Below are 113,856 nucleotides of genomic sequence, written 5' to 3' on the forward strand. Positions count from 1 at the left end.
TTTCCTCCGGGCGCTTCCCTTCGGTGTTTCCGACTCTATCAGATCCTTTCGGTCCTGATTCCCGGTCGGCGGGTTTTGCCGTCGAACCTTCGGCTTTCGCCTGTCGGCCTTTCGACATTCACTACGTTAGCCGATTCCCCCGCTCGATTCATAATCGGGCTCCGCGGTTCTGAATTCAGACATGCGGACACGTCGAATTCGACCCCGCTGAGGGGTGATCGTAGGTAGTGGGTTGGCCGCTTCCGGCTGCAGGCGATCGCCGTACCCGGTTCAAGCGGCTCGGGCCACATTACGCACCTTCCATGGTCGAGTCAACTCCGTCGGCGCCGCGGGACGTGGGCCCGGTACGGGCTCACCGTGGCGTCGTTGGCAACCCAGTAGCGCCATGGGTGCACGGCTCCGTCACCGGAGACTCCGGTGCGCGGTCCGTTGCTCACCTGGTCGGAGGGGGCGGGGGTGCCGGTGAGGATGCGGAGCGGGGTGTCGCCGGCGGCACAGGCGTCCGTGCCGTTGAGCGAGCGGTCGACACCGAGGGCCGTCGCCAGGCGGGCCGGGCCTTTGGCCAGTTCCTTGTCGCTGCGGGCCGAGAGGCGGCGGGTGCGGGCCAGCTCGGCGCCCTCGGTGATCTCGCCGGCCCGGAGCAGTACGGCGCTCGCCCGGCCCTCGGGACCGCACACCAGGTTCATGCAGAACCACATGCCGTAGGTGAAGTAGACGTACACGTGACCGGGCGCACCGAACATCACCTCGTTGCGGGCCGTGCGGCCGCGGTAGGCGTGGGAGCCCGGGTCGTTCGGTCCGTCGTAGGCCTCGACCTCGGTGAGACGGAGGGCGATCGGACCGTCCGGGGTGCTGCGGACCAGGGTCCGGCCGAGGAGATCGGGTGCGACCTCGAGGACAGGGCGGTCGAAGAACTTCCTGGGCAGGGGCGTACGGTCGGGGGTCGCGATCATGCCGTCCGAGGGTACTGGAGACGGGACGTGCCACGGGGTGGTCACCGGGCACCGCAGTCGTCAGGGTGACGGGGACGGAACCGGTCACGGCCGGATCGCGTTGATAGGGATCAGCGGTCCTTACGCAGAAGCGATGGCAGGACGACAGAGGGAGAGACATGGCGTTCAAGAAGCTGCTGGCGAGTCTGGGAGCCGGTGGGGCCTCGGTCGAGACGGAGCTGCACGAGGTCAACGTCGTACCGGGCGGGGTCGTCCAGGGCGAGGTGCGGATTCAGGGCGGGTCCGTGAATCAGCAGATCGAAGGGCTGTCGGTCGGGCTGCAGGCCAAGGTCGAGGTGGAGAGCGGCGACCAGGAGTACAAGCAGGACATCGAGTTCACGAAGTCGCGGCTGGGTGGCGCCTTCGAGCTCCAGGCGGGTGCGGTGCACGCGGTGCCGTTCGGCCTGGAGATCCCCTGGGAGACGCCGATCACGATGATCGACGGGCAGGCACTGCGCGGGATGAACATCGGTGTGACCACCGAGCTGGAGATCGCGCGTGCCGTGGACTCGGGTGACCTGGACCCGATCAACGTGCACCCGCTGCCGGCGCAGAAGGCGATCCTGGACGCGTTCATCCAGTTGGGCTTCCGGTTCAAGAACGCCGACATGGAGCGCGGCCACATCCGGGGCACCCGGCAGAAGCTGCCCTTCTACCAGGAGATCGAGTTCTTCCCGCCGCAGCAGTACCGGGGTCTGCACCAGGTCGAGCTGAGCTTCGTGGCCGACGAGCAGGCCATGGACGTGGTGCTGGAGATGGACAAGAAGCCGGGTCTGTTCAGCGAGGGCAGTGACACCTTCCGGTCCTTCAAGGTCGGGCTGAACGACTACCAGGGGACCGACTGGACGGCGTACCTCAACCAGTGGCTGTCGGAAGTCGGCAGCAGGCGCAACTGGTTCTAGGCTCGGTTCGGACCGAACGCCGAACGATCAGGAGGTATCGAGGTGACCGAGCTCAAGCGGCGGCCGCTCCCCCACGACTTCCATCCGCCCGTGCCGTCGTTCACGGTGACGAGCGACGACGTGAAGGAAGGGGCCACGCTCAAGGACGCTCAGGTTCACGCGGCCGGGAACACCTCACCACAGCTGCGCTGGGAGGGCTTCCCGCCGGAGGCCAAGAGCTTCGCCGTGACCTGCTTCGACCCGGACGCCCCGACGGGGAGCGGGTTCTGGCACTGGGTGGTGTTCGACATCCCGGCGTCGGTGACCGACCTGCCGGCGGGTGCGGGCAGCGGCACGTTCGACGGGCTGCCGGAGGGCGCCGTGCAGGTGCGCAACGACTACGGCAGCAAGGACTTCGGCGGTGCCGCGCCGCCGCCCGGGGACGGGCCGCACCGGTACGTGTTCACGGTGTACGCGGTGGACCAGGAGAAGCTGGGTCCCGACGCGGACGCGTCTCCTGCCGCGGTGGGCTTCAACCTGCGCTTTCACACGATCGCCCGCGCCCACCTGATCGGTGAGTACGAGGTGCCCGCGGAGTCCTGAACCCGGTCCTGACGGCTCCGGCCGTTCACGGAACGTTTGCCCGCCCCTGGTCTTGGAATCGATCAGGGGCGGGCATTTTTGTTGCCGGAGGCCGCGGGAGTCCGCTCCCGGGGAGCAGCAGATATTGCGTTGTCCATCTCGGCGTGCCCGGCCAGAGTTGATCCGAGCCCGCCGAGGGGTGGGCCGGTGCACACGGGAGGTGGGCTGGTATGCGGGACACGCTGGTGCTGAACGCGAGCTTCGAGCCGTTGTCGACGGTGACGCTGAACCGAGCCGTCGTTCTGGTGCTTCAGGACAAGGCCGTCGTCGAGCAGGCCCACCCCGAGCTGCGGATGCGCGGTGCCGAGGTCGACATACCGGCGCCCCGCGTGATCAGGCTCTGCCACTATGTGAGGGTGCCGTTCCGAAGACAAGCGCCCTGGTCGAGGCGGGGTGTCCTGGTGCGGGACCGGCACCGGTGCGCGTACTGCGGGCGGCGGGCGACGACCGTGGACCACGTGGTACCGCGGTCGCACGGCGGTCAGGACACGTGGCTGAACACGGTGGCCTCGTGTGCGGAGGACAACCACCGGAAGGCGAACCGGACGCCCGAGCAGGCGGGGATGCCGCTGCTGCGTGAGCCGTTCGAGCCGACGCCGGCCGATGCGATGCTGCTGGCGCTGGGCGCCGAGGAGTTCGAGGCGCTGCCTGAGTGGTTGGCGCTGGACGCGGCGTGAACGGCTTGGCCGTAGGGGCGTGGCTCGCTGCACGACTGCGGGTGCGTGGTGGCCTGTCGCGCGGTTCCCCGCGCCCCTGAGGGGTGCGGGGAGCGCGTGTTCGGGTGCTCTAGTCGATGGAGGGCTTCTCGCGGCGTTCCTGGGCGGGGACGTTGGCCGGGGCGGAGTTGCCGTTGCCGCCCATGCCGCCGAAGTTGCCCATCGCCCCGGACAGGCCCTTGAGGGCGTCGCCGATCTCGCTGGGGACGATCCAGAGTTTGTTGGCGTCGCCCTCCGCGATCTTCGGGAGCATCTGGAGGTACTGGTAGGAGAGCAGCTTCTGGTCCGGGTCCCCGGCGTGGATCGCCTCGAAGACCGTGCGGACGGCCTGGGCCTCGCCCTCGGCGCGCAGGGCCGCCGCCTTGGCCTCGCCCTCGGCGCGCAGGATCTGGGACTGCTTCTCACCCTCGGCGCGCAGGATCTCGGACTGCCGGACACCTTCGGCCTGGAGGATCGCGGCGCGCTTGTCGCGGTCGGCGCGCATCTGCTTCTCCATCGAGTCCTGGATGGAGGTGGGCGGTTCGATCGCCTTGAGCTCGACGCGGTTGACGCGGATGCCCCACTTGCCGGTGGCCTCGTCGAGGACGCCGCGCAGCGCCGCGTTGATCTCCTCGCGGGAGGTGAGGGTCCGCTCGAGGTCCATGCCGCCGATGATGTTGCGGAGTGTGGTGACGGTGAGCTGCTCGATCGCCTGGATGTAGCTGGCGACCTCGTAGGTGGCGGCCCGGGCGTCGGTCACCTGGTAGTAGATGACGGTGTCGATGTTGACGACCAGGTTGTCCTGGGTGATCACCGGCTGGGGCGGGAACGGGACGACCTGTTCGCGCAGGTCGATGCGGTTGCGGATGGTGTCGATGAACGGGACCACGATGTTGAGGCCCGCGTTGAGCGTCCGCGTGTACCGGCCGAAGCGCTCGACGATGGCGGCGCTGGCCTGTGGGATGACTTGGATCGTCTTGATCAGGGCGATGAAGACCAACACCACCAGGATGATCAGGACGATGATGATCGGTTCCATCGTCGGTTCCCCGAACCCTTCTTAGCCTCGGCGCCTACGGCAGATCGTGTACCTGTGGAAGATCTCGCAGTTGAAGATCTTGCCGGTCGAGTCTGTCAGACCATCGGTACAACTGGGGGCTTGTTCGCTCCAGTTGTGTCGTGGCGGGTCACATGACGATCGCCGTGGCTCCCTCGATGTCCACGACGTCCACTTCCTGGCCTGCTTCATAGGCGCGGCCGGCGTCGAGGGCGCGTGCCGACCAGACCTCGCCGGCCAGCTTGATCCGGCCGCCCGAGCCGTCGACGCGCTCCAGCACCACGGCCTGTCTGCCCTTCAGGGCGTCGACTCCGGTGGCGAGTTGGGGCCGCTGGGCCCGGTGTCTGCTGGCGATGGGCCGTACGACCGCGATGAGCGCCGTCGAGACGACGGCGAAGACGGCGACCTGGGCGACCGCTCCGCCCCCGAAGATGCCGGAGACCACTGCCGCGGCGACGGCGCCCACCGCGAGCATGCCGAGTTCGGGCATCGCGGTGATCACGAGGGCGATGCCGAGTGCCGCCGCGCCGATCAGCCACCACAGCCATGCGTCGATGTCCACCTGCTCATGGTAGGACCGCGCACCCGGTCGCCGACAGGGCACCGACCGGTTTGAACGCGGCGCCCGGCTCAGGGTTTTGCCCCTCGGGGAGGGTTCAGGACATCGGGAGGCCCTGGGCTGTCCAGCGGTCGCCGACCTGTTCGACGACGAGCGGGAGGCCGAAGCAGAGGGAGAGGTTGCGGGAGGTGAGTTCCAGTTCGAGCGGACCGGCCGCGAGGACCTTGCCCTGGCGGATCATCAGGACGTGGGTGAAACCGGGTGCGATCTCCTCGACGTGGTGCGTGACCATGATCATGGAGGGGGCGATCGGGTCGCGGGCGAGCCGGCCGAGACGGCGTACGAGATCCTCCCGGCCGCCGAGGTCCAGTCCGGCGGCGGGCTCGTCGAGGAGCAGCAGCTCGGGGTCGGTCATCAGGGCGCGGGCGATGAGGGTGCGCTTGCGCTCGCCCTCGGAGAGGGTGCCGAACCTGCGTTCCAGGTACTCGGACATGCCGAGACGGTCGAGGAAGGCGCGGGCACGCTGCTCGTCGATGTCCTCGTACTCCTCCTGCCAGCCCGCGGTCATGCCGTAGGCGGCGGTGAGCACCGTCTGCAGGACGGTCTGCTTCTTGGGCAGCTTGTCGGCCATGGCGATCCCGGCCATGCCGATGCGGGGACGCAGCTCGAAGACGTCGGTGCCGGGGGTGCCGAGGGTCTCGCCGAGGATGGTGGCGGTGCCCTTGCTGGGGTAGAGGTAGCTGGAGGCAACGTTGAGGAGGGTGGTCTTGCCGGCGCCGTTCGGGCCGAGGATGACCCAGCGCTCGCCCTCCTTGACCGACCAGGAGACCTGGTCCACCAGAGCCCGGCCCTCACGGACCACGGATACGTCCTGAAGCTCCAGAACATCGCTCATGAGCGCGTTGTCTCCCCTTGCAGTGTGGCCGGTCTCGGCTGTCGCGTACGCCTGTGGGTCGGTCCGCCGCACCCGTGGGCGCAGCCCTCCATGAAATCTACGCCACTGGTCGGGCCGGGCATTCCATCGGTCCGGTTCTCGGGTGCTGTCTAGGCTGGGGGCATGCTCTCGGAACCACGCTCTGGACGCCTCGCCGCTTGGGGCAATGCCCTTTTCGCCGGACTTGTCTCTCCGGATGAGGCCGTGCTCGCCGTCGTCGAGGAGGACGCGCTGCACCGCGTGGAGGGGCTGCCGGGCGAGTCCGCGCCCGTGGGGCTCACGCTGGCGCTGGGGCGGCTGCGGACGCTCGGGGTGGCCGGGCTGCGGGTGGCGCTGCCGGCGCCGGGGCATCCGCTGGGGCTGAGCGGGCCGCCGGAGTTCAACGCGCGGGCGCTGGAGGCGGAGGAGGCGGTGGTCTGCTCCGGGGCCGCGTGGGGGCTGGTGCCGGAGGTGTTCGGGGCCGGGCCCTCGGGTGATGTGCATGTCGAGGTGGTCTGGCACTGTCTGCCGGTGCGGGAGGCGCCGCCCGCGGACGTGCCCTCGCTGGGCGAGGCGGAGCGGGAGCTGGCGGAGGCGTTGCGGGAGGCGACCGAGGTGCTGACGCGGCTGGATGTGGCCGGGTCGGGGCCGGTGGCGGAGGCGGCGATCGACGCGTACCGGGCGCGGGCGCTGGCCTCGCGGGGGCGGCAGGTGCTGGCGCCGGGGTATCCGGCTCGGGCGGTGCGGGTGCTGGAGTTGGCGCAGCGGGTGGGGTCGTTGGTCTCGTTGGCGGGGGCGCAGGGGCACGGGGGTGCGGTGAGTGCGTCGGAGATGGGGGCGGCTGCTGCCGCGTTGCGGCCTGTCGAGCGGACGGCTCGGCGGGCGCAAGTGGCTGCGTACAACTCCGTTGTGGAGGAGCGGGGGGTGGGGTGAGGTGCCTTGGGGGGTGACCGGGGCGGTGGGGTGACCTGAGTCGGTGCGGGCCGGGGGGTGTTCGCGCAGCCCTGCGCCGGCGGGGTGCCGTCGCGCCCACCCGTGCCGCCCCAGCGGCACGACTGCCCGCGGGCACGCGAGGAGCGCGGGGGATGCCAGCAGCGCGGAGAACGCAGGAACGCGGAGACGCGGGGGATGCGCGGGACGCGGGAACGCGCGGGACGCGGCGGACGCGCGGGACGCGGCGGACGCGCGGGACGCGCGGGACGCGGCGGACGCGCGGGACGCGGCGGACGCGCAGGACGCGCGGGACGCGCAGGACGCGCGGGACGCGGCGGACGCGCAGGACGCGCGGGACGCGCAGGACGCGCGGGACGCGCAGGACGCGCGGGACGCGCGGGACGCAGAACGCGGCGGACGCGGGACGCCGCGGACCGCGGGGGTAGGCGTGGGGGTGGTTTGGGGGGTGGGGGCCCCGGTGCCCGGGTGGGGCCGGGTGCCGGGGCTCGGGTGGTGTCAGTGGTTGACGGCGGTGTTGCCGAAGGCCGGGTTCAGCAGGCCGATGACGTTGACGCTGTTGCCGGACACGTTGACCGGGACGTCGACCGGGACCTGGATGACGTTGCCGGAGACGACACCCGGCGAGCCCACGGCAGTGCCGTCGGCGTGGCTGCCGTCGGTGGCGGAGGCCACTGAGGTGCCGGCGGCGAGCAGACCGCCGGCCACCATCGTCACGGCCACTGCCTTCTTCAGGTTCTTCACTTTCCGAGCCCTCCTCGCGGTGACTGCGGCAGGCGCCGCAGCGTGCACTGGAGAACGGCCGGCGTGACCGATGGATACGGCCGTCCGGAGGACATTCCCACTACGGTATGAATCTCGGATCGGAAGGGAACCTTCCGCCCGGTCGGGGGCGTCCCGGGTCAGCCGCTGAGCCCGTGACGCACGGCCCACAGGGCGGCCTGGGTGCGGTCCGCCAGGTCGAGTTTCATCAGGATGTTCGAGACGTGGGTCTTCACGGTCTTCTCGGAGAGCACCAGGGCGCGGGCGATCTCCCGGTTGGCGCGGCCGTCCGCTATCAGACCGAGCACCTCGCGCTCCCGTTCGGTGAGGGAGCCGGCGCGCCCGTGCCCGGGGCTGCCCTCCTCCTGGGAGAGCAGCGCGCCGGCCACCTCCGCCTGGAGGAGCACGTGCCCGGCGTGCACGGAGCGGATGGCTCCGGCGAGCGCGTCGGGGTCGACGTCCTTGTACACGTAGCCGGCGGCGCCCGCCCGCAGGGCCGGGACCACTGTGCGCTGTTCGGTGAAGCTCGTGACGATCAGCACGCGCGCGGGGTGGTCGAGTGCACGGAGCCGGCGCAGCGCGTCGACGCCGTCCATGCCCGGCATCTTGACGTCCATGAGGATGACGTCGGGCGTCAACTCTCCCGCCAGGGCGACTCCTTCCGCGCCGTCCGCGGCCTCGCCGACGACCTCGATGTCGTCCTGCACCTCCAGGAAGGTGCGCAGGCCCCGGCGTACCACCTGGTGATCGTCGACCAGCAGCACCTTGATCGGTTCAGCCACCGGGGACCTCCATCTCGATCGTGGTGCCCTTCCCGGGCGCCGATTCCACGGTCAGCGTGCCGCCGACCCCGCTTGCCCGGTCCCGCATGGAGACCAGGCCCAGATGGCGGCCGGCGCGGCGGACGACCCGCGGGTCGAACCCGCTGCCGTCGTCGCTGACCCGCAGGACCGCTCCGCCGCCACGGCGGTCCAGGGTGACGTCCACGTGGTCGCCGCCGGAGTGCCGCAGGGCGTTGTGCAGCGCCTCCTGGGCGACGCGCAGCACCGCCTCCTCCTGGGCGGCGGGCAGGGCGCGTACGCCGTGGCCCGCGAAGGTCACGCGCGCGGTGTGGGCCCGGTCAAGGACCTGCACCTGGTTGCGGAGGGTGGCGACCAGGCCGTCCTCGTCGAGGGCAGCGGGGCGCAGCTCGACGACGGCCGCGCGCAGTTCGTCGGCGGCCTCCGCGGCCAGGGCCGCCACCTGCTGGAGTTCACCCTTGGCGCGGGAGGGGTCGCGGTCCACCAGGCGGGCGGCGGCCTGGGCGGTGAGCCGCAGGGAGAACAGTTTCTGGCTGACGGCGTCGTGCAACTCGTGGGCGAGGCGCGAGCGTTCCTCGGCGATGGTCAGTTCACGGCTGCGTTCGTAGAGGCGGGCGTTGGTGAGGGCGATGGCGGCGTGCTGGGCGAAGATGCCCAGCAGCTCCTCGTCGTCCTCGGTGAAGCCGCAGGTGCCCTCCGGCCTGGGGCACCGCTTGTTGGCGAGGAACAGGGCGCCGATGACCTCGTCGCCGTCGCGGACGGGCAGTCCGAGGAAGTCGGCCAGTTCGGGGTGGGCGTGGGGCCAGCCCTCGAACCGGGGGTCGCGGCGTACGTCGGCGAGGCGCTGCGGCGTGGCCTCGTTCAGCATCGCGGCGAGGATGCCGTGCTGGCGCGGCAGCGGGCCGATGGCCTTCCACTGGTCGTCACTGACGCCGTCGACCACGAACTGGGCGAAGCCGCCGTGGTCGTCGGGGACGCCGAGCGCGGCGTACTGGGCGTCGAGGAGTTCGCGGGCCGAGGCGACGATCGTCTTGAGGACGTCGCGGACCTCGAGATGCCTGCTCATGGCCAGCAACGCGGAACTCACCGCGGTGAGGCCGGACCGGGGACCGTGGCTCATGTCCTCACGGTACCGGCGGGCCGTGACGGCACGGATCGGGCAGCCGTCGGCCGCCGGCCGGGGCGATGGTCCTAGGTCCGGGGTCCGGTGCGCGTGTGCGGTGGCGTAGGACCGGGGGCCCGGGGCCGGCGCCGTAGGCCGAACGGACCCGGGTGGCTGCGTCCCCGGCCCGAGGCGACGGCGGCCGGCTCGTCCCTACGGTGAGGCACGCCGATCACGTTACGACGACGAGGGGACGGGTTGCCATGCCGGTTGCGATCATCACGGGGGCTTCGAAGGGGCTCGGGGAGGCGCTGGCCCTGGCGCTGGCGGAGCGCGGCTGGGATCTGGTGCTGGACGCCCGGGGGGCGGTCCCCCTCGCGGAGGCGGCGGGGCTGGTGTCGGCGCACGGCACGCGCGTGACCGCGCTGCCCGGGGACGTCACGGACGCCGGGCACCGCGCGGAGCTGGTGGCCGCGGCGTGGCGGCTGGGCGGGGTGGACCTGGTGGTGCACAACGCCAGCGCGCTGGGCGCCGAGCCGCTCGTGCGCCTGGAGGACCTGCCGCTGGAGGGGCTGCGGCGGGCGCTGGAGGTGAACGTGGTGGCGGCGCTGGGGCTGGTGCAGGAGGCGCTGCCGCTGCTGCGGGCCGCGCCGGCGGGCGCGGTGGTCGTGGTGAGCTCGGACGCCGCGGTGGAGGCGTACCCGACCTGGGGCGGGTACGGGGCGTCCAAGGCGGGCCTGGACCAGCTGGCGGCGGTGCTGGCGGCGGAGGAGCCGGGCCTGCGGGTGTGGGCGGTCGATCCCGGCGACATGGCGACGGACCTGTATGCGGCGGCCGTACCGGACGACGACGGTCCGCGGCCCGAGCCGGCCGGGGTGGTGCCCGCCTTCCTGCGGCTGCTGGACGAGCGTCCGCCGAGCGGCCGCTACGGTGCTCCGGCACTGCTGGAGGAGCGGCGGTGACGCTGACCGTCCGGGTGCCGGAGGAGCTGTCCGCACGGGTGCCGGCGGAGCGGCGCGGTCCGGGTCTCGACCGGGACTCGGTGCGGCTGCTGGTGTCGCGGGGGACGGAGGTGTCGCACCACGCCTTCGTGGAGCTGCCGCGGCTGCTGCGGCCGGGGGATCTGCTGGTGGTGAACACCTCCCCCACGCTGGCCGCGGCCGTCGACGGGTGGATCGGGCACGCGCGCGTGGTGGTGCACTTCTCCACGCGCGGTGACGACGGACGCTGGGCGGTCGAGCTGCGGGATCCCGACGGGCGCGGCACCACGCGTGCGCGCGCGGGGGCGCCCGCGGGTACTGAGGTGCGGCTGGCCGGTGGTACGCGGCTGGTGCTGGAGGAGCCGCTGGACGGGCGGGGCGAGCGGCTGTGGTGGGCGCGCGCGTCCCGGGACGTGGCCGCGGTGCTGCGGGAGCACGGACGGGCCATCCGGTACGCGTACACGGAACGGGACCAGCCGTTGTCGGCCTACCAGACGGTGTTCGCGCTGCCGTCGCCGGACGGCGCGGGGAGTGCGGAGATGCCGAGTGCGGGGCGTCCGTTCACGGCGCGGATGGTGGCGGAGCTGGTGAGCCGCGGGGTGCAGTTCGCGCCGGTCACGCTGCACACCGGGGTGGCTTCGGCGGAGGCGCACGAGCCGCCGTATCCGGAGCGCTACGTGGTGCCGGAGCCGTCGGCGCGGCTGATCGGCGCGGCGCGGGCGGGGGGTGGCCGGGTGATCGCGGTGGGGACTACGGCCGTACGGGCCGTGGAGTCGGCGGCCGGGGCGGACGGGGTGGTACGGGGCCGGGCGGGATGGACCGACCTGGTGGTGACGCCGGAGCGGGGGGTGCGGGTGGTGGACGGGCTGCTGACCGGGCTGCACGAGCCGGAGGCCTCCCACCTGCTGATGCTGGAGGCGGTCGTGGGGCGGGCCGCGATAGACCGCGGGTACGAGGAGGCGCTGCGCGGGCGCTACCTGTGGCACGAGTTCGGGGATGTGCACCTGGTCCTTCCCCGGTGAGGTGACCCGGGTCTCCTCACGCAGAGCATTGCTCACGCAACCAGCGGTGAGCCCGCCGCGCCCCCGGTGTGAGGCCGGGCATAGGGCGCACATCACGTACGAAGGGGATTAGGAGAGGCAAACCGTCCACATGAACGGTGCGTACTGCCCTTTCCACCTCACTTCGCCCCTCCCCGGTCCACTACCCGGCTTCGTACGTCACACCTTTGCCCGGCCATTTTGCGGCCGCTAAGAATGGCTCCGTCGCTCAGCGCCGTGGGTTTCGAATCCTTCGAATCCGCGGCGTTCGTGCCGGAAGAACCAAGTCCCCACCGGACGTGAGCGACCTCCGCGCTATTCGAAGAGGTCCGTCCCACATGTCTCACATGTCCAAGAACTTCCTCACCCGTGGCCACAGTCGTGCCCTGACCCGGCACCACAAGCTCGCCGCCGCCGGAGTCGCCGCCCTCGGTGCCGCCGCCATCGGTCTCTCGGCCGTCCCGAGCGACGCGTCCACGACCACCACGACCGAGCCGGCCGCCGCGCCCACCGCGAAGGTCGCCTACAGCACCGAGCAGATCGAGGGCGTCAAGGCCGACGTCACGGACCAGCTCGCCGGCGCCAGTCTGAAGGCCGAGCAGATCGCGGCGAGGAAGCAGGCCGCGGCCGAGGCCGCCGCCGAGAAGAGGGCCGCCGCTGCCGCCGCGAAGGCCGAGGCGGAGGCCAGGGCGGAGAAGGCCCGCCAGGCCGAGGAGGCCGCCAGCCGTGCCGCCGAGCGCGACGAGGTGAAGAAGGCCGCCCCCAAGTCCGCCCCCAGGTCCTACGGCAACAACCTGGACGGCTGGATCCGCGAGTCCCTGGCCATTCTGAAGAAGCACGGCATCCCCGGCTCCTACGAGGGCATCCACCGCAACATCATGCGGGAGTCCTCCGGCAACCCGAAGGCGATCAACCTCTGGGACATCAACGCCCAGAACGGCATCCCGTCCAAGGGCCTGCTGCAGGTGATCCCGCCCACGTTCGAGGCGTACCACGTCCCGGGCACCCCGAAGAACATCTGGGACCCGGTGGCCAACATCACCGCCGCCTGCAACTACGCGGCGGACAAGTACGGCACCATGGACAACGTCGACAGCGCGTACTGAGGTCGGCGCGGACCTCTTCACGCGAACACAGACGCCGAAGGGCGGCACCCTCCTGACGGGGTGCCGCCCTTCGGAGTGCGTACGGCGCGGGCTACTTGCGCATGACCTCGGGCTCGTGGCGGCGCAGGAAGCGGGCCACGAAGAAGCCGCAGACCACGCCGAGGACGAGCAGCGCGCCCATGTCCATCGCCCAGGCCCCGACCGTGTGCTCCCACAGCGGGTCGGTGTCACCGGCCGTCTCCGGCGGGCTGATCCTGTTGAAGTCCAGCGTGGCGCCCGACGCGGCGACCGCCCAGCGCGACGGCATCAGGAACGAGAACTGGTTGACGCCGATCGAGCCGTGCAGCGCGAAGAGACAGCCGGTGAAGACGACCTGGATGATCGCGAACATCACCAGCAGCGGCATGGTCTTCTCGGCGGTCTTCACCAGCGAGGAGATGATCAGGCCGAACATCATCGAGGTGAAGCCGAGCGCCATGATCGGCACGGAGAGCTCCAGCATCGTGAAGCCGCCGAAGACCAGGCCCTCCTCCGGGATCTCCCGGCTGGAGAAGCCGATCACGCCGACCAGCAGACCCTGAAGCACGGTGATCGCGCCGAGCACGAACACCTTGGACATCAGGTACGCCGAGCGGGACAGGCCGGTGGCGCGCTCCCGCTCGTAGATGACCCGTTCCTTGATCAGCTCACGCACGGAGTTCGCCGCGCCCGCGAAGCAGGCACCGACGGCCAGTATCAGCAGGACCGTGGTCGCCGTGCCGTTCGGGATGATCCGGCCGGTCTGCGGGTTGGGCGGGTTGGGCAGCAGGCCCTTGTCCGCGTCGATGAGCAGGCTGACCGCGCCGAGGACCGCCGGCAGGATCACCATCAGGGCGAGGAAGCCCTTGTCGGAGGCGATCACCGAGACGTAACGGCGCACCAGTGTGGTGAACTGCGACATCCAGCCCTGCGGCTTCGGCGGCTTCATCGCCTGCATCGCCGGGACCTGCACGGACTGCGGGGCGACCGCGTCGATGTCAGCGGCGTACATCTGGTAGTGCTGCGAGCCCTTCCAGCGCCCCGCCCAGTCGTAGTCGCGGTAGTTCTCGAAGGCGGAGAAGACGTCGGCCCAGGTGTCGTAGCCGAAGAAGTTCAGGGCCTCCTCGGGCGGGCCGAAGTAGGCGACCGAACCGCCCGGCGCCATCACCAGCAGCTTGTCGCAGATCGCCAGCTCCGCCACCGAGTGGGTGACGACGAGCACGGTACGGCCGTCGTCGGCCAGGCCGCGCAGCAGCTGCATGACGTCGCGGTCCATGCCCGGGTCGAGGCCGGAGGTCGGCTCGTCCAGGAAGATCAGCGACGGCTTGGTGAGCAGCTCCAGGGCCACGGAGACGCGCTTGCGCTGACCGCCGGACAGGGACGTGACCTTCTTGCCCTTGTGGATGTCCAGCTTGAGCTCGCGGAGCACCTCGTCGATGCGGGACTCGCGCTCGGCGGCCGTGGTGTCGGCGGGGAAGCGGAGCTTGGCCGCGTACGTGAGGGCCTTCTTGACGGTCAGCTCCTTGTGCAGGATGTCGTCCTGCGGGACCAGACCGATGCGCTGGCGCAGCTCGGCGAACTGCTTGTAGAGGTTGCGGTTGTCGTAGAGGACCTCGCCCTGGTTGGCGGGGCGGTAGCCGGTGAGCGCCTTGAGCAGGGTGGACTTGCCGGAACCGGACGGGCCGATGACCGCGATCAGCGACTTCTCGGGCACGCCGAAGGAGACGTCCTTGAGGATCTGCTTGCCGCCGTCGACCGTGACGGTCAGGTGGCGGGCGGAGAAGGACACCTCACCGGTGTCGACGAACTCCTCGAGCCGGTCGCCGACGATCCGGAACGTGGAGTGGCCGACGCCCACGATGTCGGTGGGGCCGAGCAGTTGCGAGCCGCCCTTGGCGATCGGCAGACCGTTGACGTACGTGCCGTTGTGCGAGCCGAGGTCGCGGATCTCCATGCGCCCGTCGGGCGTCGAGTGGAACTCGGCGTGGTTGCGGGAGACCTGGAGGTCGGAGACGACCAGGTCGTTCTCCAGCGCACGGCCGATGCGCATCACGCGGCCGAGGGAGAACTGGTGGAACGTGGTGGGGCTGCGATCGCCGTAGACCGGCGGCGCCCCCGCGCCGCCGCCGGGCCCCTGCTGCTGCGGGATGTGCGCCGCGGGCTGCTGCGGTGCCGGCTGCTGCCAGCCGGGCTGCTGCTGTGGCGCCTGCTGGGCCCAGCCGGCGTTCGCGCCCTGGGCGGCGTACGGCTGCTGCCGCGGCTGGGCCTGCGGTGTGGCGGCCGCGGCGCCGGCGACGGCGCCGGACAGCGTCACGCGCGGCCCGTCGGTCGCGTTGCCCAGGTTCAGCACCGTGTCGGAGCCGAACTCCAGGTGGTGGATGCGTTGCCCCTGCACGAACGTGCCGTTGGTGCTGCCGTGGTCCTCGATGACCCAACTGCGCCCGTTGAAGCTGATCGTGGCGTGACGCCAGGAGACCCTGGCGTCGTCCAGTACGACGTCCCCCTGCGGATCGCGTCCGAGGGTGTAGGCCCTGGACGGATCGAGCGTCCAGGTCCGTCCGTTTGATTCCAGTACGAGTTCCGGCACTCCATGCCCCACTGAGTTGTCCCCCGATTTTCCCCCATCGCAGGGAGTCTAGGGATGTCGAACATCGGGGGGAACTATTTCAGGCTCGGCCCTCTGACCGAAAGTCGGGCCTTGTCACGAGCGCGCGACAAGGCGTAGACGGTGTGCGTCGACGGGGTTGAAATCCGCCCGGCAGGTGGTAAACCACGCGAGGGGGACATGCGCGGCCTTCTCGCCGCGCCGCGGATCGGGGGGTCTGCCATGAGTGTTGCGACGGGCACCGGCGCCGAGGGGCCCGGCACGCGCGTGCCGTGGGTCGACGTGGTGATGTCGGCGGTCGCCGCGGTGAGCTGGTCGTTGATCGGGATGGCGGGGACAGCGGCGCTCGGGCTGCGCCTGCTGGAGGCGGACGCGGCCGGTTCGCTGGGTCCGATGACGGCCGCGGTGGTGGCGTTGGGGGCCGGGGGTTCGGTCACGCCGTCCGGCGAGGTGTCCGCCTTCGGGCTGTCGGGCGCGGAGGCGGACACGGCCGTACGGGTCGCCCCCCTGGGCGTGAGCCTGGTGGGGGCGCTGCTGCTGGCGTACTTCTTCCTGCGGTCCCTGCGGGCGGCGGGAGTTGTGGTCTCCCCCGGTGAACTCCTCGCCCGCGCGGGCGCGGTGGTGGCGTTGTTCGTGGCGATGGCGGGCGGACTGGTCTGGGCCGGGCACGACGTCGTCACCATCGACGGGGGCTCGCTGGGGCCGGCCGACCTGCCGGGCGGGGGCGGGCTTCCCGGACTGGGCGACGTCGGCGGGTTGCTGCCCGACCGGGTCGGTGACCTCGTCGGCGCCCGGGCCGCGGTCGGGTTCACCGTCGACACGGTGCCGACGCTGCTGGGCGGCCTCGGCTGGTCGGCCGGTGTGCTGCTCGTCGCGCTGCTGGCGTCCCGCCGGACGCCCCTGCCGCGCGGCTGGGGCGCCGTGCACCGTGTCGTGCGGCCGGCGGCCTCCGCCGTGGTCACGGTGCTGTTGACGGCGGTGGCGGCCGGCCTCGCGGCGGCGGGGTACGCGGCGGTCGGCGACGACCGGCCCCGGCGGATCGCGGGCGCGGCGCTGCTGGGGGCGCCGAACGGGGTGTGGCTCGGGCTGCCGACCGGTCTGTTCGTCCCCTGGGACGGGCGGGCGAGCGGGGCTCTGCTCGACGTACTGCCCCACCCGGTGGACGACCTGCTGCGGGTGGGGTCCGAGGAGCCCGTCACGCTGGGACGGCTGGCCGGGCTCGACGGCCGGGTATGGCTGCTGGGGGTGGCCGCCGCGCTGACGATGGTGCTGGCCGGGGTGCTGACGGCGGTGCGGACGCCGGTGGCCGCGGGGCGGCCGGGGGTGGCGGGCTTCGCCGGACGGTGTGCGCTGCGCGTGGGCGCCGTGACGGCGGTGACGCTGCCGCTGCTGGTCCGGCTGACGGAGGTGTCCGCGAACGCGTCGCTGTCCGTGCTGGGCTTCGACGCGTTCGACGCCGGGATCGAGCTGCGCGGGCATCCGGGCACGGCGCTGCTGCTGGGCGCGGTGTGGGGTGCGGGCGCGGGCGCGGCGGGGGCGCTGGCGGCATGGGCGAGCGGGGCGGCGGGGACCCGGGTGGCACGCCTGGCACGGGGTGACGGGGAGGCCGGGGAGCCGGTACGCGGGACGAACGCCGTGGAGGGCGAGCGTGCGGAGTGGGACCCGGGGCGGCGGGAGGACGGGCGGGCGGGGCCGTACGCGCCGAGAGCTCCCCACCGGCCGCCGGATCCGTACACCAACCCGTATCTGCGGGTGCCGCCCGGGTCGGTGAGGGGCCCGGAGGGTGCCCGGCCGCCGGGACCGGCACCTCCCGGTGGTGCCCGTGGGAACCTCGGGGACGTCTCCGGTGCGCCCACCGTGATCGGGCCCGTCGGGCCGCCCGGACGACGGCCGCGGCGCGGCCCCGGAGCACGGGGCGAGGACGGGCCGGCAGACGGAGGACGGCCGACGTTGTGGCCGGACGACGGACCCCCACCGCCACCGCCTCCCCCGCCGGCACCGCGCAGGCCGGACGGCGGGCGCTGACCCGTGCCCGTGCGCGGCGCCGCGCACGGGGAGGGCGGCCGGAGCGGCCGCCCTCCGGCCCGCGGACATGGATACCGGGCGAACGGCGGACGGACAGTGCCGGACGGGTGGCCGGTGGAGGTGGCCGGTGGGCACCGGGCCGGCGGACGATGACGGAGTGGTGCGCCGACGGCCGCCCCCGCGGTGCGCACCGGTGGGTCGTGGCGGCGGGCCGGCGGACGGTCGGGAGGATGCGGGGACGGGGTGCTTCACGAGCGGCTCGCGAGGGCGCCGGCGGCCGGGACGCCGGGAGCCGTGGGCGCTGTCCGGCTGGCGGACCTCGGAGGCGGGGGGCACTGCGTGCCGGATACGGTGGGAGACACCATGAGCGCATCGCAGACCCCCGACGTTCCCACTCTCCTTGTCAAGATCTTCGGCAAGGACAGGCCGGGCATCACGGCCGGCCTCTTCGACACCCTCGCCGCCTACTCCGTCGACGTGGTCGACATCGAGCAGGTCGTCACTCGCGGCCGCATCGTGCTGTGCGCGCTCGTGAGCGAGCCGCCCGAGGGGCTGGAGGGGGACCTGCGGGCGACCGTCCACAGCTGGGCGGAGTCGATGAAGATGCAGGCGGAGATCATCTCGGGCAAGGGCGACAACCGTCCGCGCGGACTCGGCCGTTCCCTGGTGACCGTGCTGGGCCATCCGCTCACCTCGGAGGCGACGGCGGCGATAGCCGCCCGGATCACCAAGGCCGGCGGCAACATCGACCGCATCTTCCGGCTCGCCAAGTACCCGGTGACGGCCGTGGAGTTCGCGGTGTCCGGCGTGGAGACGGAGCCGCTGCGGACCGCGCTGGTGACCGACGCGGCGCGCCTGGGCGTCGACATCGCCGTGGTCGGGGCGGGGCTGTACCGGCGGGCGCAGCGCCTGGTCGTCATGGACGTGGACTCCACGCTGATCCAGGACGAGGTCATCGAGCTCTTCGCCGCGCACGCCGGCTGCGAGGACAAGGTCGCCGAGGTGACGGCGGCCGCGATGCGCGGGGAGCTGGACTTCGAGCAGTCGTTGCACGCGCGCGTGGCGCTGCTCGAAGGGCTGGACGCCTCCGTGGTGGACAAGGTGCGCAGCGAGGTACGGCTGACGCCGGGCGCGCGCACCCTGATCCGTACGCTGAAGCGCCTCGGCTATCAGGTGGGTGTGGTCTCGGGCGGTTTCACCCAGGTCACCGATGATCTGAAGGAGCGGCTGGGGCTGGACTTCGCCCAGGCGAACACCCTGGAGATCGTCGACGGCAGGCTGACCGGCCGGGTGACGGGCGAGATAGTGGACCGGGCGGGCAAGGCCCGGCTGCTGCGCCGGTTCGCGGCCGAGGCGGGGGTGCCGCTGTCGCAGACGGTGGCGATCGGTGACGGTGCGAACGACCTGGACATGCTGAACGCGGCGGGACTCGGTGTCGCCTTCAACGCCAAGCCGGTGGTGCGCGAGGCCGCGCACACGGCGGTGAACTTCCCCTTCCTGGACACCGTCCTCTATCTGCTGGGTGTCACGCGCGAGGAGGTCGAGGCGGCCGACACGCTCGCCGTCGACTGAGCCGCGGGACCGGTTCCGGTCAGGGGGCGTGCGCGGGCCCGGCACCGGCGTACGCCGGGGTGCCGGGCCTCCGCCGGCCGGGTGGGCCACCCGGCCGGGGCGCCCGGTGTCACTCGGACGGTGCCCAGTAGTCGGCCAGGGTGGCGACGCCGGGCTCGAGCGACTTCCAGGAGCCGGTGAAGGTCAGCACGGCGAACGCGGCGGCCGGGTAGCCGCGGCGGCTCATGCGCTCACGGGCATCGCCCTCGGCCGCGCCGGCCAAGATGTCGGCGAGTCCCTGGATGCCGGGGTTGTGGCCGACCAGGAGGACGTTCTGCGCGTCGTCGGGGGTCTCGTTGAGCAGGGCGATCAGGTCGCCGGGCGAGGCCTCGTAGATCCGCTCCTCGTAGACGGTCCTCGGTCGCCGCGGGAACTCGTGGACCGCGAGCTTCCAGGTCTCGCGGGTCCGGACCGAGGTGGAGCACAGGGCCAGGTCGAAGGCGATTCCGGTATCGGCGAGCTTGCGCCCGGCCACCGCGGCGTCCGTACGGCCCCGCTCGGCGAGCGGGCGCTCATGGTCGGACACCGGGGGCCAGTCGGCTTTCGCATGCCGGAAAAGGACAATCCTGCGGGGTTCTGCGACGCTCATGCACCCCAGCTTCGCATGAAACAGGCCACGGGGCGCAGGGAGTTGACCGGCGGTTCCGGGGTCTCAGCGGCCCATGAGCTGCTGCGCGCGCTCGACGAGGTGGGCGATCCCGGGCTCTCCGGCCGCCGCGTGGGCGTCGGAGGGGTTGAGGACGAGGGTCAGCAGGGCCACGAAGGCAAGCGTGGGAAGAGCCACGGCCCACCACGGCAGCCGGGTGTCGGCGCCGCCCCGGGGGGCCGGACGGGGCCGGGTGTGCGTGTGCGCCGGCATGGGGGCCTCCGCTCTTCGTGGGGTCCGTGGTCCGCCCGTCGCGGCCACATCTCGAAGGTACGGACCGGCCGGGCCTCAACCCATCCGGTGATCCACCCACTTGACCCTGAGCCTGGCCCCCTAGGGGATGGGGGTGCCAGCACCACCATGGGCGCGGGGCGGGGCGGCGGAGGCCGTCACGGCGCGAGGATGGTGGCGATCACGCCGATGACGATGAAGATGGCGAAGAACGCGCCGAAGACGAGCAGCATCTTCTTCTGGCCGTTCTGCGGGTTCGGGTCGAGGACTGGCATACGGCAAGTTTCGCACCTGTCGCGCCTGCGGCGGGCCTCGGGGGGGACCCGGGAGGCGGTGGGGCGGCCGTTCCTCGCCCCCTCCGCCCCTTCCCTTCCCGTCCCTGGGGGCTCTGCCCCCGGACCCCCGTTCGCGCAGTTCCCCGCGCCCCTGGGGGGGCAGGGGTGACCGGGGTGGTCACCGGGCTGTTGCCTCGTCCTCCACCGTGCGGTCGCGGCCGGCCAGGACGCCCACGGCCATCTGCGGGATCATCAGGCCGGCCATCAGGGCGATCGGCAGCCCCCAGCCGCCGCTGTGCTGGTAGAGGACGCCCACCAGGAGCGGTCCGGGGATGGAGATCAGGTAGCCGGTGCTCTGCGCGAAGGCCGACAGCTGGGCCACGCCCGCGCTGGTCCTGGCCCGCATGCCGACCATGGTGAGCGCCAGGGGGAAGGCGCAGTTGGCGACGCCCAGCAGCACGGCCCACGCCCAGGCGCCGGCGGCCGGTGCGAGGTACAGACCCGCGTATCCGACGAGGCCGCTGACACCCAGCGCGAGCACGATGGGGCCCTGGTGGGGCAGCCGGGTGGCGAGGCGGGGTATGACGAAGGCGAGCGGTACGCCCATCACCATGGTGACGGCGAGGAGCAGCCCGGCCGTGCCCGCGGGGACACCCGCGTCCCGGAAGATCTGCGCCATCCACCCCATGGTGATGTAGGCGGCGGTCGCCTGGAGGCCGAAGAAGACGGCCAGCGCCCACGCGGTACGGCTGCGGGTGATGCGCAGCGGGGGCTTCCCGGGCCCGGCCGGGGCCCGTACGGACCCGTCCCCGTCCCGCGCGGCCGCGCTCTCGGCCGGCGCCCCCCGCCGCTCCCGTACGAAGGGGATCCACGGCAGGACGGCGGCGGCCGCCAGGGCCGCCCACAGGGCCAGGCCGGACTGCCAGTTCCCGCCCAGCGCGTCGGTCAGCGGCACGGTGACCGCCGCCGCCGTGGCGGTGCCCATGGCGAGGGCCATGGAGTACAGGCCGGTCATGGAACCGACCCGGTCGGGGAACCAGCGCTTGACGATGACCGGCATCAGGACGTTGCTGACGGCGATGCCCATCAGGGCGAGGGCGGTGGTGGCCAGGAAGGCCGCCGTGCCGCCGGCGTAGGGGCGTATCAGCAGGCCCGTGCCGATGGCGACCATGCCGGCGCACACCACGGCCCCGGCCCCGAAGCGCCGGGCCAGGCGGGGGGCGGTGACACCGAAGACGGCGAAGCACAGCGGGGGTACGGAGGTGAGCAGTCCTGCGACGCTCCCGCTCATGCCGAGTCCGTCGCGGACCTCCTCGAGCAGGGCGCCCAGGCTGGTGATGGCGGGGCGGAGGTTCAGTGCGGCCAGCACGATGCCGACGACGAGCAGCCGCGTCCGCCAGGCGGACGCGGTGTAACCGCCGGTGGCGTTCCGGTGTCCGGGCGCGGCCGGCGTGCGGGCGGTCGTGGACGTGAGCGTCCGGGTTTCCTCGCGAGCCATGAAACCCATCATAGAATCATAGGATGATTGGTTGTCCATGCCGAGGACGCCGTGCGGCGCCCCTGTCGTGCGAAGGTGTGTCATGCCTCTGAGTCATCCGCGCCGCTCGGCGCTCTCCGAGCAGGTCATCGCCGCCCTGCGGGCGCAGATCACCTCGGGCGAGTGGCCGGTCGGCGCGCGCATCCCCACCGAGCCCGAGCTGGTCGAGCAGCTCGGGGTGGCCCGCAACACGGTCCGTGAGGCCGTCCGCGCGCTGGCGCACAACGGGCTGCTGGACATCCGCCAGGGTTCGGGCACGTACGTGGTCGCCACGAGCGAGCTGGCCGGCGTGATGCACCGCCGCTTCGCCGGCGCCGACCCCCGGCACGTCGCCGAGCTGCGTGCGGCCCTGGAGTCGGCCGCGGCGCGGCTGGCCGCCGAGCGCCGTACGGACAAGGACCTCAAGCAGCTGGACGCGCTGCTGCTGCGCCGGGAGGATGCCTGGGAGTCGGGCGAGGCGGAGGCGTTCGTGGCAGCGGACGCGACGTTCCACCTGGCCGTGGTCGCCGCCTCGCACAACGACGTGATGACCGCGCTGTACGCGGATCTGAGCGAGGTGCTGCGGGACTGGCTGCGCGACGACGTGGGCGGGGACATGTCCCCCGAGACGCACATGGACCACGGGCGGCTGGTGGACGCGATCCGCGCGGGTGACACGGCGACGGCGGCCGAGGAGGCCGCCGCCTACCCGTTCGCCTGCCGTCCGGGGCGGTTCGGTCCGCCCTCCGGTGGCTGACCCGCGCATGGGCCGACGTCACTCCGGCGGCGTCCGGCCGGCTTCACGGGCGTGCCGAAGGGCCCGCGCCTCCTGGGACGCGGGCCCTCGTGAGGCGTCCGGTCAGGCGCCGATGGCGTGCAGGCCGCCGTCCACGTGGACGATCTCGCCCGTGGTCTTCGGAAACCAGTCGCTCAGCAGGGCGACGACACCCCGGCCGGCCGGCTCGGGGTCCTTGAGGTCCCACTCCAGGGGCGCGCGGCTGTCCCACACGGAGGCCAGCTCGCTGAAGCCCGGGATGGACTTGGCGGCCATCGAGCCGATCGGGCCCGCGGAGATGAGGTTGCAGCGGATGTTCTGCTTGCCCAGGTCACGGGCCATGTAACGGCTGGTGGCCTCCAGGGCGGCCTTGGCCGGGCCCATCCAGTCGTACTGCGGCCAGGCGTACTGCGCGTCGAACGTGAGGCCGACGACCGAGCCGCCGTTCTGCATGAGCGGCAGGCAGGCCATGGTCAGCGACTTCAGGGAGAACGCCGAGACGTGCATGGCCGTGGCGACCGACTCGAACGGTGTGTTGAGGAAGTTGCCGCCGAGCGCGTCCTGCGGCGCGAAGCCGATGGAGTGCACCACGCCGTCGAGGCCGCCGAGCTCCTCGCCGACCACGTCGGCCAGGCGGCCCAGGTGCTCCGCGTTGGTGACGTCGAGCTCGATGACCTTGGCGGGCTTGGGGAGCTTCCGGGCGATGCGCTCGGTCAGGGTGGGCCGCGGGAACGCGGTCAGGATGATCTCGGCGCCCTGCTCCTGGGCCAGCTTGGCCGTGTGGAAGGCGATGGAGGACTCCATCAGCACACCGGTGATCAGGACGCGCTTGCCCTCGAGAATTCCGCTCATGGTGTTTCAGTGACCCATTCCCAGTCCGCCGTCAACGGGGATGACGGCTCCAGTGATGTACGAGGCGTCGTCCGAGGCGAGGAACCGCACGGCCGCCGCCACCTCCTCCGGCTGCGCGTACCGGCCCAGCGGAACCTGCGACACGATGTTCGACCGCTGGTCGTCGGTGAGCGCCTTGGTCATGTCGGTGTCGACGAAGCCGGGCGCGACGACGTTGAAGGTGATGTTGCGCGAGCCCAGCTCACGGGCGAGGGAGCGCGCGAAGCCGACCAGGCCGGCCTTGGAGGCGGCGTAGTTGGCCTGCCCCGCGGAGCCGAGCAGCCCGACGACCGACGAGATCAGCACGACGCGGCCCTTCTTGGCGCGCAGCATGCCGCGGTTGGCGCGCTTGACGACCCGGAAGGTGCCGGTGAGGTTGGTGTCGACGACCGAGGTGAAGTCCTCCTCGGACATGCGCATCAGGAGCTGGTCCTTGGTGACGCCGGCGTTGGCCACGAGCACCTCGACGGTGCCGTGGGCCTCCTCGATCTCCTTGTAGGCCTGCTCCACCTGTTCGGGGTCGGTGATGTCGCACCGGACGGCGAGGAACCCCTCCGGCGGCTCCCCCGAGCGGTACGTGACGGCGACCTTGTCGCCGGCGTCGGCGAACGCGCGGGCGATGGCGAGGCCGATGCCCCGGTTGCCTCCGGTGACGAGAACCGAGCGGCTCAACGGATCACCCTTTCGATAGCGGTCTGGTCCACCCGCCCGGGCACCCTCACGACAGGCGGCTTCCCCGAAAACCTATCGGTCCGGGTGCGCCGCGGGACATTGGGGCACCGACAGTGGCCGACGGGCGTCGCTGTCGGGTCCCTACAGAAAGCGCCGGGCGCCCGGCGGAAACATGTGGTCCGGCACCGGCCGACGCGACATGATGCGCAGCGACCGCCTCGCGGATCCCGAGAACCGGACACTCCAACCGAACGTTGTACCGAACATCGAAAGCCGACAGGAAGAGACGTAGGTGCCTCATAGCATTGACGAAGCCTTCACCGCCCTGCCCCTGCGCCCCCTCGCCGACGCCGCGCTCGCGCGGGCGCGGGCGCTCGGGGCGGAGCACGCGGACTTCCGCCTGGAGCGGGTGCGCAGCGCCTCCTGGCGGTTCCGGGACGCCAAGCCCGCCGGGTCGTCCGACACCACCGACCTCGGCTACGCGGTGCGCGTGGTGCACGGAGGGACCTGGGGGTTCGCGTCCGGGGTGGACCTGACCCTCGACGCCGCCGCCAGGGTCGCCTCGCAGGCGGTGGCGATGGCGAAGCTGTCCGCGCAGGTGATCCGGGCGGCGGGGTCGGACGAGAGGGTGGAGCTGGCCGACGAGCCGGTGCACTCCGAGAAGACCTGGGTGTCCTCGTACGAGATCGATCCCTTCACCGTGCCCGCCGAGGAGAAGGCCGGGCTGCTGGCCGAGTGGAGCGCGCGGCTGCTTGCGGCGAACGGGGTGGACCACGTCGACGCCTCGCTGCTCACCGTGCACGAGAACAAGTTCTACGCCGACACCGCCGGGACCGTGACGACGCAGCAGCGGGTCCGGCTGCACCCGGCGTTCACGGCGGTGTCCGTGGACGACTCCAGCGGCGAGTTCGACTCCATGCGCACGATCGCGCCGCCCGTGGGCCGTGGCTGGGAGTACCTGCGGGGTACCGGCTGGGACTGGGACGGGGAGCTGGCGCGGATCCCCGAGCTGCTCGCCGAGAAGATGCGGGCGCCGAGCGTCGAGGCGGGGCTGTACGACCTGGTGGTGGACCCGTCCAACCTGTGGCTGACCATCCACGAGTCCATCGGGCACGCCACCGAGCTGGACCGCGCCCTCGGCTACGAGGCGGCCTACGCCGGCACCTCGTTCGCCACCTTCGACCTGCTCGGCAAGCTGAGGTACGGCTCCGAGCTGATGAACGTCACCGGTGACCGCACCGCCGAGCACGGGCTGGCCACCGTCGGCTACGACGACGAGGGCGTCGAGGCGCAGTCCTGGGACCTGGTGAAGGACGGCACGCTGGTCGGCTACCAGCTCGACCGGCGGATCGCGAGGCTGACCGGTTTCGAGCGGTCGAACGGGTGCGCGTTCGCGGACTCACCCGGCCATGTCCCGGTGCAGCGCATGGCCAACGTGTCGCTGCGGCCGGACCCGGCCGGGATGTCGACGGAGGACCTGATCGGGGGCGTCGACCGGGGCATCTACGTGGTCGGTGACCGGTCGTGGTCGATCGACATGCAGCGGTACAACTTCCAGTTCACCGGGCAGCGCTTCTACCGGATCGAGAACGGGCGGCTGGCGGGGCAGCTGCGCGACGTCGCGTACCAGGCCACGACGACCGACTTCTGGGGTTCCATGGCCGCCGTCGGCGGTCCGCAGACGTACGTCCTTGGCGGTGCCTTCAACTGCGGCAAGGCCCAGCCGGGGCAGGTCGCGGCGGTCTCGCACGGCTGCCCTTCCGCCCTCTTCAAGGGAGTCAACATCCTCAACACCACGCAGGAGGCCGGGCGATGAACGTCAGCACCGAGGCCGGCCGGGGGTCCGGGGGTTGCCCCCCGGGACAGCACAGTCTCAACACCACGCAGGAGGCCGGGCGATGAACGTCAGCACCGAGTCCGGCCGGGGTCCGGGGTTGCCCCCCGGGACAGCACAGTCTCAACACCACGCAGGAGGCCGGGCGATGAACGTCAGCACCGAGTCCGGCCGGGGGTCCGGGGGTTGCCCCCCGGGACAGCACAGTCTCAACACCACGCAGGAGGCCGGGCGATGAACGCGCGTTCCAGCAAGCCGCACGAGATCGTCGAGCGCGCTCTCGCACTGTCCCGGGCCGACGGCTGTGTCGTGATCGCCGACGAGGAGTCCACCGCCAATCTGCGCTGGGCCGGCAACGCGCTCACCACGAACGGTGTCACGCGCGGGCGCACGCTCACCGTGATCGCCACGGTGGACGGCGCTCAGGGCACGGCCTCCGGGGTGGTGTCCCGGTCCGCGGTGACGGTCGACGAACTGGAACCCCTGGTGCGGGCGGCCGAGGCCGCGGCGCGGGGAGCGGGTCCGGCGGAGGACGCGCAGCCGCTGGTCACGGGGGTGGAGCCGTCCGCCGACTTCACCGAGGCGCCCGCGGAGACCTCCTCCGCCGTGTTCGCCGACTTCGCACCGGCGCTGGGCGAGGCGTTCGCCCGCGCACGGGCCGGCGGGCGGGAGCTGTACGGCTTCGCCAACCACGAGCTGGTCTCCAGCTATCTCGGCACGTCGGCGGGGCTGCGGCTGCGGCACGACCAGCCGAACGGCACGCTGGAGCTGAACGCCAAGTCGCCCGACCGGACGCGGTCGGCCTGGGCGGGGCGGTCCACGCGGGACTTCAAGGACGTCGACCCGGCGGAGCTCGACGCCGAGCTGGCCGTACGGCTGGGCTGGGCCGAGCGGCGTCTGGAGCTGCCCGCGGGCCGGTACGAGACGCTGCTGCCGCCGACCGCGGTGGCGGATCTGCTGATCTACCAGCTGTGGTCGGCCTCCGGGCGGGACGCGGCCGAGGGGCGCACCGTGTTCTCCAGGCCGGGCGGCGGCACGCGGGTCGGCGAGAAGCTGGCCGACCTGCCGCTGACCCTGCGCAGCGATCCGGACGAGCCGGGTCTGGAGTCGGCACCGTTCGTGATCGCGCACTCCTCCGGCGGCGACCAGTCGGTCTTCGACAACGGGCTGCCGCTGAACGCCACCGAGTGGATCCGCGCGGGTGAGCTGGCGCACCTGACCACCAGCCGGCACGGCGCCGGCCTCACCGGACTGCCCGTGGCCCCCGGGATCGACAACCTGATCCTGGACGGGGGCGAGGGCCGCTCGCTTCAGGAGATGGTCGCGGCCACCGAGCGGGGGCTGCTGCTGACCTGCCTGTGGTACATCCGCGAGGTCGACCCGGCGACGCTGCTGCTCACGGGGCTGACCCGGGACGGCGTCTACCTCGTCGAGAACGGCGAGGTCACCGGGGAGGTCAACAACTTCCGGTTCAACGAGTCGCCGGTGGACCTCCTCGGGCGGGCCACCGAGGCGGGGCGTACGGAGAAGACCCTGCCCAGGGAGTGGGGCGACTGGTTCACCAGGGCGGCGATGCCCGCGCTGCGCATCCCCGATTTCAACATGAGCTCGGTCAGCCAGGGCGTATAACCTCGTAGGCGTTCGCTCCCGGCCCTCACCCGGCCGGCCGAAGATCATCAAGGAGACACGAGAACCGTGACGGACATCGTCGACGAGCTGAAGTGGCGTGGCGTGATCGCCCTGTCCACTGACGAGGACGCATTGCGCAAGGCGCTCGCGGACGGTCCCGTCACGTTCTATTGCGGTTTCGACCCGACCGCGGCCAGCCTGCACGTCGGCCACCTGGTGCAGGTCCTCACCATGCGCCGCCTCCAGCAGGCGGGCCTCCGCCCGCTGGCGCTGGTGGGTGGCGCGACGGGTCAGATCGGCGACCCGCGCCCGACGGCCGAGCGCACGCTGAACGACCCGGAGACGGTCGCGAACTGGGTGGCCCGGCTGCGCGCGCAGATCGAGCCCTTCCTGTCCTTCGAGGGCGACAACGCCGCGACGATGGTGAACAACCTCGACTGGACCGCCGGCATGTCGGCCATCGAGTTCCTGCGGGACATCGGCAAGCACTTCCGCGTCAACAAGATGCTGACGAAGGACTCGGTCGCGCGGCGCCTGGAGTCCGCCGAGGGCATCAGCTACACGGAGTTCAGCTACCAGCTGCTGCAGGGCATGGACTTCCTGGAGCTGTACCGGCGCCACGGCTGCACGCTCCAGCAGGGCGGCAGCGACCAGTGGGGCAACCTCACGGCGGGCCTTGATCTGATTCACCGGCTCGAGCCGCACGCCGGCGTGCACGCGCTGGCGACCCCGCTGATGACCAAGGCGGACGGCACCAAGTTCGGCAAGACCGAGGGCGGCGCCGTCTGGCTCGACCCGGAGATGACGACGCCGTACGCGTTCTACCAGTTCTGGCTGAACGCGGACGACCGTGACATCTCGTCGTACATGCGGATCCTGTCCTTCAGGTCCCGCGAGGAGCTGGAGGAGCTGGAGAGGCAGACGCAGGAGCGTCCGCAGGCCCGGGCGGCGCAGCGGGCGCTGGCGGAGGAGCTGACGACGCTGGTGCACGGCGCCGGCCAGACGGCCGCCGTGATCGCCGCGTCGAGGGCCCTGTTCGGCCAGGGGGAGCTGGCGGAGCTGGACGACCGCACGCTGGCGGCCGCGCTGTCCGAGGTCCCGCACGTCAAGGTGGCCGAGCTCGGTCCGGTGGTCGACCTCTTCGCCGAGGTCGGCCTGGTGGCGAGCAAGTCGGCCGCGCGGCGCACGGTGAAGGAGGGCGGCGCCTACGTGAACAACGTCAAGGTCACCGCCGAGGACGCCGTCCCGGCCAAGGAGGACCTGCTGCACGGGCGGTGGCTCGTGCTGCGCCGGGGCAAGAAGAACCTGGCGGCGGTGGAGGTCACGGCCGGCTGAGCCGACGGCTTCGTCCAGGGGCGGTCTCCGGCGGGCGCGCCGGGGGCCGTCCCTTCGTCGGGTCAGGCCCGCTGTCCCTCGGTCTTCCGCCGCTTCATGGAGGTGTACAGCGCGTCCACGAGGAAGACGATGACGATCGCCGCACCCAGCTGGAAGGCGTGCCGGCCCCAGTCGAAGCCGGGGGTCTCCTCGATCCCGAGACCCCCCGCCATCGCGTTGCCGATGACGGCGCCGATCATGCCGCAGATGGTGGCCAGCCACAGCGGGATGTGCTGCTTTCCGGGGATCACCAGCTTGGCGATCAGGCCGAGCACGAATCCCACGATGATCGCCCACAACCAGCCCATGGATGCCTCCTCCAACGACGTGACGCGAGCATTACGGCCAGTGTCGGGTGAGATCCTCAGCGCCGCATGTCGGCACGGCCCGCACGCTACGGCGCAGGCCGTGCGGCCGGGACGGGGCCGACCCGGGCTCGTGACCCGCGCGGGGGCGGCGTACCGTGGACCTGTCCGGGCCCGGGGTCCCCGACCGGGTCGCGGGACGGTCAGCGGGCGGAGAGTCCGATGCGGTCGGGTGGTGGAATGTGATGCGGAAGCACCAGGACAGTGGTGGCGGCCAGGTTTTCCGGATCACCGGTGCCCGGGCGGGCCTCCAGGAGGACGTACGGGGGCGGCAGCGCCGTTATGTGATCTCGATGACCGTCCGCACGATCTCGGTCATCCTCGCGGTGACGCTGTGGAACGTGGAACAGCATGTCGCGATCGTGGCGCTGGTGCTCGGGGCGGTCCTGCCGTACGTCGCGGTGGTGATCGCCAACGCCGGGCGGGAGAACGCGCCGTCGCTGCCCTCGACCTTCGTGACGACGACGAAGCCGATGATCGCACCACCGCGGACGCAGGACGGTTCCGCGGAAGCCGATGCGGAGGACGCGCCGTCGGAGCACGTGCCGAGCGCACGAACGGAGCGGCCCGAGCGGCCGTGAAGATCGGGGCGTGAGGGGGAAACGGCGTCAAGCGGAAGACACTTATCCGCCAAGCTCAAGAAAACCTCAGATCAATCATGTGCTTCCGGTGCCGGGGGCGGGGCGCCCGTGACATACTTCGTACGCGCTCCGCATCCCCCGTCGGAGCGACGGACCGACGCCGGGCAGCTCCCCCCGTGGCTGCTCGGCGTCGCCTTTTCCCCGGCCCCTCGTACTGCGCCGATCGGGTTAGGGTCGGCGGTGTGATGACGCCCGGTCCCGAGACCCCGATCTGTTCCGCCAAGGGCTGCCGTGCCGCTGCCGCCTGGGTGCTGGCGTGGAACAACCCGAAGCTGCACACGCCCGACCGCCGCAAGACGTGGCTCGCCTGCGAGGAACACCGCGAGCACCTGTCGCAGTTCCTGGGCGTGCGGGGGTTCCTGAAGGACGTCGTCCCGTTCGCGGAGTGGGAGGCCCCCGAAGGGGGCTAGTCCCCCCTCGTCCGGTCCGCTCAGCCGCCGATGGCCGACATGGGGCGGTCCGGCTGGACGAAGGACGGGTCGTCCAGGCCCGCGCCCGCCTTCTTGCCCCACATGGCGCGTTTCCAGATGCGGGCGATCTCCTCGTCCGGGGCGCCGGAGCGCAGGGCGGCGCGCAGGTCCGTCTCCTCGGTGGCGAACAGGCACGTGCGTACCTGTCCGTCGGCGGTGAGGCGGGTGCGGTCGCAGGCGGCGCAGAAGGGGCGGGTGACGGAGGCGATCACACCGACCCGGTGCGGGCCGCCGTCGACCAGCCAGCGCTCGGCCGGTGCGGAGCCGCGCGCCTCGTCGCCCTCGGGGGTCAGTTCGAAGCGGGTGCGCAGGGAGGCCAGGATGTCCCCTGCGGTGATCATGCCGTCGCGCTTCCAGCCGTGCTGGGCGTCCAGGGGCATCTGCTCGATGAAACGCAGCTCGTAGTCGTGCTCCACGGCCCAGGCGAGGAGGTCGGGGGCCTCGTCGTCGTTGAGCCCCGGCATCAGGACGGTGTTGACCTTCACCGGGGTCAGGCCGGCCTCGCGGGCCGCGTGGAGGCCGTCGATGACGTCCCGGTGGCGGTCGCGGCGGGTGAGGGTCTTGAAGACGTCGGGACGCAGCGTGTCCAGGGAGACGTTGACCCGGTCCAGGCCGGCCGCCTTCAGGGCGGCCGCGGTGCGCCGCAGGCCGATGCCGTTGGTGGTGAGGGACGTCTGCGGGCGGGGTTCCAGCGCGGCGACCCGCTCGACGATGCCGACGAGCCCTGGGCGGAGCAGGGGCTCGCCGCCGGTGAAGCGGACCTCCTCGATGCCGAGGGAGGTGACGGCGATGGCGACGAGGCGGACGATCTCGTCGTCGGTCAGCAGGTCCGGTTTGGCCAGCCACTGCAGCCCCTCCTCGGGCATGCAGTACGTGCAGCGCAGATTGCACCGGTCGGTCAGCGAGACCCTCAGGTCGGTGGCCACTCGGCCGTAGGTGTCGATGAGCACGTGGGCCCCCTCCCTCGACGCGGATCACTTCTCTTCCCGTACCCGCGAGCCTACGTGACACCACCGACAACCCACATCGACCCGATGGGACGAGATGCCGGAGGGCCGCGTCGCACGGACCTACGGGGGGTCCCGGCGACGCGGCCGTCCGGAGGGGTGGATCAGTGGGCGCCGGTGCCGGTCAGCGACCGGACCTCCAGCTCCGCGTACTTCTTGGCGTCCGGCTCCTCCTTGGACAGGACGGTGCCGAGCCAGCCCATCAGGAAGCCGAACGGGATCGAGATGATGCCGGGGTTCTTCAGCGGGAACCAGGCGAAGTCGACGTCCGGGAACATCGCCTTGGGATCGCCGGAGACCACGGGCGAGAAGAGCACCAGGCCGACGGCCACGATGAGACCGCCGTAGATCGACCACAGGGCGCCCTGGGTGGTGAACCGCTTCCAGAACAGGCTGTAGAGGATGGTCGGCAGGTTCGCCGAGGCGGCGACCGCGAAGGCCAGCGCGACCAGGCCGGCCACGTTCAGGTCACGGGCGAGGGCGCCGAGCGCGATGGAGACCACACCGATGAGGACGGTCGCCCAGCGGGCCGCCCGCATCTCCTCCTTCTCCGTGGCCTTCCCCTTGCGGATGACGTTGGCGTAGATGTCGTGCGCGAAGGAGGACGACGACGCGAGGGTGAGGCCGGCGACCACGGCGAGGATGGTCGCGAAGGCGACCGCCGAGATGGTGGCGAGCAGGATCGCGCCCCAGGCCGAGTCGACGCCGCCGAGGTGCAGGGCGAGCAGCGGGGCGGCCGTGTTCCCGGACGGGTTGGACGCGATGATCTCCTCCTGGGAGATCAGCGCGGCGGCGCCGAAACCGAGGGCGATGGTCATCAGGTAGAAACCGCCGATGATGCCGATGGCCCAGTTCACGGACTTACGGGCGGCCTTGGCGTTGGGCACCGTGTAGAAGCGGATCAGGATGTGCGGCAGACCGGCGGTGCCGAGCACCAGGGCGATGCCGAGGGAGATGAAGTCCAGCTTGGTGGTGCCGTCGGCGCCGTACTGCAGGCCGGGCTCGAGGAAGGCCTCGCCCTTGCCGCTGTTCTCGGCGGCGCTGCCCAGCAGGTCCGAGATGTTGAAGTTGAACTTCAGCAGCACCAGGAAGGTGATGAGGATCGTGCCGCCGATGAGCAGCACGGCCTTGACCATCTGGACCCAGGTGGTGCCCTTCATACCGCCGATGGAGACGTACACGATCATCAGGACACCGACGAGCGCGACGATGAGGATCTTGCCGGCGTCGGAGGTGATGCCGAGCAGCAGCGAGACGAGGACGCCCGCGCCCGCCATCTGGGCCAGCAGGTAGAAGATCGACACGACGATGGTGGAGGTGCCGGCCGCGGTGCGCACGGGGCGCTGGCGCATGCGGTAGGCCAGGACGTCGCCCATCGTGTAGCGGCCGGAGTTGCGCAGGGGCTCGGCGACCAGGAGGAGGGCGACCAGCCAGGCGACCAGGAAGCCGATGGAGTAGAGGAAGCCGTCGTAGCCGAAGAGGGCGATGGCGCCCGCGATGCCGAGGAAGGACGCGGCCGACATGTAGTCGCCGGAGACCGCGAGTCCGTTCTGGAAGGCGCTGAACTGGCGTCCGCCGGCGTAGAAGTCGGCGGCGTCCTTGGTCTGCCGGCCCGCCCAGATGGTGATGCCGAGGGTGGCGAGGACGAACAGCGCGAACAGCGCGATGATCAGCGTGCGGTGTTCGCTCGCCTCGTTCGCGGCGAGGGTGACGTGGGTGATCGAGGGGCTCATGCGCCACCCTCCATACGGGACTTGATGGCCTCGGCCTTGGGGTCGAGCTTGGCGGCGGCGTGCCGGGAGTACCACCAGGCGATGAGGAACGTGGTGATGAACTGGAGGACGCCGAAGACGAAGGCGACGTTGATGTTGCCGAACAGCTTGGTGCCCATGAAGCCGCCCGCGTAGTTCGAGAGCAGGACGTACAGCAGGTACCAGATGATGAAGGCGACGGTCAGTGGGAAGGCGAAGGAGCGGTAGGAGCGGCGCAGTTCACCGAACTCAGCGCTCTCCTGCACCTCGGTGAACTCCTCGGGGGTGGGGAGTTTGTGTTGTTCTGTCGAGGGGGGCGGTGCTTCGGCGGCCACGGGGTCTCCTCGCGGTGCGATCGGGGTCGGGCGGGGACGAAAGGCGAGTGTCCTCGCGCTTCCTGCCCAAGGGCACGGCGCCACGCGAGGACCGGTTCAACCGCCGGCGGTTCTTTTCCCGGGCCGTTTTCCGAAGTCGTTGCCGCAAATGATTGCTGGCCAGCGAGCGCGCGGGATAGCTTCGCCCTGCACCACCCCGTCATGTACCTGCCCGGGCGCCACCTGTGTCTCGGGCCGGTTCCGTTTCCGGATGATGTGGAGACCCCATGGCTCATCTGCGTTCCAGACGCCGGCTCGCCCTCGCCGTACCCGTCGCTCTGTCCCTGACCGCCTCGCTCGGCTTCCTGCCTGCAGCGGCCTCGGCGGCCCCCCAGACGGTGTCGGCCGAGCAGGCGGCGGACGCGCCCACGCTGGCGTACGTCGTCAACACCGACGTGGACCGCCGCACGATCGCCTCGGTGAAGCGGGCGATCGCCGCGGCCGGCGGGACCGTCGTGGTCTCGTACGACACGATCGGTGTGATCGTCGTCCACTCGGCGAACCCCGGCTTCGGCGCGGAGATCCGCGAGGCGCGCGGCGTCGTGTCGGCCGGCGCCACCCGCACCGCGCCGCTGACGCCTGCGGGGACGACGGACGAGGGCGCCGCCGACTACGTGACGGCCGCCGAGGCCGCGCGGACGGAGGCCGTCTCCGCGCAGACCCCCGGCAGCGAGCCGCTCGAGGCCGACCAGTGGGACCTGCGGGCCATAGGCGCGGACGAGGCCGCGAAGATCAACCCGGGCAGCGACAAGGTGACGGTCGCCGTGATCGACACCGGCGTCGACGACACCCACCCGGACCTCGCCCCGAACTTCTCCGCGTCCCAGTCGGCCAACTGCGTCGGCGGCAAGGCGGACACCAGTGAGGGCGCGTGGCGGCCGTACACCGACGAGGACTACCACGGCACCCATGTGGCCGGTGAGATCGCCGCGGCCCGCAACGGCATCGGCGTCGCCGGTGTCGCGCCCGGCGTGAAGGTGTCCGGCATCAAGGTCAGCGACCCGGACAACGGCCTGTTCTACCCGGAGAACGTCGTCTGCGCGTTCGTGTTCGCCGCCGACCACGGCGTGGAGATCACGAACAACAGCTACTACGTGGACCCGTGGCTGTACAACTGCATGGACGACCCGGACCAGAAGGCGATCGTCGACGCGGTCAACCGGGCCCAGCTCTACGCGCAGCGCAAGGGCACCCTGCACCTCGCCTCGGCCGGCAACTCCAATCACGACCTGGCCTCGGACGCCATCGTCGACGACTCCAGCCCCGACGACTCCACGCCGGTGACGCGGACCATCGACCCGCACGAGTGCTTCGACGTGCCGACCCAGCTGCCGGGCATCGTCACGGTGAGCGCGACGGGTGTGAACAACCTCAAGTCGTACTACTCCACGTACGGCAAGGGCGTCGTCGACGTCGCGGCGCCGGGCGGCGACCGCAAGTACCAGATTCCGGACACCCCGTCGCAGAACGGCCGCATCCTGTCCACCATGCCGAACGGCGAGTACGGCTTCCTGCAGGGCACCTCGATGGCCTCGCCGCACGCCGCCGGTGTCGCCGCGCTGCTGAAGTCCAAGCACCCGTGGGCCTCCCCCGCGGTGCTGCAGACGCTGCTCAAGGCGCAGGCGAACAACCCGGGCTGCCCGGAGTCCTACGACCAGGACGGTGACGGCACGCAGGACGCGACATGCGAGGGCGGCGACCGGGTCAACGGTTTCTACGGCTTCGGCATCGTCGACGCGCTGCGCGCCGTCAAGTGAGCCCGTGGTCCCGTGCTCCGCGCACGTCCGCCCGCACCCGTGAACGAACTGGAGACTTCATGACAGCGCCTCACCCGCGCCACCGCCGCGCGCTCGTCGTCCCGGCCGGGATGGCCATGGCGACCGCACTCGCGTTCCTGCCCAACACCGCGGCCACCGCGGCCCCGGCCGACGACCGGCCGGCCGCGGCCGCCGCCGCCGACGGGACCCCGCTCAGCTATGTGGTCAACGTCCGGGGCGGGCACGGCGCGCCGGGGCACGTGAAGAAGGCGATCGCCGAGGCCGGCGGCACGATCGTGACCTCGTACGACAAGATCGGCGTCATCGTCGTCCACTCCTCGAACCCCGACTTCGCGACGACCGTCCGGGAGGCGCGCGGCGTGCAGTCGGCCGGTGCCACCCGCCACGCGCCGCTGCCGTCGGCGGCCACCACGGACATGGGCACCCCGAAGGTGCTCAGCGCCTCCGATGTCGCCGAGGCGAAGGCCGAGGCCGCCGCGGGCCAGGACCCGCTCCAGGGGCTCCAGTGGGACCTGCCCGCCATCAAGGCGGACAAGGCGCACGAGAAGTCGCTGGGCAGCTCGAAGGTCACCGTCGCCGTCATCGACACCGGCGTCGACGACACCCACCCGGACATCGCGCCCAACTTCGACCGGGAGGCCTCGGTCAACTGCGTGGCGGGCAAGCCGGACACGAGCGACGGCGCCTGGCGGCCGGGCGCGCAGGAGAGCCCGCACGGCACGCACGTCGCCGGTGAGATCGCCGCCGCCAAGAACGGCGTCGGCATGACCGGTGTCGCGCCCGGCGTGAAGGTCTCGGGCATCAAGGTGTCCAACCCGGACGGCTACTTCTACACCGAAGCCGTGGTGTGCGGCTTCATGTGGGCGGCCGAGCACGGGGTCGAGGTCACCAACAACAGCTATTACACCGACCCGTGGTACTTCAACTGCAAGAACGACCCGGACCAGAAGGCGCTCCTCGAGGCCGTCACCCGGGCCTCGCGGTACGCGGAGCGCAAGGGCGCGGTCAATGTGGCCGCGGCCGGCAACGAGAACTACGACCTCGCGGCCGACGAGATCACCGACCCGGTCTCCCCGAACGACGGCACGCCCTCGGAGCGGGTGATCGACCCGTCCGAGTGCCTCGACATCCCGACGCAGCTGCCGGGCGTGGTGACGGTCGCGGCGACCGGCGCCAAGGGGCTGAAGTCGTCCTTCTCCAACTACGGCCGGGGCGTCGTCGACATCGCCGCGCCCGGCGGCGACTCGACGAGGTACCAGACGCCGGCCCCGCCCGCCACCAGCGGTCTGATCCTGGGCACGCTGCCCGGTGGCAAGTGGGGCTACATGGCGGGTACGTCGATGGCCTCCCCGCACGTCGCGGGTGTCGCCGCGCTGATCAAGTCGACGCACCCGTACGCGCCGCCGGCGCTGGTGAAGGCGCTGCTGTACGCGCAGGCCGACGCGACCGCGTGCACGGACCCGTACGACATCGACGGCGACGGCAAGGTCGACGCGGTGTGCGAGGGCCCGAAGAACCGCAACGGCTTCTACGGCTGGGGCACCGCCGACGCGCTGGACGCGGTGACGCGGTGACGCGGTGACGTCGCGTCAGTCGTGACGGCGGAAGGGCCGGGCGGACACGCCCGGCCCTTCCGCCGTCCGGGGCCCGCCCCGAACGTGGGGGAGGACCCAGCCGTACCGCATAGTGGGACCATGACCGACACCGCCTCCGTCTGGTCCGCCCTGGGCGGCGACCCCGCGCTCCTGACGCGCCTGACGACCGTGGAACGGCCCGGTGTCCTGGGCGCCCGGCTGCCGGTGCGGGAGGCGGCGCGCGCCTGTGTGGGCGCGTGCGCGCTGGCCGCGGCCGAGCTGGGAGCGCGGCGGACGGTCGGCGGCGGGGTGCCGTCGGTGCGCGTGGACGACGGGGCGGTGGCGACGGCGTTCACCAGCGAGCGGCACCTGCGGATCGACGGGCGGACGCCGGAGACCTTCGCCCCGCTGTCGCGGTTCTGGCGCACGGCCGACGGGTGGGTGCGCACGCACGCCAACTATCCGCACCACCGGGCCCGGCTGCTGGCCGCGCTGGGTGTGGCGGAGGACCCGGACGCGGTGGCGGCGGCCCTCGCGGAACGCTCCGCGGCCGGGATCGAGGAGACGGTGTCAGCGGCGGGGGGCCTCGCCGTCGCCCTGCGCACGCCCGGAGAGTGGGCGGCACACGATCAGGGTGTGGCGGTGCGGGCCCGCCCCCTGGTGGAGCGCGCACGGCTGGACCCGGCTCCCGCGCGGGTGCTCACCCGGGTGGGCCGCGATCCCCTGCTGCCCGCGGCCGGACTGCGGGTGCTGGACCTCACCCGGGTCATCGCGGGACCGGTCGCCACCCGCACGCTCGCGCTGCTGGGCGCCGACGTGCTGCGCGTGGACTCCCCCGGGCTGCCCGAAATCCCCGACCAGCACGCCGACACGGGGTTCGGGAAGCGGTCGGCGCTGCTGGACCTGGGCGCGGACCGGGAGACCCTGGAGGAACTGCTCGCGTCGGCGGACGTGGTGGTCACCGGCTACCGTCCGGGCGCCCTGGACCGCTTCGGGCTGACCCCGGGGGCGCTGGCCGCGCGGCGGCCCGGTGTCGTGGTGGCCGAGTTGTCGGCGTGGGGGGCGTACGGGCCCTGGGGCGGCCGGCGCGGATTCGACAGCCTGGTCCAGGTGGCCACGGGGATCGCCGCGTTCGAGGGGACCCAGGGGAAGCCGGGCGCGCTGCCGGCGCAGGCGCTCGACCACGGCACGGGCTATCTGCTGGCGGCCGGGGTGCTGCGGGCGCTGACCGACCAGACGGACGAGGGCGGGAGCAGGCTCGTCCGGGTGGCGCTGGCGCGCACGGCGGGGTGGCTGCTGGAGGGGGCGGGGCGCGAGGACGCCGTGGGTGGGGGGAGGGCCGGGGACGACCTGGCGCCCGGGCCGTGGCTCGCGGAGACGGACGGCCCACTGGGCAGGCTGCGCCACGCGCTGCCGCCGGTGACGTTCGCCGGCGGCCCGTCCGACTGGGCGCGTCCGCCGGGAGGTTGGGGCACGGATCCGGCACGGTGGCGATGACGGACCGGGGCGCACGACGGAGCGCGACGGTTGCGTAGCGGTCCCCACTTGCCCCGAACTGTGTGATCTTGTGAAGATCCTGGGGTGACTCTGACGAAACCCAGGTCCGGGGCGACCGGTGCGCACAGGGGCGCCCGGCGTCCCGGCACCGGGCGGGCCGTAGCCGTCCTCGTGCTGGTCGCGCTGGGCGCGCTGATACCGCTCCTCGGCCCGTCCCCCGCGCTGCACGGCACGGGAGAGGCCGACGCGCCAGGCACCGGGGGCATAGCCCTGCTGCGCACGGTGCTGTTCGCGGCGCTGTCCGTGCCCGTCGGCGAGCTGTTCGTACGGTGGCTGGCCCGCTCCGTGCCCGGCGCTCCGGCCGCGCTGCCCCGCAGTTGGTCCACGGGCGCGAACTCCGCCGGATGCGTGGCCGCCCTGGGACTGGCCTCCGTCGTGGCCACAGGCAACTTGGTGCCCGGCGGCCTCGCCGACATCGACGTCGGCGGCCTCTACGACTCCCGGGACGGAAAGCTCGCCCTCCTGGAGGTCAACGGCTTCGTCGCGGCGGCCCTGTGCGCCGCGTCCGGACGGCCCGGTACACAGGTGTGGCCGCTGGCCGCGATCGTCGTCGCGGAGGCGCTGCGCGCCCATCCCGCCACCGAGTACGGCCCGATGACCGGTTCCGGGCTGACGCTGGTGCATCTGACCTGCGCGTCGCTCTGGGTGGGCGGTCTGCTGTACGTGCTGCGCACGCTGGGGCTGTGGCGGAAGGGGGAGGCGGGCGTCGCGCTGCTGGGGCGCTACGCGCGGGTGGCGGCCGTGCTGCTCGCCGCCATCACCGCGACGGGGGTGTGCAGTTCGCTGCGCCGGATGCCGTCGGAGACGATCCTGGAGCAGCTGACGGACACGGCGTACGGGCGGGTCCTGCTCGCCAAGGTGGTCCTGATGGCCGGTGTCGCCGCCCTCGCCCTGTGGGCCCGGATCCGGCTGGCCCGCGCGGCCGACCCGCTGAGCGCGAGTTCGCCCGCGCGGGCGGAGGTGTACGTACTGGCCCTGGTGGTGGCGGTGTCGGGACTGCTGACGGCGCTGCCTGTGCCGATCCGCTGGTGACCGGGGCCGGTGACCCGCTTCCGGGTCCCGTCCGGACATGTCCGGAATCCGAACGGGAGCCGCTCGTGGGGCACCTGACGGACAGGAGTGTCAGTCGCGGCCCGTATCCTCGTGAACCATGCTCGAAGACCTCACCGCCGCAGCCTCCTCCCCCACCGCGTGGCCGGCCGCGTATCCCCGGGGATACGCGGTCGTCGACGTGGAGACCACGGGGCTGGCCCGGGACGACCGCATCATCTCCGCGGCCGTCTACCGGCTGGACGCGCGCGGCGAGGTCGAGGACCACTGGTACACGGTGGTCAACCCGGAGCGGGACCCGGGCCCGGTGTGGATCCACGGCCTGACGAGTGACGTGCTCGAAGGGGCGCCCCTCTTCCGGGACATCGCCGCGGAGTTCGCGACCCGGCTGGAGGGCCGGGTGCTCGTCGCGCACAACGCCGTCTTCGACTGGCAGATGATCGCCCGGGAGTACGCCCGCGCGCGCGGCGAGGCGCCGGTGAGGCAGCGACTGTGCACCATCGCCCTCTCGAAGGAACTGGGGCTCCCGCTGCCCAACCACAAGCTGGAGTCGCTCGCCGCGCACTTCGGGGTCGTGCAGCAGCGGGCGCACCACGCGCTGGACGACGCGCGGGTACTGGCGGAGGCGTTCCGCCCCAGCCTGCGGGCCGCGGCGGCCGGCGGCGTGCGGCTGCCCCTGCACGAGTGCCTGCCGCTCACCGAGTGGACCGAACGGCCCCGCATCGGGCAGCAGGCGGGCCCCGGGGGCTACCGGCCCGCCAGTTGGCGCCCCTCCCGCAAGCGGCCCGCGTGCCCCTACCCCAACCCCGGGCGGTACGAACCGGGCAAGCGGCTCAGACAGGGCATGCGTGTGGCGTTCTCCGGGGACACCTCCGTGGAGCGGGACCTGCTGGAGGACCGTGCGACCGAGGCCGGGTTGCACGTCGCCGGCAGTCTGTCCCGGCTCACGAGCCTCCTCGTCACCAACGACCCGGACTCGGGCACATCGAAGGTGGTCAAGGCCCGGCAGTACGGCACGCCGGTCGTCGACGAGGCGGCGTTCGGCCAGTTGCTGGCGGACGTCGAACCCGCGTCGGAGGGATGAGCGGGGTAAGGGTCCCACCAGCGTTCGCCCCGGCAGACCGGCCACGCGGTCCGCTCCGCCTCGGCCCGTTCGGCGTCGGTGACCGGGCTGTCCAGCCACCGGTAGCAGGGCAGCCCTCCTGAGGACCTCGTTCTCCTGCTCCAGCAGCCGGACCGGCGTACGGGTCCCGCCGGCTCATCCTCCTCAGGGAGCACACGATGTGGCAGCGGGCGTGGAAGCGGTCCCGTCCACTCCCTCATGACGAATGCGCCGGGAGTTGGCCGTAATCACCGCAGGGCGGTGCGAGACGGCGCAAGGGTGCGGTCCTGGCCCGTGCCCTCCTGGTGACCCGAGAGAAACTGCCCCTTCGGCGGGGAAGGGGCAGCTTTCTATGTCGGTGATCCGACCTTGTCGACAATGCCCGCCCTGCCCTCGGCACGGGCGCAGTGGGCGCCACAGAACCAGTGACCGTCTGCCTCGACACCCTGGCCGATGATCTGCACCCGGCAGTGCTCACAGATCGGGGCCATACGGTGAATCGCACACGCGAACGAATCGAAGACGTGGCGAGCACCGTCCCGGGTCTCCACGGTGAACGCCAGCGCGTAGTCGTTTCCGCACACTTCACAACGTGCCATAAGCAGCATGGTCAGCCGCCGGGAAGGCACTCGCAAGCTGACACACGGGATCAGGGCGTCGAGGCTGCGCCCGCGCGGAGGGAAAGGCGGGCGTCCTCGACCGGGCGTGAAAGGACGTACCCGCCTGAATGCACCCCGCGACCGAGTTGTACGGTCGTGTGGTGCACCGCTTTCTGTTGTCCCGCCAATGGGTGATCATCACACTGGTGGCCCTGATCCTCGTCCCCACGATGATCTGGCTGGGCACCTGGCAGATGGACCGCTACGGGGAACGCTCCGCCCGTAACCGGCTCGTGGCCGACGCGCTGGCCGCCGATCCGGTGCCGGTGGAGCGGCTGGCCGCGCCGGGAGATGCGGTGACCCGCGCCGAGCGGTACCGCACCGTGACCGCCGAGGGCCGCTTCGACACGGACGACGAGGTCGTCGTCCGCCGCCGCACCAACGCCGACGACAAGGTCGGCTTCCACGTCCTCACCCCCTTCGTCCTGGACGACGGCGGGGTGCTGCTCGTCAACCGCGGCTGGATCCCCGCGGACGGGCCGAGCCAGACCACGTTCCCCGAGGTCCCCGCACCGCCGCGCGGCGAGATCACGATCAGGGGCCGGCTCATGCCCGACGAGACGACCGAGGCGAGCGGCATCAAGAACCTCGAGGGTCTGCCCGAACGGCAGATCATGCTGATCAACAGCGAGCAGGAGGCGCGGCGCCTCGGCGCCCGCGTCCTCGGTGGCTATGTGGCGCAGACGGCCCCCGAGCCCAAGGGCGGCACACCCGAGCCGCTGGGGAACCCCGGCAAGGAGAACGCGGCGCTGAACTACGCGTACGCCGTCCAGTGGTGGCTGTTCGCGGCGGCCGTGCCGGTCGGCTGGTTCGTCCTGGTCCGCCGGGAGGCCCGGGAGCGTGCGCGCGCGGCGGACGGCGGGACGGTCGCCGAGGAGAGCGAACCGGCGGCGGTCTAGGGCCGCGCCCCGGCCGGGTACACGCGCCGTGGCCGGGACTGTCCGCAGCGTGCTGTGACCTGCGCCGCTCTCCCGTGGCGCGGCGTTCTGTGCGAGAGTGGCGCACCGGTCGGACGGGTTGCGCCGCGTCCCGGAACGGACGTCCCACCGGGTCTGTCATCCGGACGGGCCGTCCGCGCAACTCTCCCCCGAGGGCACAGCACACCAAGGACGGTGATTCATGGCCGACGGCGCCATGACCGCGACGTTCCTCGCCGTGATCGGCGGGGCGTCGCTGCTCGCCGTCACCGCGCGACGGCTCCGGCCGAGCGGCAGACTGCCCTCGTTGGAGGGCTGGGCGCTCGCCGACCGGAGCCTCGGGGCCGGCTGGACCTGGCTGCTGCTCGGCGGGACGATCTACACGGCGTACACGTTCACCGCCGTCCCGGGCCTGGCGTACGGCAACGGCGCGCCCGCCTTCTTCGCCGTGCCGTACACAGTGATCGTCTGCCCGCTCGCGTTCGTGCTGCTCAGCCGGTTGTGGAGCGTGGCCCGACGGCACGGCTACATCACCGCCGCCGACTTCGTGCGCGGCCGGTACGGCTCGCCGTCGCTGGCGCTGGTCGTCGCGCTGACCGGCATCCTGGCGACGATGCCGTACCTGGCGCTCCAGTTGCTCGGCATCCGCGCGGTGCTCACCGCGGGCGGACTGTATCCGAGCGGTGCCACCGGGGACCTGGTGATGGTGGCCGTGTTCGCGGGGCTGGCCGTCGCCACCTACCGGCACGGGCTGCGGGCGCCCACCGTGATCTCCGCGCTGAAGGCGGTGGCGGTGTTCGTCTCGCTCACCGCCGTGTGCTGGCTGGTCCTGCGGCGCTTCGGCGGGTTCGGCGCGGTCTTCGACGGGGCGGCGCGCGCCCTCGGCGGCACGGACGCCGCCCACTCCCCGCTGCTGCTCACGCCGGAGCAGCAGCCCGCCTACGCCACCCTCGCGCTCGGCTCCGCCCTGGCCCTGCTGATGTACCCGCACGTGCTCACCGCCGGGTTCGCCGCCGACGGGCCGCGCACCCTGCGCAAGGTGTCGGCGGGGCTGCCCGCCTGGACCGCGCTGCTCGCCCTGTTCGGGTTCCTCGGCATCGCGGCCCTGGCCGCCGGGGTGCGGGCCCCCGAGGGCGGCGCCGAGGCGGCGGTGCCGATGCTGGTCGACCGGCTGATGCCGGGGCCGCTGGCCGGGCTCGTGTTCGGCGCGATCGTCGTGGGCGCGCTGGTTCCGGCGGCCGTGATGTCGATCGCAGCGGCGACCAGCTTCGTACGGAACGTGTACGTCGAGTACGTCCATCCGACGGCCACACCGAAACGGCAGGTACGGGTCGCCAAGGCGGTGTCGCTGACGGCCAAGGTCGGGGCAGTGGCGTTCGTGTTCGGGCTGCGCGACCAGGACGCGATCAACCTCCAGTTGCTCGGCGGGGTGTGGATCCTGCAGATCTTCCCGGCGGTCGCGGTCGGGCTGTACACGCGGTGGCTGCATCCGCGGGCGCTCCTCGCCGGGTGGGCCGCGGGCATGGCCGCCGGAACCTGCCTGGTGGTGCGGGAGGGATTCTCCTCGATCGTGCCGCTCGGCACCGGCACAGGACCGGTGGAGATCTACGCCGGGGTCGCCGCCCTGCTGCTGAATCTGACCGTCGCGGTGGCCGGCACCGTGGCCCTCGCACGCCTCGGCGTCCCGCGCGGCGCCGACGCCACCGACCTGCCGTCCCGCCTGACGGCCGGGCGACGTCCGGAGACGGGAGCGAACAACACGTGAGACGCAGACAACAGCACCGGACCACCCTGCCGCTCGCCCCGGCGCCGCCCCCGGCCGCGGCCGTGGCCGGACCGCCGGTCCCCGCCGTCACCGACGCGGCCGACCTGGAGCGGGAGGCCGGCGTCGCCCGCCTCTTCGAGCTGCACTACTCCTCGATGCTGCGGCTCGCCGTGCTGCTCGGCGCCGACGACCCGGAGAACGTGGTGGCCGAGGCGTACTACCAGATCTACCGCAAGTGGCGGCGGCTGAAGGACGTGGCGGCGGCGGAGGCGTATCTGCGCTCCACCGTCTGCAATCTGACCCGGATGCGGATACGCCACCTCCAGGTCGCCCGCCGGCACGAGGAGCATCCGCGGGGCCCGTCCGACGAGACCGTGGCCTCGGCGGAGAACACCGCGCTGCTCCACGACGACCAGCGGGTGCTGATCGACGCGCTCCAGCACCTGCCGGCCCGGCAGCGCGAGGCGCTGGTGCTGCGGCACTGGCTCGGACTGAAGGAGAGTGAGATAGCCGCCGCGATGGGGATATCCCGTGGTTCCGTCAAGACGCACACCTCGCGCGGCATCGCCGCGCTGACCCAGGCGATGGAGACCCGGCGATGAGGCATCACGATACGACTCCGTCGCGTGGCACCGACCCGGACCGCACGGACCACGACCGGGCCGAGCCGTCCCGTCCGCCGGGTGCGGAACGCACCGAACGGGAGCTGCGCGACGCCCTGCGGGCGCTGGCCGGCGGGGTGCTGCCGGACCCCGACGCCTACCGCACGGCGCGCGGTGAGTGGCTGCGCCGGGAACGCCGGCGGCGGCTCGTCCTCACCGTGCTCGTCGCCGTCGTCTTCGCGCTGGCCACGCTGATCGGCCTGTGGGTCCTCAACCAGGCTCCCTCGGACCCCGGTGTCATCTTCTCCGGCGACGGTGCCGCGGCGGCCGACGGTCCGTCATCCCCGCGGCCGGGGCCCTGATTGCGGCCCCCTTCGGCCGGGAACCCGCACTCCGTGCACCGTATCGAGGACTACGCGCTCATCGGCGACGAACAGACCGCTGCCCTGGTGGGCGCGGACGGCTCGGTCGACTGGCTCTGCCTGCCCCGCTTCGACTCGGCGGCCTGCTTCGCCCGGCTGCTCGGGGACGAGGACAACGGGCACTGGCGGATCGCACCGGCCGGTGCGGACCGGTGCACCCGGCGCTCCTACCGCGAGGACACCCTCGTCCTGGACACCGAGTGGGAGACCCCGCAGGGGGCGGTGCTGGTCACCGACCTGATGCCGCAGCGCCACGAAGCACCCGACCTGGTGCGGATCGTGCAGGGCGTACGGGGTGAGGTGACCGTCCGCAGCACGCTCCGGCTGCGTTTCGACTACGGCTCGGTGGTGCCCTGGGTGCGCAGGGAGGACGGGCACCGGGTGGCGGTGGCCGGACCGGACTCGGCGTGGCTGCGGAGCGTGCCGGAGGTGCCCACCTGGGGCGAGGACCGTTCCACCGTCTCGGAGTTCACGGTGAAGGAGGGCGAGCGGGTCGCGTTCGTGCTCACCTGGCACCCCTCCCACGAGCCGCGCCCCGCACTGGTCGACCCGTACTCCTCGCTGCGGCAGAGCGTGGAGGACTGGCGCGCCTGGGCGGCGCACTGCTGTTACGACGGCCCGTACCGGGACGCGGTCGTCCGGTCGCTGATCACGCTCAAGGCGCTCACCTACCGCCCGACGGGCGGCATCGTCGCCGCGCCCACCACGTCGCTGCCGGAGGAGCCGGGCGGGGTGCGCAACTGGGACTACCGGTTCTGCTGGCTGCGCGACTCGACGCTGACCCTGAAGGCGCTGCTGGCCGCCGGGTACCAGGGCGAGGCGGAGGCCTGGCGCAACTGGCTGCTCCGCGCGGTGGCCGGCGACCCGGCGGACCTCCAGATCATGTACGGGCTCGCGGGCGAGCGGCGCCTGCCGGAGTTCGAGGTGCCGTGGCTGTCGGGCTTCGGCGGCGCCACGCCGGTCCGGGTGGGCAACGACGCGGTCAACCAGCTCCAGCTGGACGTGTACGGAGAGGTCGTGGACTCCCTCACCCTGGCCCGGCGCTCGGGGCTGTCCGCGCAACCGGACGTGTGGGCGCTGCAGTCGGTGCTGCTGGAGTTCCTGCGCACGGCCTGGCGGCAGCCGGACGAAGGACTGTGGGAGGTGCGCAGCCGCCGCCGGCACTTCGTGCACTCCAAGGTCATGGTGTGGGTGGCCGCCGACCGCGCGGTGCGCGCCATGGAGGACGACCCGGACCTCGAGGGGGACCTGGACGGCTGGCGGGAGCTACGGGACGAGGTGCACCGGGAGGTGTGCGCCAAGGGGTACGACCCCGAGCGGAACACCTTCACGCAGTCCTACGGCTCGCGCGAACTCGACGCCGCGCTGCTGCTGATCCCCCGGGTGGGGTTCCTGCCGCCCGACGACCCCCGGGTGCTCGGCACCATCGAGGCGGTCCGCGCGGAACTGGGGCAGGACGGGCTGGTGCGCCGCTACACCCCGGACGCCGGTCCCGTCGACGGGCTGCCGGGACAGGAGGGCACGTTCCTGGTGTGCTCCTTCTGGCTGGCGGACGCCCTGCACATGACCGGGCGGACGAAGGAGGCACGCGCACTGTTCGAACGGCTGCTGGGGCTCGCCAACGACGTGGGTCTGCTGGCGGAGGAGTACGACCCGGTCGGCGGCCGGCTGCTGGGCAACTTCCCGCAGGCGTTCAGCCACATCGGCCTGGTGAACACCGCCCTCGCCCTGTTCACGGACGAGGGGGCAGGATAGGGACATGGATCTTGGACTGAAGGACCGGGTGTACGTCGTCACCGGGGCGACCCGCGGGCTGGGCCACGCCTGCGCGCGGGAGCTCGTCACCGACGGCGCGAAGGTGGTCGTCACGGGGCGGGAGGAGGAGTCCGTCGCTCGGGCGGCGTCCGCGCTGGGGCCGCACGCGGCCGGGGTGGCCGTCGACAACGCCGACCCTCAGGCGCCGGCGCTGCTGATCGCGACCGCGCGGGAGCGGTTCGGGCGCTTCGACGGCGTCCTCGTCAGCGTCGGCGGGCCACCGCCGGGCTTCGTCGCCGACACCACCGACGAGCAGTGGCAGTCGGCGTTCGAGACGGTGTTCCTGGGCGCCGTGCGGATGGCCCGGGCGGCCGCGGCCGAGCTGGGCGAAGGGGGTGTCATCGGATTCGTGCTGTCGGGGTCGGTGCACGAGCCGATCCCCGGACTGACCATTTCCAACGGGCTGCGGCCCGGGCTGGCCGGGTTCGCCAAGTCGCTGGCGGACGAGCTGGGGCCGCGCGGGGTGCGGGTGGTGGGGCTGCTGCCGGGGCGTGTCGACACGGACCGGGTGCGGCAACTGGACGCGATGTCCGCGGACCCCGAGGCCACACGGCAGGCCGCGGAGTCACGTATTCCGCTGCGGCGGTACGGGACGCCGGAGGAGTTCGGGCGGACGGCGGCGTTCCTGCTGTCGCCAGCGGCGTCCTACGTGACCGGCGTGATGCTGCCGGTGGACGGCGGTTTCCGGCACGGGTTCTGATCAACGGGTCAGCCGACGCGTTGCGGGCCGTGTTTCACCGCGCGCAGGCGGGCCTCGGTCGGGAGGGCGGTCAGGCCCGCCGAGTCGCGGGCGTGGGTCAGGGCGCCCGTGGCGAGGGTGTGCAGGGCGGTGCCCGGGTCCACATGGGGTTCCAGGGTGAGGCGTACCCGGGTTCTCGGGCTGCTGCGGCGGCCGGTGAGCAGGACGCGGGCCTGCGCGACGCCGTCCAGCCGGTCCGCCTCCTCGGCGAGGACGTGCTCCAGGGCCCGGCCCCGGAGTGCGGCGCCCTCCCCGTCGCCCGTGTCGACCAGGATCTCGGTCAGGCGCCGCCGGCGCAGGACCGCGACCAGCCACCACAAGCAGAGCAGGACCACGACCGCGAGCGCGGCGATGACGACCGGCCACCACCAGCCCTCGTCCCGCCACCGGGTCCGCTCGGCCTCGCTCAGCAGGACGTCGTGCCGCCCGTGGTGCAGCCACCAGGAGGGCGCCGGCGCGCCCAGCCCGATCGCCAGCACGGACCCGCCGAGACCGATCAGCACCAGGCCCGCGATCGCGAGCAGTACGCGGTTGACACCTCTGAGCACCGCTACCGTCCCTTCTTGCCGGGTCGCCGCACGCGCAGCGACAGCCTGGGCGGCCGGGCCAGGCCCAGTCCCTCGACCGCGTCCTCGAGCACCGCGGTCATGTCCGCCCGCACATCGCCCAGTTCGCGGAAGTGCGACTCCGCGCGGACATCGGCGCGGGCGCGCCCCACCCTGACCCGCACCGACTGGACGCCGGCCACCTCCACGGCCCGGTCCCGCAGCACCGTCGCGGCGGCGTCGCGGTCCAGTCCCGCGCGTACGTCGGGATGGGAGCGGCGCATCGGGAGCAGGGAACGCAGGCCGGGCGTCACCGCGAGCAGGAACAGCCAGAGTCCGAGCGCGGCGGCGACGGCGGCGCCGGTGAGCACCCAGACGTCGTCCAGGGGCCGTTCGGCGAGTTGCCGGGCCAGCTCCCGGCGCCAGCTCATCCCGGCACGGCCGGCGCGCACCGCGACGATGTCGTACAGGAACGCGCCCGCGATCACCAGGGTCACCAGCGCGAGCACGCCGGCGGGGACCCGTCGGGCCGACCAGAAGCGCCGCTGCCCGCCGTCGCTCCCGCCGTCCCCGCCGGCTCCGTCACCGGCGGGCGGGGGACTCTTCTCCAGGACCGTGCCCCGGAGTTCGCTCATCGCGTCCTCCCGGGGCCCGCGCCGGGCGCGGCCGCCAGGTGCAGCCGCTCCACCTGGACGACGACCTCCGGCACGGCCATGCCCGCCAGGGAGCGCACCCGGTCGACCACCCGGCGCCGCACCTGTGCGCACCGGCCGCCGATGTCGCCCGGGTAGACCAGTTCGACGTGCACGCGCACCCGGGCGGTGTCGTGGTGCACGGCCACGCTCGCGTGCGGTGGTGCGGCGCCGGGCGGCAGGACGCCGACCGCCTCACGGGCGGCCTGCGAGGCGATCTTCGCGACCACCCGGTCGGCGATCCTGGTCGCCCCGCGCTCGCCCGGCGCGACGGCGGCGGGGCTCCCGCCGAGTCCGACGGTTCCCGTGCTCACGGTCGTCACCGCCGCCGCTCGCCGCGGGAGCGGAAGAAGTCGCCGGGTTCCAGGTCCCCCTCGAGGAACCGCCCGACGACGAAACCGACCGCTCCCAGGGCCGCCACCAGCAGGAAGGCCCCGAATCCGCCGAAGTATCCGGCGAAGCCCAGCGCCATGCCGGCGATCATGCCGACCACTGCTGTGTTCATGGTGCGCTCCTCCGCTCACCCGGCCTCACTGGAGGCGGCTCTCCGGTTCCTCGTCCTCCTCGTCGGGGAGCTTCACGTCGCTCACCGCGATGTTGACCTCGACCACTTCCAGGCCGGTCATCCGCTCGACCGCGGCGATGACGTTCTCCCGGACGTCCCTGGCGACGTCGGCGATGGACACGCCGTAGTCGACGACGATCTCCAGGTCGAGCGCGGTCTGCACCTCGCCGACCTCGGCCTTCACGCCGCGCGTCACCGACTTGGAGCCGCCCGGCACGCGGTCGCGTACGGCTCCGAAGGTCCGCGACAGCCCGCTGCCCATCGCGTGGACACCGAACACGTCCCGGGCGGCCATTCCGGCGATCTTCTCCACCACGCCGTCGGCGATGGTGGTGCGGCCGCGGGTGGCGGGGTCACCGCCGCCGCGCCGGGTCCCCTGACCCTTGCGCGCGCTCTCCACGGGGTTCTTCTCGGCGTCGGGGGCCCGTACCGGGCCTCCCTCGGTCCTGTCGGTCATCGCCGTACGTCCCTTCGGTCGTCCTCCTTCGACAACCGTAAGCACGGTTGCCCGGCACCGCGCCAGGAATACGGCAGGCTGGGGGAGTGACGGCGGACCGATGGACGCAAGCGGTACGGCAACAGGTGGGGCTCGGCAGGATCGTGCCCCTGGGAGGACCGCGCGACGGCGCGTGGATCGCGGAGCGGGCGGCGGCGGTGCTGCTGCGGCGCGCGGCGGCGCGGGCCGCGCCCGGCGTGCGCTTGGACGGCCTGCGGATCGGGCGCGCACACGGCCCGCGGGAGGAGGTGGGCGAGCCGGTCGTACCGGCCCCGCCGAGCGCGTTGCCGCCGGGCCCGCTGCGGCTGGCCGCGGAGTTCGCGGCCACGGCGTCCCGGCCCCTGCCGGTCACGGCGTCGCTGCTGCGGACGGCGCTGGCCGAGGCGGCGGTGGAACGGATCGGGCTGGCCGTCACCCAGGTGGACCTGCGGGTGACGGAGTTGCTGGACACGGAGCCGTCGGCGCAGCCCGAGGCGCCGGTTCGGGAACCCGCCTCCGAGCCGCCGGGGCCCGGCGGCTCGGAGGCCGGACGGATCGCGGCAGCCGCGCTCGCCGTCCCGGGGGTGACCCGGCTGACGGGGACGCCGGGGCGCCCCGTCAGCCTGTCCGAGCACCCGGGCGGGGCGGCCCTGCCCCACCGTCACGCGCGCGTGGACCTCGCCGTCCGGTCGGATCACCACCCCCTGGAGGTGGCCCGGGCGGTCCGCACGGCCGTGGGGGCGTCACTGCCGGACCGGCCGACGGTCGCCGTCCTGGTGACGGCACTCGACTGACCGGCCGCGCACCGGCACGGGCGAGCGGTGCCGCCCGCCCCACGCGTGAGGGGCCGGGCGCCCCGTTCATCCAGGCGGGCCACGCCGTACCGTCCCGGCGTCGCCGTGGCCCGGCACGGCCGGACATCGGGCAGCGTCACTCCTGCTGCCGGGCTCCGGCCGCCCCCGGACGCCAGGACCCACCACCGGCGAACTCCTGGCACCCACCGGACACCAAGACCCGCCACCACCGAGATCCCAAGACCCCGCCGGGACGCCGGAACCCGCCACCACCGAGGTGCCAGGCGCCCGCCCGGACGCGGGGACCGCCGGTGGCGGGCAACGGGCAGCGCCGCTCCGAGGTGCCGGGACCGGGCGTCGTCCGTCCGCTATTCGCCGAGACCGGCCAGGTCGCGCAGGCGGCGGGCCTGGGCCGCGCGTTCCGCCGCGCGCTGCTCCTCGTAGCCGCGGTCCCGGGCGCCGCGCAGGAGCGCCTTGGTCTCGATCACGGCGTTCCGGGGGGCGGCCAGCAGCGCCGCGGCGAGGTCCTGGACGGTCGCGTCCAGGTCGGCGGCGGGCACGGCGAGGTTGGCCAGGCCGGTGTTCACGGACTCCTCGGCCGTGACGAAGCGCCCGGTGGCGCAGATCTCCAGCGCGCGGGCGTAGCCGACGAGGCTCACCAGGGGGTGCGTGCCGGTCAGGTCGGGGACGAGACCGAGGCTGGTCTCGCGCATGGCGAACTGCACATCGTCCGCGACGACGCGCAGGTCACAGGCGAGGGCCAGCTGGAATCCGGCTCCGATGGCGTGTCCCTGCACAGCGGCGACGGACACGATGTCGCTGCGCCGCCACCAGGTGAAAGCCTCCTGGTAGACGGCGATGGTGGCGTCCAGCTCGGCGTCGTCAGCGCGCGCGAGGTCGATGAACGACGGCTCGCCCTCGATCCCCTCGGGCGTGAGCATCTGCCGGTCGAGGCCGGCGGAGAAGGACTTGCCCTCCCCGCGCAGCACCACGACCCGGACCGAGCCGGGCAGCAGCCGGCCGGCCTCGGTCAGCGCCCGCCACAGAGCGGGGCTCTGCGCGTTGCGCTTGGCGGGGTTGGTCAGCGTCACCGTGGCGATCGCGTCGTCGACGGTGAGCCGTACGCCGTCCTTGTCGAGTACCGGACCGAGGTCCTGGGCGGACGAAGCCATGGGGCGCCTCCGATGGGTGCGGTCATCTAAGTGACTGCACAGTAACCACCCGGCCGGCCGGTTGCCCGCCCGGGTGGTCACCATCGGGTTCCCGTGGCGCCGGGGTCAGGCCGAAGGGGCCTTTTTGCCCCGTGTCGCCCCGCCACGCCCTCGGAGCGTGACACCCGATTCGCTGAGCATGCGGTGCACGAAGCCATACGAGCGGCCGGTCTCCTCGGCCAACGCCCGGATGCTCGCACCGGCGTCGTACTTCTTCTTCAGGTCTGCCGCGAGCTTGTCGCGCGCGGCGCCGGTCACCCGGCTGCCCTTCTTCAGAGTCTCGGCCACCCGTGCCTCCTCATGGGAAGTGCGCTCTGGTCTCCTCATGATCACCCCTCCCGGCCCTCATGGCCACCCATTCGGCAAGGTCGATGAGACAAGATGGTGACGACGGGAGCGCGTCCGCACATACGGAATGAATGATTCCGGCGGGTGCCGCCGATACCTCCAATCGGGTTCTTCCGCGAAGTTCCAGGTCAGGCGGGGGCGGTCGCCGAGCTCCGGCCGTCAGGGGGCACGGCCACCGATTCGGTGGAGGACACACCTCGGGGTGAGGAGATCTCACACGAATGATGGATCACCGGTGGGCCGAATGATCCATACGCAGTGGATCACGCGTTCGGTCAACCGCGGCTGACCGCCGCCCCGGCTCAGGCGAGGGCGACCAGGTCCGCGTAGTCGGCACCCCACAGGTCCTCGACACCGTCCGGCAGCAGGATGATCCGCTCCGGCTGGAGCGCCTCGACCGCGCCCTCGTCGTGGGTGACGAGGACGACCGCGCCCTTGTAGGTGCGCAGGGCGCCGAGGATCTCCTCCCGGCTGGCCGGGTCGAGGTTGTTGGTCGGTTCGTCGAGGAGCAGCACGTTCGCCGACGAGACGACGAGGGTGGCGAGCGCCAGGCGGGTCTTCTCCCCGCCGGAGAGGACACCGGCCGGCTTGTCCACGTCGTCGCCGGAGAACAGGAACGAGCCGAGCACCTTGCGGACCTCGACGAGGTCCATGTCGGGCGCGGCGGAGCGCATGTTCTCCAGAACGGTGCGATCGGGGTCGAGGGTCTCGTGTTCCTGGGCGTAATAGCCGAGCTTGAGGCCGTGGCCGGGCACGACGGCACCGGTGTCGGGCTGCTCGACACCGCCCAGGAGCCGCAGCAGGGTGGTCTTGCCGGCGCCGTTGAGGCCGAGGATGACGACCCGGGAGCCCTTGTCGATGGCCAGGCTGACGTCGGTGAAGATCTCCAGGGAGCCGTACGACTTCGACAGGCCCTCGGCCATCAGCGGGGTCTTGCCGCAGGGCGAGGGCTCGGGGAAGCGCAGCTTGGCGACCTTGTCGGACTGGCGGACGTCCTCCAGTCCGGACAGCAGGCGCTCCGCACGGCGGGCCATGTTCTGCGCGGCGACCGTCTTGGTCGCCTTGGCGCGCATCTTGTCGGCCTGGGCGTTGAGCGCGGCGGCCTTCTTCTCCGCGTTCTGCCGCTCGCGCCGACGGCGCTTCTCGTCGGCCTCGCGCTGCTGCTGGTAGAGCTTCCAGCCCATGTTGTAGACGTCGATGGTGGCGCGGTTGGCGTCCAGGTAGAACACCTTGTTGACGACGGTCTCGACCAGGTCCACGTCGTGGGAGATGACGATGAAGCCGCCGCGGTAGGTCTTGAGGTAGTCGCGCAGCCAGACGATCGAGTCGGCGTCGAGGTGGTTGGTCGGCTCGTCGAGCAGCAGGGTGTCCGCGTCGGAGAACAGGATCCTGGCGAGCTCCACACGGCGCCGCTGACCGCCGGAGAGGGTGTGCAGGGGCTGGCCGAGCACGCGGTCGGGCAGGTTGAGCGCGGCGGCGATGGTGGCGGCCTCGGCCTCGGCGGCGTATCCGCCCTTGGTGAGGAACTCGGTCTCCTGGCGCTCGTACTGCTTGAGGGCCTTCTCCCGGGTGGCGCCCTGGCCGTTTGCGATGCGCTGCTCGTTGTCGCGCATCTTGCGGATCAGTACGTCGAGGCCGCGGGCGGAGAGGATGCGGTCGCGGGCGAGGACGTCGAGGTCGCCGGTGCGGGGGTCCTGCGGGAGGTAGCCGACCTCGCCGGAGCGGGTGACGTTGCCGGCGGCGGGGATGCCCTGGCCGGCGAGGACCTTGGTGAGCGTGGTCTTGCCCGCGCCGTTGCGGCCGACCAGGCCGATGCGGTCGCCCTTGGCGACGCGGAAGGTGGCGCTTTCGATGAGGACGCGGGCACCGGCGCGCAGCTCGATGCCGGAGGCGGAGATCACGGACAGACTCCAGGGCGGTGTGGGGTGGCGGTGGGCGGCTGAGGACGTTCCCGCCGTCTAATGCGCGAGGAGAATGGCCATGGGAGCCATTCTAACGGGGCGGTGCAAGCGCTTTTCCGCGCGCGGACGTCCCGGGGGGTGTCGGTCCCCGGTGTCAGACTGGGCGGCGGGGGGACATTCCGGTGCACGCGAGACACAGGGAAGTGATCGCCATGGCAGGCACGGGCAATGGGCGTCCCAGCGTCGTTCCGACGCTGTTGTACGGGGACGCCAAGGCGGCGATCCGGCAGCTCACGGAGGCCTTCGGCTTCACGGAGCTGTCGGTGTACGAGGGCGAGGACGGCACGGTGATGCACGCGGAGCTGGCGCACGGCAACGGCGTGGTGATGCTGGGCTCGACGGGCGGCGGCGGCGTGTTCGACACGGCGATGAAGGGCGCGGGTCCGGCCGGGGTGTACCTCGTCGTGGACGACGTCGACGCACACCACCGGCGCGCGGTGGAGCAGGGCGCGGAGATCCTCATGCCCCCGACGGACCAGGACTACGGTTCCCGGGACTACATGGCCCGGGACCTCGAGGGCAACGTCTGGAGCTTCGGCACGTACGCCCCGGAGACCGGGGCCTGAGTGCCCCGGGCCGGTGTCAGCCGCCGGTGTGGACCTGGAAGGCGGCCCGGCGGACCGCCTTGGCCAGGGCCGGGTCGGGGTGCGCGGCGGCGAGGGCGACCAGGACCTGCACGGTCCGCGGGTGGCCGACGGCGCGCACCTCGCTGAGCAGCGCGGGCACGGTCGGCTGCACCGCCGACTCCAGGTGCCTCACGAGCAGCGGGGCCTCGCCGTGGTCGGCGACGGCGGCGGCGGTGTCCACCCAGAGCCAGGTGGCCTCCTCGCGGGTGAGGACCTCGTGGGCGTCCTCGGGGTCGGCACCGTCGTGCTCGGCGAGCCACAGCAGGGCGTACGGCCGCAGCGCCGGCTCGTCGAGCACGGTACGGACCTCGGGCTCCGCGGGGGCGCCGACCACCCTCAGCGCCTCGAAGGCGAGGCCGCGCAGCAGGGCGTCCTCGCCCCGGGCGGCGTCGATCAGCTCGGTGACCGCGCTGCCCACAGGCCGGGCGGCGAGCCAGGCGCGGTATTCGGCGCGGGCCGCGTTGGGGCGGAGCCGGGCGCAGCCGCGCAGCATGTCCTCGGCGCCCTGTTCGATGTTCCCGGCGGGGCTCTGCGCGGCGACGCAGATCTGCTCCAGCTTGACCCACACCGCCCAGCTGCCCAGCGGAGTGAGCGTGGCCTGCCCGTCGCCGTAGGTGAGGGCACCGACGGAGGCGAGGGCGCGCAGCGCCCAGTCGAGCAGCGGCTCGAGCGGGGCGTCGGCGGCGGCCGGTCCGGCGAGCGCGGGACGGGGCCGCTGGAGTCCGGCGCCGGTGCCGGGCCGGTCCTCGAAGGCAGCTGACACCTCGTCGGCCCCCGGCGCGTAGTCGACCTCGCAGCGCTCCGTGCGCAGCTCGATGACGCGCTGCTGCAGGAGGTCGAGCAGCTGCGGCACGGGGACGGGGCCGGCGGACAACTGGAGGAAGGAGAGCACCTGCGGCATGGCCGTGACGACCTCGGCGACGGCGGCGGGCTCGTACTCCTCGGGCTCCGGGTGGGCGAGCGACCAGGCGTCGCAGAGGGCGACCCAGCCGCGCAGGACGGCGCCGTCGTCGCGGTCCCAGGCGCGCAGCCGCCAGCCGGGGCGGGCGGTGTCGCCGTGCACCTCGACGAGGCCGGCCAGGCGGGCGGTGTCCCAGTCGGCGCGGACCTGAGCGGGGGTCAGGCCCAGGGCCCGGGCCGCGCGTTCGGCGGACGCGTCGGAGAGGGTGGCCTTGCCGTCGGCTGTGGCGCCGTCCCGGCCGGGGCCGAGGGCGGAGTCGGCCCAGCGGGCGACGCGGGCCGCCGCGGCCAGACAGGAGCGCGCCATTCCGGCCAGCTCCGCCGGTGCGGGGGTGCCCTCCGGGGCCGGGGCGCGGGGCGGCGCGGGCGCCGCTGGTTGATCGCTGTGGGGGCGGCGGCCAGGGGTCGGGGGCGGACGAGTCGAAGCCTGGAGTCGCGCGGGATACGGGACGTCACGGATGCAGTCTCGCGGTTGACGGTCCGAAAACCCAAACGGAATGCCGGCGGGGGCCAGGGAACGCCCCGAAGACCGCGCCCGGATACGGAAGAAGGGAGCAAAACAGGCCACTGGAGGGGCTTTAAACGGAATCCTCGGGACCCGCTTCACATCAGGGGGGTGAGGAAGCGCCGCAGGGTCTCCTCGTACGCCTGCGGGTCCGCGTTCCACATGGCGGCGTGCGGAGCGCCCCTGACGGTGTGAAGGGTGATGGTGTTGGGGTGGGCGGCGGCGAGGCGGCGGGAGAACCGCCAGGGGGCCACCGTGTCGTCGGGACCGTGGAAGATCTGCGTGGGGACGGCGATGCGGTCCAGGTGGACGGCGCCGGGCCTGCGGTCCCCGTACAGTCCCGTGCGGCCCTGTGCGGCGCGGACGGCGAGGGGCAGCAGGGCGCCCGGGGTGCGGTGGGCGGCGGCGAGGGCGCGCAGGGTCGCCTCCCAGTTGAGCACCGGGGAGTCGAGGACGAGTCCGGCGACGCGTGCGCGTACGTCGGACCGGGCGGCGGCGCGCAGCGCCATGGTCGCGCCGCTGGACCAGCCGTACAGGACGACCTGCCGGGCGCCGGAGTCCACCGCGTGCCGGAGCACCGCGTCGAGATCGCGCCACTCGGTCTCGCCGAGGTGGTGGAGGCGGTCCGGGGAACTCGGCGCGCCCGGGTCGCCCCGGTGGGCGGGGGCGAGCACCGGGAAGCGGTGGCGGTGCAGGAACTCCATGACGTTCATGGTGTGTTCCCGGGTGGTGCCGAGTCCGTGGACGGCGATCACCCAGGTGTCCCGGTCGCCCGGCACGTGCCAGACGGGCAGCGGGCCGAGGTCGCCGGGTACGTCCAGACCGGTGAAGTCCAGACCGAGGGCGGTGCCGGGGTCGCCGGCGTGCACGGCCGGGGTGAACCAGGCCCGGTCGCCGGGTTCGAGGGTGCCGTACGTGACGCGTTCCAGCCGGCGTACGACCGTGTCGACGGGGGACGCGGTGCCGGACAGCACGGGCCCGACGACCGCGTGGAAGCCGTCACCGGCGAGACCGTGGCGGCCGGGCCGCAGCGCGGCGAGGTGCCGGGTGAGGGTGATCTGTCCGGCGGCCGTGGCGTGGACGGTGAGCACGGGTTCGGTCGGCAGGGGCCCGCCCGGCGGGATCCTGAGGGCGGCATCGCTGGCGAACCGGCCGGCGGCGACCGCGGCGGCGCCGGCCCCTATCACGGCGGTGACGGCAGCGGCCGTCGCTCTGACAGTGCGCACGCTCTCCAGTGTCATGTCGAACCGTGTACCCGGCCAGCGGACGGATGCGCTCAGCCCGGCTGCCCGTACCCCCGCAGGCGTTCGCCCACCTCCTCCACCTGCTCCGGGGTCAGCAGATGCGGGGACAGGCCGGGGACCGACGACGCGGTCAGCCAGACGCGGCACATCCACTCCAGCTGGGCGGTGCGGTCGTAGGCCCGGGCGAGGGTCGTTCCGTGGGTGACCGTGCCGTGGTTCCGCAGCAGGCACCCGGTGCGATCGTCGAGGGCCTCGAGCATGTTCGCGGCCAGTTCGTCGGTGCCGTACGTGGCGTAGCGGGCGACCCGGACGGGGCCGCCCAGCGCCGCGGCCATGTAGTGGATCAGCGGCAGTTCGTCGACGAGCGTGGAGACGGCCGTGGCGTGCACGGCGTGCGTGTGCACGACGGCACGCGCGCCGGTGGTGCGGTACACCGCGAGGTGCATGGGCAGCTCACTGGTCGGGACCAGCGTGCCGAGCACCTGCCGGCCGTCGAGGCCGACGCCCGTCACGTCGTCCGGCCCCAGCCGGTCGTACGGCACTCCCGACGGGGTGACCAGGATCGTCCCGCCGACCCGCACCGAGACGTTGCCCGAGGTCCCGACCACGAGCCCGTCGGCCACGCTCCGGCGCGCGGTCCGCACCAGCTCCGCCCAGGCGCGTGCCTCCCCCTCGGTGGCGCCCCCGGCGCGTGGGTCCCCGCCGCCCCGGGCGCCGCCCCCGGCGCCGTCCGCTCCCCGACCGTCCCATCGCTGCTCAGCCATGCCGTGATCGTGCCAGGCGGGCCACCGGCCGGAGGCGGAACCCCCGTGACCGACGTCTCCTCGACGGGGCCGCCCCGGTGTGCGGAGCCCGTACGGCGGCGGTCCCGCCATCCGGCGGAGCGCCCACCCCCTCTTACGGTCACCACGATGCCCATTCCAGTTCATCTTCCGTTCACCCTGGTTACCTACGTTCGACCAGCCAATGACCTCGAACGATTGCCTGGGTAAATGGAAAGCTTCTCGCTGATCCTCGCGATTGTGGTGGTAACCGCACTCGCGTTCGATTTCACGAACGGTTTCCACGACACCGCGAACGCGATGGCAACGACCATTTCGACCGGTGCGCTCAAGCCCAAGGTCGCGGTGGCCATGTCCGCCGTGCTGAACCTTGTCGGCGCATTCCTCTCGGTGGAGGTCGCCAACACGATCTCCAAGGGCCTCGTCGACGAGGCCGGCATCCGTCCCGAGGTCATCTTCGCCGCGTTGGTCGGCGCGATCCTCTGGAATCTCCTGACCTGGCTGGTCGGTCTGCCGTCCAGTTCCTCGCACGCCCTCATGGGCGGTCTGATCGGCGCGACCGTCGCCTCCGCCGGCTTCGGCGCGGTGCACGGCGACGTGCTCGTCACCAAGGTGCTGATCCCCGCGATCGCCGCCCCGCTGGTGGCCGGCCTCGCCGCGATGCTGGCGACCCGGCTCACCTACCGCATGGGCAGGAACGCCGACGGCAAGGCCTCCGAGAAGGGCTACCGCGCCGGGCAGATCGCCTCCGCCGGTCTGGTCTCCCTGGCCCACGGGACCAACGACGCCCAGAAGACGATGGGCATCATCACCCTGGCCCTGGTGGCCGGCGGCACCCTCGCCCCCGACTCGGACCCGCCGATGTGGGTCATCCTCTCGGCGGGCGTCGCCATCGCGCTCGGCACCTACCTCGGCGGCTGGCGCATCATCCGCACCATGGGCAAGGGCCTGACCGACCTCCAGCCGCAGCAGGGCTTCGCCGCCCAGACCAGCGCCGCGACGGTCATCCTGGCCTCCTCCCACCTCGGCTTCTCCCTCTCCACCACGCACTCCGTCTCCGGCTCCGTGATGGGCGCGGGCCTGGGCCGCAAGGGCGGAGTCGTCCGCTGGTCGACCGCCACCCGGATGTTCGTCGCCTGGGGTCTGACGCTGCCGGCGGCGGCCCTCGTCGCGGCGCTCGCCGAGTGGGTCTGCGGCTTCGGCGACTGGGGCACCGCCGTCGTGGCCGTCTTCCTGGTCGCCTCCAGCGCGGCCATCTGGAAGATCTCCCGGCGCGAGGTCATCGACCACACCAACGTCAACGACCACGAGGGCCCGGACGCGGAGCCGTCCGGCGTGGTGACGCAGGCGATGGCCGCGGTGACCCCGCCCCCGGCGGGCACCGTGACCGAGGAATTCGCGGCCACGATCCCCGCCCCCAACGACCCGGCGTCCCCGGCCAGGACCACCGTCTGACAGCGACGACCCGGAACGAAGGAAGAAGAGCACCATGAAGATCGACTGGGCGGCCCTCGGTTCCGTCTTCGGCGTCAGCCTCGTGGTCACCGTGGCCCTGGTGGCCCTGTTCACCCTCGGCATCACCGGCCTGTCCCGCCGCGAGCGGGCCGCCGCCCAGGGCCAGTCCGCGGCCCTGGCGGTCACCGGTGCCTACGCCTGCTTCGCGGCGTGCGCGGCGGCGGTGGGCTACGGGATCTACCTGATCATGGCCTGATCGCACATCGTCTCCGTCCGGCGGGCGGTGCGGGAGCTCCCGCACCGCCCGCCGGCGTGTGCGTCTGCGCCCGCGCGTTCACCCACCGGCGCCCCTCTGTGGGCCTCAGCACACTTCAGCCTCGCAGGTCAACGGCAAGTTGACGGCCCTTCGGGGGCCGTGGTGGACTGCCTCCGCCACTACGGCGGCAGGAGAGGAAGCCGGTGCGATTCCGGCGCGGTCCCGCCACTGTCACCGGGGAGAACACCCCGGGAGCCAGGAACTCTCACCGCCGGTCTCGTCGAACCAGGGCGTGGACACCCTGAGTGAGGACATATCGCCATGCGCGGCTGCCTGCCGAGGTCGACCAGCGACACCCCACCCCGCTCCGGGGCCGTTCCCCGCGGATCCGTCACCGGCTGAACCCATGGGTGCCGATCGCGTGTTCGCGTACGGCGCCGCCGCCGGCCTCCTCGGCGACCTGCTCCTCGGCGATCCCCGCCGCGGTCATCCGGTCGCCGCCTTCGGACGGGCCGCGGCTGCCGTGGAACGAGTCCTGTGGCGGGACGACCGGGGCCGGGGCGCCGTGCACACCGCCGTGTGCGTCGGCGGGACCGTCGCCCTCGGCGGTCTCGCCGCCCGGTGCGTACGCTCCTCCCCCGCCGCCTCCACCGCGCTGACCGCCGCGGCCACCTGGGCCGTCGTCGGCGGCACCTCGCTGGCCCGTGAGGCACGCGCCGTCGGGCGGGCGCTGGAGGCCGGGGACGTGGAGGCCGCCCGGGCCCGGCTGCCCCACCTGTGCGGCCGGGACCCGCAGGCGCTGGACGCGGACGGCATCGCCCGCGCGGTGGTCGAGTCGGTCGCCGAGAACACCTCCGACGCCGTGGTCGGCGCCCTGGTGTGGGGCGCCGTCGCCGGAGTGCCGGGACTGCTCGGCTTCCGGGCCGTCAACACCCTGGACGCCATGGTCGGCCACAAGTCCCCCCGCTACCGCCGGTACGGCTGGGCCTCGGCCCGCCTGGACGACGTCGCCGGCTGGCCGGGAGCGCGGCTGACCGCCGTACTCGCCGCGCTCTGCGGGCCGGACCCGCGCGGTGCCCTGCGGTCGTGGCGCGCGGACGCGGCGAAGCATCCGAGCCCCAACGCCGGCCCCGTGGAGGCGTCCTTCGCGGGCGCGCTCGGCGTGCGGCTCGGCGGGACCCTCTCCTACGGCGGGCGGGTCGAGCACCGGCCCGTCCTGGGCGGCGGCGGACGTGCCGTCGCCGTGTCCGACATCGACCGGGCGGTACGGCTCTCGCGGCGGGTCGGCTGGCTCGCGCTCGGGGCCGGCGTCCTCGCGCGGAGCGTCATGAAGGGACGCGGAGCATGAGCGGTGGAGGGCTGCTGGTCGCCGGGACCACCTCGGACGCCGGCAAGAGCGTGGTGACCGCCGGGATCTGCCGGTGGCTGGTGCGCCAGGGCGTCAAGGTCGCGCCGTTCAAGGCGCAGAACATGTCGCTGAACTCGTTCGTGACGCGGGAGGGCGCCGAGATCGGGCGGGCGCAGGCCATGCAGGCCCAGGCCTGCCGGGTCGAACCGACGGCGCTGATGAACCCGGTGCTGCTCAAGCCGGGCGGCGAGCGGTCCAGCCAGGTGGTGCTGCTGGGCAAGCCGGTCGGCGAGATGAGCGCACGCGGCTACCACGGCGGGCGGCAGCAGCGGCTGCTGGGCACGGTGCTGGACTGCCTGGAACGGTTGCGGGGCACGTATGACGCGGTGATCTGCGAGGGGGCCGGCAGCCCGGCCGAGATCAATCTGCGGCGCACCGACATCGTGAACATGGGGATCGCCCGGAACGCCGGGCTGCCGGTCCTCGTGGTCGGCGACATCGACCGGGGTGGCGTCTTCGCGTCCTTCTTCGGCACCGTCGCGCTGCTCTCCCCCGAGGACCAGGAACGGGTCGCCGGGTTCCTCGTGAACAAGTTCCGGGGCGACGTGTCGCTGCTGGAGCCGGGCCTCGACATGCTGCACGGCCTGACCGGGCGGCGGACCTACGGCGTGCTGCCGTTCCGCCACGGGCTCGGCATCGACGAGGAGGACGGACTCAGGGTGTCGCTGCGCGGCACCGTACGGGAGTCCGCGGTGGCCGCGCCGGTCGGTGAGGACGTGCTGCGGGTCGCCGTGTGCGCGGTGCCGCTGATGTCCAACTTCACCGACGTGGACGCCCTCGCCGCCGAACCCGGTGTCGTGGTGCGGTTCGTGGACCGGCCCGAGGAGCTGGCCGACGCCGACCTCGTCGTGGTGCCGGGCACGCGCGGGACCGTGCGCGCCCTGGAGTGGCTGCGGGAGCGCGGGCTGGCGGACGCGCTGAGGCGCCGGGCGGCCGAGGGGCGGCCCGTGCTCGGCATCTGCGGGGGCTACCAGATCCTCGGCGAGCACATCGAGGACGACGTGGAGAGCCGCCGGGGTCACGTGGACGGCCTCGGGGTGCTGCCCGTGCGGGTGCGGTTCGCACGGGAGAAGACCCTCACGCGTCCGTCGGGCGAAGCCCTCGGGGAGGCCGTCGAGGGGTACGAGATCCATCACGGGGTCGCCGAAGTCCTCGGTGGTGACCCCTTCCTGGACGGCTGCCGGGTCGGGCAGACCTGGGGGACGCACTGGCACGGCTCGCTGGAGTCGGACGGTTTCCGGCGCGCCTTCCTGCGCGAGGTGGCCGCCGCCGCGGGCCGCCGCTTCGTCCCTGCCCCCGGCACCTCGTTCGCCGCGCTGCGCGAGGAGCAGCTCGACCGGCTCGGCGATCTGATCGAACAGCACGCGGACACGGACGCGCTGTGGCGGCTCATCGAGTCCGGCGCGCCGCAAGGACTGCCCTTCATCCCACCGGGAGCGCCCGCATGAGCACTGTGTTGTTGTTGTCGACCGCCGACACGGACCTGCTGGCGGCCCGCGCCTCCGGTGCCGCCTACCGGATCGGCAACCCGACCCGCGTGGACGTGGCGGAGGAACTGCCCGCGCTGCTCGACGGCGCGGACCTCGCCGTCGTACGACTGCTGGGCGGCAGGCGCGCCTGGGAGGACGGACTCGCGGCGCTGAAGGCACGCGGGATCCCGGCCGTGCTGCTCGGCGGGGAGGCCGTGCCCGACGCCGAGCTGATGGCCGAGTCGACGGTGCCCGCCGGGGTGGTGGCCCAGGCGCTGCGGTACCTCGTGGAGGGCGGCCCGGAGAACCTGACCGAGCTGGCCCGGTTCCTGTCGGACACCGTGCTGCTGACCGGCGAGGGTTTCGAGGAGCCCCGGAAGATGCCGGAGTACGGCGTCCACGGCGCGCGTGCCCTGGAACACGGCCGCCCGACGGTCGGCGTGCTCTTCTACCGGGCGCACGAACTGAGCGGCAACACCGCCTTCGTGGACACGCTGTGCGACGCGATCGAGGCACGGGGCGCCAACGCCCTGCCCGTCTACTGCGGTTCGCTGCGCGGCGCCGACGCGGGCCTGTACGAGCTGCTGGCCAAGGCCGACACCCTCGTCGCGACCGTGCTCGCGGCCGGCGGCACGCACGCCTCGCAGGCGTCGGCGGGCGGGGACGAGGAGGCGTGGGACGTCGGGGTGCTGGCCGACCTGGACGTGCCGGTGCTGCAGGGACTCTGCCTGACCTCCTCACGCGCCGCCTGGGAGGAGTCCGACGCCGCGCTGTCCCCCATGGACGCGGCGATGCAGGTCGCCATCCCGGAGTTCGACGGCCGGCTGATCACGGTGCCCTTCTCCTTCAAGGAGCAGGGCCCGGACGACGTCCCGGTGTACGTCGCCGACCCGGAGCGGGCGGCGCGGGTGGCCGGGATCGCCGTACGGCACGCCCGGCTCGGGCACAGGCCGAACGCCGAGAAGAAGCTCGCGCTGGTCTTCACCGCGTACCCGACGAAGCACTCGCGGGTCGGCAACGCGGTCGGCCTGGACACCCCGGCGTCCGCGGTGCGGGTGCTGGACGCACTGCGGGACGCCGGGTACTCCCTGACCGAATACCCCGGCGACGGCGACGCGCTGATCCACCGGCTCATCGAGGCCGGCGGGCACGACGTCGAGTGGCTGACCGAGGAGCAGCTGGCCGCCGCGCCCGCGCGGGTGCCGCTGGCGGACTACCGGGCCTGGTTCGAGAAGCTGGACCCGGGGCTGCGGGAGGGGATGCGTGAGGCGTGGGGCGAGCCGCCGGGGTCGCTGTACGTCGACGGGGACGACATCGTGCTGGCGTCCCTGCGGTTCGGCAACGTCGTCGTCATGATCCAGCCGCCGCGCGGCTTCGGGGAGAACCCGATCGCGATCTACCACGACCCCGACATGCCGCCGTCGCACCACTACATGGCGGCCTACCGGTGGCTGGAGAACAGTTTCGGCGCCGACGCGATCGTGCACATGGGCAAGCACGGCACGATGGAGTGGCTGCCGGGCAAGGGCCTGGGGCTGGGCGCCGGGTGCGCGCCGGACGCGGTCCTCGGCGACCTGCCGCTGATCTACCCGTTCATCGTGAACGACCCCGGCGAGGGGACACAGGCCAAGCGGCGCGGGCACGCCACGGTGGTCGATCACCTGGTGCCGCCGATGGCACGGGCCGACACCTACGGCGACCTGGCCAAGCTGGAACAGCTCCTCGACGAGTACGCGCTCGTCTCCGACCTGGACCCGGCGAAGGCACCGGCGGTGCGCGCGCAGATCTGGACGCTGGTCAAGGCCGCCGAGCTCCACCACGACCTGCACGTGGACGACCAGCCGGACGACGACGCCTTCGACGAGTTCGTCATGCACATCGACGGCTATCTGTGCGAGATCAAGGACGTGCAGATCAGGGACGGCCTGCACGTCCTCGGCGGCGGCCCGGTCGGCGAGCCGCGCGTGAACCTCGTCCTGGCGGTGCTGCGCGCCTCGCAGGTGTGGGGCGGGCGGGCGAACGCGCTGCCGGGCCTGCGGGCCGCGCTGGCCGCGCACTTCGGGCTGGTGGAGAAGGACCTGCTGGCCGAGCCGGGCGCGCCGGTGAAGGCGCCGGTGGAGCTGACGGACCTGGTGGACGGCCCGGCGCGTACGGGCGCCGACCTCATCGACCTGCTGGAGCAGCTGTGCCGGCGGTTCGCGGAGGGGATGGAGGAACGCGGCTGGGCGGCCGACGCGGTCCCGTCGCTGGTACGGGAGGTGCTGGGCACGGAACTCCCGGACGCGGTAGCCGTGTTGCGGTTCGCCTGCGAGGAGGTCGTGCCCCGGCTGGCCCGGACGACGGACGAGATCGGGCACATCCTGCGGGCGCTGGACGGCGGCTACGTCCCGGCGGGACCGTCCGGCTCGCCCACGCGCGGGCTGGTCAACGTGCTGCCGACCGGGAGGAACTTCTACTCCGTCGACCCCAAGGCGATCCCCTCGCGGCTGAGCTGGGAGGTGGGGCAGTCCCTGGCGGACTCGCTGGTGCAGCGCTACCTGCGGGACACGGGCGCGTACCCGAAGTCCGTCGGACTGACGGTGTGGGGCACGTCCGCGATGCGCACCCAGGGCGACGACATCGCCGAGATCCTGGCGCTGCTCGGCTGCCGTCCGGTGTGGGACGACGCGTCGCGGCGCGTGACCGGGTTCGAGGTGATCGGCCCGGAGGAGCTCGGACGGCCGCGCATCGACGTCACGGTGCGCATCTCCGGGTTCTTCCGGGACGCGTTCCCGCACGTGGTCGGGCTGATCGACGACGCGGTGCGGGCGGTGGCGGAGCTGGACGAGCCCGCGGAGTCCAACTACGTGCGGGCGCACGCCGACGAGGACACCGCCGGGCACGGCGACCGGCGGCGGGCCACCGCACGCATCTTCGGCTCGAAGCCGGGGGCGTACGGTGCCGGTCTGCTGCCGCTGATCGACGCGCGGAACTGGCGCAGCGACGCGGACCTCGCCGAGGTGTACGCGGTCTGGGGCGGCTACGCCTACGGGCGCGGGCTCGACGGGCGGGCCGCGCGTGGCGACATGGAGACGGCGTTCCGGCGGATCGCGGTGGCGGCGAAGAACGTCGACACGCGCGAGCACGACCTCGTCGACGCCGACGACTACTTCCAGTACCACGGCGGCATGGTGGCCATGGTGCGGCACCTGACGGGTGCCAGCCCCGAGGCGTACGTGGGCGACTCGGCCACACCGGACCAGGTGAGGACCCGCACGCTCGGCGAGGAGACTCACCGCGTCTTCCGGGCCCGCGTCGTCAACCCCCGCTGGATGGCGGCGATGCGGCGCCACGGCTACAAGGGCGCCTTCGAGATGGCGGCGACCGTGGACTACCTCTTCGGGTACGACGCCACGGCCGGGGTCGTGGACGACTGGATGTACGAGCGGCTCAGCGCGGAGTACGTCTTCGACGCGGAGAACCGGGACTTCATGAAGAAGTCCAACCCGTGGGCGCTGCGCGGCATCACCGAGCGGCTGCTCGAGGCCGCCGACCGCGGGCTGTGGGCCGAGCCCGACGCGGACACGCTGGAGCGGCTGCGCGCCACCTACCTCGAACTCGAAGGCGACCTGGAGGGCGACGACCAGTGACCACCCCCTTTCCGTTCACGGCCGTCGTCGGGCAGGACGACCTGCGGCTCGCGCTGCTGCTGAACGCCGTCTCCCCCGCGGTCGGCGGGGTGCTGGTGCGCGGCGAGAAGGGCACGGCGAAGTCCACGGCGGTGCGCGCGCTCTCGGCGCTGCTGCCGGAGGTCTCCGTGGTGCCCGGCTGCCGTTTCTCCTGCGACCCCGCGGCCCCGGACCCCGGCTGCCCGGACGGTCCGCACGAGGGCGGCGGCGGTGCCGCGCGGCCCGCCCGCATGGTCGAGCTGCCCGTGGGCGCCTCCGAGGACCGGCTGGTCGGTGCGCTCGACATCGAGCGGGCGCTGGCGGAGGGCGTGAAGGCGTTCGAGCCGGGGCTGCTGGCCGACGCGCACCGGGGGATCCTGTACGTCGACGAGGTCAACCTCCTCCACGACCACCTGGTCGACCTGCTGCTGGACGCCGCGGCGATGGGCGCCTCGTACGTCGAGCGCGAGGGCGTCTCCGTACGGCACGCGGCGCGGTTCCTGCTGGTCGGGACGATGAATCCCGAGGAGGGCGAGCTGCGGCCGCAGCTCCTCGACCGGTTCGGGCTGACCGTCGAGGTGGCCGCCTCGCGCGAACCCGACCAGCGGGTGGAGGTCGTACGGCGGCGGCTGGCGTACGACGACGACCCCGCCGCCTTCGCCGCCCGGTGGGCCGACGAGGAGACCGCCGTACGGGCGCGGATCGTGGCGGCGCGGGAGCTGTTGCCGTCGGTGCGGCTCGGGGACGGGGCGCTGCGGCAGATCGCGGCGACCTGCGCGGCGTTCGAGGTGGACGGCATGCGGGCCGACATCGTGATGGCGCGCACGGCGACCGCGCTGGCGGCCTGGGCGGGGCGGACGGACGTGCTCGCCGAGGACGTGCGGCAGGCCGCCCTGCTGGCCCTCCCCCACCGGCGCAGGCGCAACCCCTTCGACGCGCCGGGCCTCGACGAGGACAGGCTCGACGAGACGCTGGAGGAGTTCGGGGGCGACGACGGCCCCGACACCGATCCGGACGGGCCCGAAGGGGGTGGCGGGCAGCCGCCCGCGGAAGGCCCTGAGGGCCCGCAGGGCGGTGGTGACGCGGGGGCGCCGGCCGAGGCCGGGGAGGCCGGGGAAGCCGGGGAGGCCGAGCGGTCCCCGGGGGCCGGCTCGGGTGAGCGGTCCCCGGTGGGTGCCGCCGAGCCCTTCCGCACGAAGGTGCTGAGCGTTCCCGGGATCGGTGAGGGTGCCGCCGGGCGGCGGTCACGGGCGCGGACCGAGCACGGGCGGACGACGGGCGCACGACGGCCCGGCGGTGCGCTGACGAAGCTGCACCTGGCGGCGACCGTGCGGGCGGCGGCTCCGCACCAGCGGGCGCGGGGCCGGTCCGGGCCGGGGCTGGTGGTGCGCCGGGACGATCTGCGGCAGGCCACGCGTGAGGGGCGTGAGTCGAACCTCGTGCTGTTCGTCGTGGACGCCTCTGGGTCGATGGCGGCGCGGCAGCGGATGGGCGCCGTGAAGGGCGCCGTGGTGTCGCTGCTGCTCGACGCCTACCAGCGGCGGGACAAGGTGGGTCTGGTGACCTTCCGGGGGTCGGCGGCCGATGTCGCCCTGCCGCCCACGTCGTCGGTGGACGCGGCGGCGGCCCGGCTGGAGTCGTTGCCGACCGGCGGACGCACCCCGCTGGCGGCGGGGCTGCTCAAGGCGCACGACGTGCTGCGGGTGGAGCGGCTGCGCGATCCGGCGCGGCGGCCGCTGGTGGTCGTGGTGACGGACGGGCGGGCGACGGGTGGGCCGGAGCCGGTCGCGCTGTCCTCGCGCGCGGCGCGGCTGTTCGCGGCCGAGGGGATCGCGTCGGTGGTCGTGGACTGCGAGTCGGGGCCGGTGCGGCTGGGGCTCGCCGGCCGGCTGGCCGGCGAGCTGGGCGGCGGTGCCGTGACGCTGGACGAGCTGCGGGCCGACTCGATCGCCGGGCTGGTCAGGGATGTGCAGGGGACGTCGAGGAGGGCCGCGTAGTGCCGAAGGGACAGCCGAGTGTCGTACCGGACGACGGTCTGACGACGCGTCAGCGGCGTAATCGCCCGCTGGTCGTCGTGCACACGGGCGTCGGCAAGGGGAAGTCGACCGCCGCGTTCGGCCTCGCCCTGCGGGCCTGGAACCAGGGATGGCCGATCGGTGTGTTCCAGTTCGTCAAGTCGGCGAAGTGGAAGGTCGGCGAGGAGAACGCGCTGCGGGTGCTCGGCGCCTCCGGTGAGGGCGGGACCGTCGACTGGCACAAGATGGGCGAGGGGTGGTCCTGGGTCCAGCGCGACGCGCAGATGGACAACGAGGAGAAGGCCCGGGAGGGCTGGGAGCAGGTCAAGCGGGATCTCGCCGCCGAGACCTACAAGCTGTACGTGCTCGACGAGTTCGCCTACCCGATGCACTGGGGGTGGGTCGACACCGACGAGGTGGTGTCCGTACTGCGGGAGCGGCCGGGGACGCAGCACGTGGTGATCACGGGGCGGAACGCGCCCGGGAAGCTCGTCGAGGTCGCCGACCTCGTCACCGACATGTCCAAGGTCAAGCACCCGATGGACGCCGGGCAGAAGGGGCAGAGGGGCATCGAGTGGTGAGCTCCGTTCCCCGGCTGGTGATCGCCGCGCCGTCGTCGGGCAGCGGCAAGACCACCGTCGCCACGGGCTTGATGGCCGCGCTGTCCGCGCGGGGGTTCGCCGTGTCCCCGCACAAGGTGGGGCCCGACTACATCGATCCCGGGTACCACGCGCTCGCCACCGGGCGGGTGGGGCGGAACCTCGACGCGTACCTGTGCGGGCCGGAGCTGGTCGCCCCGCTGTTCGCGCACGGTGCGCGGGGGTGCGACATCGCCGTGGTCGAGGGGGTGATGGGGCTGTACGACGGGGCCGCCGGTGAGGGCGAGCTGGCGTCCACCGCACAGGTGGCGAAGCTGCTGCGGGCGCCCGTCGTGCTCGTCGTGGACGCGTCGTCGCAGTCGCGGTCGGTGGCGGCGCTGGTGCACGGGTTCGTGAGCTGGGATCCGGAGGTGCGGGTCGCAGGGGTGATCCTGAACAAGGTCGCCTCGGACCGGCACGAGGGGTTGGTGCGGGAGGCGCTGGACTCCGTCGGGGTGCCGGTGCTGGGGGTGTTGCGGCGGGCCGCCCGGGTCGAGACGCCGTCCCGGCATCTGGGGCTGGTGCCGGTCGCCGAGCGGGGCGCCTTGGCGGTCGAGGCTGTTGCCGCGATGGCCGCGCAGGTGGCCGACGGGTGTGATCTGCCGGCGCTGGTCGCGCTGGCGCGGAGTGCGGGTCCCTTGGCGGGTGCGGCGTGGGACGCGGGTGAGGCCTTGGCCTCCTCGCCCCCGCCGCCCCTTCCCGTCCCGGCCCCGGGGGCGCTGCCCCCGGACCCCCGTTCGGCCCTGGACGGGCCTCGTCCTCAAGCGCCGGACGGGCTGGGAGACGCCGGGCGGGGTGTGAGGGTTGCCGTCGCGGGTGGGAGCGCCTTCACCTTCTCGTACGCCGAGCACGCCGAGTTGCTGACCGCTGCCGGGGCCGAGGTCGTCACCTTCGATCCGTTGCGTGACGAGGAGTTGCCCGAGGGGACGGCCGGGCTGGTCGTCGGCGGAGGGTTCCCCGAGGTGTACGCCTCCGAGCTGTCCGCCAACGAGGCGCTGCGCGAGGCCGTTGCCCAACTCGCCCTCGGCGGGGCACCCGTGGCGGCCGAGTGCGCCGGGTTGCTGTATCTGTGCCGGGAGCTCGACGGGCTGCCCCTGTGCGGGGTGCTGGACGCCTCCGCGCGGATGTCGGGGCGGCTGACCCTGGGTTACCGGGACGCGGTGGCCGTGAACGACAGCGTGCTGGCGCCCGCCGGTACGCGGATGCGGGGACACGAGTTCCACCGGACCGTCGTCGAACCGGGGGCCGGGGACCGGCCCGCCTGGGGGACGCGGATGCCGGAGCGACGTGTCGAGGGATTCGTACAGCGCGGTGTGCACGCGAGCTATCTGCACACGCACTGGGCGTCCGAGCCCGGTGTCGCCCGTCGGTTCGTGGAGAGGTGCCGGACGTCATGAGCAGCAGGCTGATCGGGGTCGGGGTGGGGCCCGGGGATCCGGAGCTGGTGACCGTCAAGGGGGTCAACGCGCTGCGGGCCGCGGACGTCGTCGTCGTACCGGTCATGGACACGGGTGAGCGCGGGCGGGCCGAGGCGACCGTGCTGCACTACGTGGACGCCGGGAAGGTCGTCCGGGTGGTGTTCGCGCTGAACGAGCGGACCGACCGGGCGCGCCGTGAGGCGGCCTGGGACACCGCCGGCGGGCGGGTCGTGGAACTGCTGCGGGAGCGCGGGACCGTCGCCTTCGCGACGATCGGGGATCCCAACGTGTACTCGACGTTCACGTATCTCGCCCAGACCGTCACCGAGTCCGTGCCGGGCACGGTCGTCGAGACCGTGCCCGGGATCACCGCGATGCAGGACCTCGCGGCGCGTTCCGGGGCGGTGCTGGCCGAGGGGACCGAGCCGCTCACACTGGTGCCGGTGACCGCCGGGGCCGCCGTGCTCAAGGACGCCCTGGCCGGGCCTGGGACCGTCGTCGCGTACAAGTTCGGGCGGCAGGCCGGTGAGGTCGCCGAGGCGCTGCGGGAGACCGGGCGGATGGAGGACGCGGTGTGGGGGTCGGCGCTCGGGCTGCCGGAGGAGTCGGTGCGGCCGGCCGCGGAGCTCGGCGGGACACCACTGCCGTACCTGTCGACGCTCATCGCGCCGCCGCGGCGCGACGGCGGGCGGGGCGGCAAACTGTGAACCGGCCCGGCTCCCGGTCAGTGCGCGGCGCCCACCACCAGCCAGATGAACAGCGCCCCCGCGACCGTGCACAGCAGCGTGGTGCGGGCCGGGTGCTCGTGGTGGGCCTCGGGCAGGATCTCGGCCGCCGCGAGGTACAGCAGGGCGCCTCCGAACAGGCCGAGGTAGCCGCCGAGCAGGGGTTCCGGGATCGTGAAGAGCAGGGTCGACGCGGCTCCGGCGACCGGTGCAGCGGCGTCCGCGACCAGCATCGTCAGCGCGCGGCGACGGGCGTTTCCGTAGACCCGCGTGAGCGTGTACGTGTTGAAGCCGTCGGCGAAGTCGTGGGCGATCACGGCCACCGCGACGGCGGCGCCCATGCCGCCGTCGATCTGGAAGGCGGCGCCGATGGCCACACCGTCCATGGCGCTGTGACCGACCATCGCGGCGGCGGCCGTCAGCCCCACCTCGGGTGTCCGGCCGTTCCTCTCCCCGGCGCCGTGCGACGCCTGCCGGTGGGCCAGCAGTCGTTCCACCAGATGGGCGAGCAGGAAGCCCGCGACGAAGAGCAGCAGGGCCACGGGCACCCCGTGCACCTCGGTGCCGGCCGCCTCCAGGGACTCCGGGAGGAGTTCAAGGCCCACGACGCCCAGCATCAGTCCGCCGGCCAGGCCCAGCACCAGGTGGCGGCGGTCGGTCACGCGGTGTGCCGACCAGCCGCCGGCCAGCGTCATCAGGAACGCGCCGAGCGCGACGAGGACCGCCATGTGCTCTTCGTATCCGATCGGCGGTACGTCACGCACGCGTGACAGCCGTTCACCATCCACCGACTTCGACCTACTCGCAGAAGAGGACCCATTCCCATGGCCGACGCCCCCACCGGCAAGGTGACCTTCGTCGGGGCCGGCCCCGGCGCCGCCGATCTGCTGACGTTCCGTGCCGCGCGGGCCATCGCCGAGGCCGATGTCGTCATCTGGGCCGCCAGCCTGGTCCAGGAGGACGTGCTCCGGCACGCGCGCGAGGACGCCGAGATCCTCGACTCGGCGACCATGTCCCTGGAGGACGTCGTGGCCGTGTACGGGCGGGCCCGCGCGGAGGGGCTGAAGGTCGCGCGGATCCACTCGGGCGACCCCGCGCTGTGGGGCGGCACGCAGGAGCAGGTCGACCGGTGTGCGGAGCTCGGCATCGCGACCGAGATCGTGCCCGGGGTCTCGTCCTTCTCGGCCGTCGCGGCGCTCGCACAGCGCGAGCTGACCATTCCCGAAGTGGCGCAGTCGGTCGTGCTGACCCGGCTCGGCGGCGGCAAGACGCCGATGCCGCCCGGCGAGGAGGTCCGCGAGTTCGCACGGCACGGCACCACCATGGCGGTCTTCCTGTCGGCCGCCCGCAGCGGGCAGCTGGTGCGCGAGCTGCTGGAGGGCGGCTACCCGACGTCCACGCCGGTCGTCGTCGCGTACCAGGCGACCTGGCCGGAGGAACTGGTCGTGAAGTGCACCGTCGGCACGCTGGAGGAGACGGTCAAGGAGCACAAGCTGTGGAAGCACACGCTGTTCCTGGTCGGCCCGGCGCTCGACGCGCACGGCACCCGCTCGCACCTGTACCACCCCGGTCACTTCCACGGCTTCCGCAAGGCCGACCCCCAGGCGCGCCGGGAGCTGCGTTCGCGGGGTGCGAGCACGTGATCACCGTCGTCGGGATGGGGGCCGGGGCGCCGGTCGACACCCGGGTGGCGGCCGGGGCGGAGCTGGTGGTCGGCGGGCGGCGGCACCTGGACGCCGTGCGGCTGCCGGAGGGGGCCGAGCGGATCGTGCTCGGGCCGCTGGCGCCGGCCCTCGACACCGTGGAGACGTACGTCGCGGAGGGGCGGCCCGTGGTGGTGCTGGCGTCCGGCGACCCCGGGTTCTTCGGGATCGTGCGGGTGCTGGCGGAGCGGTTCGGGGCCGAGCGGCTCGACGTCCGGCCCGGTGTCCCGTCCGTGGCCGCCGCGTTCGCGCGGATCGGGCTGCCGTGGGACGACGCCGTGGTGGTCAGCGCGCACGGCAGGGACCCGCGCACGGCGGTGAACCTGTGCCGGGCGCTGCCGAAGGTCGCCGTGCTGACCGGGCCGGGGGCCGGTCCGGCCGAGCTGGGGGCGGCGCTGCGGGACCACGAACGTCTGCTGGTCGTCGCCTCCGCGCTCGGCTGTGCCGGGGAGCGCGTGGAGCGGGTGACGCCCGCCGAGGCCGCCGCCCGGGACTGGGGCACGGCGGTGAGCGTGGTGCTGTGCCTGGCCGGGACGCGGGCCCCGGGGCCGGGGCCGGTCCGGACGGTCGCGGGGCCGCCGGCCGGGCCCGCCGGATGGGCGCTCGAGGAGGCGGAGTTCACCCACCGCGACTCCATGATCACCAAGTCCGAGGTGCGGGCGCTGGCGCTGGCCCGGCTCGGACCGCGTCCCGGGGAGCTGGTGTGGGACGTGGGGGCGGGGTCGGGATCCGTCGCCGTGGAGTGCGCGCGGCTGGGCGCCGCCGTCACCGCCGTGGAGAAGACCCCGGACGGGGTGGAGCGCGTCCGCGCGAACGCCGTCGCGCACGGGGTCGACGTCCAGGTGGTGCACGGGGCGGCGCCGGAGGTGCTGGCCGGCCTGGAGGACGATCCCGACGCGGTGTTCGTCGGCGGGGGCGGGCGGGAGCTGCCGGCCGTCGTCACCGCGTGCGCGCGGCGGGCCCGGCGGACCGTGGTGGTCGCCCTGGCCGCCCTCGACCGGGTGCCCGCCGTGCGCGAGGCGCTGGCCGGCGCCGGGTTCGGCTGCGACGGGGTGTTGCTGCAGTCGTCGCGGCTGGCGCCGCTGCCCGGGGACGTCACCCGGCTGGCGGCCACCAATCCCGTTTTCCTGCTGTGGGGCGTCCGGTCCCACGGCCGTACCGAAGGAGTCGACCAGTGATCGGCCTCATCTCCGCCACCGCGGCGGGAGCGGCAGCGCGGGACCGGCTGGCCGCCGCCTGGCCGGACCGTACGCGCGTGTACGAGGGTTCCGTCGCGGACGCCGTACGGACCGCGTTCGCCGAGTGCGAGCAGCTCGTGTGCTTCCTCGCCACGGGCGCCGTGGTGCGGCTGGTGGCACCTCTGCTGGACGACAAGCGGACCGACCCGGGCGTGGTCTGTGTCGACGAGGGCGGACGGTTCGCGGTGTCGCTGGTCGGCGGGCACGGCGGCGGGGCGAACGGGCTGGCCCGTGAGGTCGGCGAGGTGCTGGGCGCCGAGCCGGTGGTGACCACGGCGACCGACGCCGTCCGCCTGCCCGGCCTGGACACCCTCGGGCTGCCCGTGGAGGGGAACGTCGCCGCCGTGTCACGGGCCCTGCTGGACGGTGAGGCGGTGGCGCTGCGTGCCGAGGTGACCTGGCCGCTGCCGCCGCTGCCGGTCGCCGCCGACGGGGCGTACACGATCCGGGTCACGGACCGTCTGGTCGAACCGGGCGAGCGGGAGGCGGTGCTCCGGCCGCCCACTCTGGTCGTCGGCGTCGGCGCCTCGAAGGGCGCCCCCGTGGACGAGGTGCTCGGTCTGGTCGAGGGCGCCCTGCGCGAGGCCGGGCTGTCGGCGGCGTCGCTCGCCGGGCTGGCCACCGTGGACGCCAAGGCCGACGAGCCCGGCGTCGTGGAGGCGGCGAGGCGGCTCGGAGTGCCGCTGGTGACGTACGGCGCCGAGGAGCTGGCGCGCGTCGAGGTGCCCAACCCGTCGGACGCGCCGCTCGCCGCCGTCGGCACCCCGTCGGTGGCGGAGGCCGCGGCGCTGGTGGGCGGGGGCGAACTCCTGGTGCCCAAGCGGAAGTCGGCGGCTCGTCCCGCGATGGCGACCTGTGCGGTGGTACGGCGGCCGGGACGCGGGCGGCTCGCGGTGGTGGGGCTGGGGCCCGGTGCGCGGGATCTGCTCACCCCGCGGGCGAAGGCGGAACTGCGCCGCGCCTCCGTGCTGGTGGGCCTGGACCAGTACGTCGACCAGATCCGCGATCTGCTGCGGCCGGGCACGCGCGTGCTGGAGTCCGGTCTCGGGGCGGAGGAGGAGCGGGCGCGCACGGCCGTCGCCGAGGCCCGGCGCGGGCAGGCGGTGGCGCTGATCGGGAGCGGGGACGCCGGCGTGTACGCCATGGCCTCCCCGGCGCTGGCGGAGGCGTCCGACGACATCGACGTGGTCGGGGTGCCGGGGGTGACGGCGGCGCTGGCGGCCGGGGCGCTCCTGGGGGCGCCGCTGGGCCACGACCACGTGTCGATCAGCCTGTCCGACCTGCACACCCCGTGGGAGGTCATCGAGCGGCGGGTGCGCGCGGCGGCCGAGGCGGACCTGGTGGTGACGTTCTACAACCCGCGCAGCCGGGGCCGTGACTGGCAGCTGCCGAAGGCCCTCGCGATCCTCGCGGAGCACCGGGCGCCGGCGACGCCGGCCGGGGTCGTGCGCAACGCGTCCCGCGCGGACGAGTCGAGCCGGCTGACCACGCTGGCCGCGCTGGATCCGGCGTGGGTCGACATGATGACGGTCGTGACCGTGGGCAACACGGCGACCCGTGAGATCGCGGGGCGCATGGTCACCCCGCGCGGCTACCGCTGGCAGGAGGAGTCACGGTGAACCGTGTGGTGCACCCCATCGAGCAGGAGTCCTTCCGGCGACTGCGCGCCCGGCTGGACACCTCGCACTTCCCGCCGCTGACCCGGGCCGTGGTGGAGCGGGTCGTCCACTCCGCCGCCGACCTGGAGTACGCCTCCGATCTCGTCATGGACGAGGACGACCTGGTGAGGGCCCACGCCGCGCTGCACTCCGGGGCGCCGGTCGTGGCGGACGTGGAGATGGTCGCGGCGGGGATCACCCGCCGGGAGACCGTGTGCCGGCTGAAGGACGCCGTCTCCGGCCCCGGGCTGACGCGTTCCGCGCACGCCGTGCGCCTGGCGTACGAGGAGGTCGGACCCGGTGCCCTGTGGGTGATCGGCTGCGCGCCGACCGCCCTGGAGGAACTGCTGGCCCTGGACGCCTCCCCCGCGCTCGTCATCGGTCTGCCCGTCGGTTTCGTCGGCGCGGCCGAGTCCAAGGCCGCGTTGCGGGAGAGCGGACTGCCCGCCGTGAGCAACGTGTCCGAGAAGGGCGGGTCGGCGGTCGCCGCCGCCGCGCTCAACGCCCTGCTGTACCACCCGATCTCATCCGAGGAGACCCTGTGACCACCCCGCCCGCCCTGCTCATCGCCGGCCACGGCACCCGGGACGACGCCGGAGCGGAGGCGTTCCGCGCCTTCGTGCGGGAGCTGGGCCGCCGTCACCCCGGGCTGCCCGTCGCGGGCGGCTTCATCGAGCTGTCCCCGCCCCCGCTGGGCGAGGCCGTCGGCGAGCTGGTGGAGCGGGGCGTGCGGCGGTTCGCCGCCGTGCCGCTGATGCTGGTGTCCGCCGGGCACGCCAAGGGCGACATCCCGGCCGCGCTGGCCCGCGAGAAGGAGCGTCACCCGGGCATCTCGTACACCTACGGCCGTCCGCTGGGCCCGCATCCCGCGCTGCTGAGCGTGCTGGAGCGGCGGCTGGCCCAGGCGATCGATCCGTCCTGGGACCCGGCCGAGGTGACCGTGCTCCTGGTGGGGCGCGGGTCGACGGACCCGGACGCCAACGCCGAGGTGTGCAAGGCGGCGCGGCTGCTGTGGGAGGGCCGCGGGTACGCGGGCGTGGAGACGGCGTTCGTGTCGCTGGCGGCGCCGGACGTGCCGAGCGGGCTGGACCGCTGCGCACGGCTGGGGGCGCGCAGGGTCGTCGTCCTGCCGTACTTCCTGTTCACCGGGATCCTGCCGGACCGGGTGCGGCGGCAGACGGAGGAGTGGGCGGCGGCGCACCCACAGACGCAGGTGCGGTCGGCGGACGTCATCGGTCCGGAGCCGGAACTGCTGGATCTGGTGATGGAGCGGTACGAGGAGGCCGTCAAGGGCGACCTGCGGATGAACTGCGACTCGTGCGTGTACCGGATCGCGCTGCCGGGCTTCGAGGACAAGGTGGGGCAGCCGCAGCAGCCGCACTTCCACCCCGACGACGACGGCCACCACCACCACGGGCACGGGCACGGCCACGCGCACTCCCATGCGCACTGATCCGGTGGGCGGCGGCCACGACCTGCGCCACCACGGCGACGCCGAGGTCCGCGACGACGGTTCCACGCTGGTGGACCTCGCGGTGAACGTCCGCGCGGACACGCCTCCGGGGTGGCTGCGGGAGCACGTGGCCGGGTCGCTGTCCGGGCTGGCCGCCTACCCGGACGGGCGGGCGGCGCGTGCGGCGGTGGCGGCGCGGCACGGGCTGCCGGTGGACCGGGTGCTGCTGACGGCCGGGGCCGCGGAGGCGTTCGTGCTGCTGGCGCGGGCACTGAAGGTGCGCCGGCCGGTGGTGGTGCATCCGCAGTTCACGGAGCCGGAGGCGGCGCTGCGGGACGCCGGGCACACGGTGGACCGCGTGCTGCTGCGGGAGGCGGACGGTTTCCGGCTGGACCCGGCGGCGGTGCCCGGGGACGCGGACCTGGTGGTGATCGGCAACCCGACGAACCCGACGTCGGTGCTCCACCCGGCCGCCGCCGTCGCCGGGCTGGCCCGGCCGGGGCGGACGCTGGTGGTGGACGAGGCGTTCATGGACGCGGTGCCGGGCGAGCGCGAGGCGCTGGCCGGGCGCGTGGACGTGCCCGGTCTCGTCGTCCTGCGCAGCCTCACCAAGACGTGGGGGCTGGCGGGACTGCGGATCGGCTATGTGCTGGCCGCCCCGGAGACCGTGGCGGAGCTGGAGCGCGCCCAGCCGCTGTGGCCGGTGTCCACCCCGGCCCTGGCGGCGGCGGAGGCGTGCGTGGGGTCACGGGCGCTCGCGGAGGCGGCGCGGGCGGCGGACCGTGTCGCGGCGGACCGCGCCCATCTGATCGCGGGACTGCGGGACTTCTCCGGTCACGGGCTGCGGGTCGTGGAGCCCGCCGAGGGCCCGTTCGTCCTGGTCCGGGTGGCGCACGCGGCGACGGTACGGCACCGGCTGCGCGACCTCGGTTACGCGGTGCGGAGGGGGGACACGTTCCCGGGGCTCGGTGAGGAGTGGCTGCGCCTGGCGGTACGGGACCGGGGGACGGTGGACGGATTCCTCGACGCGCTGGGCCGGGCCCTGAGAACGGTGTGACCCGCCCCCGCCGCCCCTTCCCGTTCCCGTCCTCCGGGGGCGCTGCCCCCGGACCCCCGCTCCTCGAACGCCGGAGGGGCTGAATGTCAGCCCCTCCAACGTCCGAGGGGGTCAGTTGCCGCGGCCCCGGCGGGACAGGGCCACCGCTCCGGCGCCCGCCGCGAGGAGGGCGACCGCGCCGCCCGCGACGTAGGGCGTCATCGAGTCGCCGCCCGTCTCGGCGAGGTTGGCCGCCTTCGGCTCCGGCCGCTCCGCCCGCGCCCCCTGCGGGTGCGCGCCGGCGGCCTCCTCCTGGGCCTCGGAGGCGTCAGGCGTCTGGCACTTGGCCTCGGCCAGGGTGAGCGTGCCGTCGACCTCGGCGACGTTCAGCTTCAGCGGGTTCACGGAGACCTGGAGCCGGAGGGCGGTCGCCGCGGCCGTGGTCGACGTGGTCACGGTCTCGGACAGCGCCAGCCGGACCGTGCCCACGCCCGGCACCTCGACATGGGTGGGACCGCCGGAGGTCAGGGTGACGCGTTTGCCGAGGACGGTCACCGAGGCCGGCAGGGTCGCCGAGGCGTGCGGGGGCTTCCCCGCCTCACAGACGGCCTTGGAGGCGATCGTCTCGAGCTCGACGACCGACAGCAGCGGCAGACCGGGGACGTGGATCCGGGCCTTGGCGAGGGTGGTGGACGCCTCGGCCCGCCCGCCGTTCACCGTCGCCCTGGCGTCGGCCGCCTCCGCCCGCAGCACGCTGAACGGCTTGCCGCCGTCGACGCCGTCCAGGCTCGCGGTGAGGGCCGTCTTCCGCGCGCTCCGCGGTGCCCGGACCTCGTTGAGGGTGACGGCGAGCGGGGCGTGCACGGTCTTGTTGAGCAGGGACACGTCGAGCCCGGTGCGCAGCACGGCGGCGCTCGCGCTGCCGTGCTCCCCGGTGGCGTGCGCGGTGCCCGCCCCGGCCAGGGCGGCGGGACCCGCGGTGAGGGCGGCGGCCGCGGCGACGGCGGCCCAACGGCGCGCGGGCATAAGGGCGTTGATGGTGTACACGGTGGTGGGACCCCCATGGGACATGACTGGGACCCGGCAAGAATGTCCGCGCGCGCGGCGGGACGTCAGCGATCCGCCGGCTCTTCACTCCTTCGTGGAGAACCGGCGGACATGTTCGAATCACGGGGTACGGCTGTTCCCCGCCGTCACCCTCGTGCGTCCCACCGGGGCGCGTTCCTACCCGACCACGCGCCCGTTCAGCACCACCCGGCGCGGATCCGCCAGCACGCGCAGGTCCGCGCGCGGGTCGGAGCCGTAGACCACCAGGTCCGCCGGTGCCCCCTCCTCCAGGCCGGGGCGGCCGAGCCACCTCCGGGCCGCCCAGGTGCCTGCGGCAAGGGCCTCGACGGCCGGGATGCCGGCCCTGGCCAGCTCCGCCACCTCGTCGGCTGCCAGGCCGTGCGGGAGCGACCCGCCGGCGTCCGTGCCGACGAAGACGGGGATGCCCGCGTCGTAGGCGGAACGCACGGTGTCGTAGCGGCGTTCGTGGAGCCTGCGCATATGGGCCGACCAGCGGGGGAACTTGGACTCGCCGCCGTCGGCGAGCGCGGGGAAGGTGGCGATGTTGACGAGCGTGGGGACGATCGCCACGCCCCGTTCGGCGAAGAGGGGGATGGTCTCGTCGGTCAGCCCCGTCGCGTGCTCGACGCAGTCGATGCCGGCCTCGACCAGGTCCCGCAGGGAGTCCTCCGCGAAGCAGTGCGCGGTGACGCGGGCGCCCAGCCGGTGCGCCTCGGCGATCGCCGCCTCGACCGCGCCCCGCGGCCAGCAGGCCGACAGGTCGCCCAGGTCGCGGTCGATCCAGTCGCCGACCAGCTTCACCCATCCGTCGCCACGCCGGGCCTCCTGCGCGACGTACGCCGCGAGGTCCTCGGGTTCGACCTCCCAGGCGTAGTTCCGGATGTAGCGGCGGGTGCGGGCGATGTGCCGTCCGGCCCGGACGATCTTCGGGAGGTCGTCGCGGTCGTCGATCCAGCGGGTGTCGGAGGGGGAGCCCGCGTCGCGCAGCAGCAGGGCGCCGGCGTCGCGGTCGGTGAGCGCCTGCTTCTCGGCGACGTCCTCGGGGACCGCGCCGTGCCGGTCGAGGCCGACATGGCAGTGGGCGTCGACAAGACCGGGCAGCACCCAGCCGTCGACGGTGCGGACGTCCCGGGCGCCGGGCGGACGGTCGTAGGTGATCCGGCCGCCGACGACCCACAGTTCGTCACGGACCTCGTCCGGGCCGACGAGGATCCGCCCCTTCACGTGCAGCACCGCGCGTTCGCTCATGCACCGCACCCTAGTCAGGCATCACTCGGACGTCCCCACCCGGTCCAGGTCTCCGCCTCCGCCTCCGCCACGGCGGGCACCCGCCGGCGGCCCGGACCGCGCGGGCGGTCCGGGCCGCCGGGGCCTACTTGTTGGCGAAGGCGTCCCGCAGCCGCATCTCGTTGAACTTGTTCCCGTCGTAGTCGTCCGAGTACGTCAGCGACAGCCGGCCGTTCGGCGCGAGGGCCACCGCGGGACCGCCCTGGCCGCCGCCCGACACCACGTTCATGCGCAGGGCGGGCAGGCGTCCCGTGGTGGTGCCGTCGAAGCCGAACCCGCGGGCCCACACGTCGTCGAACCCGTCGACGAAGGCCTCCCTCCAGGTCACCACGAAGTCACCACCGTCGGAGACCGCCACGTCGGGATCGCTCTGGGCACCGATGGGACGGCCGGAGGGCACCTGTGCGGTGTCCGGCGTGGACCGTGCCTCGGCGCCGTTCGCCGCACCGGCCGCCGAGAACGTCCGGTGGTACACCCGGTCCTCGCGTACGACCGTGCCGGTGCCGGTGGTGTACTCGTCCGCCCAAGCGGCCACGATCCGTCCGTCGGCGGTGACCGCCACCGCGGGCCTGGTCTGCTGGCCGTCGGTGAGCGAGTTGGCGACCTTGCGCGCGACGGCGAAGCCGCCCGAGGCGTTCAGCTCGGCGAGACCGATGTTGATCCCGCCGTTGCCGTCCGCGTCGTCCTCCCACACGATCGCCGTCCGGCCGGCGTCGTCGATGGCCGCGTCCGGGCGCCGGTTGGCGCCTGCGGCGCCGGAGTTGATCGTGCTGACCTGGACGTCCTGGTAGCGCAGGGCCCCGGTGCCGGACCAGCCGCTCGCGTGGACCTGGTTCAGCGTCGACCCGTCGGCCGTGGACTCCCAGGCCACGGTGTAGCCACCGTCGCCGGCGACGGCGACGGTCGGCCGGAGCTGGTCGCCGCTGCCCGAGGCGTGCGGGCGCGGCAGCGTGGTCACGGTCCCGTCCGGGGCGACCCTGCGCACGGCGATGTCCCCGTACTTGTTGCCGTCGTCGTCAGCGGTCCACACGACGATCGCGTTGCCTTCGTCGTCGACGCCGACGTCGGGCTTCTGGTTCGACCAGGTCGTGTTGGTCCCGCTGGTGCTGAGCTTCTTCTCGGTCCACAGCGGCACACCGTCCTTGTACATGCGGATGTACACGTCGGTACCGAGCTCGGTGTCCGAGGCGTCGTGACGGTCGCCCTCCTCGTAGACCACCGCGGTGTACGTGCCGGTGGTGGTGCCGCCGGAGGCGACCGCGCTGTAGTGCTGGTCCCCGGCGGCCTGCACGTTGACCCGCGAGTAGTGCTGGGCGGTGGAGCCGTACACGGCGGAGTCGATGTCGTAGGTGCCCTGCCGGACGGCGTCGAAGTTGTCGACGTACGCCTGGTAGATCGTCGGGTCGTCGATCCTCAGCAGCGTCTCGTCGTTGCGCTGGAGCGCGCCCTTGGTCCAGTTGTGCGAGCCGGTGTAGACGTGCCGGACCTGGGTGCCGTCGGACTTCTGCCACTCGGTGAGCAGGTACTTGGAGTGGGTGGTGCCGCGGTTGCAGGTGATCGTCGAGTAGCGGCAGCCGCCGGGGCGGTTGGCGTACACGGGGATGTTCAGCCCGGTCAGCTCGTTCACGCCCGCGTTGTCGCCGTCACCGTTGGGGTCGCTCAGGTCGCGGCCGTTGACCTCGATGGTGCAGCCGGCCGCCTGCTTGGCCTCCAGGGCCGTGAAGATCGCGGGGCGGGTGCTGCGCTCGTCGAGCTCGGCGGCGGAGATCCGGATCCGGCCGGCGCGGGCGCAGTCCACGTCGTCGATGAAGGAGGCGACGACATCGGCGTTCCCGTAGTGCGAGGCGTCCGAGGACGTGTTGCGCGGGAAGAAGAACGCCTCGACCGGGGCGTCCGGGTCGCTGGTCGTGTGGTCGTAGGTGGTGTGCAGCGAGTCACCCGCGTGGGCGACCTGGTCCCGGAAGTGCGCGACGTAGCGCCCGGCCAGGGTCGCGTTGTCCGAGACGACCAGCGCGTTGTTGAGCTCGCCCGACTGGCCGACGTGGATGTTCTGCGAGCTCTGCCAGACCACGTTCTTCCGCCCGTCGTCCAGGGCGGTGAACACGAAGTACTTGTCGTGGTTGATGGCCGTGGTGTCGTCCGGGCCGTTACCGAGGCAGCTGTTGGTGCACCACGTCCACGTGGAGCCGCCCTTCAGCTCGTCGGCGGTGAACGGCACGCTGATGGACTCGTTGCGCTTCTCCGAGACCATCCTCAGGGTGACCCCGCGGTCCTGCGCCGCGAGCATCTTGGTCTTCAGCTCCGGGAGACCGAACCAGTACATCCCCATGTAGATGGTGGAGTCGGGCGCCGCCCGGTCGACGAGCCCGGCGAGGTCGTTCAGGATCGAGTGGTCCAGGGTGCTGCTGCCCGGCTTGGTGTAGTTGAACACCGCCTTGTAGTCACCCGACGTCACGTCCGTCGCGTGGGCGGTGGTGGGAGCCAGCAGCGACAGGCCCAGCAGGGCGGGGACGGCGAGGGAGCCCGCGAGCCGTATTCGTCTTCGCACGTGAACGCATCCTTGAGGTGAGGGTCCGGCACAGGAGCGACACCCTATTGACGCCCACGGTCATGATCAAAGCGGAGCTCCGGACGTCCCCGGCGGCGGCCCGGAACGGACCGGTTAGGCTCGCATGCGCGTACCGCGTCCCTGAGGGAAGAGAGCACCGCCGTGACCCACCTCCTCCTCGACCTGCCCCCGCTGAGCCCCGCGCGCTTCGCCTCGATCGAGGACCGGGTGGCGCGGCTGCTGAACACACGGCAGGACGTCGTGATCATGCAGGGTGAGGCGTTGCTGCCGCTGGAGGGCGCGATCCGCGGGACCGCCGGCCCCGGCACCACCGCGCTGAACGTCATCACGGGCCCCTACGGGCAGACCTTCGGCGACTGGCTGCGGGACTGCGGTGCCACCGTGATCGATCTGACGGTGCCCTTCCACACGGCGGTGACGGCCGGGCAGGTCCGGGACGCCCTCGCGGAGCACCCGCAGATCGACTTCGTCTCCCTGGTGCACGCGGAGGCCGCCACCGGGAACACCAACCCGGTCGCGGAGATCGGCGAGGTGGTGCGGGCGCACGGAGCGCTGTTCCACCTGGACGCGGTGGCGTCGATCGGGGCGGAGCCGGTGCTGCCCGACACGTGGGGCGTGGACCTGTGCGTGATCGGCGCCCAGAAGGCCATGGGCGGCCCCGCCGGGGTGTCGGCCGTGTCGGTGAGCGAGCGCGCGTGGGCCCGGATGGCGGCGAACCCGCGCGCGCCGCGCCGCTCCTACCTCTCGCTGCTGGACTGGAAGGAGCGCTGGATCGACGGCGGCCGCAAGGCGTTGCCGCACGCGCCGGCCCAGCTGGAGATGCTGGCGCTGGAGGCGTGCGTGCAGCGGATCGACGCGGCGGGCCCGCGGGCGGTGATGGCACGCCACGCCGCCGCCGCGGCGTCGACGCGGGCGGGGGCACTGGCGCTGGGCGGCGGCCTCGAGCCGTACGTCCGTGACGCGGCGGAGGCCGCGCCGGTCGCCACGACGCTGCGCGCGCCGTCCGGCACGGTGGCGGCGGACCTGGTGGCCCGCGCCCTGTCCGCCGACCCCGCCCTTCCGCTGGCCGCGGGCGGCGGCGCCCTCGCCGCGGAGATGATCCGCGTCAACCACTACGGTCCCGAGGCGACGCCGGGCGCGGTGCGCGCGAGCCTGGTGGCACTGGGGGCGGCACTCGCGGAGAAGGGTCTCGACGTGGACGCCGCCGGCGCCCTGCGGGCTGCGGAAGCGGCCTGGCGCTGACCCGGGGGCAGGCCCCGCCCGTTGCTGCCGGATCATGACGGCCGAGTGGCCGGGGCCTGAATTCCGTGGGATTATCTGAATCCTTCATACAGATTTTCTCGCGGCATTCTTTTGCTTATTCACCCACTGCCTTGCACAGTAGCTTCCCGTCATCTTCTGCCCGGTTTCCCGGGCCCTAAACGCTACGATTCAGAGAAGCGGAAGCGGGACCGTCACCGGAGTTACACAGTTGTGACCGGTTACACATCGAGTCCGATATGTACTCTTTCCACCAGGGCAAATGGTGCATATCTTCAAGATCTCGCGCAGACCCACACGCTCGCGCGATAACATAGATCCTGCTCGCGCGAAACCCCTGCAGAAGATGCAATCTTGAATTTACCTCGGTAAGTTCAATTCGCATGACTGCCGCACAAGCAGACCTGCAAATCGACCGCCCCACCGTGGCGGACGGAGCCGTGCTGTGGCGGATAGCCAAAGACTCGAAGGTCCTCGACCTGAACTCGTCGTACAGCTATCTGCTGTGGTGCCGTGACTTCGCCGCCACCTCGGCCGTCGCTCGCGACGAGAGCGGAGAGCCGATCGGCTTCGTCAGCGGATACCTGCGGCCCGACAGTCCGCGCACCCTGCTCGTCTGGCAGGTCGCGGTCGACGCGTCGTACCGCGGCCGCGGCCTGGCCGCCGCCCTGCTCGACGGTCTGGCCGCCCGGACCGCGGCCGAGCACGGGGTGGACACCGTCGAGACGACCATCACACCGGGCAACACCGCGTCCGAGCGCCTGTTCACCGCGTTCGCGGAGCGCCACGGCGCCCTGCTGGAGCGCGAGGTGCTGTTCGAGGCCGGCGACTTCCCCGACGGGCCGCACGACCCCGAGGTCCTGTACCGCATCGGGCCGCTCGCGCACTGACCGGCCGGCCGCCCCGCCCCTCCCTGATCTTCCGACTCCCTCTAACCTCCCACGCCACCGAGGAGCGATTCGCCGTGACCATTACCCAGCCCGACCTCAGCGTCTTCGAAACCCTTGAGTCCGAGGTGCGAAGCTACTGCCGCGGCTGGCCCGCGGTCTTCGACCGTGCGCACGGCAGCCGCATGTACGACGAGGACGGTCACGAGTACCTCGACTTCTTCGCCGGAGCCGGTTCTCTCAACTACGGGCACAACAACCCCGTGCTGAAACGGGCGTTGATCGACTACCTGGAGCGGGACGGCGTCACGCACGGTCTCGACATGTCGACGACGGCCAAGCGCGCCTTCCTGGAGTCCTTCCAGAACTGGATCCTCCGCCCGCGCGACCTGCCGTACAAGGTCATGTTCCCGGGCCCGACGGGTACCAACGCCGTGGAGTCCGCGCTGAAGCTGGCGCGGAAGGTGAAGGGGCGCGAGGCGATCGTGTCGTTCACCAACGCCTTCCACGGCATGTCGCTGGGCTCGCTCGCCGTGACCGGCAACGCCTTCAAGCGGGCCGGCGCCGGCATCCCGCTGGTGCACGGCACGCCGATGCCGTTCGACAACTACTTCGACGGCCAGGTGCCGGACTTCCTGTGGTTCGAGCGGCTCCTGGAGGACCAGGGCTCCGGTCTCAACAAGCCCGCGGCCGTGATCGTCGAGACCGTACAGGGCGAGGGCGGCATCAACGTCGCCCGGCCCGAGTGGCTGCGCGCCCTGGCCGAGCTGTGCGAACGCCAGGACATGCTGCTCATCGTCGACGACATCCAGATGGGCTGCGGCCGTACCGGCGCCTTCTTCTCCTTCGAGGAGGCAGGCATCACGCCCGACATCGTCACCGTGTCCAAGTCGATCAGCGGCTACGGACTGCCGATGGCGCTCACCCTGTTCAAGCCCGAACTCGACGTCTGGGAGCCGGGCGAGCACAACGGCACCTTCCGCGGCAACAACCCCGCCTTCGTCACGGCCACCGCGACCCTGGAGGCGTACTGGGCCGACGGGGCCGCGATGGAGAAGCAGACCCGTTCGCGCGGCGAGCAGGTCGAGCAGGCGCTGATCGCCATCACCGAGGAGAACCTCGCCGACGTCAAGGAGTACCGCGGCCGCGGCCTGGTGTGGGGCATGGAGTTCCACGACAAGGAGCGCGCGGGACGGATCGCCCGGCGCGCCTTCGAACTCGGGTTGCTGATCGAGACGTCCGGCCCCGAGAGCGAGGTCGTCAAGCTGCTCCCGGCCCTGACCATCACCCCGGACGAGCTGGACGAGGGTCTGCGCACCCTCGCCCGCGCCGTCCGCGAAACCGCCTGAAACACGCACCCGAGCCGAGGAGGCATCGCAACACCGTGATCGTCCGTTCGTTCAAGGACCTCGAAGGCACCGACCGGCACGTGAAGTCGGCGTCCGGCACGTGGGAGAGCAAGCGCATCGTCCTCGCCAAGGAGAAGGTCGGCTTCTCCCTGCACGAGACGATCCTGTACGCGGGCACGGAGACCTCGATGTGGTACGCGAACCACATCGAGGCCGTCGTCTGCACCAAGGGCGACGCCGAGCTGACCGACCGCGAGACCGGGGAGACGTACCACATCACCCCCGGCACCATGTACCTCCTCAACGGCCACGAGCGGCACACGCTCAAGGTCAAGGAGGACTTCCACTGCATCTGTGTCTTCAACCCGCCCGTCACCGGACGGGAGGACCACGACGAGAACGGCGTCTACCCGCTGCTCACCGAGGAGGTGTGAGTCACCGTGACCACCACGACCACGAACATCGCCGACCTCTATCCCACCCGCGGCGCCACCGAGGTGGCGACTCCCCGGCAGGACCCGGTCGTCTGGGGTTCCCCCGACACGCCCGGTCCCGTCTCGCGCGGTGACCTCGAGGCCCTGGACCGCGACGGCTTCCTCGCCATCGACCAGCTCATCGGACCGGACGAGGTCGCCGTGTACCAGCGCGAGCTGGAGCGGCTCGTCACCGACCCGGCCATCCGCGCGGACGAGCGCTCGATCGTCGAGCCGCAGTCCAAGGAGATCCGGTCGGTCTTCGAGGTGCACAAGATCAGCGAGGTCTTCGCGAACCTGGTGCGCGACGAGCGGGTCGTCGGGCGGGCCCGGCAGATCCTCGGCTCGGACGTGTACGTCCACCAGTCGCGGATCAACGTCAAGCCGGGCTTCGGGGCCAGCGGCTTCTACTGGCACTCGGACTTCGAGACCTGGCACGCCGAGGACGGCCTGCCGAACATGCGCACCGTCTCGGTCTCGATCGCGCTCACCGAGAACTACGACACCAACGGCGGTCTCATGATCATGCCGGGGTCGCACAAGACGTTCCTCGGGTGCGCGGGGGCCACGCCGAAGGACAACTACAAGAAGTCCCTGCAGATGCAGGACGCGGGGACGCCGTCCGACGAGGCGCTGACGAAGATGGCGTCGGAGTACGGCATCAAGCTGTTCACGGGCAAGGCGGGCTCCGCCACCTGGTTCGACTGCAACTGCATGCACGGTTCCGGCGACAACATCACGCCGTTCCCGCGCAGCAACGTGTTCATCGTGTTCAACAGCGTCGAGAACACGGCGGTCGAGCCGTTCGCCGCGCCGGTCCGGCGTCCTGAGTACATCGGGGCGCGGGACTTCACTCCGGTGAAGTAGGCGCATCACGGACTGCGGGCCGGGCCTCCTCGTGTGGGACAGGAGGCACCGGCCCGCTGTCGTGTGCCCGGGTGCGGTCAGCCGGACAGCGCCTCCAGCAGCCGGTCCACGTCATCGGCCGTGTTGTAGAGGTGGAAGGACGCCCGCAGATGGCCCGCCCGGTCGGACACCTGGATGCCGGCCGCCGCCAGCTCCGGCTGCAGGCTGCCGAGTCCGGGCACGGACACGATCGGTGAACCGGGCGCGGGCACGGCGGTGCGGCCCAGGTCCGCGAGCCCCGTGCGGAAGCGGTCGGCGAGGGCCAGGTCGTGGGCGCGGACGGCGTCCACGCCGATCTCCTCCACGAGTTCGAGGGAGGCACGCAGTCCCACGTAGGTGAACAGGGCGGGGCTGGAGTCGAACCGCCGGGCCGAGTGCGCGAGTTCGGCGACCGGTCCGTAGCAGCTGGCCCAGGGGTGCTCCGCCGCCACCCAGCTCGCCTGCACCGGCGGCAGATCGCCGAGGTCCTCGGGCACGACGAGGAACGCCGCGCCGTGCGGGCCGAGCAGCCACTTGTAGGTGATGGAGACGGAGTAGTCGAAGGCGCCGGCGTCCACCGGCAGCCAGCCGGCCGCCTGGGAGAAGTCGACGTAGGTCCGCACCCCGTGCGCCCGGGCCGCCTCGCGCAGCGCGGTCAGGTCGGCGACCCGGCCGTCGGCGGACTGGGCGGCGCTGACGGCGACCAGCGCGGTGCCCGGCCGGACGGAGTCGGCGAGCCGCTCCAGTGGCACGGACCGCACCTTGAGGTCACCGCGCGTGTGGAACGGGTTGAGCACGGACGTGAAGTCGTCCTCGACGGTGAGGACCTCGGCGCCCGGCGGCAGCGAGGCCGCGACGAGCGAGGTGTGCAGGGCGGCCGTGGCCCCCGCCGCGACCCGCTCGACGGGAACGCCGGCCAGCCGGGCGAACGCGGCGCGGCAGGCCTCGACGTCCGCGAACAGCGGGTCCAGCGAGCGGCCCTCCGCGCGGATCCGGGCGGCGTCCTGCAGCGCGGTCACGGTGCGGGCCGGCAGGAGGGCGTTGCTCGCGGTGTTCAGGTAGGTGTTCTTCGGGGTGAACTCGGCACGGACGAGGTTCTCGAAGGTCTCCATGGGACCACTCTGCGGTCCCGGGAAGTCCCCGTCCATGGCCGGATTCTGCGTGATACCTCGAAGGAGCCCTTATGCATAGGTGCTGACCTGCGAATTCTACGGCTGAGGCACCGCGCATCCGTCCGGGCCGCAGGCCTGAGCACCGTCGTCTGCCGTCGTCAGCGGCGCGCGCTCGCCCCAGGCCTGGGACAGCGCCCGGGCGAAGACCTCGGCGGGCTGGGCGCCGGAGACGCCGACCGTGCGGTCGAGCACGAAGAACGGCACGCCGCGCGCCCCGAGCCGCGCGGCCTCCCGCTCGTCGGCGCGGACCTCGTCGGCGTACGCCTGCGGGTCGGCGAGCACCTTGCGTACGGCCCCGGTGTCGAGGCCGGCGTCGCCCGCGAGCCCGACGAGCCGTTCGTCGTCGTTGAAGACGGACCGCTCCTCGGCGAAGTTCGCCCGGTAGAGCCGGTCGAGCAGCTCCGCCTGGCGGCCCTGCTCGCGGGCGAGGTGCAGCAGGCGGTGCATGTCGAAGGTGCTGCCGTGGTCACGGCCGCGGGTGCGGTAGGGCAGGCCCTCGGCGGCGGCCTGGGAGCCCAGGTTGTCCTCGCCCGCCTCGGCCTGCGCCTCGCTCATGCCGTACTTCCCGGTGAGCATGGCGATCACCGGCTGGACGTCGTCCTTGGCACGCCCCGGGTCCAGCTCGAAGGAACGGTGCACCACCTCGACCTGCTCACGGTGCGGGAAGGAGGCCAGCGCCTTCTCGAAGCGGGCCTTTCCGACATAGCACCAGGGGCAGGCGATGTCGCTCCAGATCTCGACGCGCATGGGCCGGCTCTCTCCAGGGTCGTGCGGCTGCGGAGACTCCCTCCGCACCTCGGTGAACCTTCAAGCAGCCGTCCTCATTCCCTCAGCTGCCGTCCCGCAGGTCGTCCGGCCAGTAGGGCCGGTACTCAAGGTGGTCGTACGTCACCACGCAGCCCTCACCCATCGGGGACTGGGTCATGAAGCCGACCAACGCGGCTCCGGTCTCCTTCTCGTCGCCGAGGGTGAAGAGCCGGACGAAGGTCCAGCGCTCGCCGTCACGCGAGGCGTGGAAGGCGAAGGCACGGCCCGTGCGGCTCACCCGCAGCCAGATGGAACTGCCGTCCACAGTGAAGGAGTTGGCGTCGTCGGAATGCCCCCGGGTGACCACCGTGCAGACCGTGGGGACGTCCGGGGAGTACTCCAGGCACAGCTTGGCCCAGGCCCGCTCACCGACGTGGACGTACAGGACCCCCGCGTCGAAGGAGGCGGCGAAGCCCACCGTGACCCGGGCGATCAGCTGGAAGTCCCCCTCCGGCGCCCCCAGGAGGCGCGGCGCGTCGGCGGCGGGGTCCAGGGCCTCACCGGTGGGCGGCACGAAGCGGTCCTGCCGGGGGCCGGCCCATCCGGTCAGGACGCCGTCCTCGTGGGACCAGGAGCCCTCCGGTCCGTAGGTGCGCAGCGGGAAGGGGAGTTCGGGGATGTCCAGGTCCATGGCGGGATCCTCCCAGGTGACACCCGGCGCCGGCAGCCGGGGGGCACCTCCCCGGCCGCCACGACGGACGCCTCGCGTCCGCCCCTCCCGGCCGGGACCGGACACGGCGACGGGGCGCGGGCGGGGCGGTTCCCGCGCACCGGTGCGGCCGGAGGCCGGTGCGGGCCCGACGGACGCGAAGGCCGCGGGCGGCTCCCGGGCCGGACCCGCACCGCACGTCCGCCCGTCCCGGCAGCGGGCGGAGGCAGGCATGTGCCGGGCCCAGGCCGAGTGGCCGGGCCGGGCGTAAGGGGGGGGTCAGGATTCCAGTCGGCCGTTGAACCTGCGGGGCAGTCCCAGCGGGTTGTCGTCCCTCAGCTCCGCCGGCAGCAGCGCCTCGGGCGCGCCCTGGTAGACGACCGGCCGCAGCCACCGCTCGATGGCCGTGCCGCCCACCGACGTGGACGTGGAGGTCGTCGCCGGGTAGGGGCCGCCGTGGTGCTGGGCGGGGGCGACCGCGACGCCCGTCGGCCAGCCGTTGACCAGGACCCGCCCGGCCAGCGGCGTCAGCTCGCGCACCAGTTCCGCCCCGCGGCCCTCCCCGGCCGCCTCCTCGGCGGACAGCTGCACGGTCGCCGTGAGGTTGCCCTGCAGCCGCGCCAGCACGCTCCGCACCTCGGCGTCGTCCTCGTAGCGGGCCACCACGGTGACCGGCCCGAAGCACTCCTCCAGGAGCAGGTCGTGCTCACCCTCCCGGGCCAGCCGGCTCGCCGGGACGGTCAGGAAGCCCGCGCTGACGGTGTGCGCGCCGCACGCGCCAGGGGTCACCGGGGACTCCACGCCGGGCAGCTGCCCGCGCTCGGCGACACCGGCCACGAAGTTGTCGCGCATCCGGTGGTCGAGCAGGACGCCCGCGTCGGTGTCGCTGACGGCGTCCGTCAGCGACTTCAGCAGCGCGTCGCCGGCCGGGCCGGCAGGGGCGAGGACCAGACCCGGCTTGACGCAGAACTGGCCGACGCCCAGCGTCATCGAACCGGCCAGGCCGGCGCCGATCGCCTCGCCGCGCTCGGCGGCGGCGGCCTCGGTGACGACGACCGGGTTCAGCGAGCCCAGCTCACCGTGGAAGGGGATCGGGACGGGACGGGCGGCGGCCGCGTCGAAGAGGGCCCGGCCCCCGCGGACGGAGCCGGTGAAGCCGGCCGCCGCGACCAGCGGGTGCTTGATCAGCTCGATGCCCGCCTCGAAGCCGTGCACCAGGCCGAGCACGCCCCCGGGGACGTCGTGCCGGGCCGCGGCACGGCGCAGCACCTTGGCGACCAGCTCGGACAGTCCGGGGTGGTCGGGGTGGGCCTTGACGACGACCGGGCAGCCGGCCGCGAGCGCGCTCGCGGTGTCGCCGCCGGCCACGGAGAAGGCGAAGGGGAAGTTGGAGGCCGAGTAGACGGCGACGGCGCCCAGCGGGATCTTGTAGCGGCGCAGGTCCGGGACGGGCGGGGTAGCGGTGTCGTCGGGGTGGTCGATGACGACGTCGAGGAAGGCGCCCTCGTCGACGATGCCCGCGAAGGCCCTCAGCTGGTAGCAGGTGCGGGCGAGTTCGCCGGTGAGCCGGACCGGGCCGAGCGCGGTCTCCGCGTCGGCGGCCTCGACGAGCCGGTCCCGGGCGGCCTCGAGTTCGTCGGCGGCCGTGCGCAGGAAGGCCGCGCGGACACCGCGGTCCGTCAGCGCGCCACGCGCTTCGTGCGCGGCGCGGACGGCGGCGTCCACCTCCTGGGCTGTGGCCTCCACCGCAACCTGTTCACGCTGCTTCCCGGTTCGGGGGTCGACACTCCAGACTGGTGCTGCTGCCACCGCGGGTCCCTCCACTTGAATGCCGCATGCAATGCCGCAGTATGTACGTCACCCCTCAGCGGCGTTCGATATACTGAACGCCGTCTGTGTAGATGAATGTGCTGGGAGACTATTTCCCGGCGAACGAAGGGGTCAAGGGCGATGTCGGCTGGCGAGACAGGCGGCGGGGCGCAGGTCAAGTCCGCGGTGCGGACCGTTGAACTGCTCGAATACTTCGCCGGACGCCCCGGCATGCATTCCCTGGCGGCGGTCCAGGAGGCCGTCGGCTATCCCAAGTCGAGCCTGTACATGCTGCTGCGCACGCTCGTGGACCTCGGCTGGGTGGAGACGGACGCCACGGGCACGCGGTACGGCATCGGCGTGAGGGCGCTGCTCGTGGGCACGTCCTACATCGACGGCGACGAGGTCGTCGCGGCCGCCCGGCCCACGCTGGACCGGCTCTCCGACGACACCACCGAGACCATCCACCTCGCCCGGCTCGACGGCACCAACGTCGTCTACCTGGCCACCCGTCAGTCACAGCACTACCTGCGGCCGTTCACCCGGGTCGGACGCCGGCTGCCCGCGCACTCCACGTCGCTCGGCAAGGCGCTGCTGAGCACGTACTCCGACGAGCAGGTGCGCAAGATGCTCCCGGAGGCGCTGCCCGCCCTGACCGAGCACACCATCACCGACCGGGAGAAGCTCATCGAGGAGCTGCGCCTGGTACGGGAGCAGGGCTTCGCCGTGGACCGCGAGGAGAACACGCTGGGGCTGCGCTGCTTCGGTGTGGCGATCCCGTACCGCACCCCCGCCCGGGACGCGATCAGCTGCTCGGTGCCGGTGGCCCGGCTCACCCCCGCGCACGAGCAGATGGTCAAGGACGCCCTGTTCGACGCCCGCGACCGGCTCACCCTGGCCACCCGGAGGCTCTGACCCGTGAATGTCGCCCTGCGCCCGGTGCACGACAGCGATCTGCCCGTCTTCCCCCGGCAGTCGAACGACCCGGAGGCGCTGCACAGGGCCGCCTTCACCCCCGAGGACCCGGCCGACCGGGACCGCTTCGCCGCCCGCTGGGCGCGCATCCGCAGCTCTCCGGAGATCGTCGTGCGCACGGTGCCGGGCGACGGCGACGTGGTGGGACACGTGTCGGTCCACGGCGGACCGGGTGAGCGCGAGGTGACGTACCGGGTCGACCGCGCCCACTGGGGCAAGGGCGTCGCCACGGCCGCGCTGCGCGGTCTGCTCGCCGAGGTGGCCGAACGCCCGCTGTACGCGCGCGTGGCCGCGGACAACGCGGCCTCGCGGAGGGTGCTGGAGCGGTGCGGCTTCGAGGTCTCCGCGCGGACCACGGGGTACGCGTCGGCGCGCGGTGCGGAGATCGACGAGCTGGTGCTCACCCTGCACGGCTGACCCGGCACTCCCCCGCGCGACGTCGGCGGGCTCGATGAACGTCCGATGAGAAAACGGCCGTGAAGGAACGTCTCGGCCCCCGTCGTTCGTCTGTCCGGACGCGATGAACAAGACGATCAGGCGTGCCTCGGTCTTCACGCTGCTGCTGGTGTTCGCCCTGCTGATCAGGGCGACCTGGGTGCAGTTCTACGAGGGCCGGGCACTGGCGGACGACAAGGACAACCGGCGCAACGCGATCGAGACGTACGCGGAGCCGCTCGGGAACATCGTCGTGGCCGGGGAGCCGGTCACCGGCTCGGCCCGGACGGAGGGAGGCGATCTGGCGTACAAGCGCACGTACGGGAACGGCCCGCTGTACGCGGCGGTGACGGGCTACGCCTCGCAGGCGTACGCGCCGACACAGTTGGAAGGCATCTACGCGGACCTGCTCAACGGCACGGACCCGCGGCTGAGGACGGTGATGGACACCGTCACGGACCGGCGGGCCGGTCCGGGCACCGTGGTGACCACCATCGACCCGGCGGTGCAGAAGGCGGCGTACGAGGCGCTCGGCGACAAGAAGGGCGCGGCGGTCGCGATCGACCCGGGCACGGGCCGCATCCTCGCGGTGGTGTCGACCCCGTCGTACGACCCGACGTCGCTGACGGACGCCAACACCGCCGGTGAGGCGTGGAAGAGGCTCAACGCGGACCCGGACAAGCCGCTCACCAACCGGGCGCTGCGCCGGCCGCTGCCGCCGGGCTCGACGTTCAAGCTGGTGGTCGCGGCGGCCGCGCTGGAGGACGGGCTGTACCGGTCGGTCGACGAGAGGACCGAGAGCCCCGACCCGTACCGGCTGCCGGGCACGGTCAGGGACCTCACCAACGAGAACCCGGACGCGCCCTGTGAGAACGCCTCGATCCGGGTCGGGCTGCAGTACTCCTGCAACAACGTCTTCGCGAAGATGGCCGTCGACCTCGGCGAGGACAAGGTGCGGGCGATGGCCGAGAGGTTCGGCTTCAACGACGGGACGCAGGACGTGCCGGTGCGGGCCCACCCCAGCGTCTACCCCTCGGACATGGAGCCGTCGCAGACCGCGCTGACCGGCATCGGCCAGTTCGACGTGACCGCCACCCCGTTGCAGATGGCGATGGTGTCGGCGGCGATCGCGAACGGCGGGAAGCAGGCGATGCCCCACATGGTCAGCCGGGTCACCGACAGCGGCGGTGACGTGCTGAAGGACTACGACGAGGAGGCGGGCACGGAGCGGATCGTCAGCTCCTCGACCGCCGAGCAGCTCCGGTCGGCGATGGAGACGGTCGTCGACGAGGGCACCGGGTCGAACGCGCGGATCCCCGGCGCCGTGGTGGGCGGGAAGACGGGCACCGCGCAGCACGGCGAGAACAACAGCAGGACGCCGTACGCCTGGTTCACCTCGTACGCGCGGTCGGAGTCCTCGGACCGGGAGGTCGCCGTGGCGGTCGTGGTGGAGCAGTCCGACGCGGCCCGCTCGGAGGTCAGCGGCAACGGCCTGGCGGCCCCGGTCGCCAGGGCGGCGATGGAAGCGGCGCTGCGGGACTGAACCCGCCCGCACACGGAGGCGTCTTCACGGACGGGCCGCCCCCTTCCCCCCGGGGGCGGCCCGTCACCGGGGCGACCGTTCCCTTCGATGCCGGGGGACCGTTCCTCGAACGACGTTCGACCCCGGCGGCGGCGACCAAGAGACGCAACGACTCTCCCACGGTGTCACCGGCTCCCGGCCGTCCCCGTCCGCTTCGGGTCCGGCCGTGTACTCGGGCGCGTAGGGGGTGTGGCAGTGCGGTGGGACGAGGAGGAGTTCCTCCATCTGAGCCCGGGCCGCCCGGCGCCACCCCTCGAAGTCGCGGACGGGTGAGGTGCCCCAGGCCGGCGGGAACGTCAGGTCGTCCCTGAGCGCCCGCAGCAACCCGGGCGGCCCGGGTACGGAGGTCACCCGCGGGGCCGCCAGTCGCCCAGGTGGGTGCCGGGGGTGTGCAGGGCGGCCTGGGCGCGGGTGAGCTGGGGCCGGTTCCCGGGCACGGTGATCACCGCGCCGGGACCGGTGTTGCGGTACTCGGCGAACCGCTGGTCCTGCCAGGGGTGGCCGCTCGCCATGTCGGTGTAGGGCGCGACCGCGTCGATGCCGGCGCCGAGGCGGGTCTCCCGGACGGTGAGCATGGGGCGGGCGGTGCGGTCGGAGCTGGGCACCCAGGGGCGGGCCAGCTTGTAGTAGCCGTCCGGGGCCTCGCTGCTGATCCTGCTCCGGGTGACCAGGTAGCCGCGGGGGTTGGCACCGGCGGTGGAGGGCGCGAAGACGAAGCCGTGCGGGGCGGCGGTGAGGTCCGGACGGATCAGGGTGCGGAAGTGGCAGTGCTCGAAGAGGGCGGTGGCGCGGCCGAAGACGAAGTCGACGTCCCCCTCGACGTAGCAGTGGGCGAAGTACTGGCGGGCGAAGGTGTCCAGGGAGGCCGTGTCGGCGTACAGGGTGTCCTGGTGGCCGAGGAACCGGCAGTGGGTGAAGGCGCTGCGGTCGCCCTGCACCTTGAGTGCGACGGCCTGGGTGCCGCTGGTGCCGGGCAGGTCGGCGCGCAGCCAGTCGTTGGCGAAGGTGATCCAGCGGGCGGTGAAGCCGTCGGGGCGCACGGTGGTGGTGGCCGAGCCGGAGGTGCCGTAGGTGCCGGAACCGTCCGGCCGGGGGGTGCCGGCTGCGTTGTCGTGGACGATGACGACGTCGCGGGGGTTCTCGGAGGCGCCGATCCAGGTCATCCCGGTACGGTCGGCGTCGACCGAGACCGTCTCGCGGTAGACGCCGGGCGCGATGACCAGGGTGCGTCCGGTGCCGGTCGCGGCGGTCACGGCGGCCTGGAGGCCGGTGACGTCACCGGCGCCGCGCGGGTGGACGTACAGGGTCTGCGGGGTGAGCCGGTCGGACGGTGAGCCGAAGCGGCCGAACGGGCCGCGCGGCCGGCCGCCGGCCCGCGCCGGGACGGCGGACAGGGCGAGCGCGGTGCCGGCCGCGGCGCCGGTGAGCAGGAAGGACCTTCGGGACGAGGGAGAGGGCATGCGGTCGCTCCTTGGACAGGGGGACGGGCCGGTGCGGGCCGCAGTGGGGGCGGGCCGCACCGGCCGGACGAGGGGCGGGGTCAGCGGATGCGGCCGGCTCCCGCGCCGTACTTGACCAGCACCGGGACCGCCCGGGCCGGGTGGACCGCGGTGCGCAGGGTGGGGGTCCAGCCGGCGCCGGACCGCAGGGGCGTGCCGGGGAGCTCCGCGTTGTGCGCGGCGATCAGGTCGACCCGCTCACCGTTGACCAGGTTGTGCGCGGCGGTGAGCGGTGAGTCGTTCCACCGCTTGAGGATCTTCGACGGACCGATGCCCTCCGGCAGGGTGAACGCGTTGTGTTCGGCGACGAGCTGCGACTCCTTGCCGATGCCGAAGCTGTAGGAGTAGCCGGTGTCCGCCACGAAGTGGTTGTTGTACACGTCGACCTGCCCGAAGCGGACGCGCGGCGCGCGCTCGACCAGGTGCGAGAACAGGTTGTGGTGGAAGGTCGCCTTGAGCTTGCCCCGGTCGCCGGCCGCGGTGGACTCGCCGTCGCTGTTGCCGATGAGGATCGTCTTGTCGTGCTCGGTGAAGACGTTCCAGGAGGCGGTGACGTGGTCGGCGCCCTTGACGATGTCCAGCTCTCCGTCGTGCTGCTGGTAGAGCATGCCGAAGTGGGTCGGGGCCGCGCTGTCGGGGTGCTCGCCGTCGGTGAAGGTGTTGTGGTCCAGCCACACGTGCGTGGAGCCGTGCACCACGGCGGTGTCGTACTCGGAGTTCCAGTTGCCCCGGCTGCCGTCGGTGGGGTCCCACTGCGGGAAGCAGTCGACCGGGCTCTCCAGGGTGAGGTTGCGGACGATGACGTTGTGCACGCCCTTGATCTGCAGGCCGGCACCCTTGATGCCGGCGTTCCTGCCGACGCCGATGACCGTGGTGTTGGAGGGGATGTTCGCCTTGACGGCGGTGTCCTGGGCGGCGGCGGACGCCCTGCGCAGCCCCTCCGGGCTGTCGTCCGGCTCGGCGCTCAGGTCCCGCTCCAGTCCCCAGGTCTCCGGCGCGTACGTGTCCAGGTAGGCGTCGAAGTCGTACCCGGGCGCGGCGAACGCCTCGCAGCCCTCGGAGACCGCGTCGAGGGTGCCCTTCACCTTGATGATCTTCGGGGCGTCGCCGCCGTCCGCCAGGGCCGCCTTGAACCCGGCCCAGTCCGTCACGGTGTACACGTGCTCGGCGTCCGCGGCGGCGCCCCCGGTCGTGCCGGTGCCGTGGGAGGCCCAGCCGTCGCCCGCGCCCAGCGTCTGCCGGGCGGGGTCACGGGGGTGGTGCGACGGGGAGTGGGCCTGGGCTCCGGTGCCGGTCAGTGCCAGCACGAGGGCGGCACAGCCGGCCACCGAGACGGCTCTCGCTATGGCATGCGCATGCCATTCAGTTCTCTGCACGGTGCTGCTCTCCTTCGTCCAGGGTTCGGGTGTTGCGCCACGGGCTCCGGCCGGGTGATCCAGGACCCGGGGACCCGGCCGTCCAGCCGCCGTACGTCGCGCGGTGCGAGCACCCGGGTGCTCAGCAGCTCCCGGGCGACCAGTCGCGCCACGGCGGTCGCGCCCGGCGGATCGACGTGCGTGTTGTCCTGCTTCGTCGCCGTCCAGTGGGAGTACGTCTTGGTCCCCTCGGCCCCGAGCTCCCGCCACAGCGCCGGCGGCAGCGCCTGGACGTCGAGCAGCGGGACCCGCTCCTCGCGCGCCGGCGCCCGCGTCGCCGCGGGGTACCCCCCGTGGCTGGGCACGGCACGCCCGTCCGCGTCGAACCGCCGCCGTGGTGGCCGGCACGGGCTCGGCGCCCCGGGCCCGGGCGCCCTCGGCGGGAGCCGCAGGTACTGATCGCGTCGGACGGCCCGCGGCCCGATGCCCCACAGGCCGCCCCACGGCGAATCCGTTCCGATCAGCCCATCTGTTCGTCCCACTCGGCCTGCGCCTCGTTCAGCTGCCCGGCCAGGCCGTCCAGGAAGTCCTTCGCGCTCATGTCGCCCAGCAGCACCTTCTGGAAGTTCGGCTCGTTCTCCGCCTTGGAGATCGTGTTCCAGTCCGGCAGGTAGTACGGCAGCTGCACGATGGTCGTGGACCCGTCGGTCAGCGCGTCCGCGGCCAGCTTCGTGGGCTCCGCCTTCGCGATCCACTCGGCCTTGGCCGCGTCCAGGTGCGCCGGCACCTGCCCGGCCGACTCGTTGAACTTCGAGTTGGACTGCGCCGACGCGGCGAACTCGATGAACTTCCAGGCGGCCTCCTTGTTCTTGGAGCTCTTGAACAGACCGAGGCCGTCGACCGGGTTGGAGACCTGGACCCGCTTGCCGCCGGGCCCGGTGGGCTGCGGGATGCCCCGGAACGTGTCGGCGCCGAGGGCCTTCACATGGTCCTGGTACGAACCGAGGTTGTGGTTCAGCATCCCGATCTCGCCGGAGTCCCACTGCGCGACCATCTTGGTGAAGTCGTTGTTGAGGTCGGCGGCGGGGGTGACCTTCTTGAACAGGGCCGCGTACTCCTCCAGGGCCTTGACGTTCTTCGGGTCGTCGACCGTGGTCTTCTTGCCGGTGGAGTCCCAGAACGAGGTGATGCCGGACTGGCCGTACATCGCGTCCAGGGCCTGGGCGATGGAGCCGGCGCCGCCGCGGATGGTGTAGCCGAACTTGTTGGCGCCCTTGTCGGTGAGCTTCTGAGCGGCCTCGAAGAACCGGTCCCAGGTGGTCGGCTCCTCCAGGCCCGCCTTCTCGAACAGGTCGGTGCGGTAGTACAGGACGCCGTTGTTGGCCGAGGTCGGGACGGAGTACAGCTTGTCGTCGCCGCCGCCGGCCGCCCGCAGCGACTCGACCATGTCCTTGTTGAGCTTGCCGTTCAGTGACGACCCGTCCAGCCGGTCGTCCAGCGGGTCGAGCGCGCCCTGCGCCGCGAAGCCCGCGAGCATCGCCGCGCCGACGCCGCCGACGTCCGGCAGGCCGCCGCCCTGGATGGCGGTGTCGACCTTGGACTGGTACTCGGTGGAGGCGATGCCGACGTACTGGACGTCGATGTCCGGGTTCGCCTTCTCGAAGTCGGCGATGATCTCCTTCCAGATGTCGGTGCGGACACCGCCGTTGTTGTCCCAGAAGATGATCTCGCCCTTGCCGCTGCCCTCGCCGCCGTCGCCCGCGCCGCTGCCGCCGTCGCCGCAGGCGGTGGCGGTCAGGGCGAGCACGGCCCCCAGGGCGACGGCAGCCGAGGTGCGGCGGCCTCTGCCGGTGCTGTTTCCGAGAATGCTGATCTTCATTGGTCGGCTCTCTTCTTCCGGGTACTGATCCTGAACTGCGTGAACGTGGCGGTGCCGGCGTGTCCCTGACCGGAGGGCGCCAGGGCGACCAGGCCGAGCAGGGCACCGACCCAGCGCCAGGGCGTGGCGGCGAAGACGTGACCGGAGGCGCGGAACCCCTCCCCGGTGTCGTACGAGAAGCGGCAGCGCGCACCCGCACCGATGTCGACGCGCAGCCGCGCCCGGCCATCCGGGGCGGGCCGTGGGTGGTCGGCCTCCCGCTCCCTCTCGGCGACGGTCTCGGCGAACCGGTGCACCAGGTGCACCGTGCCGTCCGTGCCGCGCTGGAGCCCGATCCAGCGGTAGGCGTCCCCGAGGACCACGAGGCCGGCGCGTGCGCCGGGTTCCTCGCTGTCGAGACGGAGCCCCACCTCGACGGCGCACGGGGTGCCGGGCAGCCGCTGGGTGAGGACGTTGGGCAGGGTGCGCAGGTCGTGCGCGCCGGCGGAACGGACGCAGGTCAGCCGCAGACCGTCGGCGGAGTGCTGGGTGGCCCAGCCGTCCCTGGGGTTGGCGGTCCACTGCCACTGGCGGCCGTGACGTCCGCCGGGGAAGTCGTCGTCGGCGGCGGGCGCGGCGGGCGGCTGCGCGGGCAGGTCCGGGCGGCGGTGCTCGGCGACGGGGGCGCCGTGGTCCCCGATCACCGGCCAGCCTCCCGAGTCCCAGCTCATCGGCTGGAGGTGCACGACGCGGCCGTACGCGCCGCGCTGCTGGAAGTGCAGGAACCAGTCCTCACCGGAGGGGGTGCGCACCCAGCCGCCCTGGTGGGGCCCGTTGACGTCGGTGTCCTGCTGCTCCAGGACCACCTTCTCCTCGTACGGCCCGAAGAACGCGCGGGAGCGGAAGGCGCCCTGCCAGCCGGTCTCCACTCCCCCGGCGGGGGCGAGGATCCAGAACCAGCCGTCGTGCCGGTAGAGCTTGGGCCCCTCCAGGGTGAACCAGCCGGGGATGCGGTCGGCGTCGACGATCACCTCGCCCTCGTCGAGGAGTTCGGTGCCGTGCGGGTGCATCCGGTGGCCGGTGAGACGGTTCTTGACGCCGGAGCGGGACTTGGCCCAGGCGTGCACGAGGTACGCCTCGCCGGTCTCGTCGTCCCACAGGGGGCAGGGGTCGATCAGGCCCTTGCCGGCCTTCACCAGGTGCGGCCGGGTCCAGGGGCCGCGGATCCCGGGGGCGTTGACCTGGAAGATGCCCTGGTCGGGATCGCCCCAGAAGATCCAGAAGCGGTCGTCGTGGTGGCGCAGGGCTGGGGCCCAGACCCCGCAGTCGTGCCGCGGCACGGTGAACTCGGCCTCGGGTTCCAGCCGTTCGAGTGCGTGGCCGACGAGGGTCCAGTTGACCAGGTCGCGGGAGTGCAGCAGGGGAAGCCCGGGGACACGGCCGAAGCTGGAGGCGGTCAGGTAGAAGTCGTCGCCGACGCGGATCACGTCCGGGTCGGACCAGTCGGCGTCCAGCACCGGGTTGCGGTAGGTGAGGTCCACCCGCCCGGCGCTCATGGGCTCACCGCCCTGCGGACCAGGGCGGCCGCCTCGTCCCGGCCGAGGCGGCCGTCGGCGACCACGGTGACGATCCGGCGGACCACGGTCCCGCCGGGCGGGACCGGCAGCCGGGCCTCGTGCGCGAGGGACGAGCCGACGCCCGGGTACTCGGCGGTGCGGACGAACCAGGGGTCGCGCCTGGTCTGTTCGGTCGCCCCGGCGAAGACCAGGGTCCAGGTGGATCCGGCGAGCGCCAGCCAGTCGGCGGTGTGGCCGTGGACCTCGTTCTCTCCCTCGGTGCCGGCGGTGAAGACGTCCGGGACCGCCTCCTCCTTGCGGGCCCGCCAGAAGAAGCCGCCGTAGGCGGCGCCGGGGCGGCCGTTGGTGGCGGGGCTGCCCAGGGAGAGCGGACCCGGCGTGATGTTGGTGAGGGAGAAGGTGAGGTCCAGCGCCCAGGCGGTGCCGGTGAGCGCGGTGGCGGCGACCGTGCGGCGCTCGCGCAGCAGCTCGCCCGGCGCGGCGATCCAGCGCAGCTCCTCGACGAATCCGTCGGGGTCGCGCAGCTGGTAGGAGGTGTGCCGCTGGGAGCCGTGGTTGTCCAGCTCGGTCGGGCCCCGGTCGCGGACGTAGGTGCGTCCGCCCCAGAAGTTGAACCCCTCGACGTCGGGAACGGCGACACCGACGCCGAGGTGGTGGGCGTGGTCGGCGGGGCTCAGCTCGGTGACCGCCGTGCCGGCCAGGGTGGTGACGGGGTGCAGGTGTGGCCGCGGGGACAGCCGGGCGGGCAGTCCGGGCCGGGTGACGTACCGGCCGACGGGCCGGCCCGCGACGCGCAGCACCGCACAGTCGTTGCCGGTCATCGGGTGCTCACCTCTTTCGGCAGGTGGTGGGCGGGCAGTGCCCAGGGGGCGCCCAGCTCGGAGTAGAGGGACAGGGTGTCGGCGGCGGCCGCGACCAGGGCGTCGATGCCGGGCACCACCCGGCGGTCCTCGCCGGGTACGCGGTGCCAGGCGCCTGTGGGCAGCGGGACCGGGTCGGGGGCCCGGCGGATCGCCTCGACGACCTGCATGAAGGCGCCGGTCGCGTCCGGGGGGACGAGCAGCGGCGTGCCGTCGGTGAGGTGCGCGACGAGGTTCTCCAGCAGGTCGGTGCGGTCGTGGCGCACCTCCTCGGGACCGTGGTCCGCGCGCTGGAGCAGGACGCGGTCCTGCTTGTACCAGAGGGTGATACGGCCGCTGGTGCCGTGCACCATGACGTACGGCTCGTCCGCCCGCTCGGCACACAGCGTCACGGCGACGGTGACGGAGCCTCCCCGCGCGGTGGTGATCCGTACGCAGGAGGTGTCGTCGGACTCGATGTCGTTGGCGCGCAGCAGCTCGGTCTCGATGCCGGCGACGTCCTCGGCGCGGGTGCTGTCATCGAGGGCGAGGGCGGTGGCGACGGCGTGGGCGAGCGGGTTGGTCAGCGCCCCGTCGATCACGTCGACGCCGTCGAGCCGGCGCCGGCCCGCCCAGGGCGACCGCCGGAAGTACGCCTCGGGCCGCACCCAGGCGCCGGCCGCGCCGATGCCCACCACCCGGCCGACGGCGCCCTGGGCGACCAGTTCGCGGATCGCGGGGACGGCGTGCGAACCCAGCGACTGGAAGCCGATCTGGCAGGCGACCCCGGCCGCGGCGACCCCGTCGGCCATCCGGCGGAACTCGGCGTACGACGGGGCCGGCGGCTTCTCCAGCAGGAGGTGCACGCCCCGTGCGGCCGCCGCGAGGGCGAGGTCGGTGTGGGTGGGGATCGGGGTGCAGATCACCGCGACCCGGGCACCGGTGGAGTCGAGCAGCGCGCCGAGGTCGGCGGACTGCTCCGGGAGTTCACCGCCGAACTCGTCCTCGGTGAGTGGGGTGAGTTCACAGATGCCGACGAGCCGTACGCCCCCCTTCTCCTGGAGCCGGCGGATGTTCTCGACGTGCCGGCGGCCGTGGCCGCGGGCGCCGGCGAGGACGACGGGAACGGGTACGCCGGACGTCATCCCTTCACCGCCCCCGCGCTGAACCCGGTGATCAGCCACTTCTGGATGAAGGCGAACACGATCACCACGGGGACGGCCGCGATGATGCCGCCCGCGGCGAGTGCGCCGAGGTCGACGCTGTCCGCGCTCATCAACGTGTTGAGGCCGACCGGGATGGTCTGCTTCTCCTGGTTGTTGAGGAACATCAGGGCGAACAGGAAGTGGTTCCACGAGTGGACGAAGGCGAAGGAGCCGACGGCGATCAGACCGGGCCGCAGCAGCGGCAGGACGACCACCCGGAAGGCCCTGAACCGGTTGCAGCCGTCGACCCAGGCGGCCTCCTCCAGGGAGTACGGCACGTTCTTGATGAAGTTGCTGATGAGGATCATCGACAGCGGCAGCTGGAAGACGGTCTCGGCGATGATGACGCTGCCGAGGGAGTTGATCATCTGCAGTTCGGCGAAGATCTCGAACAGCGGGACCAGGAGCAGCGCGCCGGGCACGAACTGGGAGCAGAGCAGGGCCAGCATGAACGCCCGCTTGACCTTGAAGTCGAACCGGGCGAGCGCGTAGCCGCCGGCCAGCGCGACCAGCGTCGTCATGATCAGGGTGGCGACGCCGACCAGCACGCTGTTGTGGAAGAAGGTGCCGAAGCTGCGGTCCGTCCAGACCTTCTCGAAGTGGACGGAGGTCACCGGCCAGGGCACCAGCGAGGTGGAGCCGGCCGGGCGCAGCGCGAAGAGCAGGATCCAGTAGAAGGGGACGAGGGTGAAGACTAGGTAGACGCCCAGCGGCAGGTAGATCTGCCAGCGGGGTGCCTCGTCCCAGGCCCGGCGCTTCGTCGCCGGCCGTGGCGGCTCGGGGACGGCGGCCGCGGGGGCGGGGGCGGCCACGACGGCCTCCTTGGTGATCACTTCTCGCCTCCGAACTTGCTCAGCCGCAGGTAGACCGTCGAGCAGAAGAGCAGGATCACGAACGCGACCGTCGTGAGGGCCGACGCGTAGCCGAAGTCATGGGATTCCACCGAGGTGTTGGCGATGTACAGCGGCAGGGTCGTGGTCGCGCCCGCGGGTCCGCCACCGGTCAGCGTGTAGAGCAGGTCGACGTTGTTGAACTCCCACACCGCGCGCAGCAGCGTGGACAGGATGATGGCGTCCTTCAGGTGCGGCAGCGTGATGTGCAGGAACTGCTTGAAGCGGCTTGCCCCGTCGACCTCGGCGGCCTCGTAGAGGTCCTTGGAGACGGACTGGAGGTCGGCGAGGATGAGGATCGCGAAGAAGGGGACACCGCGCCACAGGTCGGCGACGACCGCCGCCGGGAAGACGGTGGAGGTGTCCGACAGCCAGCTGACGCCGTAGTCGCCGATGCCCATGTCCGCGAGGTAACGGGTGACGCCCGTCTGGGAGTTGTAGAGGAGCACCCAGATCGCGGAGGTCAACACGCCGGAGACGGCCCACGGCGAGAAGACGAGGGCGCGGCCCAGGGCGCGGCCGACGAAGGTCTGGTTGACGATGAGGGCGAGGGCCAGGCCGAACATCAGCTGCAGTCCGACCTCGACGACGACCCACTTGGCGCTGAAGACGAGGGTGTCCCGGAACAGCGGGTCCTCGGTGAAGATGTGGGTGAAGTTGTCGAAGCCCGCGAAGCCGTTGCGCCACGGCTTGGTGGGGTTGTACTCCTGCAGGCTGTAGTAGAAGACGCTGAGGACCGGGTAGGCGATGAAGCCCAGCATGAGCAGGGCGGCCGGTGCGATCAGCAGGTAGGGGAGCCTGCGGGGCGTGGCGGAGGCACGGCGCCGCCGGGGTGGCCTGGGCGGTTTCGCCACGGCAGCGGCTTGGGCCATGACTGTTCTCCGTTTCTCGGTACGTCGTGCTGTGTGGTGCGTGAGCCGGGGGAAGCGCTTTCTTCGTAGGTGTGCGGGATCCGCCCCGGACGGGCGGGTCAGCCCGCGTAGGGGTCCTGGACGGTGCCCGGGCGGGCGAGGAACTTGAAGTCGCAGCCGGTGTCGGCCTGGGTGATCTGGTCGTTGTAGAGCGCGCCGTAACCGCGCTCGTACCGTGCGGGCGGCGGCGTCCACCGCTCCCTGCGGCGCTGGAGTTCCTCGTCGTCGACCTCTAGCCGGAGCGTGCGGTTCTCGACGTCGAGCGTGATCGGGTCCCCGGTGCGCACCAGGGCCAGCGGTCCGCCGACGTACGACTCGGGGGCGATGTGCAGGACGCAGGCGCCGTAACTCGTCCCGCTCATCCGCGCGTCGGAGATCCGGACCATGTCCCGCACCCCCTGCTTGAGCAGGTGGTCGGGCAGGGGCAGCATCCCGTACTCGGGCATGCCCGGGCCGCCCTTGGGGCCGGCGTTGCGCAGCACCAGCACGCTGTCCGCGGTGATGCCGAGCTCCGGGTCGTTGATCGTCCGCTGCATCTGCCGGTAGTCGTCGAAGACGACGGCGGGACCGGTGTGCCGCAGCAGGTGCCGCTCGGCGGAGATGTGCTTGATGACGGCGCCGTCCGGGCAGAGGTTGCCGCGCAGTACGGCGAGGCCGCCCTCGTCCGCGACCGGGTTGCCGCGGGGCCGGATGACGTCGTCGTCGTGCACCCGCGCACCGGCGATCTGCTCGCGCAGGGTGTCGTGACAGACGGTGGGCCTGTCGAGGTGGAGCAGGTCGGGTATCCGGGAGAGGAACCCGGGCAGTCCGCCCGCGAAGTGGAAGTCCTCCATCAGGTACGTCTGTCCGCCGGGACGGACGTTGGCCAGCACCGGGACGGTGCGGGCGATGCGGTCGAAGTCGTCGAGTGTGAGCGTGACGCCGGCCCGGCCGGCCATGGCGATCAGGTGGATGACGGCGTTGGTGGAGCCGCCGAGTCCGAGGACCGTCGTGACCGCGTCCTCGAAGGCGTCCGCGGTGAGGATGTCACTCAGCTTCCGGTCCCGGTGGACCAGGTCGACGATCGTCATGCCCGCCTTCGCGGCCATCCGGTCGTGCCCGGAGTCGACGGCCGGGATGCTGGAGGCGCCCGGAACGGTGACGCCGAGGGTCTCGGCGGCGGCGGTCAGCGTGGACGCCGTGCCCATCGTCATGCAGTGGCCGGGCGAACGGGCCAGGCCGCTCTCCAGCTCCTGCATCTCGCAGTCACCGATGACGCCGGCCCGCTTGTCGTCCCAGTACTTCCACATGTCGGTGCCGGAGCCCAGGGTCTCGCCACGCCAGTGGCCGGGCAGCATGGGCCCGGCGGGCACGAAGACGGTGGGCAGGTCGGCGCTGGCGGCGCCCATCAGCAGGGCGGGCGTGGACTTGTCGCAGCCGCCCATCAGCACGGCGCCGTCGACCGGGTACGACCGCAGCAGCTCCTCGGTCTCCATGGCGAGGAGGTTGCGGTAGAGCATGGGGGTCGGCTTCTGGAAGGTCTCGCTGAGGGTGGAGACCGGGAACTCGAGGGGGAATCCGCCCGCCTGCCACACCCCCCGCTTCACGGCCTGCGCGCGGTCGCGCAGGTGGACGTGGCAGGGGTTGATGTCGGACCAGGTGTTGAGGATCGCGATGACGGGCTTGCCCAGGTGCTCCTCGGGCAGGTAGCCGAGCTGGCGGGTCCGGGCGCGGTGGCTGAAGGAGCGCAGGCCGTCGGTGCCGTACCACTGGTGGCTGCGGAGCCGCTCGGGGGACTTCATATCGACCACTCCGCGGCGATGGCGGCCACCTCGGCGCGCTCGCTCTCCGGCAGCGGCCTGCTCGGCGGGCGGACCTCGCGGCGGCACAGGCCGAGGGAGGCGAGGGCCTCCTTGACGACGGTGACGTTGTTGGCGGAGCCGTTGGCGGCGCGCATCTCCTCGAAGCGGCGGATCTGCTCCCACACCTTCATGGCGGTCGGGTAGTCGCCGGAGCGCAGCGCCTCGATCATGTTCAGCGAGACGGAGGGGGCGACGTTGACCAGCCCTGAGGTGAAGCCGGTGGCGCCGACCGAGAAGTAGGAGGGGGCGTACGGTTCGGCGAGCCCCGCGACCCACACGAACCGTTCGAGTCCCGCGTCCCGGGCGAAGGCGGCGAACTTCGCCGCGTCCGGCACGGCGTACTTCACGCCGATGACGTTGGGGCAGGTGTCGGCGAGTTCGGCGAGGCGGGCCCCGGTGAGCTGCGCGTTGCGGATGTAGGGGACGACGCCCAGGTCGGGGACGGCCTCGGCGATGGCGCGGTGGTAGTCGACCCAGCCGCTCTGGGAGACGTAGGGGTGGACCGGCTGGTGCACCATCACCATCTGCGCGCCCAGGTCCCGCGCATGCCGCGCGGAGTCGACGGCGGTGGGCACGTCGTGGCCCACTCCGACGAGGATCACCGAGCGGTCACCGGCCTCCTCGACGGTCAGCTCGGTGACCAGGCGGCGCTCCTTCGGGGTCAGGGCGTAGAACTCACCGGTGTTGCCGTTGGGGGTGAGGGTCGTGACGCCGCCGTCGAGGAGACGTCGCAGCAGGGCCCGGTAGGTCTCCGGGTCGACGGAGCCGTCCTCGGCGAACGGGGTCACCGGGATCGCCACCACGTCGGCCAGGGCCGCCCGCTGGGTCTCGAACGTCGTCGTCATGCCTGACCGTCCTCGTTCCGGGCCGCCGGGGCCGCTTCGAACTCCGCTTCGGGGAAGGCCCGTCGCACGAACGACGCGATGTGCGCGTGCAGGGCGCGCGCCGCGCCGTCCGCGTCCCCGTCGAGGGCGAGCCGCAGGATCTCCCGGTGCTCGCGGGCCTCCCGTTCCCAAGAGGGGTCGGCGGCCCAGGCGACGGCGGACACCAGGGCCGCCTGGTCACGGACCTCGTCGAGCATCCTGCCGAGCAGCGGGTTGCCGCACGGCAGGTAGAGGGCGCGGTGGAACTCGCGGTTGGCGAGCGACCGTTCGGCGGTGTCGGTGGCCTCGTCGGCGCGGGTCAGCGCGTCGCGTGCGGCGTCGAGGGAGGCTCCGCGGCGCACGGCGCGCCCCAGCGCCTCGGGCTCGAGGAGCAGGCGCACGTCGTAGACCTCCCGCGCCATGTCCGCGTCGACCATGCGCACCGTGACGCCCTTGTACTGGCTCATCACGACCAGACCGGTGCCGGCCAGGGTCTTGAGCGCCTCCCGCACCGGGGTCTTGGACACCCCGAACTGTGCGGCGAGGTCGGTCTCGACCAGGGCCTGGCCCGGTGTGAACCGGCCGGTGAGGATGCGGCGTTTGATCTCCTCCAGCACGTACTGCGTGCGGGAGGGGATCGGCGTGGGCACAGAGGTCATGCGCGCCTCTCGGATCTCGCGAATCGGATCTCGCGTATCGGATCTCGCGTATCGCGTCTCATATATGACGTACGAAGTACGACGCGGATGACCGTAGGAGCGGCCCGGGGTTTCGTCAATGCCTCCGACAAGGAAACGTGCCGTTGCCCTACGTGGCGTCCCCGGACCGGCGGTGGCCTCTTCAGGGGTGTGCGGCTCAGATGGCGCCGTTCGCTGTCGCGACGGCGGCCCGTGCCGGCCGCCGGGGAACACGACGGCCGGGGCACCGTGGGCGCTCTCCACGATGCCCCGGCCCGGCGAGAGCCGTATGCCCGTGCGATTCCGCGAACGTCACACGGGGCGTGTCCAGCCCGGGTCCCGGCCGCTGAGGCCGATCGCCCGGTCCAGCAGCGGGGCGCCGGGCGGAACGGGAACGACGGGCCCGAAGATGCCGCCACCCCGGTCGTCCTGCTCGGCGGCGGCGAACAGGAAGGCGTGCGCGCTCTCCAGCGCCGCGGGATCGGGCGTGTACGGCTGACCGGTCGCGCGGGCCAGGTCCCAGGCGTGGATCACGAGTTCGTCGGTGAGGACGGCACCGGCCACTTCGCCCGGCAGGTCCACGCCCCCGGCCCGGGTCATGCCGGTCCAGGCCGCCGGGTCCCGCCAGACCTCGGCGAGTTCGCCGAGCACCTTGGGCAGATCCTCACGCCAGCCGGGACCGATGTCCGGCAGGGCGGCGTCCGGGCCGGTGTCGGTGGTCACGCCCAGTTCCTTGCGGCCGGCGTCGCGGAAGGCGACGGCCAGTCCGAGGACGTGGCCGAGCAGATGGCGCACGGCGTACCGCGGGCAGGGCGTCCCGTGCGCCAGCTGCGCCTCGGTGACGCCCTCGGCGAGACGCGTCACGATCCGGGTCTGTGGTCCCAGGTCGACAGGGGTGTCGGTCATCGGGCTCCTCCTCCTGAGGGTTTTCCTGGGAGGTTGACCGATGCGGGCACCGGAACTCATCGCCGGGCCGTCCGCTCCTTAAGGCATCCGCCCGATCCGCACGGCCCGTCCTCAGTTCCAGGATGACCGGGTATGACGAAGTCGACATGGACGGTGTCCCGCGTACTGCGGGACCGCAACGCCGGGCTCTGCCTCACCGCGGTGGTGGTCTCCGGGTTCGGCACCTCCGCGCTGTGGCTGGTCGCGGGCGTGTGGGTCAAGGACCTCACCGGCTCGGACGGCCTGGCGGCCCTGTGCATGCTGGCGATGTGGGCGCCGACCCTGGCCGGTCCGCTGCTGGGCACCCTCGCCGACCGGGTCCGGCGCAGACCCCTGCTGATCGGCACGAGCCCGGTGATGGCGCTGCTCCTGCTCACTCTCTGCGCCGTCGACTCGCCGCACGGCCTGTGGCTGCTGTACGCGGTGCTGCTCGTGTACGGCGCGGCGGGCGTGGTGAACGACGCGGCCGAGTCGGCGCTGATCGCCACCGCCGTGGACCGCTCCCTGCTCGGCGACTTCAACGGACTGCGCATGACCGCGGGCGAGGGCGTGAAGCTGCTGGCCCCGCCGGCGGGGGCGGGTCTCTACGCGGCCTGCGGCGGGGCGGGCGTCGCCGTCCTGGACGCGGTCACCTTCCTGCTGGCCACGGTGGTGTACGCGCTGCTGCGCGTCCGGGAGGAACGGCCGGCGCCGCCGCGGGGCGGCCGCCGGGAGCGGACGGCCGAGGGCGCCCGCCACCTGCGGGCGCATCCCCTGCTGCGTCCGCTGGTGGCGGCGGGCGGCGCGACGATGCTGTGCGCGGGTCTCAGCGGGGCACTGCTCTACGCCGTGGTCGAGGACCTCGGTCACTCCCCCGCCTACGCCGGTGTGCTGTACGCCGTCCAGGGCGCGGGGTCGGTGGTGGTCGGTCTGCTCTCCGGGCCGGCCCTGCGCCGCCTCGGCGCCCGGCGCTTCGCGGCGTACGGCGTCGCCGTCCTGTCCGTCGCGGTGGCCCTGCGGGCGGTGCCGCACGACGCCCTGGCGTGGGGGTGCAGCGCGGCGATCGGCGCGGGCCTGCCGGCCGTCCTGATCACCACGCTGACCGCCGTGCAGCAGGAGACCCCGCCGGCGCTGCTGGGCCGGGTCACCGCCACGGCCAACGCGCTGGTGTTCGCCCCGAACGTGGTGGGCCTGGCGGCGGGTGCGGCCCTCGTCGAGCTCCTGGACCACCGGCTGCTGCTGGCCGTGCTCGGGGCCGTCCTGGCGGCGGTGGCCGCGGCGCTGCTTCAGAGGCCCGCGAGCGCCGAGCGCACCGCTTCCAGGTCGCCGTCCGACGCCAGCCCGGCGTGATACAGCCGCAGTTCCGTCGCCCCCAGGCGGCGGGCCCCGGACACGTCGGCCGCGAGTGCGGCGGGGCTGCCGCCCATGCCGGAGACCACGGTGAAGTTGGCGGCGAGCACGGTGTCCGGGCGGGCCTCCCGGGCGAACGGGGTCAGCAGGCCGGCACCTCCGGTGCAGGGCACGACCACGCCGTCGGCGACGGACAGGATGTGCGCGGGGTCGACGCCGGCGTTGGCCCCGCAGTGGTAGGACACCGGGTCCGCGTGCAGCAGCACCTGGAAACCCGGGGGCGCGGCCCGCCGCACGGCCTCGACCGCCGTTTCCTGGAGCGTGCGGGCGGTTTCGTCGCGCCACGCGCGCGTGGCGTTCGCCGCCGTCCCGCCGAGAAGCTTCTCGACGCCCGGCCAGGCCCCGTCGGAGGGCGCCCCCCGCCACACCGGTTCCAGTGCGGCCCGTACGGCGGCGGCGAGCGCGTCGGCGTCCAGGCCTCGGGCGCCGTAGCCGTCGCGGCAGGCCGGGCAGAAGCACAGGGACATCAGGTACTGCCCGGCGTCGCCGAGGCCGACCCCGGCGGTCTTGTCGTGGGCGTGCAGGTGGGCCAGCCCGTACCAGCCGAGGGACTCCAGCTCGGTACCGCGCGCCCCGGGACGCACCGCCGCCTCGGCGGCCAGGTCGGTCAGGTAGGCGCGCGTGGCGGGCTGGGCGATGCACGGCGCCCAGGGGTAGCGGTCGCCGTAGGCGTTGACCACCGAGGTGTCCGGGTGTTCCGCCCCGAGGCGGGAGTTGTGCGCGAGGACCACCCAGGTGTGCACCTGGAGACCCGCGCCCGCGAGTGCCGCCGCGGCCTCGCCGAAGGCGTCGCCGGGCGCCCAGTCGCCGGCCGCGTGGGGACGCGGGGTCCGGCCGGACCAGCGCTCCCCCGGCGGGTAGAGCACGGCCGCGTACCCGGCCGTGACGACGCGGTGGCGCGGGTGACGGGGGGTCAGCGCGCGGGTGGAGTGGTAGGCGGAGGCGAGCGTCACCTGTGCCGTGCCGAGCGCGGCGATCCGCGCGGGTGCCTCCGGGTCCCCGTTGACGTCCCAGGGGTAGACGAACGCCGACGCCTTCACATGCCCTCCTCGAGCAGTGCGTGTCCCCGCTCGATCAGCCGAGCGAGCTGCTTGACATGATCTCCGGCGGGTTCGTGCAGCGGGGGCCGCACCTCCCCCACGTCGAGGCCGCGCATCCGCACGCCGGCCTTGACGAGGGAGACGGCGTAGCCGGGGCCCTTGGCCCGCAGGTCGGCGAACGGCCGGTAGAAGCCGTCGATCAGGCGGTTCGCGGTGGCCTCGTCGCCGGTGCGGAAGGCGGTGTGGCAGGCGACGGCGATCTCGGGCGCGAAGCAGAACACCGCGGAGGAGTAGAGGGTGATGCCGAGGCCCCGGTAGGCGGGCTGGGTGAGTTCGGCGGTGGGCAGCCCGTTGAAGTAGAGGAAGTCCCCGGGCCCCTCCGCGCGCACGGCGCTGACGGTCCGCTGCATCAGGTCGAGGTCGCCCTGGCCGTCCTTGAGGCCGATGATCCCGTCGGTGCGGGCCAGTTCGACGACGGCGCCGGGCGTGAGGACCGCGTTGTCGCGCTGGTAGACGATCACGGGCAGCCCGGTCGCCGCGGCCACCTCGCGGTAGTGCCGCACCAGCCCTTCCTGTCCCGCCCTGACCAGGTACGGGGGCATGGCGAGCAGTCCGTCGGCCCCGGCGCTCCCGGCGAGGTGCGCGTAGCGGACCGCCAGCGCGGTGCCGTACCCGACGCCGGCGACGACCGGGACGCGGCCCTCCGCCGCCTCCACGGCGGCCCGGACGCAGGCGTCGAACTCCTCGGGCGTCAGCGCGTGGAACTCACCGGTGCCGCAGCAGGCGAACACCGCGGCGGCCCCGGCCTCGACCCCCCGGCGGACATGGAGCCGGTAGGTGTCGAGAGCGACGGCGCCGTCGGGCCCGTACGCGGTGACCGGGAAGAACAGCGGCCCGCTGGGGGCGTCGAGTCGGGCGGCGAGAGGGGCTGGCGTCACAAGCTCTCCCTGGTCCATATTCTTGATTGCTGTCCACACCTCTGAACGACTCCCACGCTAAGCTCCCTCAGGGAGGCCGGTCAAGCGGCTCACCCCGCCCACACCGACGGAGTCGTACGCACCGCGGGGAGCATGGGGGACACTTGACGCGCCAGGCCCCCTCTCCTTAGCGTGTCCACGCATATGAATGCCGTGCGCGTATGTAGGTGCGCGACGGCCGGCGCCGCAAGGAGACCCGAGGATGCCCACTCCCCGCACCGTTCTGCTCACCGGCGCCGCCGGCGGCCTCGGCACCCTGATGCGGGGACTGCTGCCGGACCACGGCTACGCGCTGCGCCTGCTCGACCTGCGCCCCGTCGACGGCGTGCCGGAGGCGATCGTCGCGGATCTCGCCGACAAGGACGCCGTGCGCGAGGCGGTCCGCGGCGTCGACGCGATCATCCACCTCGCGGGCATCTCCCTGGAAGCCTCCTTCGACAAGATCCTCAGGGCCAACATCGAGGGCACCTACAACCTCTACGAGGCGGCGCGCCAGGAGGGCGTCGGACGCGTCGTCTTCGCCTCCTCCAACCACGCCGTCGGCTGCACCCCGCGCCCGCGGGGCGACGACCCCCTCATCCCGGTCGACACCCCGCGCCGCCCCGACACCTTCTACGGCCTGTCCAAGTGCTTCGGCGAGGACCTCGCCCAGCTCTACTGGGACAAGCACGGCCTGGAGACCGTCTCCGTGCGCATCGGCTCCTGCTTCCCCGAGCCGACAAGCGTGCGCATGCTCTCGGTGTGGATGAGCCCCGCCGACGGCGCCCGCCTCTTCCACGCCGCCCT

At 72.8% G+C, this 113,856-nt stretch carries 105 protein-coding genes, 1 pseudogene and 1 riboswitch (1 of these 107 only partly in view); of the genes and pseudogenes, 53 read left to right on the forward strand and 53 right to left on the reverse strand.

Annotation, left to right across the window (positions count from 1 at the left end):
* Positions 1-311: 311 nt before the first annotated feature.
* A complete protein-coding gene (locus BU52_RS24080) occupies positions 312-953 on the reverse strand; it encodes a DNA-3-methyladenine glycosylase (RefSeq protein ID WP_037937911.1) in 642 nt (213 codons plus the stop codon).
* Positions 954-1,111: 158 nt separating this feature from the next.
* On the opposite strand from BU52_RS24080, the gene BU52_RS24085 reads away from it, so the two are divergent.
* From BU52_RS24085 to BU52_RS24095, 3 genes are all read left to right on the forward strand, one after another.
* Positions 1,112-1,894 carry a sporulation protein gene (locus tag BU52_RS24085; RefSeq protein WP_037937914.1) on the forward strand — a complete coding sequence of 261 codons (783 nt, stop codon included), beginning with the start codon at positions 1,112-1,114 and terminating at the stop codon, positions 1,892-1,894.
* A 42-nt stretch (positions 1,895-1,936) separates the two neighbouring features.
* On the forward strand, positions 1,937-2,476 hold the full coding sequence (locus BU52_RS24090) for a YbhB/YbcL family Raf kinase inhibitor-like protein (protein WP_037937916.1): 540 nt from the start codon (positions 1,937-1,939) through the stop codon (positions 2,474-2,476).
* A gap of 209 nt (positions 2,477-2,685) precedes the next feature.
* Positions 2,686-3,192 (forward strand): HNH endonuclease, encoded by a 507-nt coding sequence (locus BU52_RS24095; RefSeq protein ID WP_037937918.1) that lies wholly within the window; start codon positions 2,686-2,688, stop codon positions 3,190-3,192.
* Positions 3,193-3,301: 109 nt separating this feature from the next.
* Here the strand turns inward: BU52_RS24095 and BU52_RS24100 are convergent, their stop codons facing one another.
* From BU52_RS24100 to BU52_RS24110, 3 genes are all read right to left on the reverse strand, one after another.
* The gene (locus tag BU52_RS24100; protein ID WP_037937919.1) at positions 3,302-4,249 is read right to left on the reverse strand and encodes an SPFH domain-containing protein; all 948 of its coding nucleotides are present in this window, start codon (positions 4,247-4,249) and stop codon (positions 3,302-3,304) included.
* Positions 4,250-4,397: 148 nt separating this feature from the next.
* Positions 4,398-4,829: an NfeD family protein gene (locus BU52_RS24105; RefSeq protein WP_037937920.1), complete on the reverse strand. Its 432-nt coding sequence runs from the start codon at positions 4,827-4,829 to the stop codon at positions 4,398-4,400.
* A gap of 94 nt (positions 4,830-4,923) precedes the next feature.
* The gene (locus BU52_RS24110; protein ID WP_037937921.1) at positions 4,924-5,721 is read right to left on the reverse strand and encodes an ABC transporter ATP-binding protein; all 798 of its coding nucleotides are present in this window, start codon (positions 5,719-5,721) and stop codon (positions 4,924-4,926) included.
* 162 nt (positions 5,722-5,883) lie between these two features.
* Between BU52_RS24110 and BU52_RS24115 the strand changes: the two genes are divergently transcribed.
* Positions 5,884-6,672, forward strand: a complete 789-nt coding sequence (locus BU52_RS24115; protein ID WP_037937923.1) for a hypothetical protein — start codon at positions 5,884-5,886, stop codon at positions 6,670-6,672.
* Between the two features lie 516 nt (positions 6,673-7,188).
* On the opposite strand, the gene BU52_RS24120 is transcribed toward BU52_RS24115, so the two are convergent.
* From BU52_RS24120 to BU52_RS24130, 3 genes are all read right to left on the reverse strand, one after another.
* On the reverse strand, positions 7,189-7,434 hold the full coding sequence (locus BU52_RS24120) for a chaplin (protein ID WP_037937925.1): 246 nt from the start codon (positions 7,432-7,434) through the stop codon (positions 7,189-7,191).
* 158 nt (positions 7,435-7,592) lie between these two features.
* Entirely contained in the window at positions 7,593-8,234 is a 642-nt protein-coding gene (locus tag BU52_RS24125) for a response regulator (protein WP_037937927.1), read from the reverse strand.
* On the reverse strand, positions 8,227-9,372 hold the full coding sequence (locus tag BU52_RS24130; RefSeq protein ID WP_037937930.1) for a GAF domain-containing sensor histidine kinase: 1,146 nt from the start codon (positions 9,370-9,372) through the stop codon (positions 8,227-8,229). Before BU52_RS24130 ends, BU52_RS24125 begins: the two co-directional genes overlap by 8 nt.
* Positions 9,373-9,617: 245 nt before the next feature.
* Between BU52_RS24130 and BU52_RS24135 the strand changes: the two genes are divergently transcribed.
* From BU52_RS24135 to BU52_RS24145, 3 genes are all read left to right on the forward strand, one after another.
* Positions 9,618-10,316, forward strand: coding sequence for an SDR family NAD(P)-dependent oxidoreductase (locus BU52_RS24135; RefSeq protein WP_037937933.1), 699 nt, complete (start codon positions 9,618-9,620; stop codon positions 10,314-10,316).
* Positions 10,313-11,356: an S-adenosylmethionine:tRNA ribosyltransferase-isomerase gene (locus BU52_RS24140; protein ID WP_037937934.1), complete on the forward strand. Its 1,044-nt coding sequence runs from the start codon at positions 10,313-10,315 to the stop codon at positions 11,354-11,356. The genes BU52_RS24135 and BU52_RS24140 overlap by 4 nt, the downstream gene beginning before the upstream one ends.
* A gap of 365 nt (positions 11,357-11,721) precedes the next feature.
* A complete protein-coding gene (locus BU52_RS24145; protein ID WP_037937935.1) occupies positions 11,722-12,480 on the forward strand; it encodes a transglycosylase SLT domain-containing protein in 759 nt (252 codons plus the stop codon).
* A 91-nt stretch (positions 12,481-12,571) separates the two neighbouring features.
* On the opposite strand, the gene BU52_RS24150 is transcribed toward BU52_RS24145, so the two are convergent.
* A complete protein-coding gene (locus tag BU52_RS24150; RefSeq protein ID WP_200881271.1) occupies positions 12,572-15,085 on the reverse strand; it encodes an ABC transporter ATP-binding protein/permease in 2,514 nt (837 codons plus the stop codon).
* A 240-nt stretch (positions 15,086-15,325) separates the two neighbouring features.
* On the opposite strand from BU52_RS24150, the gene BU52_RS24155 reads away from it, so the two are divergent.
* On the forward strand, positions 15,326-17,128 hold the full coding sequence (locus BU52_RS24155) for a streptophobe family protein (protein WP_051858559.1): 1,803 nt from the start codon (positions 15,326-15,328) through the stop codon (positions 17,126-17,128).
* 363 nt (positions 17,129-17,491) lie between these two features.
* Positions 17,492-18,700 (forward strand): phosphoserine phosphatase SerB, encoded by a 1,209-nt coding sequence (gene serB / locus BU52_RS24160; protein WP_037937939.1) that lies wholly within the window; start codon positions 17,492-17,494, stop codon positions 18,698-18,700.
* A 109-nt stretch (positions 18,701-18,809) separates the two neighbouring features.
* On the opposite strand, the gene BU52_RS24165 is transcribed toward serB, so the two are convergent.
* The 4 genes from BU52_RS24165 to BU52_RS24175 all read right to left on the reverse strand — a co-directional run bounded on the left by BU52_RS24165 (position 18,810) and on the right by BU52_RS24175 (position 21,401).
* Positions 18,810-19,328: a SixA phosphatase family protein gene (locus tag BU52_RS24165; protein ID WP_037937941.1), complete on the reverse strand. Its 519-nt coding sequence runs from the start codon at positions 19,326-19,328 to the stop codon at positions 18,810-18,812.
* A 63-nt stretch (positions 19,329-19,391) separates the two neighbouring features.
* A complete protein-coding gene (locus tag BU52_RS24170) occupies positions 19,392-19,598 on the reverse strand; it encodes a hypothetical protein (RefSeq protein ID WP_037937942.1) in 207 nt (68 codons plus the stop codon).
* Between the two features lie 176 nt (positions 19,599-19,774).
* Positions 19,775-19,891, reverse strand: a complete 117-nt coding sequence (locus tag BU52_RS36860; protein ID WP_107061254.1) for an SGM_5486 family transporter-associated protein — start codon at positions 19,889-19,891, stop codon at positions 19,775-19,777.
* A 178-nt stretch (positions 19,892-20,069) separates the two neighbouring features.
* The gene (locus tag BU52_RS24175) at positions 20,070-21,401 is read right to left on the reverse strand and encodes a CynX/NimT family MFS transporter (protein WP_037937943.1); all 1,332 of its coding nucleotides are present in this window, start codon (positions 21,399-21,401) and stop codon (positions 20,070-20,072) included.
* Positions 21,402-21,471: 70 nt separating this feature from the next.
* On the opposite strand from BU52_RS24175, the gene BU52_RS24180 reads away from it, so the two are divergent.
* Positions 21,472-22,164, forward strand: a complete 693-nt coding sequence (locus tag BU52_RS24180; protein ID WP_037937946.1) for a FadR/GntR family transcriptional regulator — start codon at positions 21,472-21,474, stop codon at positions 22,162-22,164.
* Positions 22,165-22,266: 102 nt separating this feature from the next.
* Here BU52_RS24180 and fabI read toward each other — a convergent pair whose 3' ends face one another.
* Together fabI and fabG are read right to left on the reverse strand one after the other, a co-directional pair.
* Positions 22,267-23,034 carry an enoyl-ACP reductase FabI gene (fabI, locus tag BU52_RS24185; RefSeq protein WP_037937948.1) on the reverse strand — a complete coding sequence of 256 codons (768 nt, stop codon included), beginning with the start codon at positions 23,032-23,034 and terminating at the stop codon, positions 22,267-22,269.
* Between the two features lie 6 nt (positions 23,035-23,040).
* Positions 23,041-23,745 (reverse strand): 3-oxoacyl-[acyl-carrier-protein] reductase, encoded by a 705-nt coding sequence (fabG, locus tag BU52_RS24190; RefSeq protein ID WP_037937951.1) that lies wholly within the window; start codon positions 23,743-23,745, stop codon positions 23,041-23,043.
* A 292-nt stretch (positions 23,746-24,037) separates the two neighbouring features.
* On the opposite strand from fabG, the gene BU52_RS24195 reads away from it, so the two are divergent.
* The 3 genes from BU52_RS24195 to tyrS all read left to right on the forward strand — a co-directional run bounded on the left by BU52_RS24195 (position 24,038) and on the right by tyrS (position 28,543).
* The gene (locus BU52_RS24195; protein ID WP_037937952.1) at positions 24,038-25,561 is read left to right on the forward strand and encodes a TldD/PmbA family protein; all 1,524 of its coding nucleotides are present in this window, start codon (positions 24,038-24,040) and stop codon (positions 25,559-25,561) included.
* A gap of 252 nt (positions 25,562-25,813) precedes the next feature.
* The gene (locus tag BU52_RS24200; protein ID WP_037937953.1) at positions 25,814-27,208 is read left to right on the forward strand and encodes a metallopeptidase TldD-related protein; all 1,395 of its coding nucleotides are present in this window, start codon (positions 25,814-25,816) and stop codon (positions 27,206-27,208) included.
* A 66-nt stretch (positions 27,209-27,274) separates the two neighbouring features.
* Positions 27,275-28,543 carry a tyrosine--tRNA ligase gene (tyrS, locus tag BU52_RS24205; protein WP_037937955.1) on the forward strand — a complete coding sequence of 423 codons (1,269 nt, stop codon included), beginning with the start codon at positions 27,275-27,277 and terminating at the stop codon, positions 28,541-28,543.
* A 62-nt stretch (positions 28,544-28,605) separates the two neighbouring features.
* Here tyrS and BU52_RS24210 read toward each other — a convergent pair whose 3' ends face one another.
* A complete protein-coding gene (locus tag BU52_RS24210; protein WP_037937957.1) occupies positions 28,606-28,890 on the reverse strand; it encodes a GlsB/YeaQ/YmgE family stress response membrane protein in 285 nt (94 codons plus the stop codon).
* Between the two features lie 242 nt (positions 28,891-29,132).
* On the opposite strand from BU52_RS24210, the gene BU52_RS24215 reads away from it, so the two are divergent.
* Positions 29,133-29,528 carry a DUF3099 domain-containing protein gene (locus tag BU52_RS24215; RefSeq protein ID WP_037937958.1) on the forward strand — a complete coding sequence of 132 codons (396 nt, stop codon included), beginning with the start codon at positions 29,133-29,135 and terminating at the stop codon, positions 29,526-29,528.
* Between the two features lie 245 nt (positions 29,529-29,773).
* Positions 29,774-29,998 (forward strand): hypothetical protein, encoded by a 225-nt coding sequence (locus tag BU52_RS24220; protein WP_037937960.1) that lies wholly within the window; start codon positions 29,774-29,776, stop codon positions 29,996-29,998.
* 20 nt (positions 29,999-30,018) lie between these two features.
* Here the strand turns inward: BU52_RS24220 and moaA are convergent, their stop codons facing one another.
* The 3 genes from moaA to BU52_RS24235 all read right to left on the reverse strand — a co-directional run bounded on the left by moaA (position 30,019) and on the right by BU52_RS24235 (position 33,151).
* Positions 30,019-31,008, reverse strand: a complete 990-nt coding sequence (gene moaA, locus BU52_RS24225; RefSeq protein WP_037937961.1) for a GTP 3',8-cyclase MoaA — start codon at positions 31,006-31,008, stop codon at positions 30,019-30,021.
* 161 nt (positions 31,009-31,169) lie between these two features.
* A complete protein-coding gene (locus tag BU52_RS24230; RefSeq protein WP_037937963.1) occupies positions 31,170-32,798 on the reverse strand; it encodes a solute symporter family protein in 1,629 nt (542 codons plus the stop codon).
* On the reverse strand, positions 32,795-33,151 hold the full coding sequence (locus tag BU52_RS24235) for a DUF485 domain-containing protein (RefSeq protein WP_037937965.1): 357 nt from the start codon (positions 33,149-33,151) through the stop codon (positions 32,795-32,797). Before BU52_RS24235 ends, BU52_RS24230 begins: the two co-directional genes overlap by 4 nt.
* Before the next feature lie 266 nt (positions 33,152-33,417).
* Between BU52_RS24235 and BU52_RS24240 the strand changes: the two genes are divergently transcribed.
* The 5 genes from BU52_RS24240 (at position 33,418) to BU52_RS24260 (ending at position 40,233) form a co-directional block, all read left to right on the forward strand.
* Positions 33,418-34,947, forward strand: a complete 1,530-nt coding sequence (locus tag BU52_RS24240) for a S8 family serine peptidase (RefSeq protein WP_037937967.1) — start codon at positions 33,418-33,420, stop codon at positions 34,945-34,947.
* A 59-nt stretch (positions 34,948-35,006) separates the two neighbouring features.
* Positions 35,007-36,542 carry a S8 family peptidase gene (locus tag BU52_RS24245; RefSeq protein ID WP_037937968.1) on the forward strand — a complete coding sequence of 512 codons (1,536 nt, stop codon included), beginning with the start codon at positions 35,007-35,009 and terminating at the stop codon, positions 36,540-36,542.
* 120 nt (positions 36,543-36,662) lie between these two features.
* Positions 36,663-38,039, forward strand: a complete 1,377-nt coding sequence (locus tag BU52_RS24250; protein WP_037937970.1) for a CoA transferase — start codon at positions 36,663-36,665, stop codon at positions 38,037-38,039.
* 84 nt (positions 38,040-38,123) lie between these two features.
* On the forward strand, positions 38,124-39,131 hold the full coding sequence (locus BU52_RS24255; protein WP_037937971.1) for a CopD family protein: 1,008 nt from the start codon (positions 38,124-38,126) through the stop codon (positions 39,129-39,131).
* A gap of 118 nt (positions 39,132-39,249) precedes the next feature.
* Positions 39,250-40,233: a DEDDh family exonuclease gene (locus tag BU52_RS24260; protein WP_037937973.1), complete on the forward strand. Its 984-nt coding sequence runs from the start codon at positions 39,250-39,252 to the stop codon at positions 40,231-40,233.
* 368 nt (positions 40,234-40,601) lie between these two features.
* On the opposite strand, the gene BU52_RS34005 is transcribed toward BU52_RS24260, so the two are convergent.
* On the reverse strand, positions 40,602-40,850 hold the full coding sequence (locus BU52_RS34005; RefSeq protein WP_078903428.1) for a hypothetical protein: 249 nt from the start codon (positions 40,848-40,850) through the stop codon (positions 40,602-40,604).
* A gap of 161 nt (positions 40,851-41,011) precedes the next feature.
* Between BU52_RS34005 and BU52_RS24265 the strand changes: the two genes are divergently transcribed.
* From BU52_RS24265 to BU52_RS24290, 6 genes are all read left to right on the forward strand, one after another.
* Positions 41,012-41,809 carry an SURF1 family cytochrome oxidase biogenesis protein gene (locus BU52_RS24265; RefSeq protein WP_235216410.1) on the forward strand — a complete coding sequence of 266 codons (798 nt, stop codon included), beginning with the start codon at positions 41,012-41,014 and terminating at the stop codon, positions 41,807-41,809.
* Between the two features lie 220 nt (positions 41,810-42,029).
* Positions 42,030-43,592, forward strand: coding sequence for a sodium:solute symporter family protein (locus BU52_RS24270; RefSeq protein WP_037937977.1), 1,563 nt, complete (start codon positions 42,030-42,032; stop codon positions 43,590-43,592).
* Positions 43,589-44,194: a sigma-70 family RNA polymerase sigma factor gene (locus tag BU52_RS24275; RefSeq protein ID WP_037937979.1), complete on the forward strand. Its 606-nt coding sequence runs from the start codon at positions 43,589-43,591 to the stop codon at positions 44,192-44,194. Before BU52_RS24270 ends, BU52_RS24275 begins: the two co-directional genes overlap by 4 nt.
* Entirely contained in the window at positions 44,191-44,556 is a 366-nt protein-coding gene (locus BU52_RS24280) for a hypothetical protein (protein ID WP_037937980.1), read from the forward strand. The genes BU52_RS24275 and BU52_RS24280 overlap by 4 nt, the downstream gene beginning before the upstream one ends.
* A 33-nt stretch (positions 44,557-44,589) precedes the next feature.
* On the forward strand, positions 44,590-46,371 hold the full coding sequence (locus BU52_RS24285; RefSeq protein WP_037937981.1) for a glycoside hydrolase family 15 protein: 1,782 nt from the start codon (positions 44,590-44,592) through the stop codon (positions 46,369-46,371).
* Between the two features lie 4 nt (positions 46,372-46,375).
* Positions 46,376-47,131, forward strand: a complete 756-nt coding sequence (locus BU52_RS24290) for an SDR family oxidoreductase (RefSeq protein WP_037937982.1) — start codon at positions 46,376-46,378, stop codon at positions 47,129-47,131.
* Between the two features lie 8 nt (positions 47,132-47,139).
* Here the strand turns inward: BU52_RS24290 and amaP are convergent, their stop codons facing one another.
* Genes amaP through BU52_RS24315 form a run of 5 tightly spaced genes read right to left on the reverse strand, consistent with a single transcriptional unit; the run spans position 47,140 to position 49,429 of the window.
* Positions 47,140-47,718, reverse strand: a complete 579-nt coding sequence (amaP, locus tag BU52_RS24295; RefSeq protein ID WP_037937983.1) for an alkaline shock response membrane anchor protein AmaP — start codon at positions 47,716-47,718, stop codon at positions 47,140-47,142.
* Between the two features lie 2 nt (positions 47,719-47,720).
* The gene (locus BU52_RS24300; RefSeq protein ID WP_037937984.1) at positions 47,721-48,350 is read right to left on the reverse strand and encodes a DUF6286 domain-containing protein; all 630 of its coding nucleotides are present in this window, start codon (positions 48,348-48,350) and stop codon (positions 47,721-47,723) included.
* Positions 48,347-48,730, reverse strand: coding sequence for an Asp23/Gls24 family envelope stress response protein (locus tag BU52_RS24305; protein ID WP_037937986.1), 384 nt, complete (start codon positions 48,728-48,730; stop codon positions 48,347-48,349). Before BU52_RS24305 ends, BU52_RS24300 begins: the two co-directional genes overlap by 4 nt.
* Positions 48,727-48,912, reverse strand: coding sequence for a hypothetical protein (locus BU52_RS24310; RefSeq protein ID WP_037937988.1), 186 nt, complete (start codon positions 48,910-48,912; stop codon positions 48,727-48,729). The genes BU52_RS24305 and BU52_RS24310 overlap by 4 nt, the downstream gene beginning before the upstream one ends.
* A gap of 25 nt (positions 48,913-48,937) precedes the next feature.
* The gene (locus BU52_RS24315; protein WP_037937990.1) at positions 48,938-49,429 is read right to left on the reverse strand and encodes an Asp23/Gls24 family envelope stress response protein; all 492 of its coding nucleotides are present in this window, start codon (positions 49,427-49,429) and stop codon (positions 48,938-48,940) included.
* A gap of 86 nt (positions 49,430-49,515) precedes the next feature.
* Here BU52_RS24315 and BU52_RS24320 point away from each other — a divergent pair, with 86 nt between their 5' ends.
* Positions 49,516-50,241, forward strand: a complete 726-nt coding sequence (locus BU52_RS24320) for a hypothetical protein (protein ID WP_037937992.1) — start codon at positions 49,516-49,518, stop codon at positions 50,239-50,241.
* 368 nt (positions 50,242-50,609) lie between these two features.
* Here the strand turns inward: BU52_RS24320 and BU52_RS24325 are convergent, their stop codons facing one another.
* From BU52_RS24325 to BU52_RS24335, 3 genes are all read right to left on the reverse strand, one after another.
* Positions 50,610-51,413, reverse strand: coding sequence for an enoyl-CoA hydratase/isomerase family protein (locus BU52_RS24325; protein ID WP_037937994.1), 804 nt, complete (start codon positions 51,411-51,413; stop codon positions 50,610-50,612).
* A gap of 105 nt (positions 51,414-51,518) precedes the next feature.
* The gene (locus BU52_RS24330; protein ID WP_029385158.1) at positions 51,519-51,740 is read right to left on the reverse strand and encodes a helix-turn-helix domain-containing protein; all 222 of its coding nucleotides are present in this window, start codon (positions 51,738-51,740) and stop codon (positions 51,519-51,521) included.
* Positions 51,741-52,102: 362 nt separating this feature from the next.
* Positions 52,103-53,701 carry an ABC-F family ATP-binding cassette domain-containing protein gene (locus BU52_RS24335; protein ID WP_037937995.1) on the reverse strand — a complete coding sequence of 533 codons (1,599 nt, stop codon included), beginning with the start codon at positions 53,699-53,701 and terminating at the stop codon, positions 52,103-52,105.
* Between the two features lie 212 nt (positions 53,702-53,913).
* On the opposite strand from BU52_RS24335, the gene BU52_RS24340 reads away from it, so the two are divergent.
* A complete protein-coding gene (locus BU52_RS24340; RefSeq protein ID WP_037937997.1) occupies positions 53,914-54,327 on the forward strand; it encodes a VOC family protein in 414 nt (137 codons plus the stop codon).
* A gap of 16 nt (positions 54,328-54,343) precedes the next feature.
* Here the strand turns inward: BU52_RS24340 and BU52_RS24345 are convergent, their stop codons facing one another.
* The 3 genes from BU52_RS24345 to BU52_RS24355 all read right to left on the reverse strand — a co-directional run bounded on the left by BU52_RS24345 (position 54,344) and on the right by BU52_RS24355 (position 57,860).
* Positions 54,344-55,654 carry a hypothetical protein gene (locus tag BU52_RS24345; protein ID WP_037937998.1) on the reverse strand — a complete coding sequence of 437 codons (1,311 nt, stop codon included), beginning with the start codon at positions 55,652-55,654 and terminating at the stop codon, positions 54,344-54,346.
* Between the two features lie 296 nt (positions 55,655-55,950).
* On the reverse strand, positions 55,951-57,078 hold the full coding sequence (locus BU52_RS24350) for an alpha/beta hydrolase (protein ID WP_037938091.1): 1,128 nt from the start codon (positions 57,076-57,078) through the stop codon (positions 55,951-55,953).
* Positions 57,079-57,128: 50 nt separating this feature from the next.
* Positions 57,129-57,860 carry a class II aldolase/adducin family protein gene (locus tag BU52_RS24355; protein ID WP_037937999.1) on the reverse strand — a complete coding sequence of 244 codons (732 nt, stop codon included), beginning with the start codon at positions 57,858-57,860 and terminating at the stop codon, positions 57,129-57,131.
* 228 nt (positions 57,861-58,088) lie between these two features.
* Between BU52_RS24355 and BU52_RS24360 the strand changes: the two genes are divergently transcribed.
* The 9 genes from BU52_RS24360 (at position 58,089) to cobI (ending at position 70,891) form a co-directional block, all read left to right on the forward strand.
* Positions 58,089-59,333: an inorganic phosphate transporter gene (locus tag BU52_RS24360; protein WP_037938006.1), complete on the forward strand. Its 1,245-nt coding sequence runs from the start codon at positions 58,089-58,091 to the stop codon at positions 59,331-59,333.
* A gap of 34 nt (positions 59,334-59,367) precedes the next feature.
* Positions 59,368-59,589 (forward strand): hypothetical protein, encoded by a 222-nt coding sequence (locus tag BU52_RS24365; RefSeq protein WP_037938007.1) that lies wholly within the window; start codon positions 59,368-59,370, stop codon positions 59,587-59,589.
* A gap of 146 nt (positions 59,590-59,735) precedes the next feature.
* Positions 59,736-59,873, forward strand: a riboswitch (cobalamin riboswitch).
* Positions 59,874-59,995: 122 nt separating this feature from the next.
* Complete coding sequence (locus BU52_RS24370; protein ID WP_037938009.1) at positions 59,996-60,937, forward strand: cobalamin biosynthesis protein; 942 nt, start codon at positions 59,996-59,998, stop codon at positions 60,935-60,937.
* Entirely contained in the window at positions 60,934-62,445 is a 1,512-nt protein-coding gene (locus tag BU52_RS24375) for a cobyric acid synthase (RefSeq protein ID WP_037938010.1), read from the forward strand. Before BU52_RS24370 ends, BU52_RS24375 begins: the two co-directional genes overlap by 4 nt.
* Entirely contained in the window at positions 62,442-66,095 is a 3,654-nt protein-coding gene (cobN, locus tag BU52_RS24380) for a cobaltochelatase subunit CobN (RefSeq protein ID WP_037938012.1), read from the forward strand. Before BU52_RS24375 ends, cobN begins: the two co-directional genes overlap by 4 nt.
* Positions 66,092-68,110, forward strand: coding sequence for a putative cobaltochelatase (locus BU52_RS24385; protein WP_037938014.1), 2,019 nt, complete (start codon positions 66,092-66,094; stop codon positions 68,108-68,110). Before cobN ends, BU52_RS24385 begins: the two co-directional genes overlap by 4 nt.
* Positions 68,110-68,709 carry a cob(I)yrinic acid a,c-diamide adenosyltransferase gene (gene cobO / locus BU52_RS24390; RefSeq protein ID WP_037938016.1) on the forward strand — a complete coding sequence of 200 codons (600 nt, stop codon included), beginning with the start codon at positions 68,110-68,112 and terminating at the stop codon, positions 68,707-68,709. The genes BU52_RS24385 and cobO overlap by 1 nt, the downstream gene beginning before the upstream one ends.
* The gene (locus BU52_RS24395) at positions 68,703-70,163 is read left to right on the forward strand and encodes a cobyrinate a,c-diamide synthase (RefSeq protein WP_037938017.1); all 1,461 of its coding nucleotides are present in this window, start codon (positions 68,703-68,705) and stop codon (positions 70,161-70,163) included. The genes cobO and BU52_RS24395 overlap by 7 nt, the downstream gene beginning before the upstream one ends.
* Complete coding sequence (gene cobI / locus BU52_RS24400; RefSeq protein ID WP_037938097.1) at positions 70,160-70,891, forward strand: precorrin-2 C(20)-methyltransferase; 732 nt, start codon at positions 70,160-70,162, stop codon at positions 70,889-70,891. Before BU52_RS24395 ends, cobI begins: the two co-directional genes overlap by 4 nt.
* Positions 70,892-70,908: 17 nt before the next feature.
* Here the strand turns inward: cobI and BU52_RS24405 are convergent, their stop codons facing one another.
* Positions 70,909-71,637 carry a ZIP family metal transporter gene (locus tag BU52_RS24405; RefSeq protein ID WP_037938100.1) on the reverse strand — a complete coding sequence of 243 codons (729 nt, stop codon included), beginning with the start codon at positions 71,635-71,637 and terminating at the stop codon, positions 70,909-70,911.
* Positions 71,638-71,733: 96 nt separating this feature from the next.
* Here BU52_RS24405 and cobM point away from each other — a divergent pair, with 96 nt between their 5' ends.
* Genes cobM through cobC form a run of 6 tightly spaced genes read left to right on the forward strand, consistent with a single transcriptional unit; the run spans position 71,734 to position 78,018 of the window.
* Positions 71,734-72,552 (forward strand): precorrin-4 C(11)-methyltransferase, encoded by an 819-nt coding sequence (gene cobM / locus BU52_RS24410; RefSeq protein WP_037938019.1) that lies wholly within the window; start codon positions 71,734-71,736, stop codon positions 72,550-72,552.
* On the forward strand, positions 72,549-73,790 hold the full coding sequence (locus BU52_RS24415) for a bifunctional cobalt-precorrin-7 (C(5))-methyltransferase/cobalt-precorrin-6B (C(15))-methyltransferase (RefSeq protein WP_037938020.1): 1,242 nt from the start codon (positions 72,549-72,551) through the stop codon (positions 73,788-73,790). The genes cobM and BU52_RS24415 overlap by 4 nt, the downstream gene beginning before the upstream one ends.
* A complete protein-coding gene (gene cobJ / locus BU52_RS24420; RefSeq protein ID WP_037938022.1) occupies positions 73,787-75,469 on the forward strand; it encodes a precorrin-3B C(17)-methyltransferase in 1,683 nt (560 codons plus the stop codon). The genes BU52_RS24415 and cobJ overlap by 4 nt, the downstream gene beginning before the upstream one ends.
* Complete coding sequence (locus BU52_RS24425; protein WP_037938028.1) at positions 75,466-76,053, forward strand: precorrin-8X methylmutase; 588 nt, start codon at positions 75,466-75,468, stop codon at positions 76,051-76,053. Before cobJ ends, BU52_RS24425 begins: the two co-directional genes overlap by 4 nt.
* Positions 76,050-76,961 (forward strand): sirohydrochlorin chelatase, encoded by a 912-nt coding sequence (locus BU52_RS24430; RefSeq protein ID WP_037938030.1) that lies wholly within the window; start codon positions 76,050-76,052, stop codon positions 76,959-76,961. The genes BU52_RS24425 and BU52_RS24430 overlap by 4 nt, the downstream gene beginning before the upstream one ends.
* Positions 76,951-78,018 carry an Rv2231c family pyridoxal phosphate-dependent protein CobC gene (cobC, locus tag BU52_RS24435; protein WP_037938032.1) on the forward strand — a complete coding sequence of 356 codons (1,068 nt, stop codon included), beginning with the start codon at positions 76,951-76,953 and terminating at the stop codon, positions 78,016-78,018. Before BU52_RS24430 ends, cobC begins: the two co-directional genes overlap by 11 nt.
* A 111-nt stretch (positions 78,019-78,129) precedes the next feature.
* Here the strand turns inward: cobC and BU52_RS24440 are convergent, their stop codons facing one another.
* The 3 genes from BU52_RS24440 to BU52_RS24450 all read right to left on the reverse strand — a co-directional run bounded on the left by BU52_RS24440 (position 78,130) and on the right by BU52_RS24450 (position 82,900).
* A complete protein-coding gene (locus BU52_RS24440) occupies positions 78,130-79,068 on the reverse strand; it encodes an SCO1860 family LAETG-anchored protein (RefSeq protein ID WP_157847911.1) in 939 nt (312 codons plus the stop codon).
* A 153-nt stretch (positions 79,069-79,221) separates the two neighbouring features.
* Complete coding sequence (locus BU52_RS24445; protein WP_037938033.1) at positions 79,222-80,313, reverse strand: amidohydrolase family protein; 1,092 nt, start codon at positions 80,311-80,313, stop codon at positions 79,222-79,224.
* A 124-nt stretch (positions 80,314-80,437) separates the two neighbouring features.
* Positions 80,438-82,900 carry a phospholipase D-like domain-containing protein gene (locus tag BU52_RS24450; protein ID WP_037938036.1) on the reverse strand — a complete coding sequence of 821 codons (2,463 nt, stop codon included), beginning with the start codon at positions 82,898-82,900 and terminating at the stop codon, positions 80,438-80,440.
* A gap of 162 nt (positions 82,901-83,062) precedes the next feature.
* Between BU52_RS24450 and BU52_RS24455 the strand changes: the two genes are divergently transcribed.
* From BU52_RS24455 to thpD, 5 genes are all read left to right on the forward strand, one after another.
* The gene (locus BU52_RS24455) at positions 83,063-84,163 is read left to right on the forward strand and encodes an aminotransferase class V-fold PLP-dependent enzyme (RefSeq protein ID WP_037938037.1); all 1,101 of its coding nucleotides are present in this window, start codon (positions 83,063-83,065) and stop codon (positions 84,161-84,163) included.
* A 401-nt stretch (positions 84,164-84,564) separates the two neighbouring features.
* The gene (ectA, locus tag BU52_RS24460) at positions 84,565-85,071 is read left to right on the forward strand and encodes a diaminobutyrate acetyltransferase (protein WP_037938039.1); all 507 of its coding nucleotides are present in this window, start codon (positions 84,565-84,567) and stop codon (positions 85,069-85,071) included.
* A gap of 74 nt (positions 85,072-85,145) precedes the next feature.
* Positions 85,146-86,417, forward strand: a complete 1,272-nt coding sequence (ectB, locus tag BU52_RS24465) for a diaminobutyrate--2-oxoglutarate transaminase (RefSeq protein ID WP_037938041.1) — start codon at positions 85,146-85,148, stop codon at positions 86,415-86,417.
* A 35-nt stretch (positions 86,418-86,452) separates the two neighbouring features.
* Positions 86,453-86,851 carry an ectoine synthase gene (locus BU52_RS24470; RefSeq protein ID WP_037938044.1) on the forward strand — a complete coding sequence of 133 codons (399 nt, stop codon included), beginning with the start codon at positions 86,453-86,455 and terminating at the stop codon, positions 86,849-86,851.
* Positions 86,852-86,857: 6 nt separating this feature from the next.
* Positions 86,858-87,757, forward strand: a complete 900-nt coding sequence (gene thpD, locus BU52_RS24475; protein ID WP_037938045.1) for an ectoine hydroxylase — start codon at positions 86,858-86,860, stop codon at positions 87,755-87,757.
* Between the two features lie 77 nt (positions 87,758-87,834).
* Here thpD and BU52_RS24480 read toward each other — a convergent pair whose 3' ends face one another.
* The 4 genes from BU52_RS24480 to BU52_RS24495 all read right to left on the reverse strand — a co-directional run bounded on the left by BU52_RS24480 (position 87,835) and on the right by BU52_RS24495 (position 92,212).
* On the reverse strand, positions 87,835-88,887 hold the full coding sequence (locus BU52_RS24480; RefSeq protein WP_037938048.1) for an aminotransferase class V-fold PLP-dependent enzyme: 1,053 nt from the start codon (positions 88,885-88,887) through the stop codon (positions 87,835-87,837).
* A 96-nt stretch (positions 88,888-88,983) separates the two neighbouring features.
* Complete coding sequence (locus BU52_RS24485) at positions 88,984-89,694, reverse strand: DsbA family oxidoreductase (RefSeq protein WP_037938050.1); 711 nt, start codon at positions 89,692-89,694, stop codon at positions 88,984-88,986.
* A gap of 82 nt (positions 89,695-89,776) precedes the next feature.
* Complete coding sequence (locus BU52_RS24490) at positions 89,777-90,385, reverse strand: DUF1349 domain-containing protein (RefSeq protein WP_037938051.1); 609 nt, start codon at positions 90,383-90,385, stop codon at positions 89,777-89,779.
* A gap of 297 nt (positions 90,386-90,682) precedes the next feature.
* Entirely contained in the window at positions 90,683-92,212 is a 1,530-nt protein-coding gene (locus BU52_RS24495) for an aldehyde dehydrogenase (NADP(+)) (RefSeq protein WP_078903427.1), read from the reverse strand.
* A 141-nt stretch (positions 92,213-92,353) separates the two neighbouring features.
* Between BU52_RS24495 and BU52_RS24500 the strand changes: the two genes are divergently transcribed.
* The 3 genes from BU52_RS24500 to BU52_RS24510 all read left to right on the forward strand — a co-directional run bounded on the left by BU52_RS24500 (position 92,354) and on the right by BU52_RS24510 (position 95,165).
* Positions 92,354-93,127 (forward strand): IclR family transcriptional regulator, encoded by a 774-nt coding sequence (locus BU52_RS24500; RefSeq protein ID WP_037938054.1) that lies wholly within the window; start codon positions 92,354-92,356, stop codon positions 93,125-93,127.
* A gap of 3 nt (positions 93,128-93,130) precedes the next feature.
* Complete coding sequence (locus BU52_RS24505) at positions 93,131-93,604, forward strand: GNAT family N-acetyltransferase (protein WP_037938057.1); 474 nt, start codon at positions 93,131-93,133, stop codon at positions 93,602-93,604.
* A gap of 103 nt (positions 93,605-93,707) precedes the next feature.
* Positions 93,708-95,165 (forward strand): peptidoglycan D,D-transpeptidase FtsI family protein, encoded by a 1,458-nt coding sequence (locus tag BU52_RS24510; protein ID WP_037938059.1) that lies wholly within the window; start codon positions 93,708-93,710, stop codon positions 95,163-95,165.
* A gap of 386 nt (positions 95,166-95,551) precedes the next feature.
* On the opposite strand, the gene BU52_RS24515 is transcribed toward BU52_RS24510, so the two are convergent.
* The 13 genes and pseudogenes from BU52_RS24515 to BU52_RS24575 all read right to left on the reverse strand — a co-directional run bounded on the left by BU52_RS24515 (position 95,552) and on the right by BU52_RS24575 (position 109,625).
* Positions 95,552-96,664 carry a pectinesterase family protein gene (locus BU52_RS24515; RefSeq protein WP_037938061.1) on the reverse strand — a complete coding sequence of 371 codons (1,113 nt, stop codon included), beginning with the start codon at positions 96,662-96,664 and terminating at the stop codon, positions 95,552-95,554.
* Between the two features lie 80 nt (positions 96,665-96,744).
* Positions 96,745-98,079: a pectate lyase family protein gene (locus BU52_RS24520; protein ID WP_037938063.1), complete on the reverse strand. Its 1,335-nt coding sequence runs from the start codon at positions 98,077-98,079 to the stop codon at positions 96,745-96,747.
* Positions 98,046-98,496, reverse strand: a pseudogene (locus BU52_RS24525) (hypothetical protein); the annotation flags it as partial. The gene BU52_RS24520 and the pseudogene BU52_RS24525, both read right to left, overlap by 34 nt.
* A gap of 82 nt (positions 98,497-98,578) precedes the next feature.
* A complete protein-coding gene (locus BU52_RS24530; protein WP_037938064.1) occupies positions 98,579-99,937 on the reverse strand; it encodes an ABC transporter substrate-binding protein in 1,359 nt (452 codons plus the stop codon).
* On the reverse strand, positions 99,934-101,472 hold the full coding sequence (locus tag BU52_RS24535) for a glycoside hydrolase family 43 protein (protein WP_037938065.1): 1,539 nt from the start codon (positions 101,470-101,472) through the stop codon (positions 99,934-99,936). The genes BU52_RS24530 and BU52_RS24535 overlap by 4 nt, the downstream gene beginning before the upstream one ends.
* Positions 101,469-102,314, reverse strand: coding sequence for a DUF6807 domain-containing protein (locus tag BU52_RS24540; RefSeq protein WP_037938068.1), 846 nt, complete (start codon positions 102,312-102,314; stop codon positions 101,469-101,471). Before BU52_RS24540 ends, BU52_RS24535 begins: the two co-directional genes overlap by 4 nt.
* Positions 102,311-103,477, reverse strand: coding sequence for a Gfo/Idh/MocA family protein (locus BU52_RS24545; protein WP_037938070.1), 1,167 nt, complete (start codon positions 103,475-103,477; stop codon positions 102,311-102,313). Before BU52_RS24545 ends, BU52_RS24540 begins: the two co-directional genes overlap by 4 nt.
* Positions 103,474-104,370 carry a carbohydrate ABC transporter permease gene (locus BU52_RS24550; protein WP_037938071.1) on the reverse strand — a complete coding sequence of 299 codons (897 nt, stop codon included), beginning with the start codon at positions 104,368-104,370 and terminating at the stop codon, positions 103,474-103,476. The genes BU52_RS24545 and BU52_RS24550 overlap by 4 nt, the downstream gene beginning before the upstream one ends.
* Positions 104,367-105,299, reverse strand: coding sequence for a carbohydrate ABC transporter permease (locus BU52_RS24555; protein ID WP_037938072.1), 933 nt, complete (start codon positions 105,297-105,299; stop codon positions 104,367-104,369). Before BU52_RS24555 ends, BU52_RS24550 begins: the two co-directional genes overlap by 4 nt.
* Before the next feature lie 98 nt (positions 105,300-105,397).
* On the reverse strand, positions 105,398-107,119 hold the full coding sequence (gene araD / locus BU52_RS24560) for an L-arabinonate dehydratase (protein WP_037938073.1): 1,722 nt from the start codon (positions 107,117-107,119) through the stop codon (positions 105,398-105,400).
* Entirely contained in the window at positions 107,116-108,024 is a 909-nt protein-coding gene (locus BU52_RS24565; protein WP_037938074.1) for a dihydrodipicolinate synthase family protein, read from the reverse strand. The genes araD and BU52_RS24565 overlap by 4 nt, the downstream gene beginning before the upstream one ends.
* Positions 108,021-108,701 (reverse strand): GntR family transcriptional regulator, encoded by a 681-nt coding sequence (locus BU52_RS24570; protein ID WP_037938075.1) that lies wholly within the window; start codon positions 108,699-108,701, stop codon positions 108,021-108,023. Before BU52_RS24570 ends, BU52_RS24565 begins: the two co-directional genes overlap by 4 nt.
* A 330-nt stretch (positions 108,702-109,031) precedes the next feature.
* Positions 109,032-109,625, reverse strand: coding sequence for a TIGR03086 family metal-binding protein (locus BU52_RS24575; RefSeq protein WP_037938077.1), 594 nt, complete (start codon positions 109,623-109,625; stop codon positions 109,032-109,034).
* Positions 109,626-109,757: 132 nt separating this feature from the next.
* On the opposite strand from BU52_RS24575, the gene BU52_RS24580 reads away from it, so the two are divergent.
* Positions 109,758-110,993 carry an MFS transporter gene (locus BU52_RS24580; RefSeq protein ID WP_037938079.1) on the forward strand — a complete coding sequence of 412 codons (1,236 nt, stop codon included), beginning with the start codon at positions 109,758-109,760 and terminating at the stop codon, positions 110,991-110,993.
* Here BU52_RS24580 and BU52_RS24585 read toward each other — a convergent pair.
* Entirely contained in the window at positions 110,930-112,093 is a 1,164-nt protein-coding gene (locus BU52_RS24585) for a hypothetical protein (protein WP_037938082.1), read from the reverse strand. The genes BU52_RS24580 and BU52_RS24585 overlap by 64 nt on opposite strands.
* Positions 112,090-113,031 (reverse strand): 5-dehydro-4-deoxyglucarate dehydratase, encoded by a 942-nt coding sequence (locus tag BU52_RS24590; RefSeq protein WP_037938084.1) that lies wholly within the window; start codon positions 113,029-113,031, stop codon positions 112,090-112,092. The genes BU52_RS24585 and BU52_RS24590 overlap by 4 nt, the downstream gene beginning before the upstream one ends.
* A gap of 241 nt (positions 113,032-113,272) precedes the next feature.
* Between BU52_RS24590 and BU52_RS24595 the strand changes: the two genes are divergently transcribed.
* Positions 113,273-113,856 carry the 5' portion of an NAD-dependent epimerase/dehydratase family protein gene (locus BU52_RS24595; protein WP_037938086.1) on the forward strand. 226 nt of this gene lie beyond the right edge of the window, so 584 of the gene's 810 nt are visible here — the first part of the coding sequence; its start codon is at positions 113,273-113,275; its stop codon lies off the right edge, out of view.

Source organism: Streptomyces toyocaensis, from assembly GCF_000725125.1.
In the GTDB taxonomy this organism is placed as follows: domain Bacteria; phylum Actinomycetota; class Actinomycetes; order Streptomycetales; family Streptomycetaceae; genus Streptomyces; species Streptomyces toyocaensis.

Coding starts and splice junctions, on each gene's coding strand:
- BU52_RS24080 (WP_037937911.1), bottom strand. CDS start 953: ATGATCGCGACCCCCGACCGTACGCCCCTGCCCAGGAAGTTCTTCGAC.
- BU52_RS24085 (WP_037937914.1), top strand. CDS start 1,112: ATGGCGTTCAAGAAGCTGCTGGCGAGTCTGGGAGCCGGTGGGGCCTCG.
- BU52_RS24095 (WP_037937918.1), top strand. CDS start 2,686: ATGCGGGACACGCTGGTGCTGAACGCGAGCTTCGAGCCGTTGTCGACG.
- BU52_RS24100 (WP_037937919.1), bottom strand. CDS start 4,249: ATGGAACCGATCATCATCGTCCTGATCATCCTGGTGGTGTTGGTCTTC.
- BU52_RS24110 (WP_037937921.1), bottom strand. CDS start 5,721: ATGAGCGATGTTCTGGAGCTTCAGGACGTATCCGTGGTCCGTGAGGGC.
- BU52_RS24115 (WP_037937923.1), top strand. CDS start 5,884: ATGCTCTCGGAACCACGCTCTGGACGCCTCGCCGCTTGGGGCAATGCC.
- BU52_RS24130 (WP_037937930.1), bottom strand. CDS start 9,372: ATGAGCCACGGTCCCCGGTCCGGCCTCACCGCGGTGAGTTCCGCGTTG.
- BU52_RS24135 (WP_037937933.1), top strand. CDS start 9,618: ATGCCGGTTGCGATCATCACGGGGGCTTCGAAGGGGCTCGGGGAGGCG.
- BU52_RS24145 (WP_037937935.1), top strand. CDS start 11,722: ATGTCCAAGAACTTCCTCACCCGTGGCCACAGTCGTGCCCTGACCCGG.
- BU52_RS24155 (WP_051858559.1), top strand. CDS start 15,326: ATGAGTGTTGCGACGGGCACCGGCGCCGAGGGGCCCGGCACGCGCGTG.
- serB (WP_037937939.1), top strand. CDS start 17,492: ATGAGCGCATCGCAGACCCCCGACGTTCCCACTCTCCTTGTCAAGATC.
- BU52_RS24165 (WP_037937941.1), bottom strand. CDS start 19,328: ATGAGCGTCGCAGAACCCCGCAGGATTGTCCTTTTCCGGCATGCGAAA.
- BU52_RS24170 (WP_037937942.1), bottom strand. CDS start 19,598: ATGCCGGCGCACACGCACACCCGGCCCCGTCCGGCCCCCCGGGGCGGC.
- BU52_RS36860 (WP_107061254.1), bottom strand. CDS start 19,891: ATGCCAGTCCTCGACCCGAACCCGCAGAACGGCCAGAAGAAGATGCTG.
- BU52_RS24175 (WP_037937943.1), bottom strand. CDS start 21,401: ATGATGGGTTTCATGGCTCGCGAGGAAACCCGGACGCTCACGTCCACG.
- BU52_RS24180 (WP_037937946.1), top strand. CDS start 21,472: ATGCCTCTGAGTCATCCGCGCCGCTCGGCGCTCTCCGAGCAGGTCATC.
- fabI (WP_037937948.1), bottom strand. CDS start 23,034: ATGAGCGGAATTCTCGAGGGCAAGCGCGTCCTGATCACCGGTGTGCTG.
- BU52_RS24200 (WP_037937953.1), top strand. CDS start 25,814: ATGAACGCGCGTTCCAGCAAGCCGCACGAGATCGTCGAGCGCGCTCTC.
- BU52_RS24210 (WP_037937957.1), bottom strand. CDS start 28,890: ATGGGCTGGTTGTGGGCGATCATCGTGGGATTCGTGCTCGGCCTGATC.
- BU52_RS24215 (WP_037937958.1), top strand. CDS start 29,133: ATGCGGAAGCACCAGGACAGTGGTGGCGGCCAGGTTTTCCGGATCACC.
- BU52_RS24220 (WP_037937960.1), top strand. CDS start 29,774: ATGACGCCCGGTCCCGAGACCCCGATCTGTTCCGCCAAGGGCTGCCGT.
- BU52_RS24230 (WP_037937963.1), bottom strand. CDS start 32,798: ATGAGCCCCTCGATCACCCACGTCACCCTCGCCGCGAACGAGGCGAGC.
- BU52_RS24240 (WP_037937967.1), top strand. CDS start 33,418: ATGGCTCATCTGCGTTCCAGACGCCGGCTCGCCCTCGCCGTACCCGTC.
- BU52_RS24245 (WP_037937968.1), top strand. CDS start 35,007: ATGACAGCGCCTCACCCGCGCCACCGCCGCGCGCTCGTCGTCCCGGCC.
- BU52_RS24250 (WP_037937970.1), top strand. CDS start 36,663: ATGACCGACACCGCCTCCGTCTGGTCCGCCCTGGGCGGCGACCCCGCG.
- BU52_RS24260 (WP_037937973.1), top strand. CDS start 39,250: ATGCTCGAAGACCTCACCGCCGCAGCCTCCTCCCCCACCGCGTGGCCG.
- BU52_RS34005 (WP_078903428.1), bottom strand. CDS start 40,850: ATGGCACGTTGTGAAGTGTGCGGAAACGACTACGCGCTGGCGTTCACC.
- BU52_RS24270 (WP_037937977.1), top strand. CDS start 42,030: ATGGCCGACGGCGCCATGACCGCGACGTTCCTCGCCGTGATCGGCGGG.
- BU52_RS24280 (WP_037937980.1), top strand. CDS start 44,191: ATGAGGCATCACGATACGACTCCGTCGCGTGGCACCGACCCGGACCGC.
- BU52_RS24290 (WP_037937982.1), top strand. CDS start 46,376: ATGGATCTTGGACTGAAGGACCGGGTGTACGTCGTCACCGGGGCGACC.
- BU52_RS24300 (WP_037937984.1), bottom strand. CDS start 48,350: ATGAGCGAACTCCGGGGCACGGTCCTGGAGAAGAGTCCCCCGCCCGCC.
- BU52_RS24310 (WP_037937988.1), bottom strand. CDS start 48,912: ATGAACACAGCAGTGGTCGGCATGATCGCCGGCATGGCGCTGGGCTTC.
- BU52_RS24315 (WP_037937990.1), bottom strand. CDS start 49,429: ATGACCGACAGGACCGAGGGAGGCCCGGTACGGGCCCCCGACGCCGAG.
- BU52_RS24325 (WP_037937994.1), bottom strand. CDS start 51,413: ATGGCTTCGTCCGCCCAGGACCTCGGTCCGGTACTCGACAAGGACGGC.
- BU52_RS24340 (WP_037937997.1), top strand. CDS start 53,914: ATGGCAGGCACGGGCAATGGGCGTCCCAGCGTCGTTCCGACGCTGTTG.
- BU52_RS24345 (WP_037937998.1), bottom strand. CDS start 55,654: ATGGCGCGCTCCTGTCTGGCCGCGGCGGCCCGCGTCGCCCGCTGGGCC.
- BU52_RS24355 (WP_037937999.1), bottom strand. CDS start 57,860: ATGGCTGAGCAGCGATGGGACGGTCGGGGAGCGGACGGCGCCGGGGGC.
- BU52_RS24360 (WP_037938006.1), top strand. CDS start 58,089: ATGGAAAGCTTCTCGCTGATCCTCGCGATTGTGGTGGTAACCGCACTC.
- BU52_RS24365 (WP_037938007.1), top strand. CDS start 59,368: ATGAAGATCGACTGGGCGGCCCTCGGTTCCGTCTTCGGCGTCAGCCTC.
- BU52_RS24370 (WP_037938009.1), top strand. CDS start 59,996: ATGGGTGCCGATCGCGTGTTCGCGTACGGCGCCGCCGCCGGCCTCCTC.
- BU52_RS24375 (WP_037938010.1), top strand. CDS start 60,934: ATGAGCGGTGGAGGGCTGCTGGTCGCCGGGACCACCTCGGACGCCGGC.
- cobN (WP_037938012.1), top strand. CDS start 62,442: ATGAGCACTGTGTTGTTGTTGTCGACCGCCGACACGGACCTGCTGGCG.
- cobI (WP_037938097.1), top strand. CDS start 70,160: ATGAGCAGCAGGCTGATCGGGGTCGGGGTGGGGCCCGGGGATCCGGAG.
- BU52_RS24405 (WP_037938100.1), bottom strand. CDS start 71,637: ATGGCGGTCCTCGTCGCGCTCGGCGCGTTCCTGATGACGCTGGCCGGC.
- cobM (WP_037938019.1), top strand. CDS start 71,734: ATGGCCGACGCCCCCACCGGCAAGGTGACCTTCGTCGGGGCCGGCCCC.
- cobC (WP_037938032.1), top strand. CDS start 76,951: ATGCGCACTGATCCGGTGGGCGGCGGCCACGACCTGCGCCACCACGGC.
- BU52_RS24440 (WP_157847911.1), bottom strand. CDS start 79,068: ATGTCCCATGGGGGTCCCACCACCGTGTACACCATCAACGCCCTTATG.
- BU52_RS24445 (WP_037938033.1), bottom strand. CDS start 80,313: ATGAGCGAACGCGCGGTGCTGCACGTGAAGGGGCGGATCCTCGTCGGC.
- ectA (WP_037938039.1), top strand. CDS start 84,565: ATGACTGCCGCACAAGCAGACCTGCAAATCGACCGCCCCACCGTGGCG.
- BU52_RS24480 (WP_037938048.1), bottom strand. CDS start 88,887: ATGGAGACCTTCGAGAACCTCGTCCGTGCCGAGTTCACCCCGAAGAAC.
- BU52_RS24485 (WP_037938050.1), bottom strand. CDS start 89,694: ATGCGCGTCGAGATCTGGAGCGACATCGCCTGCCCCTGGTGCTATGTC.
- BU52_RS24490 (WP_037938051.1), bottom strand. CDS start 90,385: ATGGACCTGGACATCCCCGAACTCCCCTTCCCGCTGCGCACCTACGGA.
- BU52_RS24500 (WP_037938054.1), top strand. CDS start 92,354: ATGTCGGCTGGCGAGACAGGCGGCGGGGCGCAGGTCAAGTCCGCGGTG.
- BU52_RS24510 (WP_037938059.1), top strand. CDS start 93,708: ATGAACAAGACGATCAGGCGTGCCTCGGTCTTCACGCTGCTGCTGGTG.
- BU52_RS24515 (WP_037938061.1), bottom strand. CDS start 96,664: ATGCCCTCTCCCTCGTCCCGAAGGTCCTTCCTGCTCACCGGCGCCGCG.
- BU52_RS24530 (WP_037938064.1), bottom strand. CDS start 99,937: ATGAAGATCAGCATTCTCGGAAACAGCACCGGCAGAGGCCGCCGCACC.
- BU52_RS24535 (WP_037938065.1), bottom strand. CDS start 101,472: ATGAGCGCCGGGCGGGTGGACCTCACCTACCGCAACCCGGTGCTGGAC.
- BU52_RS24540 (WP_037938068.1), bottom strand. CDS start 102,314: ATGACCGGCAACGACTGTGCGGTGCTGCGCGTCGCGGGCCGGCCCGTC.
- BU52_RS24545 (WP_037938070.1), bottom strand. CDS start 103,477: ATGACGTCCGGCGTACCCGTTCCCGTCGTCCTCGCCGGCGCCCGCGGC.
- BU52_RS24555 (WP_037938072.1), bottom strand. CDS start 105,299: ATGGCCCAAGCCGCTGCCGTGGCGAAACCGCCCAGGCCACCCCGGCGG.
- araD (WP_037938073.1), bottom strand. CDS start 107,119: ATGAAGTCCCCCGAGCGGCTCCGCAGCCACCAGTGGTACGGCACCGAC.
- BU52_RS24565 (WP_037938074.1), bottom strand. CDS start 108,024: ATGACGACGACGTTCGAGACCCAGCGGGCGGCCCTGGCCGACGTGGTG.
- BU52_RS24570 (WP_037938075.1), bottom strand. CDS start 108,701: ATGACCTCTGTGCCCACGCCGATCCCCTCCCGCACGCAGTACGTGCTG.
- BU52_RS24575 (WP_037938077.1), bottom strand. CDS start 109,625: ATGACCGACACCCCTGTCGACCTGGGACCACAGACCCGGATCGTGACG.
- BU52_RS24580 (WP_037938079.1), top strand. CDS start 109,758: ATGACGAAGTCGACATGGACGGTGTCCCGCGTACTGCGGGACCGCAAC.